This window comes from Kitasatospora sp. MAA4 (assembly GCF_029893355.1).
Taxonomy (GTDB): Bacteria; Actinomycetota; Actinomycetes; order Streptomycetales; family Streptomycetaceae; genus Kitasatospora.
Window position 1 is genome coordinate 56691 of the sequence record NZ_JARZAI010000007.1, and the last position, 114648, is coordinate 171338.

99 protein-coding genes, 1 tRNA gene and 2 pseudogenes (1 of these 102 cut by a window edge) are annotated in these 114648 nt (G+C 71.4%); 63 read left to right on the forward strand and 39 right to left on the reverse strand.

Annotated features, from left to right (window positions below):
• Positions 1 to 92: 92 nt before the first annotated feature.
• From P3T37_RS11885 to P3T37_RS11900, 4 genes are all read right to left on the reverse strand, one after another.
• The gene (locus tag P3T37_RS11885; RefSeq protein WP_280723667.1) at positions 93 to 845 is read right to left on the reverse strand and encodes an amino acid ABC transporter ATP-binding protein; all 753 of its coding nucleotides are present in this window, start codon (positions 843 to 845) and stop codon (positions 93 to 95) included.
• 26 nt (positions 846 to 871) lie between these two features.
• The gene (locus P3T37_RS11890; RefSeq protein ID WP_280723502.1) at positions 872 to 1846 is read right to left on the reverse strand and encodes an amino acid ABC transporter permease; all 975 of its coding nucleotides are present in this window, start codon (positions 1844 to 1846) and stop codon (positions 872 to 874) included.
• 36 nt (positions 1847 to 1882) lie between these two features.
• Positions 1883 to 2812 carry an ABC transporter substrate-binding protein gene (locus tag P3T37_RS11895; protein WP_280723503.1) on the reverse strand — a complete coding sequence of 310 codons (930 nt, stop codon included), beginning with the start codon at positions 2810 to 2812 and terminating at the stop codon, positions 1883 to 1885.
• 160 nt (positions 2813 to 2972) lie between these two features.
• On the reverse strand, positions 2973 to 3890 hold the full coding sequence (locus P3T37_RS11900; RefSeq protein WP_280723504.1) for an ABC transporter substrate-binding protein: 918 nt from the start codon (positions 3888 to 3890) through the stop codon (positions 2973 to 2975).
• A 726-nt stretch (positions 3891 to 4616) separates the two neighbouring features.
• On the opposite strand from P3T37_RS11900, the pseudogene P3T37_RS11905 reads away from it, so the two are divergent.
• Positions 4617 to 5753: pseudogene (locus tag P3T37_RS11905) on the forward strand (NADP-dependent malic enzyme); the annotation flags it as partial.
• A 96-nt stretch (positions 5754 to 5849) separates the two neighbouring features.
• Positions 5850 to 6812, forward strand: a complete 963-nt coding sequence (locus P3T37_RS11910) for a zinc-binding dehydrogenase (protein WP_280723506.1) — start codon at positions 5850 to 5852, stop codon at positions 6810 to 6812.
• A 58-nt stretch (positions 6813 to 6870) separates the two neighbouring features.
• Here P3T37_RS11910 and P3T37_RS11915 read toward each other — a convergent pair whose 3' ends face one another.
• The 6 genes from P3T37_RS11915 to P3T37_RS11940 form a co-directional block, all read right to left on the reverse strand.
• The gene (locus P3T37_RS11915) at positions 6871 to 7896 is read right to left on the reverse strand and encodes a PadR family transcriptional regulator (RefSeq protein ID WP_280723507.1); all 1026 of its coding nucleotides are present in this window, start codon (positions 7894 to 7896) and stop codon (positions 6871 to 6873) included.
• Complete coding sequence (locus tag P3T37_RS11920) at positions 7893 to 8798, reverse strand: DUF4097 family beta strand repeat-containing protein (RefSeq protein WP_280723508.1); 906 nt, start codon at positions 8796 to 8798, stop codon at positions 7893 to 7895. The genes P3T37_RS11915 and P3T37_RS11920 overlap by 4 nt, the downstream gene beginning before the upstream one ends.
• 215 nt (positions 8799 to 9013) lie before the next feature.
• Positions 9014 to 9196, reverse strand: a complete 183-nt coding sequence (locus P3T37_RS11925) for a DUF6104 family protein (RefSeq protein WP_280723509.1) — start codon at positions 9194 to 9196, stop codon at positions 9014 to 9016.
• A gap of 84 nt (positions 9197 to 9280) precedes the next feature.
• Complete coding sequence (locus tag P3T37_RS11930) at positions 9281 to 13045, reverse strand: multifunctional oxoglutarate decarboxylase/oxoglutarate dehydrogenase thiamine pyrophosphate-binding subunit/dihydrolipoyllysine-residue succinyltransferase subunit (protein WP_280723510.1); 3765 nt, start codon at positions 13043 to 13045, stop codon at positions 9281 to 9283.
• Between the two features lie 318 nt (positions 13046 to 13363).
• Positions 13364 to 14518, reverse strand: coding sequence for an ATP-binding protein (locus P3T37_RS11935; RefSeq protein ID WP_280723511.1), 1155 nt, complete (start codon positions 14516 to 14518; stop codon positions 13364 to 13366).
• 65 nt (positions 14519 to 14583) lie between these two features.
• Complete coding sequence (locus P3T37_RS11940) at positions 14584 to 15318, reverse strand: response regulator transcription factor (RefSeq protein ID WP_280723512.1); 735 nt, start codon at positions 15316 to 15318, stop codon at positions 14584 to 14586.
• A 547-nt stretch (positions 15319 to 15865) separates the two neighbouring features.
• Between P3T37_RS11940 and P3T37_RS11945 the strand changes: the two genes are divergently transcribed.
• Positions 15866 to 16642, forward strand: a complete 777-nt coding sequence (locus P3T37_RS11945; RefSeq protein ID WP_280723513.1) for a rhomboid-like protein — start codon at positions 15866 to 15868, stop codon at positions 16640 to 16642.
• Between the two features lie 141 nt (positions 16643 to 16783).
• The gene (gene lon, locus P3T37_RS11950) at positions 16784 to 19180 is read left to right on the forward strand and encodes an endopeptidase La (RefSeq protein WP_280723514.1); all 2397 of its coding nucleotides are present in this window, start codon (positions 16784 to 16786) and stop codon (positions 19178 to 19180) included.
• A gap of 32 nt (positions 19181 to 19212) precedes the next feature.
• On the opposite strand, the gene P3T37_RS11955 is transcribed toward lon, so the two are convergent.
• Positions 19213 to 19797: a helix-turn-helix domain-containing protein gene (locus P3T37_RS11955; protein WP_280723515.1), complete on the reverse strand. Its 585-nt coding sequence runs from the start codon at positions 19795 to 19797 to the stop codon at positions 19213 to 19215.
• An 85-nt stretch (positions 19798 to 19882) separates the two neighbouring features.
• Between P3T37_RS11955 and P3T37_RS11960 the strand changes: the two genes are divergently transcribed.
• A complete protein-coding gene (locus tag P3T37_RS11960; RefSeq protein WP_280723516.1) occupies positions 19883 to 20827 on the forward strand; it encodes an SDR family oxidoreductase in 945 nt (314 codons plus the stop codon).
• Here the strand turns inward: P3T37_RS11960 and P3T37_RS11965 are convergent.
• Positions 20813 to 21928 (reverse strand): nucleotide disphospho-sugar-binding domain-containing protein, encoded by a 1116-nt coding sequence (locus P3T37_RS11965; RefSeq protein WP_280723517.1) that lies wholly within the window; start codon positions 21926 to 21928, stop codon positions 20813 to 20815. The genes P3T37_RS11960 and P3T37_RS11965 overlap by 15 nt on opposite strands.
• A gap of 511 nt (positions 21929 to 22439) precedes the next feature.
• Entirely contained in the window at positions 22440 to 23150 is a 711-nt protein-coding gene (locus P3T37_RS11970; RefSeq protein WP_280723518.1) for an N-acyl homoserine lactonase family protein, read from the reverse strand.
• A 543-nt stretch (positions 23151 to 23693) separates the two neighbouring features.
• Here P3T37_RS11970 and P3T37_RS11975 point away from each other — a divergent pair.
• Both P3T37_RS11975 and P3T37_RS11980 read left to right on the forward strand, forming a co-directional pair.
• The gene (locus P3T37_RS11975; RefSeq protein ID WP_280723519.1) at positions 23694 to 24365 is read left to right on the forward strand and encodes a class I SAM-dependent methyltransferase; all 672 of its coding nucleotides are present in this window, start codon (positions 23694 to 23696) and stop codon (positions 24363 to 24365) included.
• Positions 24366 to 24482: 117 nt separating this feature from the next.
• Entirely contained in the window at positions 24483 to 24737 is a 255-nt protein-coding gene (locus tag P3T37_RS11980; RefSeq protein ID WP_280723520.1) for a DUF6087 family protein, read from the forward strand.
• A gap of 185 nt (positions 24738 to 24922) precedes the next feature.
• On the opposite strand, the gene P3T37_RS11985 is transcribed toward P3T37_RS11980, so the two are convergent.
• Complete coding sequence (locus P3T37_RS11985) at positions 24923 to 26137, reverse strand: helix-turn-helix transcriptional regulator (protein ID WP_280723521.1); 1215 nt, start codon at positions 26135 to 26137, stop codon at positions 24923 to 24925.
• A gap of 276 nt (positions 26138 to 26413) precedes the next feature.
• Between P3T37_RS11985 and P3T37_RS11990 the strand changes: the two genes are divergently transcribed.
• Positions 26414 to 26899: an RICIN domain-containing protein gene (locus P3T37_RS11990; RefSeq protein ID WP_280723522.1), complete on the forward strand. Its 486-nt coding sequence runs from the start codon at positions 26414 to 26416 to the stop codon at positions 26897 to 26899.
• A gap of 59 nt (positions 26900 to 26958) precedes the next feature.
• Here P3T37_RS11990 and P3T37_RS11995 read toward each other — a convergent pair whose 3' ends face one another.
• Both P3T37_RS11995 and P3T37_RS12000 read right to left on the reverse strand, forming a co-directional pair.
• Positions 26959 to 27183, reverse strand: a complete 225-nt coding sequence (locus P3T37_RS11995) for a DUF397 domain-containing protein (RefSeq protein ID WP_280723523.1) — start codon at positions 27181 to 27183, stop codon at positions 26959 to 26961.
• On the reverse strand, positions 27180 to 27962 hold the full coding sequence (locus P3T37_RS12000; RefSeq protein WP_280723524.1) for a helix-turn-helix transcriptional regulator: 783 nt from the start codon (positions 27960 to 27962) through the stop codon (positions 27180 to 27182). The genes P3T37_RS11995 and P3T37_RS12000 overlap by 4 nt, the downstream gene beginning before the upstream one ends.
• 198 nt (positions 27963 to 28160) lie before the next feature.
• Between P3T37_RS12000 and P3T37_RS12005 the strand changes: the two genes are divergently transcribed.
• The 5 genes from P3T37_RS12005 to P3T37_RS12025 all read left to right on the forward strand — a co-directional run bounded on the left by P3T37_RS12005 (position 28161) and on the right by P3T37_RS12025 (position 32313).
• Positions 28161 to 28370 (forward strand): hypothetical protein, encoded by a 210-nt coding sequence (locus P3T37_RS12005; protein WP_280723525.1) that lies wholly within the window; start codon positions 28161 to 28163, stop codon positions 28368 to 28370.
• Between the two features lie 534 nt (positions 28371 to 28904).
• Entirely contained in the window at positions 28905 to 30341 is a 1437-nt protein-coding gene (locus P3T37_RS12010) for a hypothetical protein (protein ID WP_280723526.1), read from the forward strand.
• Between the two features lie 57 nt (positions 30342 to 30398).
• Positions 30399 to 30929 (forward strand): GtrA family protein, encoded by a 531-nt coding sequence (locus P3T37_RS12015; RefSeq protein ID WP_280723527.1) that lies wholly within the window; start codon positions 30399 to 30401, stop codon positions 30927 to 30929.
• Positions 30930 to 30979: 50 nt separating this feature from the next.
• Positions 30980 to 31327, forward strand: coding sequence for a PadR family transcriptional regulator (locus P3T37_RS12020; RefSeq protein ID WP_280723528.1), 348 nt, complete (start codon positions 30980 to 30982; stop codon positions 31325 to 31327).
• Positions 31324 to 32313: a hypothetical protein gene (locus P3T37_RS12025; RefSeq protein ID WP_280723529.1), complete on the forward strand. Its 990-nt coding sequence runs from the start codon at positions 31324 to 31326 to the stop codon at positions 32311 to 32313. Before P3T37_RS12020 ends, P3T37_RS12025 begins: the two co-directional genes overlap by 4 nt.
• A 2-nt stretch (positions 32314 to 32315) precedes the next feature.
• Here P3T37_RS12025 and P3T37_RS12030 read toward each other — a convergent pair whose 3' ends face one another.
• A complete protein-coding gene (locus P3T37_RS12030) occupies positions 32316 to 33365 on the reverse strand; it encodes a DUF3533 domain-containing protein (protein ID WP_280723530.1) in 1050 nt (349 codons plus the stop codon).
• 143 nt (positions 33366 to 33508) lie between these two features.
• Here P3T37_RS12030 and P3T37_RS12035 point away from each other — a divergent pair, with 143 nt between their 5' ends.
• Both P3T37_RS12035 and P3T37_RS12040 read left to right on the forward strand, forming a co-directional pair.
• Positions 33509 to 33997 carry a MarR family transcriptional regulator gene (locus P3T37_RS12035; RefSeq protein ID WP_280723531.1) on the forward strand — a complete coding sequence of 163 codons (489 nt, stop codon included), beginning with the start codon at positions 33509 to 33511 and terminating at the stop codon, positions 33995 to 33997.
• A 99-nt stretch (positions 33998 to 34096) separates the two neighbouring features.
• A complete protein-coding gene (locus P3T37_RS12040; RefSeq protein WP_280723532.1) occupies positions 34097 to 35680 on the forward strand; it encodes an MDR family MFS transporter in 1584 nt (527 codons plus the stop codon).
• A gap of 66 nt (positions 35681 to 35746) precedes the next feature.
• Here P3T37_RS12040 and P3T37_RS12045 read toward each other — a convergent pair whose 3' ends face one another.
• The gene (locus tag P3T37_RS12045; RefSeq protein WP_280723533.1) at positions 35747 to 35986 is read right to left on the reverse strand and encodes a hypothetical protein; all 240 of its coding nucleotides are present in this window, start codon (positions 35984 to 35986) and stop codon (positions 35747 to 35749) included.
• Positions 35987 to 36008: 22 nt separating this feature from the next.
• Entirely contained in the window at positions 36009 to 37187 is a 1179-nt protein-coding gene (locus P3T37_RS12050; protein WP_280723534.1) for an inorganic phosphate transporter, read from the reverse strand.
• A 391-nt stretch (positions 37188 to 37578) separates the two neighbouring features.
• Between P3T37_RS12050 and P3T37_RS12055 the strand changes: the two genes are divergently transcribed.
• Positions 37579 to 39141, forward strand: a complete 1563-nt coding sequence (locus P3T37_RS12055; protein WP_280723535.1) for a C40 family peptidase — start codon at positions 37579 to 37581, stop codon at positions 39139 to 39141.
• A 4-nt stretch (positions 39142 to 39145) separates the two neighbouring features.
• Here P3T37_RS12055 and P3T37_RS12060 read toward each other — a convergent pair whose 3' ends face one another.
• The 4 genes from P3T37_RS12060 to P3T37_RS12075 form a co-directional block, all read right to left on the reverse strand.
• Complete coding sequence (locus P3T37_RS12060) at positions 39146 to 40417, reverse strand: ion channel protein (RefSeq protein WP_280723536.1); 1272 nt, start codon at positions 40415 to 40417, stop codon at positions 39146 to 39148.
• A gap of 74 nt (positions 40418 to 40491) precedes the next feature.
• On the reverse strand, positions 40492 to 42801 hold the full coding sequence (locus tag P3T37_RS12065) for an FdhF/YdeP family oxidoreductase (protein WP_280723537.1): 2310 nt from the start codon (positions 42799 to 42801) through the stop codon (positions 40492 to 40494).
• A 17-nt stretch (positions 42802 to 42818) separates the two neighbouring features.
• Positions 42819 to 44765, reverse strand: a complete 1947-nt coding sequence (locus P3T37_RS12070; RefSeq protein WP_280723538.1) for an FAD/NAD(P)-binding protein — start codon at positions 44763 to 44765, stop codon at positions 42819 to 42821.
• Complete coding sequence (locus tag P3T37_RS12075; RefSeq protein WP_280723539.1) at positions 44762 to 45736, reverse strand: amino acid ABC transporter permease; 975 nt, start codon at positions 45734 to 45736, stop codon at positions 44762 to 44764. Before P3T37_RS12075 ends, P3T37_RS12070 begins: the two co-directional genes overlap by 4 nt.
• 490 nt (positions 45737 to 46226) lie before the next feature.
• Here P3T37_RS12075 and P3T37_RS12080 point away from each other — a divergent pair, with 490 nt between their 5' ends.
• The 6 genes from P3T37_RS12080 (at position 46227) to P3T37_RS12105 (ending at position 52592) form a co-directional block, all read left to right on the forward strand.
• Entirely contained in the window at positions 46227 to 47387 is a 1161-nt protein-coding gene (locus P3T37_RS12080) for an LLM class flavin-dependent oxidoreductase (protein WP_280723540.1), read from the forward strand.
• Positions 47384 to 48322 (forward strand): ABC transporter substrate-binding protein, encoded by a 939-nt coding sequence (locus P3T37_RS12085; protein WP_280723541.1) that lies wholly within the window; start codon positions 47384 to 47386, stop codon positions 48320 to 48322. Before P3T37_RS12080 ends, P3T37_RS12085 begins: the two co-directional genes overlap by 4 nt.
• An 11-nt stretch (positions 48323 to 48333) precedes the next feature.
• Entirely contained in the window at positions 48334 to 49104 is a 771-nt protein-coding gene (locus tag P3T37_RS12090) for an amino acid ABC transporter ATP-binding protein (protein WP_280723542.1), read from the forward strand.
• Between the two features lie 25 nt (positions 49105 to 49129).
• Positions 49130 to 50320, forward strand: coding sequence for a serine/threonine-protein kinase (locus P3T37_RS12095; protein WP_280723543.1), 1191 nt, complete (start codon positions 49130 to 49132; stop codon positions 50318 to 50320).
• A 30-nt stretch (positions 50321 to 50350) separates the two neighbouring features.
• Positions 50351 to 51535 carry a serine/threonine-protein kinase gene (locus tag P3T37_RS12100; RefSeq protein ID WP_280723544.1) on the forward strand — a complete coding sequence of 395 codons (1185 nt, stop codon included), beginning with the start codon at positions 50351 to 50353 and terminating at the stop codon, positions 51533 to 51535.
• A 205-nt stretch (positions 51536 to 51740) separates the two neighbouring features.
• Positions 51741 to 52592 carry a fumarylacetoacetate hydrolase family protein gene (locus P3T37_RS12105; protein WP_280723545.1) on the forward strand — a complete coding sequence of 284 codons (852 nt, stop codon included), beginning with the start codon at positions 51741 to 51743 and terminating at the stop codon, positions 52590 to 52592.
• 49 nt (positions 52593 to 52641) lie between these two features.
• On the opposite strand, the gene P3T37_RS12110 is transcribed toward P3T37_RS12105, so the two are convergent.
• Positions 52642 to 53427 carry a TetR/AcrR family transcriptional regulator gene (locus P3T37_RS12110; protein WP_280723546.1) on the reverse strand — a complete coding sequence of 262 codons (786 nt, stop codon included), beginning with the start codon at positions 53425 to 53427 and terminating at the stop codon, positions 52642 to 52644.
• 101 nt (positions 53428 to 53528) lie between these two features.
• Between P3T37_RS12110 and P3T37_RS12115 the strand changes: the two genes are divergently transcribed.
• The 4 genes from P3T37_RS12115 (at position 53529) to P3T37_RS12130 (ending at position 59028) form a co-directional block, all read left to right on the forward strand.
• Entirely contained in the window at positions 53529 to 54194 is a 666-nt protein-coding gene (locus P3T37_RS12115) for a rhomboid-like protein (RefSeq protein ID WP_280723547.1), read from the forward strand.
• Between the two features lie 96 nt (positions 54195 to 54290).
• Positions 54291 to 56036, forward strand: a complete 1746-nt coding sequence (locus P3T37_RS12120; RefSeq protein WP_280723548.1) for a DUF885 domain-containing protein — start codon at positions 54291 to 54293, stop codon at positions 56034 to 56036.
• 140 nt (positions 56037 to 56176) lie between these two features.
• Positions 56177 to 57685, forward strand: coding sequence for an MFS transporter (locus P3T37_RS12125; RefSeq protein WP_280723549.1), 1509 nt, complete (start codon positions 56177 to 56179; stop codon positions 57683 to 57685).
• Positions 57686 to 58023: 338 nt separating this feature from the next.
• Positions 58024 to 59028 (forward strand): trypsin-like peptidase domain-containing protein, encoded by a 1005-nt coding sequence (locus tag P3T37_RS12130; RefSeq protein WP_280723550.1) that lies wholly within the window; start codon positions 58024 to 58026, stop codon positions 59026 to 59028.
• Here P3T37_RS12130 and P3T37_RS12135 read toward each other — a convergent pair whose 3' ends face one another.
• Complete coding sequence (locus P3T37_RS12135) at positions 59029 to 59688, reverse strand: DUF4360 domain-containing protein (protein ID WP_280723551.1); 660 nt, start codon at positions 59686 to 59688, stop codon at positions 59029 to 59031.
• Positions 59689 to 59814: 126 nt separating this feature from the next.
• Positions 59815 to 60750, reverse strand: a complete 936-nt coding sequence (locus P3T37_RS12140) for a MerR family transcriptional regulator (protein ID WP_280723668.1) — start codon at positions 60748 to 60750, stop codon at positions 59815 to 59817.
• A gap of 81 nt (positions 60751 to 60831) precedes the next feature.
• Here P3T37_RS12140 and P3T37_RS12145 point away from each other — a divergent pair, with 81 nt between their 5' ends.
• The gene (locus P3T37_RS12145; protein ID WP_280723552.1) at positions 60832 to 62304 is read left to right on the forward strand and encodes an alpha/beta fold hydrolase; all 1473 of its coding nucleotides are present in this window, start codon (positions 60832 to 60834) and stop codon (positions 62302 to 62304) included.
• A 24-nt stretch (positions 62305 to 62328) separates the two neighbouring features.
• Here the strand turns inward: P3T37_RS12145 and P3T37_RS12150 are convergent.
• The 3 genes and pseudogenes from P3T37_RS12150 to P3T37_RS12160 form a co-directional block, all read right to left on the reverse strand.
• Positions 62329 to 62853: pseudogene (locus P3T37_RS12150) on the reverse strand (UTRA domain-containing protein); the annotation flags it as partial.
• A gap of 87 nt (positions 62854 to 62940) precedes the next feature.
• The gene (locus P3T37_RS12155) at positions 62941 to 64170 is read right to left on the reverse strand and encodes a helix-turn-helix transcriptional regulator (protein ID WP_280723553.1); all 1230 of its coding nucleotides are present in this window, start codon (positions 64168 to 64170) and stop codon (positions 62941 to 62943) included.
• Positions 64167 to 64487: an antibiotic biosynthesis monooxygenase gene (locus tag P3T37_RS12160; protein WP_280723554.1), complete on the reverse strand. Its 321-nt coding sequence runs from the start codon at positions 64485 to 64487 to the stop codon at positions 64167 to 64169. The genes P3T37_RS12155 and P3T37_RS12160 overlap by 4 nt, the downstream gene beginning before the upstream one ends.
• 137 nt (positions 64488 to 64624) lie before the next feature.
• Between P3T37_RS12160 and P3T37_RS12165 the strand changes: the two genes are divergently transcribed.
• The gene (locus P3T37_RS12165; RefSeq protein ID WP_280723555.1) at positions 64625 to 65251 is read left to right on the forward strand and encodes a hypothetical protein; all 627 of its coding nucleotides are present in this window, start codon (positions 64625 to 64627) and stop codon (positions 65249 to 65251) included.
• A 172-nt stretch (positions 65252 to 65423) separates the two neighbouring features.
• On the opposite strand, the gene P3T37_RS12170 is transcribed toward P3T37_RS12165, so the two are convergent.
• Positions 65424 to 65495, reverse strand: a tRNA-Arg gene (locus P3T37_RS12170).
• 139 nt (positions 65496 to 65634) lie between these two features.
• Here P3T37_RS12170 and P3T37_RS12175 point away from each other — a divergent pair.
• The 30 genes from P3T37_RS12175 to P3T37_RS12320 all read left to right on the forward strand — a co-directional run bounded on the left by P3T37_RS12175 (position 65635) and on the right by P3T37_RS12320 (position 98282).
• Entirely contained in the window at positions 65635 to 66027 is a 393-nt protein-coding gene (locus P3T37_RS12175) for a response regulator (protein ID WP_280723669.1), read from the forward strand.
• 84 nt (positions 66028 to 66111) lie between these two features.
• Positions 66112 to 67773 carry an arginine--tRNA ligase gene (gene argS, locus P3T37_RS12180; RefSeq protein WP_280723556.1) on the forward strand — a complete coding sequence of 554 codons (1662 nt, stop codon included), beginning with the start codon at positions 66112 to 66114 and terminating at the stop codon, positions 67771 to 67773.
• 94 nt (positions 67774 to 67867) lie between these two features.
• Positions 67868 to 69259 carry a diaminopimelate decarboxylase gene (gene lysA / locus P3T37_RS12185; RefSeq protein WP_280723557.1) on the forward strand — a complete coding sequence of 464 codons (1392 nt, stop codon included), beginning with the start codon at positions 67868 to 67870 and terminating at the stop codon, positions 69257 to 69259.
• A 142-nt stretch (positions 69260 to 69401) separates the two neighbouring features.
• Positions 69402 to 70694 (forward strand): homoserine dehydrogenase, encoded by a 1293-nt coding sequence (locus tag P3T37_RS12190; protein WP_280723558.1) that lies wholly within the window; start codon positions 69402 to 69404, stop codon positions 70692 to 70694.
• A gap of 8 nt (positions 70695 to 70702) precedes the next feature.
• Entirely contained in the window at positions 70703 to 71791 is a 1089-nt protein-coding gene (gene thrC, locus P3T37_RS12195) for a threonine synthase (protein ID WP_280723559.1), read from the forward strand.
• 401 nt (positions 71792 to 72192) lie between these two features.
• Entirely contained in the window at positions 72193 to 73110 is a 918-nt protein-coding gene (gene thrB / locus P3T37_RS12200; protein WP_280723560.1) for a homoserine kinase, read from the forward strand.
• A 536-nt stretch (positions 73111 to 73646) separates the two neighbouring features.
• The gene (gene rho / locus P3T37_RS12205; RefSeq protein ID WP_280723561.1) at positions 73647 to 75788 is read left to right on the forward strand and encodes a transcription termination factor Rho; all 2142 of its coding nucleotides are present in this window, start codon (positions 73647 to 73649) and stop codon (positions 75786 to 75788) included.
• Positions 75789 to 75925: 137 nt separating this feature from the next.
• Positions 75926 to 77020, forward strand: coding sequence for an LCP family protein (locus P3T37_RS12210; RefSeq protein WP_280723562.1), 1095 nt, complete (start codon positions 75926 to 75928; stop codon positions 77018 to 77020).
• A 134-nt stretch (positions 77021 to 77154) separates the two neighbouring features.
• Positions 77155 to 77388, forward strand: coding sequence for a 50S ribosomal protein L31 (rpmE, locus tag P3T37_RS12215; RefSeq protein WP_280723563.1), 234 nt, complete (start codon positions 77155 to 77157; stop codon positions 77386 to 77388).
• Between the two features lie 131 nt (positions 77389 to 77519).
• The gene (prfA, locus tag P3T37_RS12220) at positions 77520 to 78596 is read left to right on the forward strand and encodes a peptide chain release factor 1 (protein WP_280723564.1); all 1077 of its coding nucleotides are present in this window, start codon (positions 77520 to 77522) and stop codon (positions 78594 to 78596) included.
• Positions 78597 to 78618: 22 nt separating this feature from the next.
• Positions 78619 to 79485 carry a peptide chain release factor N(5)-glutamine methyltransferase gene (gene prmC, locus P3T37_RS12225; RefSeq protein ID WP_280723565.1) on the forward strand — a complete coding sequence of 289 codons (867 nt, stop codon included), beginning with the start codon at positions 78619 to 78621 and terminating at the stop codon, positions 79483 to 79485.
• A gap of 34 nt (positions 79486 to 79519) precedes the next feature.
• Positions 79520 to 80167, forward strand: a complete 648-nt coding sequence (locus P3T37_RS12230) for an L-threonylcarbamoyladenylate synthase (protein WP_280723566.1) — start codon at positions 79520 to 79522, stop codon at positions 80165 to 80167.
• Between the two features lie 56 nt (positions 80168 to 80223).
• Positions 80224 to 80880 carry a protein-tyrosine-phosphatase gene (locus P3T37_RS12235; protein WP_280723670.1) on the forward strand — a complete coding sequence of 219 codons (657 nt, stop codon included), beginning with the start codon at positions 80224 to 80226 and terminating at the stop codon, positions 80878 to 80880.
• 35 nt (positions 80881 to 80915) lie between these two features.
• Positions 80916 to 82205: a serine hydroxymethyltransferase gene (locus P3T37_RS12240; protein WP_280723567.1), complete on the forward strand. Its 1290-nt coding sequence runs from the start codon at positions 80916 to 80918 to the stop codon at positions 82203 to 82205.
• Positions 82206 to 82337: 132 nt separating this feature from the next.
• A complete protein-coding gene (locus tag P3T37_RS12245; RefSeq protein WP_280723568.1) occupies positions 82338 to 83645 on the forward strand; it encodes an MraY family glycosyltransferase in 1308 nt (435 codons plus the stop codon).
• A 288-nt stretch (positions 83646 to 83933) separates the two neighbouring features.
• Positions 83934 to 84365 carry a hypothetical protein gene (locus P3T37_RS12250; RefSeq protein WP_280723569.1) on the forward strand — a complete coding sequence of 144 codons (432 nt, stop codon included), beginning with the start codon at positions 83934 to 83936 and terminating at the stop codon, positions 84363 to 84365.
• A 300-nt stretch (positions 84366 to 84665) separates the two neighbouring features.
• The gene (gene atpB / locus P3T37_RS12255) at positions 84666 to 85484 is read left to right on the forward strand and encodes a F0F1 ATP synthase subunit A (protein WP_280723570.1); all 819 of its coding nucleotides are present in this window, start codon (positions 84666 to 84668) and stop codon (positions 85482 to 85484) included.
• A 99-nt stretch (positions 85485 to 85583) separates the two neighbouring features.
• Positions 85584 to 85820 (forward strand): ATP synthase F0 subunit C, encoded by a 237-nt coding sequence (gene atpE / locus P3T37_RS12260; RefSeq protein ID WP_280668338.1) that lies wholly within the window; start codon positions 85584 to 85586, stop codon positions 85818 to 85820.
• Positions 85821 to 85855: 35 nt separating this feature from the next.
• A complete protein-coding gene (locus P3T37_RS12265) occupies positions 85856 to 86410 on the forward strand; it encodes a F0F1 ATP synthase subunit B (RefSeq protein ID WP_280723571.1) in 555 nt (184 codons plus the stop codon).
• Positions 86407 to 87222, forward strand: a complete 816-nt coding sequence (locus P3T37_RS12270) for a F0F1 ATP synthase subunit delta (RefSeq protein WP_280723572.1) — start codon at positions 86407 to 86409, stop codon at positions 87220 to 87222. Before P3T37_RS12265 ends, P3T37_RS12270 begins: the two co-directional genes overlap by 4 nt.
• 196 nt (positions 87223 to 87418) lie before the next feature.
• The gene (atpA, locus tag P3T37_RS12275; protein WP_035797942.1) at positions 87419 to 88993 is read left to right on the forward strand and encodes a F0F1 ATP synthase subunit alpha; all 1575 of its coding nucleotides are present in this window, start codon (positions 87419 to 87421) and stop codon (positions 88991 to 88993) included.
• Positions 88994 to 89025: 32 nt separating this feature from the next.
• Positions 89026 to 89946: a F0F1 ATP synthase subunit gamma gene (locus tag P3T37_RS12280; protein ID WP_280723573.1), complete on the forward strand. Its 921-nt coding sequence runs from the start codon at positions 89026 to 89028 to the stop codon at positions 89944 to 89946.
• 3 nt (positions 89947 to 89949) lie between these two features.
• Positions 89950 to 91389: a F0F1 ATP synthase subunit beta gene (atpD, locus tag P3T37_RS12285; RefSeq protein ID WP_280723574.1), complete on the forward strand. Its 1440-nt coding sequence runs from the start codon at positions 89950 to 89952 to the stop codon at positions 91387 to 91389.
• A 188-nt stretch (positions 91390 to 91577) separates the two neighbouring features.
• The gene (locus P3T37_RS12290) at positions 91578 to 91955 is read left to right on the forward strand and encodes a F0F1 ATP synthase subunit epsilon (RefSeq protein ID WP_280723575.1); all 378 of its coding nucleotides are present in this window, start codon (positions 91578 to 91580) and stop codon (positions 91953 to 91955) included.
• 181 nt (positions 91956 to 92136) lie between these two features.
• The gene (locus P3T37_RS12295; RefSeq protein ID WP_280723576.1) at positions 92137 to 92637 is read left to right on the forward strand and encodes a DUF2550 domain-containing protein; all 501 of its coding nucleotides are present in this window, start codon (positions 92137 to 92139) and stop codon (positions 92635 to 92637) included.
• A 194-nt stretch (positions 92638 to 92831) separates the two neighbouring features.
• On the forward strand, positions 92832 to 93467 hold the full coding sequence (locus tag P3T37_RS12300; RefSeq protein WP_280723577.1) for a Uma2 family endonuclease: 636 nt from the start codon (positions 92832 to 92834) through the stop codon (positions 93465 to 93467).
• Positions 93468 to 93481: 14 nt separating this feature from the next.
• Positions 93482 to 94054 carry a cob(I)yrinic acid a,c-diamide adenosyltransferase gene (locus P3T37_RS12305; RefSeq protein ID WP_280723578.1) on the forward strand — a complete coding sequence of 191 codons (573 nt, stop codon included), beginning with the start codon at positions 93482 to 93484 and terminating at the stop codon, positions 94052 to 94054.
• A 176-nt stretch (positions 94055 to 94230) separates the two neighbouring features.
• Entirely contained in the window at positions 94231 to 95100 is an 870-nt protein-coding gene (locus P3T37_RS12310; RefSeq protein ID WP_280723579.1) for a 3-hydroxyacyl-CoA dehydrogenase family protein, read from the forward strand.
• A gap of 288 nt (positions 95101 to 95388) precedes the next feature.
• Entirely contained in the window at positions 95389 to 95802 is a 414-nt protein-coding gene (locus P3T37_RS12315) for an STAS domain-containing protein (RefSeq protein WP_280723671.1), read from the forward strand.
• A gap of 164 nt (positions 95803 to 95966) precedes the next feature.
• Positions 95967 to 98282, forward strand: a complete 2316-nt coding sequence (locus P3T37_RS12320; protein ID WP_280723580.1) for an ATP-binding protein — start codon at positions 95967 to 95969, stop codon at positions 98280 to 98282.
• On the opposite strand, the gene nucS is transcribed toward P3T37_RS12320, so the two are convergent.
• Complete coding sequence (gene nucS / locus P3T37_RS12325; protein WP_280723581.1) at positions 98279 to 98938, reverse strand: endonuclease NucS; 660 nt, start codon at positions 98936 to 98938, stop codon at positions 98279 to 98281. The two genes, P3T37_RS12320 and nucS, sit on opposite strands and share 4 nt — an antisense overlap.
• 629 nt (positions 98939 to 99567) lie before the next feature.
• Between nucS and P3T37_RS12330 the strand changes: the two genes are divergently transcribed.
• On the forward strand, positions 99568 to 99963 hold the full coding sequence (locus P3T37_RS12330; RefSeq protein WP_280723582.1) for an SCO5389 family protein: 396 nt from the start codon (positions 99568 to 99570) through the stop codon (positions 99961 to 99963).
• A 50-nt stretch (positions 99964 to 100013) separates the two neighbouring features.
• On the opposite strand, the gene P3T37_RS12335 is transcribed toward P3T37_RS12330, so the two are convergent.
• Complete coding sequence (locus P3T37_RS12335; protein ID WP_280723672.1) at positions 100014 to 101150, reverse strand: LLM class flavin-dependent oxidoreductase; 1137 nt, start codon at positions 101148 to 101150, stop codon at positions 100014 to 100016.
• Positions 101151 to 101565: 415 nt separating this feature from the next.
• Between P3T37_RS12335 and P3T37_RS12340 the strand changes: the two genes are divergently transcribed.
• Positions 101566 to 101883 (forward strand): ATP/GTP-binding protein, encoded by a 318-nt coding sequence (locus P3T37_RS12340; RefSeq protein WP_280723583.1) that lies wholly within the window; start codon positions 101566 to 101568, stop codon positions 101881 to 101883.
• Positions 101884 to 101936: 53 nt separating this feature from the next.
• On the opposite strand, the gene P3T37_RS12345 is transcribed toward P3T37_RS12340, so the two are convergent.
• Together P3T37_RS12345 and P3T37_RS12350 are read right to left on the reverse strand one after the other, a co-directional pair.
• Positions 101937 to 102704, reverse strand: coding sequence for an ABC transporter permease subunit (locus P3T37_RS12345; protein ID WP_280723584.1), 768 nt, complete (start codon positions 102702 to 102704; stop codon positions 101937 to 101939).
• Between the two features lies 1 nt (position 102705).
• Entirely contained in the window at positions 102706 to 103716 is a 1011-nt protein-coding gene (locus P3T37_RS12350; RefSeq protein ID WP_280723585.1) for an ABC transporter ATP-binding protein, read from the reverse strand.
• 98 nt (positions 103717 to 103814) lie between these two features.
• Between P3T37_RS12350 and P3T37_RS12355 the strand changes: the two genes are divergently transcribed.
• A complete protein-coding gene (locus tag P3T37_RS12355) occupies positions 103815 to 104570 on the forward strand; it encodes an alpha/beta hydrolase (protein ID WP_280723586.1) in 756 nt (251 codons plus the stop codon).
• Between the two features lie 55 nt (positions 104571 to 104625).
• Here P3T37_RS12355 and P3T37_RS12360 read toward each other — a convergent pair whose 3' ends face one another.
• The 3 genes from P3T37_RS12360 to mce all read right to left on the reverse strand — a co-directional run bounded on the left by P3T37_RS12360 (position 104626) and on the right by mce (position 111436).
• Complete coding sequence (locus tag P3T37_RS12360; protein WP_280723587.1) at positions 104626 to 105555, reverse strand: cellulose-binding protein; 930 nt, start codon at positions 105553 to 105555, stop codon at positions 104626 to 104628.
• Between the two features lie 107 nt (positions 105556 to 105662).
• Entirely contained in the window at positions 105663 to 110546 is a 4884-nt protein-coding gene (locus P3T37_RS12365; protein ID WP_280723588.1) for a hypothetical protein, read from the reverse strand.
• A 452-nt stretch (positions 110547 to 110998) separates the two neighbouring features.
• Positions 110999 to 111436 (reverse strand): methylmalonyl-CoA epimerase, encoded by a 438-nt coding sequence (gene mce / locus P3T37_RS12370; protein WP_280723589.1) that lies wholly within the window; start codon positions 111434 to 111436, stop codon positions 110999 to 111001.
• Between the two features lie 211 nt (positions 111437 to 111647).
• On the opposite strand from mce, the gene P3T37_RS12375 reads away from it, so the two are divergent.
• Complete coding sequence (locus tag P3T37_RS12375; protein WP_280723590.1) at positions 111648 to 112862, forward strand: acetyl-CoA C-acetyltransferase; 1215 nt, start codon at positions 111648 to 111650, stop codon at positions 112860 to 112862.
• 76 nt (positions 112863 to 112938) lie between these two features.
• On the forward strand, positions 112939 to 113895 hold the full coding sequence (gene meaB / locus P3T37_RS12380) for a methylmalonyl Co-A mutase-associated GTPase MeaB (protein WP_280723591.1): 957 nt from the start codon (positions 112939 to 112941) through the stop codon (positions 113893 to 113895).
• 13 nt (positions 113896 to 113908) lie between these two features.
• Here meaB and P3T37_RS12385 read toward each other — a convergent pair whose 3' ends face one another.
• Entirely contained in the window at positions 113909 to 114433 is a 525-nt protein-coding gene (locus tag P3T37_RS12385; RefSeq protein ID WP_280723592.1) for a MarR family transcriptional regulator, read from the reverse strand.
• Positions 114434 to 114473: 40 nt separating this feature from the next.
• A protein-coding gene (locus P3T37_RS12390) for an AIM24 family protein (protein WP_280723593.1) crosses the window boundary here: on the reverse strand, positions 114474 to 114648 show its 3' end. Its footprint extends 623 nt past the window's final position; only the last 175 of its 798 coding nucleotides appear in the window; its start codon lies beyond the right edge, outside the window; it ends in the stop codon at positions 114474 to 114476.

The window sequence follows — 114648 nt, forward strand, 5'->3', positions numbered from 1 at the left end:
GGCGGTAACGGGCAGGCAGCCTTCAGCCTATTACCTCACGGAGGAAACGCGAAGGCGCCGGCCCCTCGGAGGGACCGGCGCCCGGCGGGCGGTCACAGCACCTTGGAGAGGAACGCCTTGGTCCGCTCGTGCTGCGGGTTGGCGAGCACCTCGCGCGGGTGGCCGGACTCGACCACCACGCCGGCGTCCATGAAGACCAGCGCGTCGCCCACCTCGCGGGCGAAACCCATCTCGTGGGTGACCACGATCATCGTCATGCCCTCCTCGGCGAGGCCGCGCATCACGTCCAGCACCTCGCCGACCAGCTCCGGGTCGAGCGCCGACGTGGGTTCGTCGAAGAGCATCAGCTTGGGCTTCATCGCCAGCGCCCGGGCGATGGCGACCCGCTGCTGCTGGCCGCCGGAGAGCTGGGAGGGGTAGCTGGCGGCCTTGTCGGACAGCCCGACCCGCTCCAGCAGGGCCCGCGCCCGCTCCCGGGCGTCGGCCTTGCCCTCCTTCCTGACCTGCACCGGCGCCTCGGTGATGTTCTCCAGCGCGGTCATGTGCGGGAACAGGTTGAAGTGCTGGAAGACCATGCCGATGTCCCGGCGCTTGCGGGCCACCTCGTGGTCGCGCAGCTCGTACAGCCGCTCGCCCTTCTGGCGGTAGCCGACCAGCTCGCCGTCGACCGAGAGCCGGCCGCCGCTGACCTTCTCCAGGTGGTTGATGCAGCGCAGGAAGGTGGACTTGCCGGAGCCGGAGGGCCCGACCAGGACGAACACCTCGCCCGTGCGGACCTCCAGGTCGATGCCCTTGAGCACCTCGACCAACCCGAAGGACTTGCGCACGCCCTCGGCCCGGACCATCGCGGCCGCAGTCGTCGTCGGCTCGCTCACAGGTGACCGCCTCCTTCGAGGCCCGGGACCACGTCGGGCGTGGTCGTCCGGGGCGACCGCCCGGAGAACAGGCCGCGCAGCCGCTGCAACGGCGTCGGCGGCAGGATCCGGTTGGCCCCGCGCGCGTAGTGCCGTTCGATGTAGTACTGGACGACCGTCAGGATCGAGGTCATCAGCAGATACCAGATGCTTACCACCACGAGCAGCGGAATGGTCTGGAATGTCCGGGAGTAGATGTTCTCACCGGCCCGCAGCAGTTCCTCCAGCGAGATCGCCGAGACCAGCGAGGTGGTCTTCAGCATCGAGATGGTCTCGTTGCCGGTCGGCGGGATGATCACCCGCATCGCCTGCGGCAGGATGATCCGCCGCATCGTGCTGGACTGGCTCATGCCCAGCGCGTGCGCGGCCTCGGTCTGGCCCACCGAGACGGACTGAATGCCGCCGCGGACGATCTCCGCCATGTAGGCCGCCTCGTTCAGACCCAGGCCCAGCAGGGCGGCGACGAAGAGCGGGATCAGCTTGTTGGTCGACTCGGACCCGAAGGCGGGGCCGAACGGGACGCCGATCGAGAGCTTCGGCCAGAGCGCGCCGAGGAAGTTCCAGAACAGCAGCTGGACCAGGATCGGCGTGCCGCGGAACACCCAGATGTAGAACCAGGCGGTGCCCGAGAGCACCGGGTTCGGCGAGAGCCGCATGATCGCCAGGATGGTGCCGCCGAACACGCCGATCAGCATGGAGAGCGCGGTCAGTTCGAGGGTGACCCCCAGGCCGTGCAGGATCGAGGAGTCGAAGAGGTACTTGCGGACGACGTCCCATTGGAACTGGTGGTTGGTTACCAGAGCGTGGATGAGCATCGCCGCGAGGACCGCGACGACGAGGGCTCCGGCCCAGCGTCCGGGGTGGCGGACCGGGACGGCCTTGATCGCTTCAGGCTGTCCCGGACGGACCGACCCCTGATCGGAAGAGTTCACGGTGTGGCCTCAGGGGGTTGGTTCAGCACGGGTGGATCAGCTGGTGGCGCCGTCGACGACCGACTTGTCGATCGCGCCGGCCTGCACGCCCCACTTCGTCAGGATGGACTTGTAGGTGCCGTCGTCGATCAGCGACTGGACGGCGCCCTGCACGGCCGGGGTGAGCGTGGTGCCCTTGGGCAGCACGACGCCGTAGGGGGCGGTCCCGGTGACCGAGCCGATCGTCTCCAGCTGGCCGTTGGTCTGCTTGACCGCGTAGTCGACCACCGGGGAGTCGGCCAGCATCGCGTCGTCGCGGCCGGAGACCAGCGCGTTGGTGACGTCGGTCTGCAGGTCGAACTTGTCGCCGTCGTTCGGGATGGTCGGCTTGCCGGCCTTCGTGCACGCCGGGTTGAGGACGTTCTTGATCTCGTCGGCCTGGGTGGTGCCGGTCTGCACGGCGACCTTCTTGCCGCACAGGTCGGTCGGGTCGATCTTCTGCGGGTTGCCCGCCTTGACCGCGGTGCCGGTGCCCGCCGAGAAGTACGTCACCATGTCGACCGAGGCCTCGCGCTCCTTGGTGTCCGTGAACGAACTCATGCTCAGCTGGTACTTGTTCGCGGTGATGCCCGGGATGATCGAGTCGAAGGTCGCGTCCTGCACCTCGACGGTCAGGCCCAGCTTCTTCGCGATGGCGCCTGCCAGATCGACGTCCATTCCGACGATGTTGCCGTTGGCGTCCTTGAACTCGTTCGGCGCGTACGAGGCGTCGGTGCCCATCACGAGCTTGCCGCTCGACTTGATGGCCGCGGGGACCTGGTCGGCCAGCGAGGCGACGGCGCTGGGAGTGGCGATCGACGCGCTGGAGGAGGCGCCGGCGGAGGACGAGCTGCTCTTGCTGCTGCTGCAGCCGGTGACGACCAGGGAGCCGCTGGCGAGGACCGCCGCAACTGCGAGCAGCCGGGGGCGGAGGGGACGGGCGCTCATGGGGCGAGCCTCCTGCGGAGAGGGTGGGGTGTCCCGAGCGGAGGAGAGCGGGCCGGCTGCCCGCTCTCCTCCGCCCTTTTTGGGACCTTTTGGACAGGTTCTCACCGGTCCCCGGCTCGCGCCCGGCGAGATTCCTCCACCTGGCGGGGTCCTGGCGGGGTCAGAACCCGCCGTTGACCTGGGCGTCCGGGATGGCGCCGTCGTGCATGTCCCACTTGGTCAGGAGCTTGTCGTAGCTCCCGTTGCGGATCAGCTGGTTGAGCGCGCTGGAGAGCACGTCGCGCAGCGTCGGGTCGGTCTTGGCGACGGTGATCCCGTAGGGGCTCGGCTGCAGCAGCGAGCCGGTGACCTGGAACTGGCCGCCGTTGCGGCTCGGGTCGGTCGTGTACGCCGCCACCGGGTAGTCGTTCAGGTCGGCCACCGCGGTGCCGTTGGCGACCTCTGCCAGCGCCTGGCCGTCGGTGTCGAACAGGTCGACCTTCAGCGGCCGGTTCGACCGCGCGCAGGCGGTCTGCTGGCGCGCGACGATCTGGGCCTGGATGGTGCCGCTCTGCAGCGCGACGGTGTGGCCGCAGAGGTTGTCCAGCGTGCTGATGCCCGCCGGGTTGCCGGCCTTCACCAGGAGCGTGCTGCCGGTCTCGAAGTAGTCGACGAAGTCGACGCCCGGGTTGACCTGGTGGCCGTTGTCGTCGGCCCCGGTCTGCCGCTGCTGGGTGTCGATCACGGCCGACATGGCCAGATCGATCTGGCCGGACTGGACGGCCGGGATCAGCTTGTCGAACGGCATGTTGTCGAACTGCACCTTCAGGCCCAGGTAGCTGCCGAGCGCGGCCGCCAGGTCCGGGTCCAGGCCGACCGGGGTCGCGTTCTGGTCCTCGAAGTCGACCGGGGCGTAGTTGAGGTTCGAGCCGATCCGGAGCACACCGGCCGACTTGATCGCCTTGGGGAGCTGCGCGCGCAGGGCGGCCCCCGGGTTCGTCGTGGAGGCGGCGGTGCTGCCGCAGCCGGCCAGCAGGAGGCTGCCCAGGCCGACGGCCAGGACAGGAGGTACGGGTACGGAGAAAGGGCTGTAGGGCATGGCAGAGGTCTTCCTGAGGGGGGAAGCGAGAGGGGGAGTCCGCCGTGGGAGGGCTGCTGGGGTGTGCAGCGCGGACCTCGGACGATTGCCCTGGAGGGCCGCGGGGAGAAGGGTGTGCGGCCGGTCGCGCGAGGTCCGCCGCAAGGGGCGGGAAAGGGGATCCTCCCATCCCGGTCTGCCGGGCCGGGGGGCGGGTGTGTCAGAATCTGCTATCGGGTGATCCCCGATACCGAACAGAGACCGCCGGCTCCCGACAGGGCCGGGGTGCGCAGGACCGGAAGTCGATTGACGTCGACTCCGTAGCCGAGGCACCAGCTCCCCTCCGCGTCTTCTGTTCACCCTGCGGGTGTGCGTACCGAATCGCCGTCGAAGGCACCGGTGCTCAGAGTTCTTCCGAAACTCGAGTACCGCGTGGTGCCATCCCGGGGTGAACAGTGCGTGACGAGGAAACCAGGCACAGGTGCGGTGCCTTTTCCCGGGCCTAGGCTCAGCCCGGATGCCCAACCCAGAACACCAAACCCTCACCCGAGGGCGCCCGTCCGACGGCAGCGCCCCGACCTCCCGGATCCGGGCCCGCTGTGGCGGACCCGGGATTTCAGCATCCCCCGGGCGGGTCGAACGCCTGTCGGCGCGTGCGCCCTCGCTGACTATGACGAAGAGGTCATCGTGGCAGCGGAGATCATCAATACCGGTACGCAGGACACCGACGATCCGGTCGACGCCGTCTTCGCGCTTCACCGCGGCGGCAAGATGGAGGTGCGGGCCACCGTGCCCGTGCGCGACGCGGACGACCTGTCCCTCGCCTACACACCAGGTGTCGCCAGGGTCTGCACGGCCATCGCCGAGCAGCCCGAACTGGTCAACGAGTACACCTGGAAGGGCAACACGGTCGCGGTCGTCACCGACGGTACCGCCGTGCTCGGCCTGGGCGACATCGGCCCCGAGGCGTCCCTTCCGGTGATGGAGGGCAAGGCGATCCTCTTCAAGCAGTTCGGCGGCGTGGACGCGGTGCCGATCGCGCTGGCATGCACCGGCGTGGACGAGATCGTCGAGACGGTCGTCCGGCTCGCGCCGTCCTTCGGCGGCGTCAACCTGGAGGACATCTCCGCGCCGCGCTGCTTCGAGATCGAGCGCCGGCTCCAGGAGGCCCTGGACATCCCGGTCTTCCACGACGACCAGCACGGCACGGCGATCGTCTCCACCGCGGCGCTGTGGAACGCCGCCAAGCTGACCGGTCGCGGGATCGGCGAGCTGCGGGCCGTCATCTCCGGTGCGGGCGCGGCCGGCATCGCGATCGCCAAGATGCTGGTCGCGGCCGGCATCGGGGACGTCTCGGTCTGCGACCGCAAGGGCGTGGTCTACCAGGGCCGCGGCGACCTGACGGACGTCAAGGCCGAGATCGCCGAGATCACCAACAAGGCCGGGCTGAAGGGCTCGCTGGCCGAGGCGCTGGAAGGCGCGGACGTCTTCATCGGCGTCTCCGGCGGCACCGTGCCGGAGGAGGCGGTGGCGCGGATGGCGAAGGACTGCTTCATCTTCGCGATGGCCAACCCCACCCCGGAGATCCACCCGGAGATCGCGCACAAGTACGCCGCAGTGGTGGCGACCGGGCGCTCCGACTTCCCCAACCAGATCAACAACGTGCTGGCCTTCCCCGGCATCTTCGCCGGTGCGCTCCAGGTCCGGGCCTCCCGGATCACCGAGGGCATGAAGCTGGCCGCCGCCGAGGCGCTGGCCGAGCTGGTCGCGGACGACCTGACGGCCCAGCGGGTGATCCCCTCGCCGTTCGACCCGCGGGTGGCCCCGGCCGTCACCAAGGCGGTCGCCGAGGCGGCCCGCCGTGAGGGCGTGGCCCGCCGCTGACCGTAGGTCAGTTGCGTCCATGGGCCCGGGACACGCGGTGGAGGTCACACCCGCGCGTGGTTCCGGGCCCTGGCCGTCGGCGCTAGTGTCCGGGACATGTTCGCCGCCTATGCCGCACGCACCGATGCCGCCGACCCCCTGAGCGCCCTGGAACTGGGCGAGCTCCCCGAGCCGCAGGCGCGGCCGGGCTGGAGCGTGGTGACGGTCCGGGCCGCCACCCTCAACCACCACGACCTCTGGTCGCTGCGCGGGGTGGGCCTGCCCGCCGAGCGGCTGCCGATGATCCTGGGCTGCGACGCGGCGGGGGTGGACGAGGACGGCAACGAGGTGGTCATCCACTCCGTGATCGGCCAGAGCGGCCACGGCGTCGGCCCCGACGAGCCGCGCTCGATCCTGACCGAGCGCTACCAGGGCACCTTCGCCCAGCGGGTGGCCGTGCCGACCTGGAACCTGCTGCCCAAGCCCGCCGAGCTCTCCTTCGAGCAGGCCGCCTGCCTGCCGACCGCCTGGCTGACGGCGTACCGGATGCTCTTCACCAATGCCGGGGTCAAGCCCGGCGACACCGTGCTGGTCCAGGGCGCCGGCGGCGGGGTGGCCACCGCGCTGATCGTCCTGGGCAAGGCCGCCGGCCTGCGGGTCTGGGTCACCGGCCGGGACGAGGCCAAGCGCGCCCGGGCCGTGCAGCTGGGTGCCGACGCCGCCTTCGAGAGCGGGGCGCGGCTGCCCGAGCGGGTGGACGCGGTGATGGAGACGGTCGGGGCGGCGACCTGGTCGCACTCGGTGAAGTCGCTGCGCCCGGGCGGCACGATCGTGATCTCCGGCGCGACCTCCGGGCCGAGCCCGGCGATGGCCGAGCTGAACCGGATCTTCTTCTTGGAGCTGAAGGTGGTCGGCTCGACCATGGGCACCAAGGAGGAGCTGGCCGGGCTGCTGGCGCTCTGCGCGCACGGCGGGGTGCGGCCGGTGATCGACTCGGTGCTGCCGCTGACCGAGGCCCGGGACGCCTTCGCCAAGCTGGCCAAGGGCGATGTCTTCGGCAAGATCGTGCTGACCCCCTGACATACGGGTTGTGCCCCGCGGCCCACCCCCGAGGGGTCGCGGGGCACTGGTGGCAGCCTCAGCCGAGCAGCTTGCGCAGCCGCTCGCCGGCCGAGCCCAGCACGGCCCTGGCCTGCGCCAGTTGGTCGGCGTCGACGCCGCCGCCGTCCCGGGCCGCGTCGCGGACCTGGTCGCGGAAGCGGTCGAGCAGCCGGTCCAGCTCCCGTGCCGGGTCGCCGGCCGGGTCGGTGGCGGCCCAGCCGGGCAGGTCGGCGGGTGCGTCCTTCTCGAAGTCGACCCGGGTGACCGTGATCTTCTCGGCATCGGCGGAGCTTGCGGAGGTGTCCCAGCGGGCGGAGTCGGCCAGTCCGGCCAGGCCCCGGGTCAGCTCGGAGAGCCCCTCGGCCAACCCGGTCGGCCAGTCGCCCTTGCTGACGTGCTCGCGGACCTGCTGCTCCACCCGCCGCTTGATCCGCAGCGCCTCCTGCTGGGCGGCCTGCCGCACCGCCTGGGACTGCTCCCGGGCCTTGCGGGCCTCCTCCTTGGCCTTCTTGGCCTGCTCCTTGGCGGCCTTCTCCTGCTCCTTGGCCTTCTTGGCCTGGGCCTTGAAGCCGGCGTACTCCTCGCGGGTGCGCTGCCAGGACTTGTCGCCCCACTGGCCCTTCCAGGCCTCGCCAGGGCTGTCCTCCGGGTCGGTCGGAGCGGTCGGGCCGGCCTTGGGGGCGTTGCGGGCGGCGTTGCGCAGCTCGTCGCGCAGATCCTTGGCGGAGTCCCGGACATCCTCGCGGATCGCGCCGGCCAGCTGGGCCACCGAGTCGCGGATCTCCACCTCCAGCTCCGCCAGATCATCCTGACGCGCCGTCAGCTCGGTGCGACCGGCCTCGGTGATCCGGTAGACCTTGCGGCCGCCCTCGGTGGAGTGCTCGACCAGGCCCTCCTGCTCCAGCTTGGCCAGCCGCGGGTAGACCGTCCCGGCGGAGGGCGCGTACAGGCCGTGGAAGCGCTCCTCGAGGAGGCGGATCACCTCGTAGCCGTGCCGCGGCGACTCGTCGAGCAGCTTGAGCAGGTACAGCCGCAGCCGGCCGTGCGCGAAGACCGCACTCATGCCGAACCCTCCTCGGTGTCGGTCGGGGCGGCGGCGGGGAGTTCCTTGACCAGGGTCAGGCCCTCCTCCTCCGGTGCCGGGCGGCTGAGCAGCGAGATCGCGCCGGAGACCGTGGTGACCTGGAGCTTGCCGGTGCCCGCGCCGAGCTTGCCGCTGAGCTTCTTGGAGCCCCACGTCCCGCCCAGGGTCAGCTCGTCGAAGGCGCTGGAGAAGTTGCCGTTGGTGCTGCCGGCCTCGACGGTGGTGTCGGCGGGCTGCGGCAGTCGGACCGCGACGTCGCCGTTGACCGTGTTGATCTTGATGTCGGCCGGGGTGGTTCCGTCCAGGTCGAGCGTGACGGCGCCGTTGACCGAGTTCGCGCGCAGGGTGGCGGCGGTGCCGGAGATCACCGTCAGCTCGCCGGAGACGGTGTTGACCCGCAGCTCGCCGGAGACCGCCTGGACGTCCACGTTGCCGGAGACCGACTTGGCCTCGGTGCGGCCGTCCAGCTCGACCAGGGTGGTGTCACCCGCGACGCCGTGGACAGTGGTGCCGCCGTGCACGCCGGAGACGGTGGACTCGGCGGTGACCGTCCCGAGCTTCACCGCGGTGGCGGCGGGCACGGTCAGCGAGACCACGGCCCGGCGCTTGCGCCGCAGGCCGGACAGGAAGTGCTTGACCGAGTCGACCGACTTGAACTTCTCGCCGAAGTCGCTCCAGTCGAGGTTCGGGTAGGTCACCGTGAGGACCCCGTCCTCCAGGGTGACCTGGAGGGGCTCGCCCTCCAGCTCGGTGACCTCCAGGCGGGCCGGGCCCTCGGCGGCGACCACGTTGATCGCGCCGCCGACGATGCGGACCTGCAGGCTGCGGACCGGCTCCTCGATGATGATCTTGTCAGGTTCGCTGACCGTCCACTGCGTCATGGTGTTCGTCCTCCCGTTGGGCCGCCGTCGTCGTACGCTGGAGGGGCGACGATCCGGCGGATCGCGATGTATCGCGTCTTCCAAGTAACACGATATATCGCGTGACGCTGAAGTCAAGCGTTCCGTCCGAGTGGTCGGTGCGCCGAGATGCGAAAGGGTCCGGGAGGCAACTGCCTCCCGGACCCTTCGTATGCGGTGCTGCGGTGCTGCGGTGCTCAGTCCTCGTCCTCGTCGTCGTCGTGCCGGGCCAGCCAGGTGGCCAGCCGCTCGACCGGGATCTCGAAGTCGGGGTTGAGGTCGACGAACTCGCGCAGGCGCTCGGCCAGCCACTCGAAAGTGACCTCCTCCTCGCCGCGCCGGCTCTCCAGCTCCTCGATGCCGCGGTCGGTGAAGTACACGGTCTGCTCCGGGGGTGAACGGTTCGGATGGTGCTGCGGGCCCGGCCTCCGAGGAGACCGGGCCCGCGGTGCGTACCAGCGGTGTCAGAGGCTGAAGATGTCCTCGATCAGCGCCTGCTGCTCGGCGGCGTGCCGCTTGGCCGAGCCGACCGCGGGGGCCGAGGAGGCCGTGCGGGCGACGCGGCGCAGCCGGCCGCCGCTGGCCTTGCGGCCGACCACGACGTCCAGGTGGTCGACCAGGTTCATCGCGATGAACGGCCAGGCACCCTGGTTGGCCGGCTCCTCCTGCGCCCAGACGAACTGGACGTCGTCGCCGTACCGGCCCAGCTCCTCCTGGAGCTCGGCGGCCGGCAGCGGGTAGAGCCGCTCGACGCGGACGATCGCCGTGTCGGTGACGCCGCGCTCGGTGCGGGCCGCCTCGACGTCGTAGTAGAACTTGCCGGCCGTGATGACCACCTTGCGCACGTTCGCCGGGTCGACGGTGGTGTCACCGATGACCGGACGGAACGAGCCCGAGGTGAACTCCTCCGCCTTGCTCGCCGCGGCCTTCAGACGCAGCATCGACTTCGGGGTGAAGACGACCAGCGGCTTGTGGTGCGGGTTGTGCGCCTGCCAGCGCAGCAGGTGGAAGTAGTTCGACGGCAGGGTCGGCATCGCGACCGTCATGTTGTTCTGCGCGCAGAGCTGGAGGAAGCGCTCGGGACGGGCGGACGAGTGGTCCGGTCCCTGGCCCTCGTAGCCGTGCGGCAGCAGCAGGGTGACGCCGGAGTGCTGGCCCCACTTCTGCTCGGCGGAGGAGATGTACTCGTCGACGATGGTCTGCGCGCCGTTGACGAAGTCACCGAACTGCGCCTCCCACATCACCAGCGCGTTCGGCCGGGTCAGCGAGTAGCCGTACTCGAAGCCCATCGCCGCGTACTCCGACAGCAGGCTGTCGTAGACGGTGTAGCGGGCCTGGTCCTCGGTCAGGTACAGCAGCGGGGTGTAGTCCTCGCCGGTCACCCGGTCGATCAGCACCGCGTGGCGCTGGCCGAAGGTGCCGCGACGGCTGTCCTGGCCGGCCAGCCGGACCGGGTGGCCCTCCATCAGCAGCGAGCCGATGGCGAGGGTCTCGCCGGTGGCCCAGTCGATGGTGCCGTCCTCGATCGAGGCGGCGCGGCGCTGGAGCTGCGGCAGCAGGCGCGGGTGCACGGTCAGCCAGTCCGGCAGGTTGACCTGCGAGGCGGCGATCCGCTTGACCATCTCCTCGGAGATGCCGGTCTGGATCGAGACCGGGAAGTCGGCGACCGGCTTGCCGCCGACGGCGGCCTGCTGGGCGCCGGCGGCGTCGCGGACCTCCGCGAAGACCTTCTCCAGCTGTCCCTGGAAGTCCTGGAGTGCGGACTCCGCCTCTTCCATGGTGATGTCGCCACGGCCGATCAGGCCCTCGGTGTAGAGCTTGCGCACCGAGCGCTTCTTCTCGATCAGGTCGTACATCAGCGGCTGCGTGAACGAGGGGTTGTCGGCCTCGTTGTGACCGCGGCGGCGGTAGCAGATGAGGTCGATCACGACGTCCTTGTGGAACGCCTGACGGAACTCGAAGGCGAGCCGCGCGACGCGGACCACGGCCTCCGGGTCGTCGCCGTTCACGTGGAAGATCGGCGCCTCGATCATGCGGGCCACGTCGGTGCAGTACATCGACGAGCGCGAGGAGGCCGGCGCGGCGGTGAAGCCGACCTGGTTGTTGACCACCAGGTGGATCGTGCCGCCGGTGCGGTAGCCGCGCAGCTGCGACATGTTCAGCGTCTCCGCGACCACGCCCTGCCCCGCGAAGGCCGCGTCGCCGTGGATCTGGATCGGCAGCACCGGGAAGGTCGTGCCGCCCTGGTCCAGGATGTCCTGCTTGGCGCGGACGATGCCCTCGACGACCGGGTCGACCGTCTCCAGGTGGGACGGGTTGGCGGCCAGCGAGACCTTGATGGTCTCGCCGTCGAGGCCGGTGAAGGTCCCGTCGGCGCCCAGGTGGTACTTGACGTCGCCGGAGCCGTGCATCGACTTCGGGTCGAGGTTGCCCTCGAACTCGCCGAAGATCCGGGCGTACGGCTTGCCGACGATGTTGGCCAGCACGTTCAGGCGGCCGCGGTGGGCCATCCCGATCACGGCCTCGTCCAGGCGGTGCTCGGCGGCGGCGTCGATGGTCGCGTCCAGCAGCGGGATCAGCGACTCACCGCCCTCCAGCGAGAAGCGCTTCTGGCCGACGTACTTGGTCTGCAGGAAGGTCTCGAAGGCCTCGGCGGAGTTCAGCCGGCGCAGGATGCGCAGCTGCTCCTCGCGCTCGGGCTTGCTGTACGGCTTCTCCAGGCGCTCCTGCAGCCACTTGCGCTGCTTGGGGTCCTGGATGTGCATGTACTCGATGCCGACCGTGCGGCAGTACGTGTTGCGCAGCAGCCCGAGGATGTCGCGCAGCTTCATCATCTTGTTGCCGCCGAAGCCGCCGACCGCGAACTCGCGCTCGAGGTCCCAGAGCGTCAGGCCGTGCTCGACGACGTCCAGGTCGGGGTGCTTGCGCTGGCTGTACTCGAGCGGGTCGGTGTCGGCCATCAGGTGGCCGCGCACGCGGTACGAGTGGATCAGCTCCATCACGCGGGCGGTCTTGTTGACCTCGTCCTCGTGCGTGGTGGAGACGTCGGTGGCCCAGCGGACCGGCTCGTACGGGATCCGCAGCGACTCGAAGACCTCGTCGTAGAAGCCGTGCTCGCCCAGCAGCAGCTGGTGGATCGAGCGCAGGAACTCGCCGGAGGCCGCGCCCTGGATGACCCGGTGGTCATAGGTCGAGGTCAGCGTCATGATCTTGGAAACGCCCAGGCGGGCCAGCGTCTCCGGGTTGGAGCCCTGGAACTCCGCCGGGTACTCCATGGCGCCGACACCGAGGATGGTGCCCTGGCCCTGCATCAGGCGCGGCACGGAGTGCACGGTGCCGATGCCGCCGGGGTTGGTCAGCGAGACCGTGACCCCGGTGAAGTCGTCCATCGTCAGCTTGTTCGAGCGGGCCTTGCGGACGATGTCCTCGTAGGCCTGCCAGAAGCCGAAGAAGTCGAGCGTCTCGGCCTTCTTGATCGCCGCGACGACCAGCTGGCGGTCGCCGTTGGGCTTCACCAGGTCGATCGCCAGGCCGAGGTTGATGTGGTCCGGCTTCACCAGGAAGGACTTGCCGTCCTTGGCGGTGTAGCTGTGGTTCATCCCCGGGGTCGCCTTCAGGGCCTGCACCAGCGCGTAGCCGATCAGGTGGGTGAAGGAGACCTTGCCGCCGCGGGCGCGCTGCAGGTGGTTGTTGATGACGATGCGGTTGTCGATCAACAGCTTGGCCGGCACGGCGCGCACGCTCGTCGCGGTGGGCACCTCGAGCGAAGCGTCCATGTTGGTGGCGACGGCCTTGGCCGGGCCACGCAGCGGGACGAGCTCCGGTCCGGTGGACTCGGCGGCGGGAGCGGCTGCTGCCTGCACGACGGCGGCGGGGGCCGGCGGCGCGGCGGGGGCGGCTGCCAGCGGCGCGGCGGCGACAGGCGCGGCCACGGGGGCTGCGGCTGCCGGGGCGGCGACGGGTGCAGGCGCCGCCGGAACGGCAGCAGGGGCAGGGGCGGCAACGGTGGTCGGCGTGGGGCCGACCTGGGTCGCGGCCTGGGTCACTGGGGTCACCTCGGTACCGGGCTTGTAGTCGGCGAAAAAGTCCCACCAGGCTCGGTCGACCGAGTTGGGATCCTGGAGGTACTGCTGGTAGATCTCGTCGACGAGCCACTCATTGGGGCCGAAGCCAGTGGGCTCCGTCGTAGTGCGTGGGGCCGAGCTGGGGGTTTCAGGGTGTGGCGACACGGCGGCAACCGCCCTCTTCCGCTTCCTTTTGGGATGTTTGGACAGCGGGGATTAAGGCTACGCCCCTGACCAGTGATCGCGCAGTCCCCGGGGGGTAGGCGTCGCCCAGATCACTGTGCTGTCGGCCACATTGGCTGAAACTGCGCGTTAGAAAGTCGTTCAGTGGGGGAAATGGCCGGTTCCGCCCCCCTGGCGATACCCGGGCAGAACCGGACAAACCAGGACTGCTTTGGCTGATTGTGAGCAGTCTGTGTCTGTCGATCACCGGTATGTCCCAGTTCTGTGACAAAGCTGGCCGGGTTGGACAGAAAGCACTGATCACAGCCGTGGGCGGGGCACGGCCGGCGTCGTGCCGGGCAGCGCGACCTGGATCAGGCAGCCCCGCGAGCCGTCCGCCACCTCGATCCGCCCGCCGTGCAGATCCACCGCCCAGCGGGCGATGGCCAGGCCGAGGCCGGTGCCGCCGTCGCTGCCCGGTCCCTGGGCGGTCGGGGTGCCGGCCCGGCTGAAGCGGTCGAAGACCCGGGTGCGGTCCTGGACGGGGATGCCCGGGCCCTGATCCTCGACCTCCAGCAGCAGCGCGTGCGGGCGTTCGCCGACCCGGGCCCGAACGGTGACCACGCCGCCCGCGGGGGAGTGCTTGCAGGCGTTGTCCACCAGGTTGGCCACCACCTGGTGGAGCCGCTCGGGGTCGGCCACGCCGGTGAGCCCCGCGGGTTCGACGTCGAGCCGCAAGCTGACGTCGCCGCGCCTGCTCCAGGCCCCGCCGGCGGTCGCACCGTCCACCGTCAGCCCGCGCAGCACGCCGGCCAGGAACGGCCCGACCTCGAACTCGCGGGCGTCCAGCGGCATCACGCCGCCGTCCAGTTTGGAGAGGTCCAGCAGATGGGTGACGAGCCGGCCGAGCCGCTCGGTCTGCTCCAGGGCCGCGCCCAGGGTCGCCGGGTCGGGCCGCACCACGCCGTCCACCACGTTCTCCAGGACGGCCTGGAGGGCGGCGATCGGCGTGCGCAGTTCGTGCGAGACGTTGGCCACCAGTTCTCGGCGGTGCCGGTCGGAGGCCTCCAGGTCGGCGGCCATCCGGTTGAAGGTGGTGGCCAGCTCGCCGACCTCGTCGCGCGAGGCGACCTTGACCCGTCGGCTGTAGTCGCCGCCGGCCATCGCCCGGGCGGCGACCGTCATCTCGCGCAGGGGGGCGGTCAGGCTGTGCGCCAGCAGCTGCATCACCAGCAGTGAGGCGATCATGGAGAACGCCATGATCACTCGGATCTGGGTCTCCGAGCGAACGGCGATCACCACCATGCCGCTGGCCAGCACCACGCAGACCACGACCAGCATGGTCAGCTTGCCCTTGATCGAGCTCACCGGATCGAGCGGACGGACGAGCCCGCGGATGCGGTCGGCCGCGCGGGCCGTCAGCGTCCTGCGCGGTGGTGTCTCGGGCTCGGTGCGAGCCCGTGGTGCAGCGTTCATCAGCGCATCGGTCCCCGTCGTTCTCTGCCCCCGTGAACCTCCCCCGTGAGGTACCGCGACCGGTGCTAGGACGCGGGCGCCTCCAGCGCGTAGCCGACCCCGTGCACCGTCCGGATCCAGGTGGCGCCGATCTTCCGGCGCAGCGCCTTGACGTGGCTGTCGACCGTGCGGGTGCCGGAGGCGTCCGTCCAGTCCCAGACCTCGGAGAGCAGCTGCTCGCGGGTCAGCACGGCCCGAGGCTGCGCGGCCAGGCAGGCCAGCAGGTCGAACTCGGTCGGCGTCAGGTGGACGTCGCCGGAGGCGAGCCGCACCCGGCGCTGCACGTGGTCGATCTCCAGCTCGCCGAAGCGCAGCGAGCCGAGCGCGGGGATGCGGGCGGCCTGCTGGGCCCGCTCGACTCTGCGCAGCAGCACGTTCACCCGGGCCGCCAGCTCGCGCATCGAGAACGGCTTGGTCATGTAGTCGTCCGCGCCCACGCCGAGCCCGACCAGCAGGTCGGTCTCGTCGTCGCGGGCGGTCAGCATCAGCACCGGCACCGGGCGCTGCGCCTGGATCCGGCGGCAGACCTCCAGGCCGTCGAAGCCGGGGAGCATGATGTCGAGCACCACGAGGTCGGGCTGCCAGGTGTGGAACCCGTCCACCGCGCCGGGGCCGTCGTGTGCCACGGCGACCTTGAAGCCCTCGGCGCCCAGTCGGGCCGCGATGGACTCGGCGATGGTGGGTTCGTCCTCCACCACAAGCACCCGTCGCTGGGCAATCACACCGCTGTTGCTACCGGTGTCCTGTTGAATCTCTGTCACGGTCACGCCACCGCCCCCAGGGCTGCGGGCCGGCCATCTGTGGAATGGCGGGCACCGCTCGTAGTCTGGTTCCGTCGTTTGCTGTTCCGGGCTTGTCGCCCCGGGCTCCGCCCGTCTCCGTAGGACCAGGGCCTTCCCAACCGCCGGTCCTGCGCTCACACTTCGCAGCGTACGGACCGAAGCAGTGCTCCGGCCGCTGGTACTGCGGATTACCGGACGGTCGACCGGTATCCGTGCTTCCGGGACGGGCCCGGGCCGATACCTTACCGTCCGGAATCGCTTAGTAGTAACGGTGTGTATGCACAAACGGGATGGCACACTCCAACGAACGGGCTACTGCCGCGTAGCCGCCCCGATGGTACGGACCAACGTGTGAACTGCCGTGATGTACAAGTGATCCAGTTCCTCACCGGACTCTCACATGGGCGTCGTACCGTGGTCGGAACCGGTTCCTGGTTGCACCGTGTGCACCCGGAGCGATGGTCCTCGGCCGGTCGGGACGCCCTCGGTGGCAGCCGGTCGCACGGTGGAGTGGAACGGAGGCGGCATGGCGTACTCGCGACAGGGCACCGCGCGGCTCGACCTGGCGGCTCCCTATGCCGGTCTGCGCTTCGGCCTGCGGGCCGGGCCGCTGTACTGGGTGCTGGACCGGGTGCCGACGCCCCGGCGCAATCCGTTCGCGCTGGGATACCTGGTCGTACTCGCCGGTACCACTCTCTTCGCGCAGTTCGGCGACCCGGGCCTGGTGCACCAGTTGCAGGCCATGTCCAGCACCGACGGGCACAACCTGATCCACACGCCGCTGCGTTCGCTGCTGATGAGCGGGCTCTGGGTGGCCGGTCCGGTCTGGATGCCCTACCTCTGGGCCTTCGCCTTCACCGTCGCCCCGCTGGAGCGCCGGGTCGGCTCGCTCCGCGCGGCCGGCGCCTTCGCGGCCGGGCACGTGGTCGGGACGCTGCTCTCGCAGCTGGTGGTGGCCATCGCGGTGGCCACCGGCCGGATGGGCGCGAGCGAGCTGGACGTGCTGGACATCGGGGTCAGCTACGGCGTGCTCGCCAGCCTCGGCGCGCTGGCCGGGCTGCTGCCGGTGCGCGGCCGCTGGCTGGCACTGGCCGGGGCGTTCGCGTTGATCGTCCACCAGATCACGACGGACGGGGACCTGGTCACCGCGATCGGGCACCCGACCGCGCTGCTGGTCGGCATCGCGCTCTGGGGTCCGCTGCGGCGGCCTCCGGCGGGCAGGGGCTGGTGGCGGCGCGGGCGGCAGTCGGCCGAGCGGGCACTGCCGCAGTCGCAGTCGCAGCCGGTGCTGGACAACGCGTAGTCCGCCCTTCTGGCATCTTCTCTTCTCGCATCTTCTCGCAGGTCACTGTCTGATCGCTGAGGGCGAACAGACGGTCGGGAACATTCGCCTCCTCTCAATCCTTAGTCCATGCGACTCAACTTCGCTGACTGGGGAGAGATCATGGCATCGACGTCCACACCGCTCACCCTGCCCGTGCTGCCCCTCGACGACGAGGTCGTGCTGCCCGGCATGGTGGTGCCGCTGGATCTGTCCGACACCGAGGTGCGCGCCGCCGTCGAGGCGGCCCGCTCGGCGGCACCGGCCGGCACCAAGCCGCAGGTGCTGCTGGTGCCCAGGCTGGACGGCTCGTACGCGGCCGTCGGCACGCTGGCCACCGTCGAGCAGGTCGGCCGGCTGGCCGACGGGGATCCGGCCGCGCTGGTCCGAGCCGTCCGCCGGGTGCGGATCGGTGCCGGGACGACCGGGCCGGGGGCCGCCCTCTGGGTGGAGACCAGCGTCTTCCGCGAGTCCGACGCCGGGATCCCGGTGGCCGGGCGGGCCGCTGAGCTGGTCAAGGAGTACAAGGCGCTGTCCACCCAGTGGCTGCGCAAGCGCGGCGCCTGGCAGATCGTGGACCGGGTGGCCCAGATCGAGGGCGTCGGCGAGCTGGCCGACAACATCGGCTACGCGCCCTTCGCCACCGCCGAGCAGAAGCTCAAGGTGCTGCTGGAGGCCGACCAGACGGCCCGCCTGGAGTACGCGCTCGGGCTGCTGCGCGACCACCTGGCGGAGGAGGAGGTCAACGACACCATCCGCAAGGACGTCGAGGAGGGCGTCGCCAAGCAGCAGAAGGAGTTCCTGCTCCGCCGCCAGCTCGAGGCGGTCCGCAAGGAGCTCGCCGAGCTGAACGGCGACCCGGCCGACGAGGAGGGCGACTACCGCGCCCGGGTCGAGGCCGCCGACCTGCCCGAGAAGGTCCGGGAGGCCGCGCTCAAGGAGGTCGACAAGCTGGAGCGCTCCTCCGACCAGTCGCCCGAGGGCAGCTGGATCCGGACCTGGCTGGACACCGTCCTGGAACTGCCGTGGAACAACCGCACCGAGGACGCCTACGACATCGCCGGCGCCCGCGCGGTGCTGGATGCCGACCACTCCGGCCTCTCCGACGTGAAGGACCGGATCGTGGAGTACCTGGCCGTCCGCAAGCGGCGGGCCGAGCAGGGGCTCGGCTCGGTCGGCGGTCGACGCGGGGGCGCGGTGCTGGCGCTGGTCGGGCCGCCCGGGGTCGGCAAGACCTCGCTCGGCGAGAGCGTCGCGCGGGCGATGGGCCGGGACTTCGTCCGGGTCGCGCTCGGCGGCGTCCGGGACGAGGCCGAGATCCGCGGCCACCGGCGCACCTACGTCGGCGCGCTGCCCGGCCGGATCGTCCGGGCGATCAAGGAGGCCGGGTCGATGAACCCGGTGGTGCTGCTGGACGAGATCGACAAGGTCGGCTCCGACTACCGGGGCGACCCGGCGGCGGCGCTCCTGGAGGTGCTGGACCCGGCGCAGAACCACACCTTCCGGGACCACTACCTGGAGGTCGAGCTCGACCTCTCCGACGTGGTCTTCCTGGCCACCGCCAACGTCCTGGAGGCGATCCCCGAGCCGCTGCTCGACCGGATGGAGCTGGTCCGGCTGGACGGCTACACCGAGGACGAGAAGGTCGTCATCGCGCGCGACCACCTGCTGCCCCGGCAGCTGGAGCGGGCCGGGCTCACCCCGACCGACGTCACCGTCGACGTGGACGCGCTGCGCAGCCTGGCAGGCGAGTACACCCGCGAGGCGGGCGTGCGAAACCTGGAGCGCGCGGTGGCGCGGATCCTGCGCAAGGTCGCGGCCCGGGCCGAGCTGGGCGAGCACGAGCTGCCGGTGGCGATCGGCGCCGAGGACCTGCGGGCCCTGATCGGCCGACCTCACCACACCCCCGAGGCGGCCCAGGCACCCGAGGAGCGGCGCACCGCTCTCCCCGGCGTGGCGACCGGCCTGGCCGTGACGGGTGCCGGCGGCGACGTCCTCTACATCGAGGCCTCGCTCGCCGATCCCGAGACGGGCGGCACCGGCCTCACCCTGACCGGGCAGCTGGGCGACGTGATGAAGGAGTCCGCGCACATCGCGCTCTCCTTCCTGCGCTCGCGCGGCGCCGAGCTCGAGCTGCCGGTCACCGACCTGCGCGACCGCGGCGTGCACCTGCACGTCCCGGCCGGCGCCGTCCCCAAGGACGGCCCGAGCGCGGGCATCACGATGACGACGGCGCTGGCCTCGCTGCTCTCCGGGCGCAAGGTCCGCACCGACGTGGCGATGACCGGCGAGGTCTCGCTGACCGGGCGGGTGCTGCCGATCGGCGGGGTGAAGCAGAAGCTGCTCGCCGCCGACCGCGCCGGGGTTACCACGGTGATCATCCCCAAGCGCAACGAGCCCGACCTGGACGACGTGCCCGCCGAGGTGCTGGAGCGGCTCACCGTCCACCCGGTGGCCGACGTGCGGGAGGTGCTGCGGCTGGCGCTGGAGCCGGCCGAGGTGCTGGTGGCGGCCGCGTAGTGGGCTGAGCCGGGGTGTGAGGGCAGCTGCCCTCACACCCCCGCGGTCACGACCTTGAGTTCGGCGAGCGACTCGCGGACGAACTGCGCCATGTCGCGCTGCTCGGCTTGGTCGGACTGGTCGGGCTGGTTGATCCAGCGGTCGAAGGCGACCTTGAAGACGGCGATGCCCGCCTCGCCGGCCAGACTCGCGCCCGGTTCCGCGACGCCGCGCAGCCGCAGAGCTCCGGCGATCGCCGCGGAGAGCGAGGCGAGCTTGATCAGCTCGCGTTCCTGAAGCTCGGGGTTGGCGGTGATGACGCCCTGGCGCCGCCGGGCGAACTCGCGGCGGTCCTGGAACATGCCGGCGGCGGCGTCCAGGGCCGCCGCGATCGCGTCGATCGGCGCCGCATCGGCGGGTGCGGCCGCGACGGCGTCCACGAAGAGGTCGTGCAGCACGCCCGCACCCCCGAACAGCACCTCGCGCTTGTCCGCGTAGTGCCGGAAGAACGTCCGCTCGGTGAGCCCGGCCCGTTTGGCGATCTCCGCCACGGTGGTCTCGTCATACCCCCGCTCGACGTAGAGCTCCAGTGCCGCCTGCTCCAGGCGGCCGCGTGCGTTCGGCTCCCATCGACCCATGCCGCGATTCTATGTGATGACAGTGGGTGTCATCGGGCGTAGGGTGATGACAGGAACTGACATCGCTCCTTTCTGGAGGTTTGCCATGCGCGTCTTCATCACCGGTGCATCCGGCTGGATCGGCTCCGCCCTCGTCCCCGAACTCCTCGGCGCTGGGCACCAGGTCGTCGGGCTCGCGCGATCGGACGAGTCCGCCGCCGCGCTCGCCGCGAGCGGGGCCGAGGTGCACCGCGGCACCCTGGACGACCTCGACGGCCTGCGCGCTGCGGCGGCCGCGTCGGACGGCGTGATCCACCTCGCCTTCAAGCACGACCTCGCCTTCAGCGGGGACTTCCCGGCGGCCGCCGCCGCGGACCGCCGCGCCATCGACGTGTTCGGCGACGCGCTCGCGGACTCCGACCGGCCGCTCGTCATCGCCTCAGGGGTGCTCGGACTCGCGCCTGGGCGGGTGGCGACGGAAGCCGACGGACACGTCTTCGACCCGGACGCGCCGCCCCTGATGCGCGGGGTGGAGACGCGGATGGCCAACGCGCAGGCGGCAGTTGGGCTGGCCTCGCGCGGCGTCCGCTCGTCCGCGGTGCGGCTCGCCCCGACCGTGCACGGCGACGGGGACCACGGGTTCCTCGCGACCCTGGTCGGCATCGCCCGCGACAAGGGCGTCTCGGGCTACCCCGGCGACGGCTCCAACCGCTGGCCGGCTGTCCACCGCCTCGACGCCGCACGGCTGTTCCGGCTGGCACTGGAGAAGGCCCCCGCGGGTTCGACGCTGCACGGCGTCGCGGACGAGGGCGTGCCGGTCCGCGCCATCGCCGAGGTGATCGGACGTCACCTCGACGTCCCGGTGGCCGCGGTGCCGGCCGAGGACGCGGGCGCCCACTTCACCTGGCTGGCCCCGCTCATCGGCGCCGACAGCCCGGTGTCGAGCGAGCTGACCCGCGGGTTGGTGGGGTGGGAGCCGACCCAGCCGGGGCTGATCCACGACCTCGACCTCGGCCACTACTTCCGGAGCGTTTGCTCAGCCGATCAGTGACTCGAAGTTCGCCACCAGGTCGGCAGGGGACGGGAGGGCGTCGATCTCCGCCTTCATGGCCGCAGCCGACTTCCGCAGGGCATCGTCCGTGACCAGCCGGTCGAGTAGGGCGGTGTCGACGGCGTCCAGGCTGGAGGGCAGTGCGAAGCCGTTGGCCTGGCCGGCGGCGGCGTTGGCGAAGTTGTCGGCGCCCTGGGGGAGCATCAGCTGAGGGACGCCCAGCGCGGCGGCGGTCATCATGCTGCCCGAGCCGCCGTGGTGGACGACGCCGTCGCTGACCTGGAGCAGCTGGCTCAGCGGCACCCACGGCAGCGGCCGGACGTTGCCGGGCAGCGTGCCGAGCGGCGTGAGATCCCCGTCGCCGACGGCGAGCAGGATCTCGGCGTCCAGCGCCCCTGCCTGCTCGATCAGTCGGGAGATGGGCGCGATGCCCTCCCACTCGGTGAACACAGTGCCCAGCGTCACCGCGATCCGCGGCTTGGTGCCGCGCCTGATCAGGTCGGTGGGGATCGTCCCGCCGCCGTTGTACGGCACGTACCTCACGCGCCAGCCCCCGCCGTCCCCGCCGAGCGAAGCCGGCACGACGTCCAGGACGGTGGACGACGCGGTCGCCTCAACCCCGTGTGCGCGGTACTCGTCGGCGAGCAGCCGGCGCAGGCGGGCGGCCGCCCCGCCCGAGGTCACCCCGAAGTTGTGCGCCACGGCAGGTATGCCGAGCTTGGCGGCCACCAGCGGCGCGGCGCCCTGGAAGGACTCGTGCACGATGATGTCCGGTCGCCAGGCCTCCGCGACCTTCAGCAGGCCGTCGACGGTCGACCGGCCGAGCTCGGCGAAGCCGAGGGCGCTCAGTTCGTTCGTCTGCTCCTCCGTCCGCTCCTGGTCGGCGAAACGGACGTCCTTCGGGAGGGCGCGGGCGAAGGCCTCCCTGAGCGTGCTGCCGTCGCCGACCTCGACGACGGGCAGTCCGGTGTTGCGCAGGATCGCGATCGGGGGCTGCCCGGCGAACAGGACCTCGTGGCCGGCCGCCCGCAGGGCCAGCGCCGTGGGGATCACGGGGAAGATATGGCCGACCGCCCCGGGGGCGGAGAACAGGACTCGCACAGTGGTCCTCCTGGTGCACATGGTTGCTTGATGTCGGCTGTGGCCACTTCGCCCCTGTGGAGCCGGCGGCCGCCCTCGGCGGTCACTGTGCGGAAAAGCCTGTCACGGCCCATCCTGAGCGGGCACTTGTGTTTTTGACAGACGTTCACCTGGCGGATGGTCGGCTTTCTTTCTGCTTGATATGGGTCGTGTCCCTTGAAATGCCGTCGCGTCTGTGTCCTAACGGTCTTGCGGCGAGCGACAGTTCGTCGTGAGCATGCGCCACTCCGGACATCCTCTGCATCGACGGCAAGACACCGCGAGCCGAGTCCGGACCAGTACGGCCCCCAGCGGATGGGTGGTGCCTGGTTGGCGGGACGCGAGGACGAGCTGATCGTCCTGCGCTGGCAGCCCACCCCCGAGCAGTGGAGCGACCTCCTCGAGCGCCACGGCTTCGCCGCCGACTAGATGATTGATTCCAAGGGGTCGGTCCTGTTCGGGGTGATCAGGTAGCGCCTGGGGGTGGATGGTCTCAGCCGCTGTGGTGGGACGGTTCCCAGACCGAGCAGTCGTGTGCGAAGAGCACTCGTTGTGGGTCGAACTCGCTGAGCCGCTCCAGCCATCGCTGATAGGTGGGAAGCGGCTGTTCCAGACCTTGGCGGGCGGCGTGGCGAGCCAGGTGGTCCGATGCGAACTGGGATGCGAAGTCGTATGCCTGGCCGGCGAGGACCACGGTGCCATCGCTCTGCCGGACCACGAGCGACTGGTGCCCATCGGTGTGCCCGGGAGTGGGGACGATCCAGACCCCCGGCCAGACCTCCACTTCGCCGTTGAGCTCTTCGTAGGTCGCACCGGGGAAGTCGATTAGTTCGTCGATGGTGTAGCCGCCTCGGCGGGCAGTGGCCAACTCCACGGCCTGCACCAGGATCGGCTTCCCACCCAGCAGCGGGTTCCCTCCGCAGTGGTCGAAGTGGAGGTGGCAGTTCACGACCAGGGAGATATCCGCGGGCGTGACTCCTGCAGCCGCGAGGGCGCCCTCCAGCGCCCTGCGTTGGGGTCGATAGTGGGCCTCGGTCTCGGGATCGACGGCACCGACACCGGTGTCGAAGAGGATCAGCCCCTCGTCACGCCGCACCAGATAGGCGAGCACTGGTTCAACTCGCGGCTGCGGGCCACCGGTCTCCGAGGCCGGTCGGACGAAGTAGCCCAGGTCGAGTCGACGCAGCGCGTTGTTGTTGCCCATCCGGTCATCCTGGCAGGCAGCCGTATCCGTTCCGGGGTTGTCCGCCGACAGCGGACTCGGCCGAACTCGCTGTGAGAAAACCGGCCCGGGTCCGCTGCGCACGGGAAGTCGGTCGTGCCGACTTCCTGTCGGGCGCGGCCGATGGGGGTATCGATCGGCACCAGCACCTTCGGCGTGCGGCGCAGCTCGGGGTCTCCAGCACTCCGCAGTCGGCTGCGCTTGCCGCCGGCCAGGACGAGCGCGACGGAGCAGGCGGGTAGGGAGACGACGGTGCTGGTGTACCACTCGGCGGGGTGAGTTGGGGCGCCTGACCCGCCCACCCGCCCGACCCGGGATTACAGGAGCCGGAGGCAGTCCAGGGCGAGGTAGGCGGCGGCGGTGTCGGTTATCTCGCCCCTGCGGAGCACGGTGGAGCGGAACTCGGACAGAAAGGCCGGTGTCCTGTGCGGGTGCCGTCCTCCAGCATGCCGTCTTTTGCTGTCAAATCAGGCTAAACCAAGGCGAATTGGCGATCAAGCGCGGGTGTGAGTAGCGTTCCGCGGCATGAGTCCTGCGACCCCTGAGCACGGTGCGCCCACCACCGCCCCGCAGTACTGGGACAAGTACCGTCCCCAACGGCAGCGGCCGAGCGCCCAGCGGTTCGACTGGACCGGGCTGGCCGATGACGGTCCGGGGGAGGAGGTTTTGGGGGGCCCGAAGACCGCGCTGGACCTGGGACCGGCCGAAGGGGAGAACGCCGCCTTTCTGGCCCGCGCCGGGGTCGAGGTGACCGCCGTCGACTTCTCCGCTGTCCAGGTCGAGCGCGCTCGCAGCTTCTGGAGCGACCTGCCGAACCTGGAGTTCGTCCACGCCGACGCGCTCGACTTCCTCGACAGCGACGGGCGCCTCTTCGAAGCGATCTACTCCACCTGGGGCGCGGTGTGGTTCACCGATCCGGACGAGCTCTTCCCGCGGATCGCCAAGAAGCTCGGCGCGGGCGGTGTCTTCGCGTTCTCCCACCGTGAGCCGAGTCCGGACCAGTACGGCCCCCAGCGGATGGGCGGTGCCTGGTTGGAGGGACGCGAGGACGAGCTGATCGTCCTGCGCTGGCAGCACCCCCCCGAGCAGTGGAGCGACCTCCTCAAGCGCCACGGCTTCGCCGCCGTCCGCACCCGGGTGATCCCTTCTCCGGAGCGGGGTGCGCTTGGCACGCTGCTGATCACTGCCAAAGGGTGAGGAACGACCGGCCTGGGCCCGATCGGTTCGGCCTCTCCGTAGCATCCGACGGTAGCCACCGGGCATGGCTCGACCGGCCGGTGGACGACTGGTGGATCCGGACGCTAGGAGGTCGCGGTGGAGGAGTCGGAGATTCCGCTGGAGCGATGGCTGGAACTCCGCGACGCGGGGCGCCCCCAGGTTGGCGAGCGGAGAGCCGTCCATGCCGACGGCTCTCGGCGGGCGGCCCACGTCAACCCCGACGCCCCGCGGCTCATCCTCGAATGGGACGGGCATACCTGGTCGTTCCTCACCATCGCCCCGGACTACAAGACCGCCGCGGGCATGCTCGGCACCGTCAAGGCTGGGACCGGCAAGCACCGCAAGCCCTGACGAACACGCGAACCAGGCGCTCGGCTGGGGTATCTCGGCCTCAGCAGTGACGCCGCCGTGCAGAGCCTCGGTTCTGACGATCCGTTCGCCGACTTCCAGGTGCCGGTTCACCCCAGGCCGGTGTCAACGGTCGGACAGCCGGCGCATCATCGTGCTTGGTCGCCATGCCGCTCCATCACCTTCGGTCAGCTGAAGTCGACGAGTGCGGTGATCCAGTCGTCCTGGACATTGCCTTCGGCCAGGCATGGCCCGCTGGTCGTCGGTGTGTACCAGCCGGTGCTCAGTTCGTAGGGGGTGGTCGGAACGAACTGCCGCGTCTGCCAAGGGGTCTCGAAGGTTCGTACGACGGCGTATGTCCTGTTCCCGACCGCGTCGATCACCAGGTCACCGGGTTCGCAGGTGGTGGGGACGAAGTCGCCGGTCAGGCCGTTGGCGGCCAGGTCGCCGTAGTGCTGGACACCGGCCTTCACCCGGTGGACGCCCTGGAACTCGTCGACCGCGACATGAACCGTGCCCGCGCCCGGGTAGGAGAGGGCGATCGAGTCAGCGGTCGTCAGCGGCCGGATATCGAAGGCGGCCAGGACGGCCACCCGTTCGTGCGCGGAGTCGGTGACGTCGCCGACGTTCTGGAAGAGGTCGTTCCGGGTGTCGGTGACCGTCACGGGTCCGGGACAGGTGCCGGTCAGATACAACGTCATGATCAGCGCGTCCCCGCCGGCCACCGGAGATTGAATCCTCAGGGTGTCGCCTGCGGTCGTCACGTCGGTCTGCTGGTCCGACGCTGGGCGGCCCACCCACGACGGCATGGCCGGCGGTCCGGCCTGGCTCGGCGCGGCGTCGACCGGACTCTGTGGTACCTGGTCCTCGGGTGGAGTGATCCACATCGGGGTGGCAGGCATCGAGGGTTGAGGAGGCTGGGCGTCCTCGGTGCTGGAGGGTGGGCAGGGTGTACTCGCGCTCTCCAGGGCGGCGTGGCTCGGCAGTTCCAACAGGCCGGCGGTGGCGCCGACGCCGAACAACGCCCCGACCACCAGTGTCAGCAGGCGCCCCCGCAGTCGGCCGGACCACCGAGAGGCGCTGACCGGCGCCGGCTCTGGGGTCACTGCCTCAGGGGCCGGGGAATTGTCGGGCACGGCTGGCGGGTTGGTGCCGGCGCCGTCGAGCAGTGCCTGTAGCCGGTTGCCGTCCACGCCCAACGCGGTGGTCAGGGCCTGCAAGGCCTCGGTGGTGATGGGGCGTTTGCCGTTGAGCCAGCGCTGCCAGGAGGCGTGGCTGTAGTGCGTGAGTGTCTCGATCTGTTTCAGCGTCAGTCGGTGCTGGTCCTTGAGCGTGCGCAGTTCCTCCAGAAGCTGCCGGTGCGCGGGACTGAGCCCGTCGGGCAGCGCGGTCCAGTACGGCACAGCCGAATCCCCCCGGATCCTCCGTTACCTGATGCATGTAACGCCGTCCCAAACCGCAGCTCACCCCTCTGCGGCCTGTGTGATTGTTACACGACCTAGCGTGACTCTGGCAGGTGTTCGGCGGATTCCCAGAGGATCCATGACGGCGGAACGGACTACCGCCACCTCTCCAGGCCGTTGTCAGAAAGGTCGATGCACCAATGCTGAGCAACTTCTCCTCGGCGCGCCATCGCGACCGGCACCGCGATCACCCCGCACTACACGGCGCAGGTCGCCTTGTACAACGACACCACCGGTAAGTGCGCGGACCTACCGAACTACGGATCCAACCCGCCCAACAGCCCCGTGACGCAGTACAACTGCAACCTCGGCTCCGGCGACAACCAGATGTGGGACCTCCAGCCCACCCGCGTCGTGAACGGCACCCAGCTCTACGAGTTCGTCAACGACAAGAGCGGCCTGTGTATGGACCTGCCGAACTACGGCTACGAACCGGCGGGCACCCATGTCTACATCTACGGCTGCAACTCCAACCCGGCGGCCGACAACCAGGAGTTCTACCTCAACGACGTCACCGGCAACGGTGACTACGAGGTGGTCAACTACGACGACGGCCTCTGCCTCGACGTGGCCGGCTGGGCCAGCGACGGCAGCGACAGGGCGAACGGCCTGCCGTTGACCGTGTACCCCTGCTACAACTCCGCGTGGACCGGCGGGTACATCCCCGGCTACGACGACCACCTGTGGAAGCTCGACGTCTGAGCTTGAGGATGTTCATGAGCGCCTCCCGGGCGGGGTCTGTCGGCCCCGCCCGGGAGGCGTTAGAGGGTGCCGAATTCTCCCGCCTTGACGGCTGAGACGAAGGCGGCGAATGAGGCGGTGGGGAAGGCGAGGGTGGGGCCGTGCGGGTCCTTGCTGTCGCGGACCGGGACGATGCCGGTGAGCGGGGTGGCCGCCGGCGCCCATTCGATGCAGCCGCCGCCATCAGCGTTGCTGTAGCTGGACTTGATCCACGCCACGCGGGGCAGACCGGCGTTTGTGCTCATTTGGGCAGAGCCTCCATGACGTCGTGAATCACATCCGCCGACTTGCTCGGCGCCAGGGCGTAGGCCCTCAGCCGATCGTATTCCCGTCGACGTTTGTTGACCCGCTCGGGTTCCTCGAACAACGTGCCAGAACCGATGCTCTCCTCGTAGGCGACGGAGGAGCGGTCGGCCAGCGTCATCAGCGTCAGCGTGCCTCCCATCAGGACATGGCCGCCGTGTTCGAACGGCAGGATCTGGATGAGGGTGGTCGGGGTGTCCACCTGCGCTGCCAGCGAGGCAAGTTGTGCCCGCATGACGAGCGGTCCCCCGACCGGCCGCCGGATCACCGCCTCATCGAGGAGCATGGAGAGATAGGGCGGGGGATCGGCCCGCAGCAGTGCCTGCCGCATCAGGCGGGCGGCCACCTTCTCTTCGATCTCGCCCGGGGACGCCGCCGGATTGCCCACCTGGAAGAGCGCGCGAGCGTAGTCCTCGGTCTGCACCAGACCCGGCACCAACTGCCCCGCGTACTCGTCGATCACCCGAGCTCTCGCCTCCAACTCCATCCGGCGGCGGTACTGGTCCGGGTGGATCTCCTTCTTCGCCAGCTCGTACAGCGTGCAGAAGATCCCGTCCGTCCCGAACACCGCGTCCAGCATCGGCGGCAGGTCCGGCGGGGGGATGGTCTCCGCGACCTCGATGCGGGCGATGTGGCTGCGGCTGTACTTCACGATGCTCGCCAGCTGCTCCAGCGACATGCCCTCCCGCTCGCGGAAGAACCGCACCTTGGCGCCGAACATGTGGCGGGCGCTCCGGTCGGGGGTCAACTTGCCTGCGGGCCTTGCCATATCGGACTCCCAATTTTCCCGGGACGTGCCTGGAGAGGCGAACTGCTTCCGATCGTAACTCCGTAGCGCGACTCTTGACTCACAGTCAGTGAGGATCGTTGGGATCCCCGAGGAACGGAGCCGCAGATGACTTCCAGGATGGACCGAGAGATGCGAGAGAAGCGCCGAGCCGCCCAGGATGCCCTCAGTCGCCTGATCGCCCTGCTCGCAGAGGCGGGGATCGTGCTGCCCTCGGCCACCGTGGACTGGCGGGCGCCGGTGACGGGCATCGTCCTGATCGAGCTCGGGGCTGCCCGAGTGGATGTGGTCGAACTCCTGATCGCCACTCTCCGTAAGGGACTTGGGCATGACGACCAGTGAGGAACCTGCTTCGGGCACTGTTCCCCCGCAGGGGGTCCTGTCCGCTGGGTTGGCCGGACTGTCCGCTGTGCGAGGGGAGTTGACCACAATGAGCCCTCGTCGTCGCAGTGCCATGACCATCCGGACCTACCGGATCACCGGCGGCGGCCGCCGGATCGAGCTGTCGCGGCACGAGATCTCCCCGCACCCGGGGGCGGGCTCGATCGAGCTGACGAGCGTCTGGCCGCGCTGCCGATGCCGCAGATGTGAGGTGGCGGATGCGGTCGTCCGTCCTGATGCTGAGACGGTGTTGTGAGACGCCGCGTCAGCGCGGGAGCATGGTCGGCATGACATCGCACACGTGGTTGAGCCGTCGACTCCATGTCGACCTGGCGTACGCGTGTTCTGCGGTCTGTCGTCGCCGCGCGGTCTGAGCGCGGTGGCCCGCCCGGCAGTTGGCTAGTCCGGGCCTGAGTTCGTCCTGTCGGGCGGAGTGCACCGCTGTGTCGCCCTGCGCCACTTCACACCCTCACCCTCACCCGACGGGACCCTCCCATGCGCTTTGCTCTGCCCTCCCGCGCCGCCGCCGTCTCCGCGGCCGTCCTGCTCGCCCTCTCACTCGCCTCCCCGGCCCGCGCCGACACACCAGCACCCGCCAACCCGTACGCCGGGCCGGACGGGACGGCCACCATGCACGGCGACACCGAGTCCTCCGACTCCACTCCGCTGCCCGGCCCGGGCGCCGGCCCGCTGACCTCGCACCGCGCCGCCCTGGCCTCGGCCTGCCCGACGGTGCTGGACGGCTCGGACGGCTACCCGGTCGCGCTCTGCACCACGATCTTCGGGCTCACCCCGACCGTCCACCTGCTGGACCCCGCCACCGGCAACTCGATCGCCGAACTGGCCATCGCCAAGGGCTCGTTGCTCGGCGGCGTGTACGCCTACCTGGACAACCGGGACCGCCTGACGGTGGTGGACGGCAACGACAACCTGCTGCGGATCGGCCACCGGCGGGCGGCCGACGGCTCCTGGCAGTTGTACGTCGACAGCTCGTTCCCGCTGGCCGGCGCCGTCCCGGCGGGCGACTCGGTGGTCGGGCTGTCCCCGGACTGGCAGGGCCGGGTCTGGTTCGCCACCGCCGGCGGCGTGGTCGGCACCGCCGACGACCGCACCCCCGGCGGCGCCGTCCGCACGCTCGCGCTGCCGGCCGGTGAGCAGGTCGCCAACAGCATCTCCACCGCCCCCGCCGGCACCCTGGTCGCCACCACCGCCGCGACCTACCTGCTGACCGCCGCCGCGGACGGCACCCCGCAGATCGCCTGGCGCCAGGCGTACGACCGCGGCCCGGGCCGCAAGCCGGGACAGCTCAGCTGGGGTACCGGTTCGACCCCGACGTTCTTCGGCCCGCGCACCGGCACCGAGTACGCCACCATCGTCGACAACGCGGCGCCGACCGAGCACCTGCTGGTCTACCGGACCGACTCCGGTGCTCAGGTCTGCTCGGTCCCGGTGCTGCTGGCGGGCGGCAGTGGCAGTGAGAACTCGCCGATCGGGGAGGGGAGTTCGGTCTTCGTGGCGAGCACGTACGGCTATCCGTACCCCAAGCTGCCGGCCGGCGCGGGGGCGAGCGTGCCGGCCTCGGCCGCCTTCGAGGGCGGGCTCAGCCGGGTGGACGTCCGCCCGGACGGGTCGGGCTGCGACCTGAAGTGGGACAACACCATCCGCTCGGCGGCCGTTCCGCGCCTCTCGCTCGGCGACCACCTGATCCACACCGTCATCCGCAACCCGCTGATCCCCGGCACCGACTGGACGTCGGTCCTGGACCCGTACTCCTACGCCGAGATCGACCCGGATACCGGCGCCGTCGTGCGCACCAAGTTCCTCGGCGCCGGGTTCCTCTTCGACACGTTGCAGATGGTCGGCACCATCGCCCCCGGCGGCGTGGTCTACCAGGGCACGACCACGGGCGTGCTGCGGATCAGCAACGGCTGACGGGCCGGTCGGGGGAGTCGACGGCAGAGGCCCGGTGAGTCGTGCGAGACTGCGCCAATGCCGTCGCTTACTCAGATCGCGCTGGCCAAGGTGCCGACGCGACTGCGCCCGATCGTGGTGCAGCATCGCAGCCTGGTGAAGTTCCTGCTGGTCGGTGGCACGTGTTTCGTGCTGACCGTGGTGATCAACTACGGGCTCAAGTTCACTCTCTTCGAGTCCAAGCCGGTGGTCGCGCTGACGATCGCGACGGTGATCGCCACGGTGCTCTCCTACCTGCTCAACCGGCAGTGGTCGTTCCGCTCGGAGGGCAGCCACAAGGAGGCGATCCCGTTCGTCGTGGTGAGCGCCGTGGCCATCGTGGTCAACGACCTGCCGCTGCTGGCCAGTCGGTACCTCCTCGACCTGCGGCAGCCGGACGTCAGCCACTTCTCGCAGGAGGTCGCCGACTTCGTCAGCGGCATGATCCTCGGCACGCTGCTCGCCATGGGCTTCCGCTACTGGGGGATGAAGAAGTGGGTCTTCACCCAGGCGCGGACCGGCCCGGAGGCGGAGGAGTCCGCCACCGAGTCGGCCACGCCGGTCGGCTAGGGCTGCGCTGCTCTAGACGGCATATGCCGGTGAGCGATATATATCTCCCTATGACAGAACGCTCCATGCAGGAGCCCACGCTGCTTCTGCTCACCGCACTGGCCGATGCCCCTCGGCACGGCTACGCCCTGATCCAGGAGATCGCCGTGATCTCGGACGGCCGGGTGAAGATGCGGACCGGCACGCTCTACAGCGCGCTGGACCGCCTGCTCCAGCAGGGGCTGATCCAGGTCGAACGCGACGAGGTGATCGACGGTCGCGCCCGCCGGACGTACGCGCTCGCCGAGGCCGGGCGGGCCACCCTGGCCGCCGAGGCCGACCGGCTGCGCGCGGTGGTCGCCGAGGCCGACCGTCGTCTGAGGACCATCCGTCCGACGGCCAGGGGGGCCCTCGCATGAACACCGGTACCATCAGCACCACTTCACGCGGCCTGCGACTGGCCCTGCGGGTCTACCCCGCCGCCTACCGCACCGAGCGCGGCGAGGAGATCACCGCCGTCCACGCGGACGCCACCAGCGGCGCCGGCCGGCTGGCCACCGCCCGCGAGACCGCCGGCGTCGCCGCGTACGGCCTGCGGGTCCGCACCGGCCTCACCGCGAGCGGCACCGGCGGACACCTGCTCGCCACCACCGCGCCACTGGCCGCCGCCCTCGCGCTCGGCGACCAACTGCGCGTCCTCGCACACCTCCCGCAGGACTGGGGACAGACGGCGGCCGAGTACCGCCCCGCGCTGATCGCCTCGGCCGTCCCGGGCGTGCTCTGGCTGCTGGTCGTGGCGGCCATGCTGCTCCGCCGGTGGACCACCGCCCGGGTGCTGGCCGCCCTAGCGGCAGTTGCCGCTGTTGCCTCTTGGTTGGCCGGCGAACTGTCGGTGCAGAGGTGGGCGCCGGGCATGCCGCCGGACTACCTCCTCCTGGTCGGCCGGGCCGGAGCGGGCGTGCTGTGGAGCCTGCTGGTCTTCGCCGCACCGGGCGACCTGCTCGACAGCACGATCGCCCGCCGACCGCGCGCCGCCGTCCTGCCCTCCCTGCTGTTGGCAGCCAGCATCCTGGACGGCTACGTGGGTGTCGTCGATGCCTCGTTGCCAACCATCCAGGTGGTGACCGCGATCGTCCTGTCGGCGGGCCTCCTTGCGCTCGTCCTGCTGCGCTGGGCCCGGTTGCTGCCCGCCGCGACCGGAGTCGCCTTCCTCCCGCTGGCCCTCACCTACGCCGTGGTCTTCGTCGTCCCCCAGTTCTTCAGCTGGGACGACTACTGGCTCGGCAACCTCGGCGTGCTGATCAGCTACCTCGTCGGCGCCGCGGTGCTGGCCCTGCTGACAGCGGGCGCTGTGAGGTTCCTGAAGCCCAGCCCGCAGGCCACGGGCCCGCTCGGCACGGAGTAGTCCTACAGCACCTCTTCGGTGATCATCGGCCGGCCGCCGCGGGGGCGGATGCTGACCGCGGCCAGCGTTACCGCGATGCCCAGCACCGCCCAGACGGCCAGCACCAGCAGCGGCCCGGTGATGTTGGTGGCGTCGAAGTAGGCGATCGAGCGGGCGACGCTGGTCCCCGCGCCGTTCGGCAGCCAGGGGCCGATCGCCCGCCAGAACGGCGGCAGGATCGGCGGCGGGTAGACGCCGCCCGCGCTGGGGTTGCCGAGCACCACGAAGATCAGCACGGCCAGCCCGATGCCGACCACGTCGAACAGGCACTCCATCGCCATCGTGAAGGCGCCCACCGCGAAGACCACCAGCGCTCCCAGGCCCCAGAGCCCCGCGATGCTGCCGGGCAGCGCGTTCAGGATCGGGCCGGTGATCAGCACACCGCCCAGACCCGCCGCGATCGAGTAGAGGGCGAGCACCCCGATGCGGATCACCGCGCGGTTGCGGTTGGCGGGGCGCGATCCGGCGCTGATGCCGAGGATCGAGGCGACCAGATAGCCGCCGACGCACCAGCCGACCACCAGGTAGAAGGCGGACAGCCCCTTGGCGTCGCCGTCCGCCAGCGGCACCACGTCCTGCACCTGGACCGTGCGGCCCTGGGACTGCTCGGCCGCCGTGACGATCGCCTCGGCCGCGGTCGCGGCGGCCGGGCCGCGTGCGTTGGCGACCAGCAGGGTGTCCTGGGTGCCGGACGGGTTGAACAGCAGTGCGGCGTACAGCTTCTGGTCCTTGATCCGGGCCACGGCGGTCGCCTGGTCGGGGACGGCGGTGGCCCGCACGGCGTTGTTCGGCACCCCGTTCAGTCCGGCCACCAGCTGCCCGCTGACCTGCGCCGGGGCGACCACGCCGATCGAGAGCCGGTGCGGCTGCGGGTGGTGCAGGGCGCCCACGTAACTGGCGATGAAGCCCAGCTGGAGCAGCAGGACCGCGACCACCAGGAGGGCGGCGCGGCCGGAGATGGCGTCCTTGAGCTCGGCGGCGAAGCCCTTGTCCGGCCTGGGGGTGTCCGGCATCGACGTTCTCCTTCGAAGCGGGGAGTGAGGAAAAGGTACGAAGTGGATAAGTCGTATCATGAACGACTTTCGAGGGGTGCCCACTGTTGGATACTGATGGCGCGTCGGCGAGCAGCGCCGCGCGGCATCCTGGGAGATCAAAGGTGAACGAGGAGCTGGGCGGCGATCCGGCGGCCGAGGCGGACTTCCGGGCGGTGGAGCGCGAGGTGGCGCTGCTGTTCCGGCGCGGCCGGGCCCGGGCGGCCGAGATGTCCCGGCTGGTGCACCCGCAGCTGGAGGGCGTGGCGTACAGCATGCTCGGCCACATCCACGAGGCCGGCCAGGTCCGACTGACGGACGTGGGCGCGTACTTCGGGGTCGGCAAGGCCACCGTCAGCCGTCAGATCAAGGCGCTGGAGGAACTCGGCCTGGTGGCCCGCGAGTCGGACCCGCTGGACGGCCGGGTCTCGCTGGTCTCGCTCACCGAGGACGGCGCCCGGCGCTACCGGCGGGCGCACGACGCCAGGTTGGCGGCGTTCCGGGAGATGCTCGGCGGCTGGGACCGGGCCGACCTGAACCAGTTCGCCGTCCTGCTGGCCCGGTTCAACGAGCAGGCCGCCGAGATCGGGGAGAAGACGGTCCTGACGGACTGACAGAGCTCCGTCACGGAGACGCTGCGGGCTATAGAAGGTTGCCTGGGTCAACTATTTATCCTATGGTTGCCCTAGGCAACAAAGCCCGGAAGGATCTCCATGACCACCTCGTCTGCCGCCGCCGACGCCGAACGACCGATGACGCACCGGGAGATCCTCGAAGCGCTCTCCGGACTGCTGCTGGGCCTCTTCGTCGCGGTGCTCTCCTCGACCATCGTCTCCAACGCGCTGCCGACGATCCTGACCGACCTGCACGGCGGCGAGTCGGCCTACACCTGGGTGATCACCGCCGCCCTGCTCTCGCTGACCGCCTCCACCCCGATCTGGGGCAAGCTCTCCGACCTGGTCAGCAAGAAGCTGCTGGTGCAGATAGCCCTGGTGATCTACATCGTCTCCTCGACGCTGGCCGGCCTCTCGCAGAACACCGGCGAGCTGATCGGCTGCCGCGTGCTGCAGGGCCTCGGGGCCGGCGGCGTCGTCTCGCTCGCCCAGATCTGCCTGGCCTCCATGGTGCCGCCGCGCGAACGCGGCCGCTACAGCGGGTACTTCGGCGCCGTGTTCGCGCTCGCCACGATCGGCGGCCCGCTGATCGGCGGCGTCATCGTGGACACCGGCTGGCTCGGCTGGCGCTGGTGCTTCTACGTGGGCATCCCGTTCTCACTGATCGCCATCGTGGTGCTGCAGCGCACGCTGCACCTGCCCGTGGTGAAGCGCAAGGCGAAGATCGACTACCTCGGCGCCACCCTGATCGCGGCCGCCGTCAGCCTGTTGATGGTCTGGGTCACCCTGGCCGGGACCGACTACCCCTGGCTCTCCTGGCAGACAGCCGCGATGGTCGGCGGCGGGCTCGCCCTCGGCGCGCTGGCCGTGCTGACCGAGAGCCGGGCCGCCGAGCCGATCATCCCGCTGCACCTCTTCCGCTACCGGACGGTGTCGCTGGCGGCCCTGGCCAGCGTCCTGGTCGGCGTCGGGATGTACGGCGCGACCACCTTCCTCAGCCAGTACTTCCAGCTGGCCCGCGAGAAGACGCCCACCATGGCGGGCATCATGACGCTGCCGATGATCCTCGGACTCGCCCTCGCCTCGACGGTCGCGGGCCGGCTGATCACCAAGTACGGCAAGTGGAAGCGCTTCCTGGTGGCCGGCACCTTCCTGCTGGCGGTCGGCTTCGGCCTGCTGGGCACCGTCCGCGCCGACACCCCGTACTGGCAGCTCTCGCTCTACATGGCCGCCGCCGGCCTCGGCCTCGGCCTGACCATGCAGAACCTGGTGCTGGCCGTGCAGAACACCGTCCCGGTCAAGGAACTCGGCACCGCCAGCTCGCTGGTCACCTTCTTCCGCACGATGGGCGGCGCGATGGGCGTCTCAGCGCTCGGCGCCCTGCTCGGCACCAGGGTGACCCACTACCTGACGCAGAACCTGGCAGCCGCCCACATCCCCGCGGCGGGCGGCAATGCGCTCGGCGGCGGCGCGATCCCCGACCTGCACACCCTGCCCGCACCGCTCGTCCCGCTGGTCACGGACGCCTTCGGACACGGCGTCGGCACCGTCTTCCTGGTCGCCGCCCCGCTCGCCCTGGCGTCCTTCCTGGTCGTCCTCGCCATCCGCGAGGTCCCCCTCCGCACCGCCCACACGGCCCCCGCGCCCCAGCCGGCCGAGCCCGTGGCCGAGCCGGTGGCCTGACCCCACGACCGCAAACGGCCGCCCCCCACAACGCATGTGGGGGGCGGCCGTTTCTGCTCCTGTCGGCTACGCGGCGATCAGGGTGAGGCCGTAGGCGACGGCTGCCGCGCAGGCGGCGAAGCAGACGGTGGCGCCGGCCAGGGCCAGCGTGCCGGTGGTGGCCGGGGAGGCGGTGCCGGCGGCTTCGGTGGCGGCCTCGCGGCGGGAGAGGCCGAGGACGCCGAGGGCGAAGGTGGCGACCACGGCGACGGTGATGCCGAAGCTGACGGCGGCCGTGTCGGCCAGGGCGCTCCAGTTGATGTTCATGTGGTGCTGTCTCCTCAGGCCGTCAGGCCGCGACGGTGGTGGAGGCGGGGGTGGGGGTGGCGCCGGCCGGGGTGATGGCGACGTCGAGCGGGACGGGGGTGACCTCGTTGACGTTGCCGGCGGTGACCGGCTGGCGGCGCGAGAGCCACCACATGGCGCCCGAGCCGGCCACCAGGACGGCGCCCACCAGCAGGACGCCCCAGGTGCCGCGGTCCGTGACGAACGCGGCGGCACCGGCCACCACGGCGGCGGCGGGCAGGGTCAGGCCCCAGGTGTAGACCATCCGGCGGGCCATGCCCCAGTTGACCTGGCCCTTCGGGCCGCCGAGCCCGGCGCCCATGATGCCGCCGGAGCAGACCTGGGTGGTGGAGAGGCCGTAGCCCATGTGCGTGGAGGTCAGGATGACGGCGGTGGCCGCGGTCTCCGAGGCGAAGCCCTGCGGCGCCTGGATGTCCGTCAGACCCTTGCCCATGCTGCGGATGATCCGCCAGCCGCCCATGTAGGTGCCGAGCGCGATGGCCAGGCCGGCGCTGGCGATGACCCAGACGGGGGGCATCGCGTGCTTGGGCAGGGCGCCCACCGAGACCAGGGTCAGCGTGATGACGCCCATGGTCTTCTGGGCGTCGTTGGTGCCGTGGGCGAGCGAGATGAGCGAGGCGGAGAACATCTGACCGGTCTTGAAGCCCTTGGTGGTGGTCTTCTCGCTGCCCTTGCGGGTGATCAGGTAGGCCACCTTGGTGGCGCCCCAGGCGGCCAGTCCGGCGACGATCGGGGAGGCGACGGCCGGGATCACGATCTTGGTGACGACAGTGGTGAAGTTCACGCCGTGCAGTCCGACGCCGACGATGGTGGCGCCGATCAGGCCGCCGTACAGCGCGTGCGAGGAGCTGGACGGGAGGCCGCGCAGCCAGGTCAGCAGGTTCCAGAGGATGGCTCCGGCCAGTGCGGCGAAGATCACCGACGGGTGGATGCCGGCCTTCTCGTTGACGATGCCGCCCGAGATGGTGCTGGCGACCTTCACCGAGAGGAAGGCCCCCGCGAAGTTGAGGACCGCCGCGATGGTGACCGCGACCTTGGGCCGCAGTGCGCCGGTGGCGATGGAGGTGGCCATCGCGTTGGCGGTGTCGTGGAAGCCGTTGGTGAAGTCGAAGGCGAGCGCTGTGATGATCACAACCGCCACCAGGAACCCGATGTGTTCCATAACCAAGCAATCGTCGTAGTTGTCGGACTGACCGAGGTCTTCAGCTGTCTTCAGGCGCGACGGTAGGGATAGTGGGTGAACGGAAGGTTAACTGGCTCCGTCGACATGGTTCCGTTGGTGTCATGGGCATGGATATCGGGCAACTTGTGGGTGTATCCGCTGCCTGCGACCTGGGCATTCGGGGGCAAGTGCCCGGATTCCGGCCAAAATCATGAGATCAAGGTCACTTCGCCCGCGCTGTCTGAGAATTCATCAGCAGAGGGGCATGCGGCCTGCCGGATCGGCAGGTCGGCATGACAGGATCGGCATGGACCCGTGACCAGCGGGCCGGGGCGGGGTCCGACGGGAACGGTCGGGCGAACCACAGCAGAACCAAGGGGAGGCGGGGCCGATGCGAGCCGTGCGGCGCGAACAGTTGGTCGGAAGTCAGCCCTGGCTGCGGGCCGCGCTGAGGTGCGGAGCGATCCTCGCGATGGCCGCGCTGGCTCTGCCGATGGCCGCCCAGTCGGCGTTCGCCGCCACCGAGCCCCCGCCGGCCGCCGGCGCGCCGGCCGTGCCGGGCACCGGCAGCGACCCGCTCGCCGCCACCGAGGCCACCCTGGGCCCGCTGCTCGACAAGATCCACCTGCTCTACCAGAACGCCGAGGCGGCCACCGAGCAGTACAACGCCACGGCCGGCCTGATCGCCACTCAGCAGAGCTCGCTGGACGCGATCAACACCAAGATCACCCAGCAGCAGCAGGTGGTCGACGACGGCCTCGACATGGCCGCCCAGCTCGCCTCCGAGCAGTACCGCAACGGCAACCTCGACGCCTACGCCCAGCTGCTGCTCACCAAGGACCCGTACCAGGCGGTCAACGACGGCGAGATGCTCGCCGCCGCCGGCCGCTCGCAGGCCGCCTTCCTGTCCCAGCTCAAGACCGAGCAGGGCACCCTCGACCAGCTCCGGAGCCAGGCGCAGTCGGCGCTGACCGACTCCAAGACGCTGCTCGCCCAGCAGGACCAGAGCAAGACGGACATCGCCCGCCAGCTCGCCACCGTCGAACAGCTGGTCTCCGGGCTCACCGGCGCCCAGCAGACCCAGCTGGAGCAGCTGGAGAAGACCCAGGCCGACCAGGCCCAGCTGGCCTTCCTCGCCTCCGGGGCGCTCGGCCAGGGCGAGCGGACGCCGTCGGCGGCCGGCCGGGCGGCGGTGGCGTACGCGCTGGCGCAGCTCGGCAAGCCGTACATCTGGGGCGCGCAGGGGCCGGACTCCTTCGACTGCTCGGGCCTGACCTCGCAGGCGTGGCTGCACGCCGGCGTGCCGATCCCGCGGGTCAGCGAGGACCAGTGGGCGGACCTCCAGCACGTCCCGCTGAACCAGCTGCGCCCCGGCGACCTGGTGCTCTACTACACCGGCGCCTCGCACGTCGCGCTCTACATCGGCGGCGGTCTTGTGGTGGTCGCGCCGCACACCGGCGCGGTGGTGCGGGTCTCGCCGATCGGGGCGAGCCCGATCCTTGGCGCCGTGCGGCCCGACCCGAACTCCCCCTCGGACACCCAGGGCGGCACCTGGAAGGTCCCGGACGTCCTGCAGAACGCCCAGACGCTGACGCCGATCGCGCCCTCGCTCCCCACGGTGCCGGGCCTGCCGACGGTGCCGCCGCTGTCGGGCCTGCTGCCGGTGCTGCCGGTGGCCCCGCCGGCACCGACCCCGGTGCCGTCCGCACCGGCGTCGCCGACGCCCGCCGGCCCCGGTACGCCGAAGCCGAGCGGCTCGGCCTCGCCGTCGCCGTCCGGTTCGTCCACTGCCCCCGGTACGGCCACGGGGGCGACGCCGAGCGCTCCCGCCTCGCCGTCGCTGTCCGTCTCGGTGCCGGGCACGCCGGCCGGCGGCTCGCCGTCTGCCTCGGTCTCCGGCACCTCGCCTTCGCCCTCGCGGACCTCGACCGCGCCCTCGCCCAACCACAGCTGAGCGCTCAGTCGGTCGCTGCCGGTGTGACGATCATCTGGGGCCGCCCGGTGACGATCAGCCAGGCCGGCAGCGCCGCGACGCAGAGCAGCGGGACGAGCTTGTAGTCCGGCACGATGACCGCCGCCGTGAACAGGCTCAGCCAGCCCTGCCGGGTGACCGCGAAGAGCACGCCCAGGATCGCGCAGGCCACCGCGAGCGAGGACGGGATGTCGGTGACGAAGGTGCTCGCGCTGAAGCCGAGCGCCGCCCCGGCGAAGACCGCCGGGAAGATCCGCCCGCCGCGGAACCCCGCGCAGCTGGCCACCAGCACCGCCAGCATCTTGACCAGGGCCATCCCGAGCAGCCCCCAGGCGCCGTAGTCGGCGCTGGTGCTGGCCAGCTCCTTCATCTGGTCGAGGCCCTTGAAGAGGGTCAGGTGCCCGCCGATCACGCCGATCACACCGAGCGTCAGCCCGCCCGCGACCAGCATCACCACCGGGTTGCGCAGCTGGTGGAAGGCCTGGTGGACGAACGGCAGGGCGTAGACCGCGGCCAGGCCGAGCAGCGCGCCGGCCGAGGAGACCAGCATCGCCCAGAACAGGTCGACCGCCCGCGCCCCGGGGTAGGGGGGCATGTTGATCACGAAGTCGTTGCCGTCGATCAGCAGCGTGGTCAGCGCCCCGGAGGCGGCCGCGACGAGCGGGGCGAAGAGCCGGTCCCAGAGCACGCCGGGGCCGGGCATCTCGGAGAGGATCAGGGCGGCCGCCAGTGGTGTGCCGAACAGCGCCCCGATCGTTCCGGCGGCCGCCAGGCCGACCCAGAGCGCGTTGGGGCTGCGCGGCACGACGAGCCGGCCGATCCAGCAGGCCAGTGCGATGTTGATCATCGTGATCGGGTTCTCCGGGCCCAGGCTCACGCCGCCGGCCAGCGCCAGGACCGTCACCACCGCCAGGCCCGGCAGCACGTACGGCGGCTGCGGCGGGTCGACCAGGCCGGTGGTCGCCGGGTCGGGGCCGGCATGGCCGGGCAGGAGCCACACCGCCAGGCCGATCAGCAGACCGGTCGCGGTGAGGACGGTGATCACCCACCACGGGTCGTACTGCGCGAAGCCGAAGTGCGCGGGCGCGCTCTGCCAGACCAGCCGCTCCAGCTGCCCGGCCAGCTTGCTGAGCCCGAGCAGCACCAGGGCGGCCACCACTCCGACCAGGATCGCGGGGACGATCAGCGGGATCAGCCGGGCCGCGGGGGTCTGCGGCGGGCGGTTCACGTCCGTGGCCGGGTGGGCGGCAACGGCCATCGGAGACCTCCGGGGGTGGGCCCGCGCACCGAGAGGCGCGGGCCGAGAGCACGGAGTGTCAGATTAACGGCAAATCAGACATTTGCCCCGGTGAAGCCGCTGTCCGGCTCGAAGCGGACCACCACGGCCTTGGAGGTGGGGGTGTTGCTGATGTCCGCCGTCGAGTCCAGCGGCACCAGCACGTTGGTCTCCGGGTAGTAGGCCGCGGCGCCGCCCCGGGCCACCGGGTAGTGCACCACCTTGAAGTGCGGCGCCCGCCGCTCCACGCCGTCCCGCCACTCGCTCACCAGGTCGACGTACGCGCCCTCGGTCAGCGCCAGCTCGGCCGCGTCCGCCGGGTTGACCAGCACCACGCGCCGGCCGCCGGTGATGCCGCGGTAGCGGTCGTCCAGGCCGTAGATCGTGGTGTTGTACTGGTCGTGCGAGCGCAGCGTCTGGAGCAGCAGGCGGCCGGCCGGGACCTTGGGGGCGGTCAGCGGGTTGATCGTGAAGTTGGCCTTGCCGGTCGCGGTCGGGAAGGTCCGGCTGTCGCGCGGGCCGTGCGGCAGGGCGAAGCCGCCGGGCTTGCGCACCTTGGCGTTGAAGTCGTCGAACCCCGGCACCACCCGGGCGATCCGGTCGCGGATCAGATCGTAGGACTCCGCGAACGCCTCCCACGGCAGCGCGTCGGCCGGGCCCAGCGCGGCCCGGGCCAGCCGGCAGACGATCGCGATCTCAGAGAGCACCCCGGGAGCCGGCGGGCGCAGCCGCCCCTGCGAGGAGTGCACGATGCCCATCGAGTCCTCGACCGTGACGAACTGGTCGCCGGCGGCCGTGGCGTCCCGGTCGGTGCGGCCGAGCGTCGGCAGGATCAGCGCCCGCGCGCCGGTCACCACGTGCGAGCGGTTGAGCTTGGTGGAGACGTGCACGGTGAGCCGGCAGCGGCGCATCGCGGCCTCGGTCACCAGGGTGTCGGGGGTGGCCGCGACGAAGTTGCCGCCCATCGCGAAGAAGACCCCGACCCGCCCGTCGCGCATCGCCCGGATGCTGTCCACCGCGTCGTAGCCGTGGTGGCGCGGCGGCGCGAAGTCGAACTCCTTGCCCAGCGCGTCCAGGAACGCCTCGCTGGGCCGCTCGAAGATGCCCATGGTGCGGTCGCCCTGCACGTTGCTGTGCCCGCGCACCGGGCAGACGCCCGCGCCGGGGCGGCCCACGTTGCCGCGCAGCAGGAGGAAGTTGACCACCTCGCGGATGGTCGGCACGGAGTGCTTGTGCTGGGTCAGGCCCATCGCCCAGCAGACGATGACCTTCTTGGAGGCCAGCACCAGGCGGGCCAGCTCCTCGATCTGCTCGAACGGCAGGCCGGTGGCGGCCAGCACCGCGTCCCGGTCGGTCTGCCTGGCCTCGGCCGCCCACTCCTCGAAGCCCAGGCAGTGCTCGGCGATGAACGCGTGGTCCAGCACGCCGCCCTGCTCCTCCTCGGCCTCCAGCAGCAGCTGGTTGAGCGCGCGGAACAGCGCGAGGTCGCCGCCGAGTCGGATCTGCAGGAAGAGGTCGGTCAGCTTGGTGCCCTGGCCGACCAGGCCGCGGGCGTTCTGCGGGTTCTTGAAGCGCTCCAGACCGGCCTCCGGCAGCGGGTTGACGCTGACCACGGTGGCGCCGGCCCGCTTCGCGCGCTCCAGCGCGGAGAGCATCCGGGGGTGGTTGGTGCCCGGGTTCTGGCCGGCCACGATGATCAGGTCGGCCTGGTAGAGGTCCTTGAGGCTGACGCTGCCCTTGCCCACGCCGAGCGTCTCCACCAGGGCCGAACCCGAGGACTCGTGGCACATGTTGGAGCAGTCCGGCAGGTTGTTGGTGCCCAGCCGGCGGGCGAACAGCTGGTACGCGAAGGCGGCCTCGTTGCTGGTGCGGCCGGAGGTGTAGAAGGCCGCGCCGTCGGGGGTCTCCAGCGCCTGGAGCTCCTCGGCGACGATCGCGAACGCGCGCTCCCAGGAGACCGGGACGTAGCGGTCGGCGCCCTCGTCCAGCAGCATCGGCTCGGTCAGCCGGCCCTGCTGGCCCAGCCAGTAGCCCGAGCGCTCGGCCAGCTCGGCCACCGGGTGCGCGGCGAAGAAGTCCGCGGTGATCCGGCGCTCGGTGGCCTCCTCGGCGACCGCCTTGGCGCCGTTCTCGCAGAACTCGGCGGTGTGCGGCTTGTCCGGCTCGGGCCAGGCGCAGCCCGGGCAGTCGAAGCCGCCGTGCTGGTTGACCTTCAGCAGGGTGGAGAGCGCCCGGCGCGGGCCCATCTGCTCGCCCGCCATCCGCAGGCTGTGGCCGACGGCCGGCAGCCCGGCCGCCGCGCGGTGCGGCGCGCCGACCGCCGGGGCGTCCTGGGCCGGGTCGCTCTGCGGGGCCTGCTTGGCCATGACTACCTCCGGGTCGATCAGGACCGCGCCGTCGTCAGCCCAGCCCCCATCCTGTCATCTCGTCCGTGCCGGGCCGAGAGGGCCCGGAGCAGGGCCCGCGCGGTGGCGTCGTTCTGCCGGAAGGCCGGGGCGTCGGTGCGCGGGCGGGCGAAGGCCGCGTACGACCGGCCGTTGGTGTGCGGGCCGAGCGCCGTGCGGCGCGGGTGCGGGAGGCCGCCGAGGCCGGGGTCGAGCACCGCGCCCTCGCCGGGGGTGACGGCGAGCAGGCCGGAGCGGTGGACGTGGCCGGTGTCGGCGATCACGTCCTCGGCCAGCTCGCCGGCCCGGTGCAGCGCGGCCAGCAGCGGGTCCTCGGTCCGTTCCAGTGCGTGGCGCGGCAGGTAGGCCTCGATCAGCGCGGTGGCCGCCACTCGGTGCCCGGGCACGCTGGGACTGCTCGCCACGAAGGTGCCGCTCGCCTCGTCGTTCTCCACCGCGAGGTCGGCGCCCAGGAAGCGGACCACCCCGGCCTCGGCGAGCGCCAGCAGCTCGCGCAGCCGAAAGCCCGGCGGACCGGAGGCCAGGAAGCTGAAGAAGCCCTGCCACCAGCCGTCCAACTCCGTGCCGGTCGAGCGGGCGGACAGCCGACCGGAGGCGAGCAGCCGGGGCAGCTGCCCGTAGAGCGAGAGCAGGGCCAGGAAGGCACCCAGGTCGGCGCTGTGGGCGGGGTCGGCGCGGCGGTCGGCGTCGCTGCGGATGTAGGCGCGCAGGTGGTGTTGCAGCTCCTCGGGGCTGCTGAAGCGCAGGCCGGTCAGTGGGCGGTCCAGCTGCTCGAAGTCCAGCCGGTCGGCCGGGTCGGGGACGGCGGTCGCGACCAGCGCGGCCAGGTCGGGGGCGTACCAGTCGAGCCGGTCGTAGGCGGCCAGGAAGTCCGGCCAGGGGACGGCGGTGCGCTCGGGGTGGGCGTGGAAGAGCTCGTGGTAGTAGCCGAAGCCGATCTCCTTGGCCATCAACGGCCAGGCGTCCCGGCGCAGTTCGAGCGGTCCGGGCCGGGCCAGCAGCTGCTCCACGGCCGCCGGGCCGAAGTAGCGGGGGAGCGGGGCGGGCGGACCCTGCAACCGGTAGCCGGTCTTGGAGTGGTAGGGCACGCCGCGCCGCGAGCCGACGTGGATCACCGGCTCGCGCCCGGAGGGGTGGTAGACCAGCCGGTCGCCGCGGGTCTCGAAGCGGCCGCCGCGGCCCTCGGTGAGCAGCGCCGTCAGGTCGACGAAGGCCAGCCCGAAGCCGCGCAGGATCAACTGCTCGCCCGGGGCGATCCCCGAGAGCTCGGCCTCCGAGGAGAACGCCGGCGGGAGGTGGAAGCGGCCGTGCCGGGCGGCGAACTCGGCTGTGGCGGCGTGCTGTTCGTCCGGACGGGAGCCCAGGTGGCCCAACGTCAGGACGATCTGGTCAACCGTCAGATCCGTTGCGCCGGAGGCGAGATGGACGGTCTGCGGGTCGTCCGGGCCGCCCTCCAGAGCGATTGCGGTGTCCTGGTGCACGGTGACCGTGATCCGCGCGGGCAGGTCGGCCAGCGCGCGGCGGAACACCCAGTCCAGGTAGGCGCTCTGGACTCGCCGGGTGGGGAAGTCGGTGGGCCCCAGGGCCTCCAGTTCGGCCCGCAGCCCGGCGTCGGCCGCAGGCTGGTAGGGGGCGAACTCGGCGGTCCGGGCGGCCCATTCGGCCAGCGAGGGACCGGGGCGCAGCGGGCCCTCGACGGTCGAGCTGTGGTCGGTGAACATCGTGACGTCCTCGGCCATCGAGTTCATCCGCAGCAGCGGGGACTGCCGGTAGCGCCAGATCCGTCCGGCGCCCGGCGGGTAGGGGTCGACCAGGTGGATGTGCAGCCGCTGGTCGGCGGGCAGCAACTCGGCCGCGTTGGCCGCGATCCGCTCCAGCAGGCCGGTGCCGCGCGGGCCGGCGCCGATGATCGCGAGGCTGCTCATCGAGCACTCTCCCGAGCCGGCGGAGCGTCCAGCCGGGCGAGCAGCGCGCGGTAGCCGGCGCGGGCCCGCTGCACGGGGGTGGCAGGCAGCGCGCCCCGGGTCGAGCCGCGCGCGAAGTGCCGTTCCACGTAGTACTGCCCGACCGAGAGCAGGCTGGTCAGCGCCAGGTACCAGAGCGTGGCGACCAGTAGCAGCGGGATGATCTGGTAGGTCTGGTTGTAGATCAACTGGACCGAGTAGAGCAGGTCCTGGACCGCCAGCACGCTGACGATGCTGGTGCCCTTGAGCGCCCCGACCAGCATGTTGCCCGCGGTCGGCACGATCGAGCGCATCGCCTGCGGCAGGACGATCCGGCGCAGCACCCGCAGCCGGCCCAGGCCCAGCGACTGCGCGGCCTCCCACTGGCCCTGGTCGACGGCCAGGATGCCGCCGCGCACCACCTCCGCGGCGTAGCCGGCCTCCAGCAGGGTCAGTCCGATCACCGAGGTGAGCAGCGGGCCGAACAGGTTGACCGTCCTGACGGTGAGGAACTCGGGGCCGAACGGGATGCCGAGGCCGAGCGTCGGGTAGAGCGCCCCGATGTTGAACCAGAGCAGCAGCTGGACCAGCGGCGGGATCGAGCGGAACAGCCAGACGTATCCCCAACTGAGCGTGCGCAGAACGAGGTTGCCGGAGAGTCGGCAGGCGGCCAGTAGGGTGCCCAGGGCGAAGCCGGCCGCCATGGTGGCGGCGGTCAGCCAGAGCGTCAGGGTCAGGCCGTGCAGAACGGCGGTGGTGGTGAAGTAGTCGCCCACCACGCTCCACTGGAAGCGCGGGTTGCGGGCCACCGAGGCGAGGACCATCGCCAGCGCGAGCAGGGCCAGGCCGGTGGCCAGCCACTGCCCCGGGCGTCGGCGGCGGACGATCCTGGGCTCGGCGCGGGTCTCGGGAGGAGAGGAGGTGGTGGGCAGGACGTCGTGCGTCGTGGCCATGGCTGGGGCTCCAGAGCAGGGTGCGGGCAGGGCCGGACACGCGGTGTCCGGGCGGCCGTCACGCGTGCCGCGTCCCTCAACGCGGCGGTGCTCTCGCTCCGATCCGGATCGTACGCACAGCGGACACCGCACTTCAAGGGCGGACGGTGGTTGACGAACTCCAAGGTTCACTGCTCAACTTGGGGCATGAACGCCGCGCAGCCCCTGGTCACCCGCGACCACATCGACTTCGGTCGGGTGTGGTCCGCGGCGTGTCTGGGCTGACTCGGCAGCGGGCCCTCTGACCGGCCCCTTTCTCCTTCGGAGAGCTTCCCTCGGTGCCCCGTCGCGGGCCGGGAAACCCGCCTTGCCGCCACGGTGAACCGCGCATTCGCGCACCGTCACGCGCTCCTCGCACCCGTCCGTGCTCCTCCGCTCCTTCGGCGTACCCGTTTCTCGGGGTACCCGTCCTTCGGCGTACCCGCCGCACCGCCCTGAAAGGCAGTCAGCCATGCCCGTCGAGTTCCTCGGCATCGCCGCCACCGGCGACGGCTCGGAGACCACCGCCCGCAGCACCGCCGCCTTCGACCGCGACTACACCCTGCGGCTGGCCCGCGCCCACGAGGAGTACGGCTGGGACCGGGTGCTCTTCGCCTACGGCGCCGGCTCCCCCGACCCGGCCCCGGCCGCGGCCTTCCTGGCGGCCCGGCTGGACCGGTTGCAGATCCTGCTCGCCCACCGCCCCAACGTCTCGTACCCGACCTTCGCCGCCAAGACCTTCGCCACCCTCGACCAGATCAGCCAGGGGCGCCTCACGGTCCACTTCATCACCGGCGGCAACGACCACGAACAGCAGCGTGAGGGAGACTTTCTGACGAAGGATCAGCGCTACGCCCGGACCCGCGAGTACATCGAGATCGTCAAGCGGATCTGGACCACGCACGAGCCCTTCGACCACGCGGGCGAGTACTACCGCTTCAACGACTTCGTCTCGGACGTCTTCCCGGTGCAGGCCCCGCGCCCGGGCGTCTCCTTCGGCGGCTCCTCGGACGCGGCGTACGCGGCCGGCGGCGCCGAGGCGGACGTCTTCTGCCTCTGGGGTGAGCCGCTGGTGGAGACCGCGGCGCAGATCGAGCGGGTCAAGGAGGCTGCCGCCGCGGCCGGACGCAGCACGCCGCCGCGGATCCAGGTGGCCTTCCGCCCGATCATCGCGCCGACCGAGGAGCTGGCCTGGGAGAAGGCGCACCGAACCGTCGACACCATCAACGCCCGCAAGGCGGCAGGGCAGTTGAGCCGCCGTCAGGTGCTCTCCGGGCAGTCCGCCGGCCCCGAGAACACCGGCTCGCAGCGCCTGGTCGCGATCGCCGAGGCCGGCGAGCGCTACGACCGCGCGCTGTGGACCCCGACCGCCGCCGCCACCGGCGGGGCCGGCAACTCCAACGCGCTGGTCGGCACCCCGGAGACGGTCGCCGCCGCGCTGCTCGACTACTACGACCTCGGGGTCGACATCCTCTCCGCCCGCGGCTACCACCTGCTGGACGACGCGATCGACTTCGGCCGCTACGTGATCCCGCTGGTCCGCGAGGAGGTCGCCAAGCGCGACGCCGCCAAGGCGAGGAAGGCCGAGGCCGCCGAGCGCGACCGCCACCAGCTGATCGCGTTCCAGGCGTGAGGCTGGCACTGGCCGTTGCGGCTGCCCTGGTCCCGCTGCTGGCCCTCACCGCCTGCGGCTCGGGCACCGCCGGCCACGCCCTCGCGGGCGCCGCCGCCTCCCCGCAGGGCATCGACCCGGCCCGCGACGTCGTCTCCGGCGAGCAGAAGGTGGACGCGATCGCGGCCCTGCTCCCGGCGGACGTCCGCAAGGCGGGCACGCTCAGGGTCGGCAGCTCCGTCGGCACCCCGCCGAGCGCCTACTACCCGGACCCGGCGACCAGGAAGCCGGCCGGCCTGGACATCGACGTCACCGACGCCGTCGCCAGGGTGCTCGGCCTGACCGTCGACCGCCAGGAGGCCGCCTTCGAGACCATCCTGCCCGCGCTCTCCAGCGGCAAGTACGACTTCGGCACCGGGAACTTCGGCGTCACCACCGCCCGCCTGAAGACCATCGACTTCGTCACCTACATCGACGACGGCCAGGGCTTCGCGGTCCGCCGGGACAACACCGCGCTCACCGGGGTGAGCACCCTGCAGCAGCTCTGCGGCCTGACCGTCGGCACCGGCGCGGGGACCACCTTCGAGACGACTCTGAACACCCAGAAGCACGTCTGCGCGGACGCCGGGAAGAAGCCGTACACCGTGCAGTCCTTCTCCGACAGCGCCGCGCTGCTGACCAGCCTCCAGCAGGGCCGGATCGACACCGTGATGTCGACCATCAACGGCCTGCGCTACCAGGCCGCCCAGCCCGCGGCCGGGACCAGGTTCGTCGGCGAGTTCCACCGCCTGGACGTCGGCTTCGCCTTCGCCAAGGGCACCCCGCTGGCCCCGGCCTTCCAGGCCGCCGTCAACCAGCTGATCAAGGACGGCACGTACCAGCGGATCCTGCAGAAGTGGGGCACCGCCGACTCCGCCATCCCGCAGTCGCAGATCGATCCGCCCGAGCACGCATGAAAGGCACAGAGATGAGCACCACTGACGTGATGGTCGAGATCCGCGGCGTGCACAAGAGCTTCGGCCGGCTCGACGTGCTGCGCGGGGTGGACCTGGAGGTCCGGGCCGGATCGGTCACCGTGGTCCTCGGGCCCTCCGGCTCCGGCAAGTCGACCCTGCTGCGGATCGTCAACCGGCTGGAACGCAGCGACCGCGGCTTCGTCACGATCGACGGCGAGCTGATCGGCTACCGGCGCTCGGGCGAGCGGCTGTACGAGCTGCGCGAGCGCGAGGTGCTCCGCCAGCGCACCCACATCGGCTTCGTCTTCCAGAACTTCAACCTGTTCCCGCACCTGACCGTGCTCGACAACATCACCGAGGCGCCGGTCAACGCGCTGGGCCGCTCCCGGTCCGAGGCCCGCACCCGCGCACTGGAGCTGCTGGACCGGGTCGGCCTGGCGGACAAGGCCGACGCCTACCCGCGCCAGCTCTCCGGCGGGCAGCAGCAGCGGGTGGCGATCGCCCGGGCGCTGGCGCTGGACCCCAAGGTGCTGCTCTTCGACGAGCCGACCTCGGCGCTGGACCCGGAGCTGGTCGGCGAGGTGCTGGACGTGATCAAGGATCTGGCCCGGGCCGGGACCACGATGATCGTCGTCACCCACGAGATCGGCTTCGCCCGCGAGGTGGCGGACACGGTGGTCTTCATGGACGGCGGAGTGGTGGTCGAACAGGGTGCCCCGGCCGACGTGCTGGACCACCCGCGGCACGAGCGCACCCGCGCATTCCTTTCCAAGGTGCTGTGAGCGGACGGGCCCTAAGCTTGCCACCATGTCAGATGTCGTGGGGGGCCTGCTCGACGGGCGTTACCAGCTGGTCCGTGAGCTGAGCCGGAGCGCGGCCGGCGTGATCTTCGAGGCGCAGGACCGGCAGCTCGGCCACCTGGTCGCGGTCCGCACCGTCAGCCCGGGACCGTTCACCACCCCGGCCGGGATCGAACGCTTCCTCTACGAGGCGCTCACCGTCGGTCGCCTGGCCCACCCGCACCTGGTGGCGGTCCAGGACCGCGGCGCGCACTACCTGGTGATGGAGCTGGTGACCGGCCGGACGCTGGACACCGTCCTGGCGGCCGGGCCGATCGAGATCGGCCAGGTGCTGGCCTGGGTCCAGCAGGCCTGCCTCGCCCTCCAGGCCGCGCACGGCGCCGGGGTCGTGCACTGGGGGCTGGCGCCCGGCCGGCTGCTGGTCACCCAACACGGCGGGCTCAAGCTGATCGGCTTCGGCACCGCCCACCTGGCGCCCGCCGCGGAGACCGTCAGCGCGCCGTACCTGGCCCCCGAGCAGTGGGGCCAGGTACCGGCCGACCGGCGCGCCGACCTCTACGCGCTGGGCTGCGTGCTCTTCGAACTGTGCACCGGGCGGCGGCCGTTCAACGGCTCCTCGGCGCAGGAGCTGATGTACCGCCACCTCAACGACCCACCGCCCTACCCCGGCCTGTTCCGCGGCGGCCTGCCGCCCGGCCTGGACCAGCTGGTGCTCGCGCTGCTGGCCAAGGACCCGGCCGCGCGGCCGGCGGACGCCGCCGAGGTGCGCGCCCGGCTGGCGGGCATCGTCGCCGCTCCCGTCGCCGCTCCCGTCGCCGTTCACGGCGGCCCGGAGGCGATCCGGGCCGGGGTCGACCAGGCCTGGGCCTACGGCGAGGCCGGCAACGGGACCGAGGCCGTCCGGCAGCTGACCGTGCTGGTCTCCGCGGCTTCCCGGGTCTGCGGCCGCGGCTCCGCGCAGACCTTGCAGGTCTGCTACGACCTTGCGCTCTGGCGGGCGATGACCCACGATGTCGCTGGCGCGGTAGGGCTGTTGACCGATCTCGTGCCGATGATGATCGCTACTCTGGGCCCCGGGCACGAGGACGTGACGAAGGCGATCCGCGACCTGGAGTCCTACCGGCGAGACCTGGACCGCAAGCGCCATCGGCCGGGACACGGGCCCCGCGGCGGAGAGCTGGCGATGCTCCTCGGGTAGCCGGTGTCCTGAACACCACGGGGGAGAACGATGAAAGCCGGGAAGCTGCTGGGGGAGCGCTACCAGCTGGTCCGTGAGCTGGGGCGCGGAGGCTTCGGCATCGTCTGGGAGGCGCTCGACCTGCGGCTGGGCCGCTCGGTGGCGGTCAAGACGCTGCGCCGGCGCGGCCCGTCCAGCGACAGCCACATCCAGCGGATGGTGCGCGAGGTCGAGATCCTGGCCCGGCTCAGCCATCCCAACATCGTCGTGGTCCTCGACCAGGGCGAGGCCGAGGACGACAGCGAGGACGGGCCGGAGCCGGTCAACTACCTGGTCATGGAGCTGCTCGACGGGCCGACCCTGGCCCACGTGATCGCCACCGAGCCGCCCGACCTGGCGCGCTCGCTGGCCTGGGCCCGACAGCTCTGCCTGGCGCTCGGCGCGGCGCATGCGGCCGAGGTGATCCACCGGGACATCAAGCCCGAGAACATCATGGTGACCGGCCCCGGCCGGGAGGTGGTGAAGGTCCTCGACTTCGGGATCGCCCAGATCGGCGACAACCTGGACCCCCTCACCACCACCGGCTCGGTGATCGGCAGCACCCGCTACCTGGCCCCCGAGCGCTGGCGCGGCGCGTCCGGCACGGTCCGCTCCGACCTCTACGCGCTGGGCTGCGTCCTGTACGAACTCTTCACCGGGCGGCGCCCGTTCACCTCCACCAGCCAGGTCGGCCTGATGAACCAGCACCTGGACCAGCGCCCGGTGCGGCCGTCCATGCTGCCCGTCGACCTCGGTGACCTGCTGCTCGACCTGCTGGCCAAGGACCCGGCCGACCGACCCGCCGACGCCGACGAGGTGCGCCGCCGCCTGGCGCGGACCGTGGACGGCATCGGCGAACTGCGCCGCCGCGCCGACGCCGCCTGGGAGGCCGCCGGGGACAACCGGGCGCTGGACGCGGTCGGCCGGCTGGGCGAGCTGGTCCCCGAGTTCGCCCGCGCCTTCGGCCCCAGCGACGGACGCACCCTGCGCACCGCCCACGACCTCGCGGTCAGCCTGGCCCGCGCCGGCCGCACGGCGGAGGCGTACTGCCTGCTCGCCGAGCTGCTGCCGGCCGCGGTGACCGCGCTCGGGGCGCAGCACCACGACGTCGCCGACATCGAGCGCCGGCTCAGCCGCTTCAGCCGCCCGGAGCAGCCCTGCCGGGAGGGCGTGCTGGCGGCCCTACTGGCCGGTTGACACACCCTGCACCTGAGAGTGCCAGGCCTGTCAACCGTACGGCCGCCTGATTCCGAGGGGTGTCGACTTGGAGGAATTGATAGGAACTCGCTCACAGTGACCCCCTGGTTGGGCCCGGTATTCGGTTGATATACCTCGGATGCATAGGCGTGGGTGGTGTGCGGCCTCCCGTGCGACATGCGACGAATCAGGTGGTGATGGGCAGATGAAGCTCCTCCGAGTTGGCCCCCCGGGCGCTGAGCGCCCGGTCGTGCTCGGCCCGGACGGCACCGCGTACGAGCTGTCCGGACGGACCTCGGACATCGACGGGGCCTTCCTGTCCCGGCTCGACGTGGCCGAACTCGCCGGCGCGATCGAGCGCGGTGAGCTGCCCGTGGCGGACATCGCGGGCCTGCGGACCGGCGCCCCGATCGCCCGGCCGGGGAAGGTCGTCGGCATCGGCCTCAACTACCGCGACCACGCGGTCGAGGCCGGTGCGCAGATCCCGGCCGAGCCGGTGATCTTCCTCAAGGCGAGCAACACCGTGGTCGGCCCGGACGACGAGGTGCTGGTCCCGCGGGGCAGCACCAAGACCGACTACGAGATCGAGCTGGCCTTCGTGATCGGGCAGACCGCCCGCTACCTGGCGAGCGACGAGGAGGCTGCGGCCTGCATCGCGGGCTACGCCATCGCCAACGACGTCACCGAGCGCTCGTTCCAGTGGGACCGCGGCGGCCAGTGGGACAAGGGCAAGTGCTGCGAGACCTTCAACCCGCTGGGCCCCTGGCTGGTCACCCCGGACGAGCTCGGCGACCCGCAGGCGCTCTCCCTCAAGCTCTGGGTCAACGGTGAGCTGCGGCAGGACGGCAGCACCGCCGAGCAGATCTTCCCGGTGCTCGAAGTGATCCGCTACGTCAGCCAGTTCATGGTCCTGGAGCCCGGTGACCTGGTGGTCACCGGCACCCCGGCCGGAGTCACCGCGGGCCACCCGGGCACGCCGTTCCTGCAGCCCGGCGATGTGCTGGAGCTGGAGATCACGGGGCTCGGCCGCCAGCGCCAGGTGCTCGGCAAGGCGTAGCGCCGGTCCGGACACCCGACCCGACCCTTGGCACGGGGGTCGGGGCTCCTCAGCCGTTGTTGCCCACGGTCAGCGCGCCCAGGCGCGCCAGCAGCCGGCCGGCCGGTCCGTCCGCGCTCTCCAGCATCAGCAGCCCGGCCAGCACCTCGGCGGTCTGCGGGTCGCGCGGCGCGGTGACGGCGGTCATCGCCACGAACTCGTCCACCAGCAGGTCGCGCAGCTCGGTCTGCGGAATCTGCCGCCCCTCGTCGAGCCAGGTCAGTGAGGCCGCCTCGACCACCGAGATCCACGACCGGACCAGCAGGGTCAGCCGCGGTCCGGCCTCCCGCACCCCCATATAGCGCAGCGTGCGGCGCAGCGCGGCCCGTCGCACCTCGTCCACGATCGCCGTCGTCCGCGCGGTCTCCACCACCGAACCGCCGCGCAGCAGCGCACCGTACCCGGCGTCGTGCTCGGCGACGAAGGAGAAGTAGCGGTCCAGCACCGAGGCCAGCTGCTCGGTCGGCGTGCCGCGGGGCGGGACGGTGAAGCGGCTGGTCAGCTCCTCGGCCGCGCTGCGCAGCGCGGCCTCGTACAACTGCTGCTTGCCGCCCGCGAAGTAGCGGTAGACCAGCGGGCGGGAGGCGCCGGAGGCCTCGGCGACGTCGTCCAGGCTGACCTCCTCGGGCGGGCGGGTGCTGAACAGCGTCAGCGCGACCGATATCAGCTGCTCACGCCGCTGCTGGACGGGCAGCCGGCGGTACCCGGCGCGGCGCGGGCGCTCCTGGACGTCCCCGGCCACCTGCCCCGCGGACTGCGCGCTCTCCTGAGGAACTGCCTGCTCCGTGGCTTCCATGGCGGTCAGCGTAGTGCGCCCGAGCCGAAGCGGAACCCCGTTGACCGGCTCAGGCGCGTCGGTCGGGAGGAACGCGGAGGTATCCCCGGATACTGGACGCCATGCGGCGTTCGGGCGAGGGGCGACGGCTCCGACAGTGGCCGCGCGCGCTCTGGCGGTGGATCAGGTCCGCGCCGGGCACGTACATCTGGCTGGCGATCCTGGCCGTCACCAGCTTCGTGGTGGCCCGGATCAGCCCGCAGAACCTCGACTGGTTCCTGGCCGGCCGCAGCACCAACCTCGACCAGCTGCGCTCGCACCCGGTGCACGCGCTGGTGGCCAGCGCGATCTGGACCGAGCAGCCGTCCTTCCTCTTCTACTTCGTGATCTTCCACGTCTTCCACGTCCCGGCCGAGCGCTGGTTGGGCACCCGGCGCTGGTTCACCGTCGCGGCGACGGCGCACGTGCTGGCGACGCTGATCAGCGAGGGCGTGGTCAGCGCCGGGATCCTGCACGGCCGGCTGCCCGCCAACCTGTCGAGCACCGTGGACGTCGGCGTCTCGTACGCGCTGGCCGGGGTCGAGGGCGTGCTGACCTACCGCTTCGCCGGCCGCTGGCGCTGGGTGTACGGGTCGGGCCTGCTGCTCTTCTACCTGGTCCCGCTGCTCACTTCGCACACCTTCACCGACCTGGGCCACTTCTGCTCGGTCCTGATCGGCCTGGCGTTCTATCCGATCACCCGCGGCCGGCCGACCTGGGACCCGCTGCGCTCGCTGCGGTCGTCGTAGTGCAGTCGTGGTGCAGTCGTGGTTCAGGAGTGCCTGACTCCGGTTGGTTCTCAGAAAGGGGGTCCCAAAGCTGCCGAGCTGCGAAAAGATGTCGCAATGGCTGACGAACTGAACACCTCCGGCGGCACCGGTACCACCCCCCGCCAGATCGCCGACGGCTACGTCCACGCACTGGCGCTCCTCGACCCGCTGACCGCGGTCTACCTCGGCATCAACCCGGACGACGACCGGCTGCCGGACCTCTCCCCGCAGGGCCAGCAGGCCGTGGCCGACCTGGCCCGGCAGACCCTGGCGCAGCTGGACGCCGCCGAGGCGGCCGGACTGGGCGACGCCGCCGCCGACCCGGCGGCCGAGCGGCGCTGCGCGGTCCTGCTGCGCGAGCGGCTCAGCGCCGAACTCGGCGTCCACGACGCGGGGGAGGGCTACCGCGCGGTGCGCAACATGGGCTCGCCGCTGCACAGCCTGCGCGAGGTCTTCACTCTGCTGCCCACCGACACCGAGCAGGACTGGGCGCGACTGGGCCGCCGGCTGGCCCGCGTCCCGCTGGCGATGGACCAGTACCGCGCCACGCTGGCCGAGGGCATCGAGCGCGGCCTGCTCTCCGGCCCGCGCCAGGTCAGCACGCTGATCGAGCAGATCGGGCAGTGGCTGGCCGCCGACCCGGCGGCCGAGGCCGCCGGGCCGACCGGCGGCTGGTTCGGCGACCTGGTCGCGCCGGCTCCCGCGTCGCTGCGCGCCGAGCTGACCGCCACCGCCGTCACCGTCGCCGGGAAGCTCGCCGAGCTGCGCGACTGGCTGGCGGAGGTCTACACGCCGGCCGTCGCGGACACCCCGGACACCATCGGCCGCACCCGCTACGCCCGCTGGGCCCGACAGTGGACGGGCGCCGACCTGGACCTCGACGAGGCGTACCGCTGGGCCTGGACGGAGTTCCACCAGCTGGACGGCGCGATGCGCGCCGAGGCGGAGAAGGTGCGGCCGGGCAGCACGCCGATGGAGGCGATGCGCTGGCTGGAGTCCGACGGCCCGGCGATCAAGGGCGAGGAGCAGATCCGGGTGTACCTCCAGGGCCTGCTGGACCGGGCGATCGAGGATCTGCAGGGCGTCCACTTCGACCTGGCCGAGCCGGTCACCAAGGTGGAGTCGATGATCGCCCCCGCCGGCAGTGCGGCCGCGCCCTACTACACGGCGCCCTCGCTGGACTTCAGCCGTCCGGGCCGCACCTGGTACCCCACCCAGGGACTGGAGTCCTTCCCGACCTGGGACCTGGTGAGCACCTGGTACCACGAGGGCGTCCCCGGCCACCATCTCCAGCTCGCGCAGTGGAACTACGTCGCCGACAGCCTCTCCACCTACCAGGTCAGCCTCGGCGGGATCAGCGCCAACGTCGAGGGCTGGGCGCTGTACGCCGAGCGCCTGATGGACGAGCTCGGCTACCTCACCGACCCCGGCCACCGCCTCGGCTACCTCAACGCCCAGATGATGCGGGCGCTGCGGGTGATCGTCGACATCGGCATGCACGTCGGCCTGGACTTCCCCGCGGACTCGCCGTACCAGCCCGGCGAGCTGATGACGCCGGACGCGGCCCGCGAGTTCTTCGGCCGCTACTGCGGTCTGGCCCCCGCCTACCTGGACAGCGAGTTGACCCGCTACCTCGGCATGCCCGGCCAGGCGATCGGTTACAAGCTGGGCGAGCGCGCCTGGCTGACCGGCCGGGCCGCCGCGCGGGCGGCGCACGAGGCGCGCGGCGAGGAGTTCGACCTCAAGGCCTGGCACATGGCCGCGCTCTCGCAGGGGTCGTTGGGGCTGGACGACCTGGTCGCGGCGCTCTCGGAGATCTAGAGAAGGTAAAAAATATAAGGTGAATGTCTGATTAATCCGGCTATGTGAGGAAACGGCTTGCCCCTCGCCGATCGGCGAGCTTCCCTGGAGGGCAGTGCCGTCCGCGCACGCGGACGGCCTCCCGTCCGGAAGGCTCTGCCGTGTCTTCGCACCAAGCAGCCGCAGCCGTCGACCAGGGGCCGGACCCCCGCCGCTGGAAGGCGCTGGCGGTCATCGCCGTCGCTCAGCTGATGATCGTGCTCGACATCACCATCGTGAACATCGCGCTCCCGTCCGCGCAGAAGGACCTCGGAATCTCCAACGGCGACCGGCAGTGGGTGATCACCGCCTACACGCTGGCCTTCGGTGGCCTGCTGCTGCTCGGCGGCCGCGTCGGTGACCTCTTCGGGCGCAAACGCACCTTCGTGATCGGGCTGCTGGGCTTCGCCGGGGCCTCCGCCCTCGGCGGCGCCTCGGTCAGCCCCATCATGCTGTTCGCCTCGCGAGCCCTGCAGGGCGGTTTCGGCGCGCTGCTCGCGCCCTCGGCCCTCGGCCTGCTCTCCACGACCTTCAGCAATCCCAAGGAACGCAGCACGGCGTTCGGCATCTTCGGTGCCATCGCCGGCGGCGGCAGCGCGATCGGCTTCATCGCCGGCGGCTTTCTGACCGAGTTCCTGAACTGGCGCTGGTGCCTGTTCGTCAACGTCCCGATCGCCATCGGTGCGGCCCTCGCCGCGTTCCGGCTGCTCAAGCGCGACTTCATCGCCAAGGGCACCCGGGTCAGGCTCGACCTGCCAGGCGCCTTCCTGGGCTGCGGCGGCCTGCTCGCCATCGTGTACGGGACCTCCGAGGCGGAGTCGCGCGGCTGGGCCGACTCGCTCGTGCTGGGCTGCCTGATCGGCGGCGGACTGCTGCTCGTCCTCTTCGCCCTGGTCGAGCGGCGCACCGACCACGCCCTGCTGCCGATGCACATCGTCGCGGACCGCAACCGCGGCGGCGCGGCGCTCTCGGTGGGCCTGGCCGTGGTGGGCCTGTTCGGACTCTTCCTGTTCCTGACCTACTACCTGCAGGTGATCAAGGGCTTCTCGCCGCTGCTGACCGGCGTCGCCTTCCTGCCGATGACCGCCGCGATCATCAGCAGCTCGACCGGCCTGGCGGCCCGGCTGATGACCCGGGTGCCATCGCGGAACCTGATCGTGCCGGGCCTGCTGCTGGCCGCCTGCGGGATGGCCTGGCTCACCCAGCTCACGGTGAGCAGCCCGTACGCCGCCAGTGTGCTGCCGGCCGAGATCCTGCTCGGCACCGGCATGGGCATGGTGTTCATGCCCTCGATGAGCCTGGCCACGCTGGGCGTCGCCCCGAACGAGACGGGTGCGGCCGCGGCGACCATCAACTCCGCCCAGCAGGTCGGCGGCTCGATCGGCACGGCGCTGCTGAACACCATCGCGGCCAGTGCCACCACCGCGTACCTGGTCGGGCGGAACGCCGGCGACCATGCGGTCCAGAACGTCGCGGCGGTGCACGGCTACGTGGTGGCGACCTGGGTCGCGCTGGGCATCCTGCTGTTCGCGGCCGTGCTGTCGTTCTTCATGGTGAACCACCGGCCCGCCCCCGGGGAGGCCACCGGCGAGAGCGCCGAGGCCTCGGTGGAGGCGCTCGCCGAGTCGTGACCCACTCCTCCTGAGCTCCTCCGGCCCGCTTGCGCGGCAACCGGAGGAGCTTTCTGTTCCCCGCACGCCTCCCGACTCTTCTCAGCAGCTGGTGGGAGGGGTCATGATGATCCCTGGTTAACGCGCGTGAACGAATGTGGGTCAACGCGAACGAACGCGAACGAACGTGGGCGAAGGGGCGGGTCCAGGCGGAGGATTCTCAGACGGATCTCAGCAGGGGATCATCCGGTGTCGAGTCGGGCGGGGAATAGTCAGAACGTAGCCAGGCGCCGAACTGAAGGTGCCGACCAGCCGGTCAAGCCGGGGCCGCCGATCGTGGGGCAGGAGTCAGTTACCTGATGATCACTCAGCAGCGTGGGCGCCGTACGGAACATCGCTTCTCCTTCCGGCCTGTCGTGTTCGCCGCGCTGGTGGCCGTCGTCATCGTCGCCGCCATAGCGGGAGTCGGGACGCTCACGTCGGACGCCAACGCCTCCGCCCGGACCGCCGCCAAGCTGAGCGCCTTCTCGACGACGACTGCCTCGTCCGCGCCGCCGACGCCGACGCCGACGCCGACGCCCAGCCCTACGCCGACGCCGACCCCCACGCCTACGCCGACCCCCACGCCGACGCCGACGCCGTCACCCACGCCGACCCCCACTCCCACTCCCACGCCGACGCCGACGTTGATGCCCCCGCCCGAGGCCGGTGCCGCGCTGGACACCACGCAGACCGCAGCCGTCACCACCGAGGCCAACCGGGTCGGCGCGCTCTTCGCCGGCGCCGTCTCGACCAACAGCCACTTCTGCACGGCGAGCGTGGTGCACAGCTCGACCCGCAACCTGCTGCTCACCGCGGCCCACTGCGTCAGCTCCCCGACCGGCGTCACCTTCGTCCCCGGCTTCCGCAACGGCCAGACGCCGTTCGGCAGTTGGCAGGTCACCCAGGTCTTCACCACCAAGGGCTGGCAGCAGAGCAGCGACCCGGACCAGGACTTCGCCTTCCTGGAGGTGGCCCCCCTGAACGGCCGGCAGATCGAGGACGTGGTCGGGGGCAGCCCGCTCGGCACCAACGCGGGCTTCAACGACACCGTCCGCATCTACGGCTACCCGTCCAGCTCGGACACCCCGCTGCTCTGCTCCAACACCACCGCCCAGTTCAGCGCCTACCAGCGGGTCATCAACTGCCCGTCCTACTCCGGCGGCACCAGTGGCGGCCCCTGGATCAGCACCGTCACGGGCGCCGTCACCGGGATCATCGGTGGCTACCAGCAGGGCGGCAACACCGACGACACGTCCTACACCGCCTACTTCGACGGCACGATTGCCAACCTCTACCAGACGGCGGTCTCCTCATCCTCCTGATCAGCGCGGGCAGGGCTCCCAGCTGAGGTGGTAGACGGTGGTGAGGCTGCCGTCCGTGGAGTCCATGGTCATGAAGCTGGTCGTGGTGGTCGGGTCCGAGGAGCCGAGGTTGACGTTCAGCTGCGTGTTGATCTCCAGGTCGCGGGTCGCGCCACAGGGCGCGTAGACCAGCGAGGCGACCCCGGTGGTGTCGGTGGCCTGCCAGTCGTCGTCCATCGGGCCGGCGAACGAGTGGGCGGCGTAGGCGGTCTGCGGGTCTCCCTGGAAGTAGTAGTTCGCCTGCTCCCGCGCGCCCGCGCCGGTCGCGAGGTAGGCGTAGCCGCGGTAGTCGGCCTCGGCGATGGCGTACGTGAACCCCTGCGGCGCGTGCACCCGGACGTCGAGCTGGCAGTTCTTGCGGAAGTCGGTCGGGTGGGCGCCCAGGCCGACCTCGGCGAGGTAGTCGCTGTAGGTCACGGTGAACGCGGTGTCGTCGGGGGACACCGCGACCGCGGCCGTCCCGGACGGACAGCCCGATCCGTTGACCGTCACCAGCCCGATGGTGAAGCCGCCGGGCGGGGTGACGTCGCCGGGCCGCGAAGCCTGGGCGGCGCTGCTGAGGAAGAGCGAGGAGGCGAGCAGCGACACAGCCGCGCCGCCGATGGCCAATCCACGAAACATGGGGCTTCCCTTCGCTGGAACTGACGAGTCCATGACAATCAAGCTCTCGGTCCGTTCCCCCGTGGAGTGCTCGCAGCCTAGGTCTCCCGCCACGCCCCCCACAGCGCCACTTCCGGCCATTGCTCGCTACCCTGCGCGACCGCCGCCGCCCTCGCCGCCCTCGCCGCCCGCTTGTGCGAGTGCGGCGCGCAGCCAGTCGTGGGTGGCGCCGGGGGTCGGCCGCGAGGGGCCGGACAGCTCGGCGGTGAGCTGCCAGTACCCGTCGATCCGCGGGTCCGCGGCGAGCACGCCGCTCAACCGGCGGCGGAACGCGGGCGTGTCGCGGGTGCCGCCCGCCTGGGCGTAGGCGGCGACGAAGCAGTCGAGGGCCTGGCCCGGGTGCGGCGCCCGTTGGGTCAACAGGTCCGCGGATGCCAGCGCGTACGCCTCGCTGAGACCGTCGTACAGCACGTCCGCACGGTAGCCCCCGCCGGACCGGTGCGCCGCGGGTTGGCCGGCGGCGGCATCGGTTCCGACGCAGGGCGCGGAGACGAAGGCGTGCAGCCGGGCGAAGGCCAGCACCTGGGCCGGGGACGGGTCGTCCGGCGGCTGCGGCACCGCCTGATCGAGAACCGAGGAGACCACTCGACGCGGGAGTCGCGCCGGCAGCCAGCGCCGCCAGAAGCCGGCCAGTGCCGCCGTGCTGGGCGGTGCGGAGACCCCTCCGACCAGGCGGAGCCGGTCGAGGCGTTCCTCGGGGGTGCAGTCCCGCAGTGACCGGAGCGCGGCCTCCTGCCAGCGCAGGGCGGCCAACTGCGATCCCACCTCGCGCAGTTGACCTGCGACGATGTCCTCCAGTGCGTCCGCAGGCCCGTCCTCCAGCACCTTGGCGACGTCGGGGACGGGCAGCCCGAGGGCGCGCAACGACCGGATCGTCCGGAGCCGTTCGAGCGCCGGCGGACCGTACCGCCGGTGGCCGCCGCTGCTGCGAGCGGCTTCGGGCAGCAGCCCGCGGTCCGAGTAGAAGCGGACCGTCTTGACCGTGACCCCGGCGCGCTCGGCGAGCTCTCCGATGGTCCACATACCTGCGTGGGACACGACTTGAACCTCCCTCAGGGGGAGTTCCTACGGTAGCGACGACCCGCTGACCGTGAGGAGACGTTCATGACGACATTCGTCCTGGTACCCGGTGCCCACACCGGAGGCTGGATCTGGGAGGAGGTGGCCGCCGGGCTGCGGGAGTCCGGGGCCGAGGCGCATCCGGTGACCTTCGACGCCGCCGGACCGGACACCGACCTGGCCACGCACGCCGCGGAACTGGTCCAGCTGATCGACGCGATCGACGCGAGCGAGGCGCCGGAGGTGGTGCTGGTCGGCCACTGCTACGGCATCCATCCGGCGCTGGGTGCCGCGTCCCGGCGACCCGAGCGGATCGCCCGGATCGTCCACCTGGACGTCGGCATCCCGCAGGACGGCGACCCGCCGCTCCAGCTGCTGCGTGCGCAGCTGGGTGACTGGAACCCGGAGAGCTCCGATCGGCTGATCCCGCCTCCCACCCTCGACGGATGGCAGCGCTGGGGGAGTACGGCCGACCTCCCCGCACCCGCACTGGCCCGGCTGACCAGCCTCGCCACACCCCAACCGCTGCGCACGCTCACCCAGCCGCTGCGGCTGTCGGACGCGGCCCGCGCGCTGCCGACCACCGGCGTCCTGTGCACGGGCAACGGCGCGACCATCGCCACGGTCGAGGCCCGGGTGAGGCTGGGCGACCCCGACCTGAAGGTGCTCACCGAGCCCCGGGTGACCCTGCTCGAACTCGACTCCGGGCACTGGCCGATGCTCTCCCGACCCGCCGAACTGGCCGAGCTGCTGCTGCGGGCCGCCGCCGGAGAAGGGCACCGGGTGACCGAGGCGGCCGACGAAGTCCCCGCACACCTGCGCCCCTTCCTGCTCGACGTACCGCAGCGCCCTCGCGAGCGCCTGGGACACGTCGACCTGCACCTCCCCGACGCCGACCACCCGCGCCCCGCCGTGCTCTTCGTCCACGGCGGTCCGCTGCCCGCCGGCACGCGTCCTTCGGACTGGCCCACCTTCGTCGGCTACGGCCAGTACGTGGCGAACCGGGGAGCGGTCGGCGCCGCCGTGAACCACCGACTGCACGGCCTCACCGACTTCCACCGCGCCGCCGAGGACGTGGCCGCGGCCGTCGACCTCCTACGGGCCGACCCGCGCGTGGACGCCGAACGCATCGCCCTCTGGTTCTTCTCCGGCGGCGGCCTGCTCTCGGCCGACTGGCTCGCCGCACCCCCGCCCTGGCTGAAGTGCGTCGCAGCCAACTACCCCGTCCTCGCACCACCCCCCAACTGGGGCCTCGCCGCCACCCGCTTCCACCCCGCCACCGCCCTGCGCACCGCCGGCCGCCTCCCTGTCGTCCTCACCCGCCCAGCCCTGGACTACCCCGAATTCGCCGCCACCGTCGACACCTTCCTCGCCGCCGCCCACACCCACGGCACCCCCGTCGACACCATCGAGATCCCAGGCGCCCACCACGCCTTCGAATCCCTGGACCACACCCCCGAGTCCCGCGCCGCCGTAACCCGAGCAGTCCACCTCGTCCTGACCCACCTGGCGAGCTGAGGACTCACTCCGAAGCGATGGAGCTCAGGCGTCGAAGTCGTACTCAAGGACGTAGGACGCCGCATCCAAGGTCATCTCATTGACCTCAACAACCCGTCCGTCCTCGGCGAACGCCGTGCGGCAGACGAGGACGACCGGCGTCCCCGCAGCCAGTCCCAGGCGGCCGGCCTCGTCCTTGGTGGGCATGCGGGAGCGGATCTCCTCGCGGAAGTGGACCGGCGCCGCGCCGATCTCGGCGAGGCGGGCGTACGTTCCACCCGGGCCGGTGTACTCCCGGGTGATCGCAGAGCCCGCAACGAGGGCGGCGGGGAGGTACGAGGTGGAGAGCAGCACCGGCTTCCCGTCGAGGACGAACCGTCGGTCGCGGACGCAGGTCGCCGTACCCGGCTCGATCCCCAGCACCCCGGCAATGCGTTCCGAAGCACCGACCTCGGTAACGCTCACCTGATCCACGACCAGGTCCCGGTCTTCGACATCCACGGCCCAGATCGACCGCCCCGACCCCCGCTGTCCCTGAGCCACCCGCTGGATACCCCGCCGCCGCAGCGGGCTGTTGCCGGTCATAGCCGTCCTCCTTCACCGATGGAGCATTGACCTGCTTCGCATCCCAACGTCGGCCCGGCTGACTTTCTGTACTCAGGCATCAGCGCGCTCGGCGAGGGCCTTCAACTCCGGCGAGGCGGACCGCCCCGCGATCAGGACGAGTTCGCGGATGGTGTTCCGGGCTGCGACGTGGCTGCGGACGACCTCGGGGGTCAGTTCCTCGGCCTGCAACAGGCAGGCCAGTGCCTCCCCGCCTTGCCGGCGCTGGGAGTAGGCACGGCCCATGTCCAGCAGCAGACGGCTCCGACGTTCGGCTGACAGCCCGGATGGGTCGATCCCTCGTCCGAGGTCGATGGCTTCGCCGGCGTCGCCCAACTCGACCGCGATGGAGACGGCCTGAACCTCCACGTTGGTTGGCCCGAACTCCAGGTTGAAGTCGTTGCGGTCCTCGCCGAGAAGCCGACCGACGACTCGGGCCAGGTCTGTCTCCTCGCGGGCCGCCGCCCGGTTGCCTGCTCGCGCGTGGACCAGCGCGAGAACCTGGTGAAGGGAGCCGAGCAAGGAGAGAGCTTCCGGGCTCGGATTGGCGCCTCCGGTGTGGTCGCGCAGGGCGTCGATCGCCGTGGTGGCGGCATGCTCGGCCTGGTCGAGGCGCTTCAGCCGGACGAAGGCCTGAGCCAGCCGGAAGATCCCGGCGAACACCTGCAGCGGCTTGCCGGACTGCTCGGCCGCCCGAATGGCCCGGTCCGCAGCGACCCAGGCGGCATCCGGCTCGTCCTGACGCACGAACGCGGCCGACAGGCCCTCGTACGTCTGGCTGAGCAGCTGCCAGAGTTCGGGCTGCTCGTTGTCGGGCGCGGTGCGCGCCGCGCGCTCAAGGAGTGGAACCAGCGGTTCGACGGCGGCGCTGAGTTCGGCGAACCGGTTGCCGTGGGCGAGTTCCCAGATCCGTTCGACCGCTGTTCGCAGTTCCGGCAGGTCGGCCGGCGCGCTGGGCAGCCGGTCGGCGAGCAGCACCTCGGGAGCCGGGTGGCCGGAGATCACGAGCCTCGCCTGATCGAGGTCGTTCGGCTGCTCATCCACAGGAACCGGAGCGAGCGCTGACGCCTCCGGGCGAAGCGCCTGGAGCGAGACGCCGAGCCCGTCGGCCAGCAGCCGCAGCACGTCGAGCCGGTTGACCGGCTGTACCCCGCGCTCGACCTGCGACAACCAACTCGCGGTGCGGCCGACGATGGCAGCCAGCTCCTCCTGCTTCATCCCGCGCTGCTTGCGCAGCTGCGCGACACGGCTACCGAACGCGCGCCGCTCCTCGGGAGTGCTCACTCCGAGACCAGACCCTTCCCGGTCTCGACCTGGAGGAAGGTGACCTGAAGGCCGCTCAGGTACTGCTCCCGCTCGGCCAGGAAGTGCCTGGTGTGCGGCTGCTGCTCGTGGGCGTCGAACGCGGCCCGGTCGGCGTAGAGCTCGTAGAACACCCGCACGTTGGGCTCATCCGGCACGGAGTGCACGACGTAGGCGAGCGTGTCGGCCTCTCGCTCGCGGATGGCGGGGATCGTGCGGGCCACTAGCTCGTCGAATCCCGCTGCCGCGCGCTCGTCGTGCAACTCGAAGCGCACGACCAGACCGAAACCGCTGCTCATGAGGACCTCCCTGTAGGCGTGCCCCAGTCTCTCAGAAGCGCAGAAGTACTGCTAGTTGCAGATTTCCTTCACTCGCAGAGTTTCTGTGACTAGGCTGATTCCCGCAGAGTGTTGATGAGTGGTCAGCGGAGGCAGAGATGTCGGAACTGCGGGGACGGCCGGGCATCGCGACGTGGAGTGCGGAGCGGCGCAGTCCGTCCGAGCTCATCGCCGTACCGGGGCGAGGGCTCGCCTACGAGGACGAGATCCCGCACGACCGTGACGTGGACGGCGTGTTGTGGGCACGGATGTCGCTCAACCACGGAGGCGGACGCCCGGAGTTCGGGCGGGTACATCCCACGCGGCAGCGTCGGGCGATGCGGCGGCTGCTGTGCCAGGTCTGCGGCGGGCCGGCGGACCGCACCGAGGACGGAGTTCTGTGGCTGCTCAAGGACGATCGCAGTGACTGGGTGGGATGGCCCGAGGGTATGGCCGCGACGCATCCTCCGGTCTGCCGCAGCTGCGCGAAGGGCGCCACGCAGTCGTGTGCCCACCTGCGGGCGGGGTTCGTCGCAGTGCGCGTGAAGGACAGCGGGAGTTGCGGGGTCTACGGCACGCTCTACCGGCCAGGGCCCTTGAGGCCGCGGCCTGTTGCTGACGTCATCGTCACGTCGGACGATCCGCAAGTCCGATGGATTCTCGCGGCGCAGATGGTCCGGGTGCTTCGCGGCTGCCAGTTCGTCGATCTCGGAGCGGCGGTCGATGACCTCGGGCGGGCTGCTTGACGGGAGATGGGCGCGAATTCCAGCGTCGGACCGGCCGACTTCTTGCCAGCCCTGGACTGACGCGTCTGCTCCTCGGGAGTTGGGAACTGACGCACCGTACGCGGACATGAAGAAGGCCCAGCTTGGCGGTAACTAGCCGCTGAGCTGGGCCTTTCAAGCACTTCTTGCGAAGTGCCCCCGGTAGGATTCGAACCTACGCACCCGCCTCCGGAGGGCGGTGCTCTATCCCCTGAGCTACGGGGGCCTGCTGGTGGTGCGCTGTGTCGCATTGCTGCGACGTGGAGAACATTACCAGCTCGTGAGCGCGGTCCGTGCAGGGGTGGAAGTGGGGAAAGCCCGGACGGGTGGGGGTGGGCGCCCGTAGGGTCGGTGGGGTGGAGGGTGTGTCCGGGCGGGTCCTCGTGGTGGACGACAACGAGGCGATCCGTCGGCTGATCAGGGTCAACCTGGAGCTGGAGGGCTTCGAGGTGGTGACCGCGGCCGACGGTGCCGAGTGCCTGGAGGTGGTCCGCCGGGTGAAGCCGGACGTGGTGACGCTGGACGTGATGATGCCCCGGCTGGACGGGCTGCGGACGGCGGCCCAACTGCGGGCGCAGCAGCAGACGGCGTGGCTGCCGATCGCGATCGTCAGCGCGTGTACGCCGGCGGATCTGGACCGGGGCGAGTCGGTCGGGGTGGACGGGTATCTGGGCAAGCCGTTCGAGCCGGAGGACCTGGTGGCGCTGGTGCGTCGGCTGATGGTGAAGCGGCAGAGGGAAAGCGGCAAATTTCGCTGACGGCGAACGCGGGGGAGCGAGGAACCGTCTCAACCGGTGGCCGGGTGATCGGCGCACACCCCCCTCTCGCCTACGCTTGGCGTCGTGACACCCGCAGAGCTTTCCCAGGCAGTCCAGGTCGCAGTGCGCGCCGCCGTCGAGGCGGGCGAGCTGTCCGTCGCCGTGCCCGAGCAGGTCACGGTCGAGCGACCCAAGAACAGGGACCACGGCGACTACGCCACCAACGTGGCCCTCGTCCTCGCGAAGCCGGCCGGCATGCCGCCGCGCGCGGTCGCCGAGCTGGTCGCCGCGCGCCTGCGCGAGCTGCCGGGCGTGGCCAAGGTGGACATCGCCGGCCCGGGGTTCATGAACATCACCTTCGACGCCGCCACCCAGGGCGAGCTGGCCCGCACCATCGTGGAGGCGGGCCCGGCGTACGGCCGCAACGAGGCGCTCAAGGGCCTGCGGATCAACCTGGAGTTCGTCTCGGCGAACCCGACCGGCCCGATCCACATCGGCGGCGTCCGCTGGGCGGCCGTCGGCGACTCGCTCGCGCGCGTCCTCAAGGCGACCGGCGCCGAGGTCACCACCGAGTACTACCTGAACGACGCCGGCGTGCAGATCGGCAAGTTCGCCGCCTCGCTGCAGGCCGCCGCGCACGGTCAGCCGGCTCCGGCGGACGGCTACGTCGGCGAGTACATCGTCGACATCGCCAAGGCGATCACCGACGGCGTCCCCGGCATCCTGGACCTGGCCGAGGCCGAGCAGCTGGAGGCCTTCCGCGCCGAGGGCCTCAAGCTCATGGTTGCCGAGATCAAGCGCTCGATGGACGAGTTCGGCACGCACTTCGACACCTGGTTCTCCGAGAAGTCGCTGCACGACTCGGGCGCTGTCGAGAAGGCGATGGAGCGGCTGCGCGAGCAGGGCCACGTCTTCGACCGGGACGGCGCGATCTGGCTGCGCACCACCGACTTCGGTGACGACAAGGACCGCGTGCTGATCAAGGCGGACGGCGAGACGACGTACTTTGCCGCCGACGCCGCCTACTACCTCAGCAAGCGCGACCGGGGCAGCGAGGTGTCGGTCTACATGCTCGGCGCCGACCACCACGGCTACGTCAACCGCCTGAAGGCCATCGCGGCCTGCGCGGGCGACGACATGAACCGCAACATCGAGGTCAAGATCGGCCAGTTCGTCAAGATGCTGCGCGATGGTGAGGAGGTCCGCATGTCCAAGCGGGCCGGCAACATCATCACCATCGACGACGTGGTCGACTGGATCGGCGTGGACGCGGCCCGGTACACCCTCACCCGGTCGCCCACCGACTCCACGATCACGCTCGACATCAACGTGCTGACCAGCCAGACCAACGAGAACCCGGTCTTCTACGTCCAGTACGCGCACACCCGGATGTGCGGCGTGACGCGCAAGGCCGACTCGATGGGCATCAGCAAGGGTGCGGCCGAGGACTTCAAGCCGGAACTCCTCGCCACCCAGTGGGAGTCCGCGCTGCTGGGTGAGCTCGGCGAGTTCCCCAAGGTGATCGCCACCGCCGGTGAGCTGCGCGAGCCGCACCGGATCGCCCGCTACCTGGAGAAGCTGGCCGGCGAGTACCACCGCTTCTACGACCACTGCCAGATCCTGCCGAAGGGCGACGACGAGGCCACCGACCTCACCCGCGCCCGCCTCTGGCTCGCCGACGCCACCCGCACGGTGATCGCCAACGGCCTCGGCCTGCTCGGCGTCTCCGCGCCCGAGCGGATGTAGCCACCGCCTCAGCGCGCTCGGGGCGGTGACGGTCCATCGGGACCGGCGCCGCCCCGTCCCACACATCAGGAAAAAACCCAGGAGAGACACCCCGATGAGCCGCTCCGCGCACCCCGCAGGCCCCCGCCACGGCGACGTGCTGCCCGAGGGGCACTACCTGGCCCCGCCGAGCGACCTGAACCGGCTCGACCCCAAGGTCTGGTCGCGCACGGTCGCCCGCGACGAGCAGGGTGTCGCCACCGTCGGCGGTCTGCGCGTCACCGAGCTGGCCGCCGAGTTCGGCACTCCGGCCTACCTGATGGACGAGGACGACTTCCGGGCCCGGGCCCGCGCCTGGCGCGACGCGTTCGGTTCGGAGGCGGACGTCTACTACGCCGGCAAGGCGTTCATCTCCAAGGCGGTGGTCCGCTGGCTGCACGAGGAGGGCCTCAACCTGGACGTCTGCAGCCCGGGCGAGCTGGCCGTCGCGCTGGCCGCGGGCATGCCGGCGTCGCGCATCGCGCTGCACGGCAACAACAAGTCGGTGCCCGAGCTGGAGCAGGCGGTCAAGGCGGGCGTGGGCCACATCGTGGTCGACTCCTACCTGGAGATCGAGCGGCTGGCCGCGATCGCCGCCGGCCAGGGTGTCCGCCAGCCGGTGCTGATCCGGGTGACGGTCGGCGTCGAGGCGCACACCCACGAGTTCATCGCCACCGCGCACGAGGACCAGAAGTTCGGCATCTCGCTGAGCGGCGGCGCCGCGGCCGAGGCGGTCCGCCGGGTGCTCGCGCAGGACAGCCTGGAGCTGCGCGGCATCCACTCGCACATCGGCTCGCAGATCTTCGACACCGCGGGCTTCGAGGTCGCCGCCCGCCGGGTGGTCGGCCTGCTCGCCCAGATCCGCGACGAGCACGGCGTCGAGCTGCCGGAGATCGACCTCGGCGGCGGCCTGGGCATCGCCTACACCAGCGAGGACGACCCGCGCGAGCCGGCCGAGATCGCGGTCTCACTGGCCGAGATCGTCCGCCGCGAGTGCGTGGCCGCGAGCCTGACCGTGCCCCGGCTGAGCGTCGAGCCCGGCCGCGCGATCGTCGGCCCGACCGCGTTCACGCTCTACGAGGTGGGCACGATCAAGCCGCTGGAGGGGCTGCGCACGTACGTCAGCGTGGACGGCGGGATGTCGGACAACATCCGTACCGCGCTCTACGACGCCGAGTACTCGGTCGCCCTCGTCTCGCGCACCAGCACGGCCGAGCCGATGCTGGTACGGGTGGTGGGCAAGCACTGCGAGTCGGGTGACATCGTGGTCAAGGACGCCTTCCTGCCCGCCGACCTGGCCCCGGGCGACCTGATCGCGGTGCCCGCCACCGGCGCGTACTGCCGCTCGATGGCGAGCAACTACAACCACGCGCTGCGCCCGCCCGTGGTCGTCGTCAAGGACGGTGCGGCACGGGTGATCGTGCGGCGCGAGACGGAGGAGGATCTCCTCCTTCTTGATCTCGGATGACGATTTTTTCGTCTCAGATCATGGAACGCCAGGAGATCTGTACGGAATCTCCCTGAGACTGGGGATTGAAACGAAAATCCGGTGGGGATCAGGAAGCGCCACCGGAGTCCATGATGGATGAGCGATGGATGAGCGGAGTCGGATGATGCGTACGCGCCCGCTGAAGGTGGCGTTGCTGGGCTGTGGTGTGGTGGGCTCCGAGGTGGCGCGCATCATGACGACAGACGCCGCCGACCTGGCCGCGCGGATCGGCGCGCCGGTCGAGCTCGTCGGCATCGCGGTCCGCCGGGTCGGCCGGGACCGTCCCGGGGTACCCGCGCACCTGATCACCACGGACGCCGAGGCGCTGGTCAAGCGCGAGGACGTCGACGTGGTGATCGAGGTGGTCGGCGGGATCGAGCCCTCCAAGCACCTGATCCTCTCCGCCTTCAAGCACGGCGCCTCGGTGGTCAGCGCCAACAAGGCGCTGCTCGCCAAGGACGGCGCCGAGCTGCACGCCGCCGCCGCCGCGGCCGGGGTGGACCTGTACTACGAGGCGGCCGTCGCGGGCGCGATCCCGCTGATCAGGCCGCTGCGCGAGTCGCTCGCGGGGGACAGGGTCAACCGGGTGCTCGGCATCGTCAACGGCACCACCAACTTCATCCTCGACAAGATGGACTCCACCGGCGCCGGCTACTCCGAGGCACTGGAGGAGGCCACCGCGCTGGGGTACGCCGAGGCCGACCCGACCGCCGACGTGGAGGGCTTCGACGCCGCCGCCAAGGCCGCGATCCTGGCCGGCATCGCGTTCCACACCAAGGTCACCGCCGCCGACGTCTACCGCGAGGGCCTCACCGAGGTCACCGCGGCCGACATCGCCAGCGCCAAGCAGATGGGCTGCGTGGTCAAGCTGCTGGCGATCTGCGAGCGCTCGGCGGACGGCACCTCGGTCACCGCCCGGGTGCACCCGGCGATGATCCCGCTCAGCCACCCGCTGGCCTCGGTCCGCGAGGCGTACAACGCGGTGTTCGTCGAGGCCGAGGCGGCCGGTCGCCTGATGTTCTACGGCCCGGGCGCCGGCGGCGCGCCGACCGCCAGCGCCGTCCTCGGCGACCTGGTCGCGGTCTGCCGCAACAAACTGGGCGGTACCACCGGACCGGGTGACTCGGTCTACGCCCAGCTCCCCGCCAAGGCCATGGACGACGTCGTCACCCGCTACCACGTCAGCCTGGACGTGGACGACCGCGCGGGGGTGCTCGCCCAGGTGGCGTCCACCTTCGCCGAGCACGGGGTGTCCATCGACACCGTGCGCCAGCAGGGCCGCGACGGCGACGCCTCGCTCGTCGTGGTGACCCACCGGGCCACCGACGCCGCGCTGTCGGCCACGGTGGACAAGCTCCGCGCGCTGGACAGCGTGCGTGACGTGGCCAGCATCATGCGGGTTGAAGGGGAGTAGGAATTTCCATGAACGCCGTGACCGACAGAGCAGCCCACACCCACCAGTGGCGGGGCCTCATCGAGGAGTACCGGGACCGCCTGCCGGTCAGCGCGACGACCCCGGTGGTCACCCTGCTGGAGGGCGGCACGCCGCTCGTCCCGGCCCAGTTGCTCTCCGAGCTGACCGGCTGCGACGTCTACCTCAAGGTCGAGGGCGCCAACCCGACCGGTTCCTTCAAGGACCGCGGCATGACGATGGCGATCTCCAAGGCCAAGGAGGACGGCGCGCAGGCCGTCATCTGTGCCTCTACGGGCAACACCTCTGCCTCCGCGGCCGCTTACGCGGTGCGCGCCGGCATGGTCTGCGCGGTGCTGGTGCCGCAGGGCAAGATCGCGCTGGGCAAGATGGGCCAGGCGCTGGTGCACGGCTCGAAGATCCTCCAGGTGGACGGGAACTTCGACGACTGCCTCACCCTGGCGCGTGAACTGTCCGAGAAGTACCCGGTGGCGCTGGTCAACTCGGTGAACCCGGTGCGGATCGAGGGCCAGAAGACCGCCGCCTTCGAGATCGTGGACATGCTCGGCGACGCCCCCGACATCCACGTGCTGCCGGTCGGCAACGCGGGCAACATCACGGCCTACTGGAAGGGTTACCGCGAGTACGCGGCGGACGGCCTCGCCTCGCGGACCCCGCGGATGTGGGGCTTCCAGGCCTCCGGCTCGGCCCCGATCGTGGACGGCGCGCCGGTGCTCAACCCGCAGACCATCGCCACCGCGATCCGGATCGGCAACCCGGCCTCCTGGGAGTACGCGGTCGCCGCCCGGGACGAGTCGGGCGGCCTCATCGACAAGGTGACCGACCGTCAGATCCTCTCCGCCTACCGGCTGTTGGCCGCACGGGAGGGCGTCTTCGTGGAGCCCGCCTCGGCCGCCAGCGTGGCCGGCCTGCTGCACGCGGCCGAGCAGGGCCTGGTCGACCCGGGCCAGCGGATCGTCTGCACGGTGACCGGCAACGGCCTCAAGGACCCGGACTGGGCGGTGGCCGGCGCGCCGCAGCCGCACGTGGTCCCGATCGACGCGGAGGCCGCCGCGGTCCGCCTCGGGCTGCTGGACTGACACTCCGTCTCTTTCGTCCGACGATCGGGCCGGTCCTTATCAGGACCGGCCCATCGTCGGTTCCGAGTAACGTCTTTGGTGTCAATTTCGTTGTTCTTATGGATGCCATTTCGGCACCGGTTCAGGCCAGAAGCTGCAACACGGCAGATCGAGAGGGAGCGGGGTGTACCGCTGTGGAACCTCTCTTCGATACCCTGGATCCTGGCGGTGTGGCGCATGCCAGGGTTCGGGCGGGGCCTGACCTCGTGGGTGCCGGCCCGACACCCCTCGCCCGCCACCCGTCACCACCCGTGCCGGACGCGCCTCGCGCGACGCCCACCACTCGCCGCCCCTCCCCACCCCCACCGCTTTCGTTCGACGCGCACCGCGCGACGATCCAGATCCCCAGGAGAGTCCACCGCATGGCCGGTCCTGCGTTCCGTGCCGCCGCCGTCCGGGTTCGGGTCCCCGCGACCAGTGCCAATCTGGGCCCCGGTTTCGATGCCTTCGGACTCGCCCTGGGTCTGTACGACGACATCGTGGTCCGGGTCGCCGACTCCGGGCTCACCGTGGACATCGCCGGCGAGGGCGCCGAGACCCTGGCGCGCGACGAGCGCCACCTGGTGGTCCGCTCGATGCGCGCCGCGTTCGACCGGCTCGGCGGTCAGCCGCGGGGCCTCGAAGTCGTCTGCGCCAACCGGATACCGCACGGCCGCGGCCTCGGTTCCTCCTCCGCCGCGATCTGCGCGGGTGTGGTGGCCGCACGTGCGGTCACCATCGGCGGTCCGTCCGCCCTCGACGACGCCGCGCTGCTGGCTCTCGCCTCCGAGCTTGAGGGCCACCCGGACAACGTCGCCGCCTGCCTGGCCGGCGGGTTCACCATTGCCTGGACCGACGAGGACGCGGCCCGCGCGGTCCGTCTGGAGCCTGCCGCGCAGGTCGTCCCGGTGGTCTTCATCCCGTCCACCGAGGTGCTCACCGAGACTGCCCGCGGCCTGCTCCCCAAGAGCGTCCCGCTGGCCGACGCGGCCGCCAATGCCGGGCGTTCGGCGCTGCTGGTGGAGGCGCTGACCAAGCGTCCCGAGCTGCTGCTGCCCGCCACCGAGGACCGCCTGCACCAGGACTACCGGGCCTCGGCGATGCCGGACAGCGCCGCCCTGGTGGCCGCGCTGCGCTCGGAGGGCATCCCGGCGGTCATCTCCGGCGCGGGCCCGACCGTGCTCGCGCTGACCGACGAGGCGGGCGCCGACAAGCTCCTGCAGTTCGCGGGGCCGACGTTCGCCGCGCACCGGCTGCTGCTGGACCGTGACGGGGCCCGCGTGCTGCCGTTGGACGGATGACCGTACGCGGCGGACACGATTGGCAAGCACGAGGCTGGGGAATGTGTGAGGGGGTCGGTAGTGTTAACCTCATGTCTGCATCAGGCGCCCTGCGGGGCCCGGTGCGCCGCGTCCCGATCTCCGCGTCCCGCTGCTGCGGGATCCAGTCGATTTCGGGGACCACGATTCTCCGGGAGCCCACCACAGCGCGTACGCAGCCTGCCTGCGCGATTGCGGCCGCATCCCGAAGCCGTGTCGGAGCCTGACCCCCACCCGCCGCAACCGGCCTCGCTGTCGAGGCTCTGACGGGCGGGAGCGCGGGAGACCGTCACCCGACGGGGGCCCGGGTTTCGCAGGCAGCGGTCGGCATGAGACCGGCCCGCCGTACTACTTCGCTCCACCGTGCCCTGTGCACCGCACTTCGCACCTCTCCCCCCGCCCAGCACCGCCGTGGTGGGGGACCACCGCCTCGGGCCTCCGCGACAAAGCGCAGGTCGGACAGCACAACCGGTCGCCGAGCCAGACAGGCCGACGTCCGCTCCAGGGAAGGACCCTTAGTGAGCGACACCACTGATCTGATGGGCGCGCGCCCGGACGCCGACGCGACGGATGCGCCTGCCGCGCCCGCGGCGCCGGCCAAGCGCCGCCGTACCGCCGCCGCAGGCCTTGACGGTCTGGTCCTGGCCGAGCTGCAGAAGCTCGCCTCGACGCTCGGCATCAGCGGCACCGGCCGGATGCGCAAGAGCCAGCTCATCGAGGCCATCAAGGAGAAGAGCGGCGGCGACCCGCTGCTCGCCTCCGCGGCTCCGGCGCCGGCTCGTGCCGCCGCCAAGGAGGCCCCCGCGGCCTCCGCCGAGAAGCCGGCCCGCCGCACCCGCGCCGCCCAGGCCGCCGCGGTGGCCGAGGCGCCCGCACAGATCGAGATCCCGGGCCAGGCCGCCCCCGAGACCGCCGCCCCGGCGCGGGCCGAGCGCGGTCGCCGCCGGGCCACCTCGGCCGCCGGCGCCCCGACCGCCGTCGAGGCCCCCGCCGCCACCGCGGTGGAGACCGCCGCGGAGCCGGCCGTCGCCGAGGCCAAGCAGGCCGAGGCCCGCGTCACCGAGTCCCGCACCGCCGACGGCCGGACCTTCGAGGGCCGCGACGAGCAGCGCGAGGGCCGCCGCGACCGCCGCGACCGCCGCGAGCGGCCCGACCGCACCGGCACCGACCGCACCGGCACCGACCGGGTCGCCACCGAGCGTCCGGAGCGGGCCGGCACCGACCGTGCCGAGCAGCGCGCCGAGGCCGTCGACGCCGACGGTGACTCCCGCGAGTCGCGCCGCGACCGCCGCAACCGCCGGGACCGGACCGACCGTCAGAGCGGCCAGGGCGCCCAGCAGCAGAGCGCGCAGCCGGCTCAGCAGAGCCAGCAGCAGAGCGCCCAGCCCGCCCAGCAGGGCGGCTACGACGACGACGAGTTCGGCGACGGACGGCGCGGCCGCCGCGGCCGCTACCGCGACCGCAACCGCCGCGGCCGCCGCGACGGCTTCGAGGTCGGCCCGGCCGAGCCGCAGGTCAGCGACAGCGACGTGCTGATCCCGGTGGCCGGCATCCTGGACATCCTGGACAACTACGCGTTCGTCCGGACCTCCGGCTACCTGCCCGGCTCGAACGACGTCTACGTCTCGCTCGCCCAGGTCCGCAAGAACGGCCTGCGCAAGGGCGACGCCATCACCGGCGCCGTGCGCCAGCCCCAGGAGGGCGAGCGCCGCGAGAAGTTCAACGCCATGGTGCGGCTGGACTCCGTCAACGGCATGGACCCGGAGAGCGGCCGCGGCCGTCCCGAGTTCGGCAAGCTCACCCCGCTGTACCCGCAGGACCGGCTCCGCCTGGAGACCGACCCGGGCGTGCTGACCACCCGGATCATCGACCTGGTGTCGCCGATCGGCAAGGGCCAGCGCGGTCTGATCGTCGCCCCGCCGAAGACCGGTAAGACGATGATCATGCAGGCGATCGCCAACGCGATCACCACCAACAACCCCGAGTGCCACCTGATGGTCGTCCTGGTGGACGAGCGTCCGGAAGAGGTCACCGACATGCAGCGGTCGGTGAAGGGCGAGGTCATCTCCTCGACCTTCGACCGCCCGGCCGAGGACCACACCGTGGTCGCCGAGCTGGCCATCGAGCGCGCCAAGCGCCTGGTGGAGCTGGGCCACGACGTGGTGATCCTGCTCGACTCGATCACCCGCCTGGGCCGCGCCTACAACCTGGCGGCGCCGGCCTCCGGCCGCATCCTGTCCGGTGGTGTCGACTCGACCGCGCTCTACCCGCCGAAGAAGTTCTTCGGCGCCGCGCGCAACATCGAGAACGGCGGCTCGCTGACCATCCTCGCCACCGCGCTGGTGGAGACCGGCTCGCGCGCCGACGAGGTCGTCTTCGAGGAGTTCAAGGGCACCGGCAACATGGAGCTCCGGCTGGACCGCAAGCTCGCCGACAAGCGGATCTTCCCCGCGGTGGACGTCGACGCGTCCAGCACCCGCAAGGAGGAGATCCTGCTCGACCGCGACGAGCTGGCGATCACCTGGAAGCTGCGCCGGGTCCTGCACGCGCTCGACTCGCAGCAGGCGATCGAGCTGCTGCTGGACAAGATGAAGCAGACCAAGAGCAACGCCGAGTTCCTGATGCAGATCGCGAAGACCACTCCGGGGTCCAACGACTAAGGCCGGACGGTCTGAGCGCAGGAACGGGAAGCCCCGGGCGGCAGCAGCCGCCCGGGGCTTCCCGGCGTTCCGGGCCGGTGCAGGGCTGTTGCACAGATCGGACATAACGTCCCAAGAGGTCGCTTATGCTCGACGACATGACCGACGAGCCGCACCCGAAACGTGCCCACCGCAAGGTCCGCAGCCGCCGGGCCAAGCTGCTGAGGGCGGGTGCCCTGGCGCTGGCCGGCCTGGTCGTGCTGGGCGGCGGAGCGGCCGGCTACGCGTACTGGAAGCTCAACGGCAACATCAAGAGCGTGGACATCGACGCCCAGCTCGGCACCAACCGGCCGGTCGCGCCGAACGACGGCTCCTTCAACCTGCTGGTGCTCGGCTCCGACTCCCGCTCCGGCGCCAACGCCGGCCTGGCCGGCGGCAACACCGGCGACACCGCCCGCTCGGACACCGCCATGGTGGTGCACGTCAACCAGAACCACACGCTCGGCACGGTCGTCTCGATCCCGCGCGACACCCTGGTGGCCCGCCCGGCCTGCACCGCGCCGAACGGCAGCACGGTGCCCGCGATGGCCGGCGCGATGTACAACAGCGCCTTCGAGGTCGGCGGCGCGGCCTGTGCGGTGAAGACCACCGAGCAGCTGACCGGGCTGCGGATGAACCACTTCGTGGAGATCGACTTCGCCGGTTTCGCGAGCTTCGTCAACGCCATCGGCGGCGCCACGGTGACCACTTCGGTGAACATCCACGACAAGGACAGCGGCCTCGACCTCAAGGCGGGCACCACCAAGCTCAACGGCGACCAGGCGCTGGCCTTCGTGCGCACCCGGCACGGCGTCGGCGACGGCAGCGACCTGGGCCGGATCGAGTTGCAGAAGCAGATGGTGAAGTCGCTGATGAAGCAGGTCGGTTCGATCGGCCTGTTCACCGACCCCGGCAAGCTCTGGTCGGTCGGCGACACCCTCACCAAGAGCATCACCACCGACTCCGCGCTGGCCTCGGTGAGCGCGCTGACCGGCCTCGGCGAGGAGCTCAAGGGCATCGGGACGGACCAGCTGACCATGGTCACGCTGCCGGTGACGACGGCCCCCAGCGACCCGAACCGGGTGGTCGAGAAGCTTCCGGAGGCGAACCAGGTGTGGAGCGCGCTGCGGGCCGACCAGCCGGTGCCGCAGGCGATAACCAGCGCGCAGCCGGTCAACCCCGCCGATCCGGCGGCCACCGGAGCCCCGTCCTGAGCTGGCGGAATATCCCCGACCCCGGTCCGGTTTGGGAAGATGCGGCCGGTCCTGGCAGACTGGTCCGTCGGTCCCGGTTCACGTGCGGCTTCCTGTCGCCGACCCGGTGCCCTCCCGAACACTAGGAGATCCCCTTGAAGCCCGACGTTCACCCCACGTACGTGGTCACCAACGTGACCTGCACCTGTGGCGCCGAGTTCACCACTCGCTCCACCGAGACCTCCGGCGTGATTCGCGCCGAGGTGTGCTCGCAGTGCCACCCGTTCTACACCGGCAAGCAGAAGATCCTCGACACCGGTGGCCGCGTGGCGCGCTTCGAGGCCCGCTTCGGCAAGCAGCACGGCGTCAAGGCCGAGTCGGCCAACTAGCGCTCGTACGGCGCCGGTTTCGGGCGTTCCCGCACTGCGGGGGCGTCCGAACCGGCGCCGTTCGCGTCTGACCGGCTCGCGGGCTCTCCGCCCCCGGGTATCCGAATCTTCACGGAAGTAGGCCCATCCCCATGTTCGAGGCAGTCGAAGAGCTCCTCGTCGAGCACTCAGCCCTCGAAGAGCGGCTGGCCGACCCGGCGGTCCACGCGGACCAGGGCACCGCTCGCAAGCTGTCCAAGCGCTACGCCGAGCTCACCCCGATCACCGCGGTCTACCGCCTCTGGCGGCAGGCCGGCGAGGACATCGAGGCGGCCCGCGAGTTCGCGGCCGAGGACCCGGACTTCATCGCCGAGGTGAAGGCCTCCCAGGCCCGCCAGGACGAGCTGACCGAGCAGCTGCGGCTGCTGCTGGTCCCGCGCGACCCCAATGACGACAAGGACGTCATCCTGGAGGTCAAGGCGGGCGAGGGCGGCGAGGAGTCCGCGCTGTTCGCCGCCGACCTGCTGCGGATGTACCTGCGCTTCGCCGAGCGGGTGGGCTGGAAGACCGAGATCATCGACGCCAACGAGTCCGACCTCGGCGGCTACAAGGACGTCTCGGTGGCCGTGAAGACCCGCGGCACCATCGAGCCCGGCCAGGGCGTCTGGGCCCGGCTCAAGTACGAGGGCGGCGTGCACCGCGTGCAGCGCGTCCCCGCCACCGAGTCGCAGGGCCGCATCCACACCTCCGCGGCCGGTGTGCTGGTCACCCCGGAGGCCGAGGAGGTCGAGGTCGAGGTCAACGCGAACGACCTGCGGATCGACGTCTACCGCTCGTCGGGCCCCGGCGGCCAGTCCGTCAACACCACCGACTCCGCGGTCCGGATCACCCACCTCCCGACCGGTATCGTGGCCTCCTGCCAGAACGAGAAGAGCCAGCTGCAGAACAAGGAGTCCGCGATGCGGATCCTGCGCTCGCGACTGCTCGCCGCCGCGCAGGAGGCAGCCGACCAGGAGGCCTCGGACGCCCGGCGCAGCCAGGTCCGTACGGTCGACCGCTCCGAGCGGATCCGGACGTACAACTACCCCGAGAACCGCATCTCGGACCACCGCACCGGCTTCAAGGCGTACAACCTGGACCAGGTGCTGGACGGCGACCTGAACGCGCTGATCCAGTCGGCCGTGGACGCCGACGCGGCGGCGAAGCTCGCCGCGGCGCAAAAGCAGTAACTCTGCAGAGGGGTACGTACGGATGAACCTGCTGCTCGCCGAGGTGGCCCAGGCCACCCAGCGGTTGGCCGCGGCCGGCGTGCCGTCGCCGCGCTTCGACGCGGAGGAACTCGCCGCACACATCCACCACGTCAAGCGCAGCCAGCTGCACACCGTCAAGGACGCCGACTTCGACGCCCGGTACTGGGAGGCGGTCTCGCGCCGCGAGGCGCGCGAGCCGTTGCAGCACATCACCGGGCGTGCCTTCTTCCGCTACCTGGAGCTGGAGGTCGGTCCCGGCGTCTTCGTGCCGCGTCCCGAGACCGAGTCGGTCGTGGAGTGGGCCATAGACGCGGTGCGCGACATGGACGTCGCCGAGCCGCTGGTAGTCGACCTGTGCAGCGGCTCCGGCGCGATCGCGCTGGCGCTGGCGCAGGAGCTGCCGCGCAGCACGGTGCACGCCTTCGAGCTGGACGAGGGTGCGCTCAAGTACACCCGGCGCAACATCGAGGCCAGCTCCGATCGCGCCCGGGTCACCCTGCACGCCGGGGACGCCACCCGGGCCTTCGCGGACGACCGCTCCTGGGACGGCCGCTTCGACCTGGTGATCAGCAACCCGCCGTACATCCCGCTCACCGAGTGGGAGTACGTCGCCCCCGAGGCCCGCGACCACGACCCGCAGATGTCGCTCTTCTCGGGCGAGGACGGCCTGGACGTCATCCGCGGCATCGAGCGGGTGGCCGCCCGGCTGCTGCGCCCGGGCGGCGCCGTGGTGATCGAGCACGCCGACACCCAGGGGGGCCAGGTGCCGTGGATCTTCAACGAAGAGGGCGGCTGGACGGACACCGCCGACCACCGCGACCTCAACAACCGGCCGCGCTTCACTACGGCGCGCAAGGCCCAGCTGTGACCGACATGAGCCGTTTCGGAAGGGGACCGCACCGATGAGCCGCCGCTATGACTGTGCCGACGCAGGCGACCGTGCCACCGGGCTGCGCGAGGCCGCCTCGGCGATCCGCCGCGGCGAGCTGGTCGTGCTGCCGACCGACACCGTCTACGGGGTCGGCGCGGACGCCTTCAACCCGGAGGCCGTGGCCGGTCTGCTGGCTGCCAAGGGCCGCGGCCGCGACATGCCCTCCCCGGTGCTGGTCGGCTCCCCGACCACCCTGCACGGTCTGGTCACCGACTTCTCCGAGCGTGCCTGGGAGCTGGTGGACGCCTTCTGGCCGGGTGGTCTGACCCTGGTCGCGCGCCACCAGCCCTCGCTGCGCTGGGACCTGGGCGAGACCCGCGGCACCGTCGCGGTCCGGATGCCGCTGCACCCGGTGGCCATCGAGCTGCTGAACGCCACCGGTCCGCTCGCGGTCTCCAGCGCCAACCGCTCCGGCCAGCCCGCCCCGGCCGACTGCGAGGACGCCGAGTACCAGCTGGGCGACTCCATCGCGATCTACCTGGACGGCGGCAAGGCCGAGCACGGGCAGGCCTCCAGCATCGTCGACGTCACCGGCAAGGTGCCCGTCCTGCTGCGCGCGGGCGCGGTCAGCATCGAGCAGCTGAGGGAGGTCGTACCCGACCTGGAGGCCGGCAGTTGACGGCCGGACTCTACGCCGGCCTGCATCCCGGCCACGCCCCCGGCGCCGCGTCGTACATCGCCGTGGCGCCGCGCCCGGCGGACAGCTTCCGGATCCTCTTCGTCTGCACCGGAAACGTCTGCCGCTCGCCGATAGCCGAACGGCTGACCCGGCACGAGCTGGACGCCCGGCTGACCGAGCGCTCGGCCGGGCGCGTCGTGGTGGAGAGCGCCGGCACCTGGGGGCACGAGGGCGCGCCGATGGAGGCGCACGCCGCCACGGTGCTCGGTGAGTACGGCGTGGACAGCGCCGGCTTCGCCGGACGCGAGCTGCTGGACGAGCACGTGGTCGACGCCGACCTGGTGCTCACCTTCACCCAGGACCACCGCGCCCAGGTGATCTCGATGGGTCACGCGGCGGGCCTGCGCACCTTCACGCTGCTGGAGTTCACCCGCCTGGTGCGCTCGATAGACCCGGCCACCCTGCCCGACCCGCGGGACGGCGCCGACGTCACCGAGCGGGCCCGCGCACTGGTCCGGGCGGCCGCCGCGCTGCGCGGCTGGCTGCTCGCCGCCACCCCCGAGGCGGACGAGGTGGACGACCCCTACGGCGCGCCGATCGGGATGTTCCGCAACTGCGGCGAGGAGATATTCGACGCCCTCGATCCGGTGGTCACCGCCCTGACGGGCGTACCCGCTCCGCGTCGGCAGGACGGCTCGACAGTGCCGTCCTAGGCTGGTTTCCACCGCCGCAGCCCGGGAGCACCGCCATGACCGTCACCGATGCCGTACACGGTCCGTCCATCCAGTCGGGGCAGCACTGGGAGCCCTCGCGGACGCTGCGCGAGGCCGACCCGCAGATCGCCGACCTGCTGCTCGCGGAGGCGCAGCGGCGCGCGGGGAGCCTGCAACTGCTGGCCGGTGAGAACCTGGCCACCGAGGCCGTACTGGCCGCGCTGACCGGCCCGCTGGTGGACAAGTACGCCGAGGGCTATCCCGGGCACCGCCACCACACCGGCTGCGCGCTGGCCGACGCCACCGAGCTGCTGGCGATCGAGCGGGCGCAGCGGCTGTTCGGTGCCGAGCACGCCAACGTCCAGCCGCGCTCCGGGACTTCGGCGATGCTGGCGGCCTACGCGGCGCTGCTGAAGCCGGGTGACGTGGTGCTCGCGATGTCGCTGGAGCACGGCGGCCACCTGTCCTGCGGGTCGACGGCCAACTTCTCCGGGCGCTGGTTCCAGTTCGTCGGCTACGGGGTGCGCGAGTCGGACGGCCTGGTCGACCTGGACCAGGTCCGCGACCTGGCCAGGCTGCACCGCCCGAAGGCGATCATCGCCGGCTCGATCTCCTACCCGCGGCATCTGGACTGGCGGGCCTTCCGGACGATCGCCGACGAGGTGGACGCCTATCTGATCGCCACCGCCGCGCAGACCATCGGACTGGTGGCCGGGGGAGTGGCGCCCTCGCCGGTCGGCTTCGCGGACATCACCGTCGCCGCCACCCACAAGCTGCTGCGCGGCCCGCGCGGCGGCCTGCTGCTGTGCACCGCCGAGCTGGCGGACCGGGTGGACCGCGCGGTGTTCCCGTTCACCCAGGGCGGCGCGGCGATGAACGAGGTGGCCGCCAAGGCGGTCGCGTTCGCGCAGGCGGGCACGCCGGAGTTCGGTGCGTATGCCCGGCGCGCGGTGGACGGCGCGCGCGCCCTTGCGGCGGCCCTCCAGCGGGCCGGCGCGCGTCCGGTGACCGGCGGCACCGACACCCACCTGGTCACCGCCGACGTGAGCCCGCTGGGCGTCACCGGCGCCGAGGCAGAGCGCCGCTGCGCCGCGGCCGGACTGATGCTCGGAAAATGTGCTGTTCCGTTCGATCCGGCTCCGGCGGCGGAGACCTCCGGGATCCGCCTGGGCACCGGCGCCGGCGCCGCGCTGGGGATGGGCGAGGGGGAGATGTCCGAGGTGGGGGAGCTGATCGGACGGCTGCTCGCCGGGCCCGAGGACCCCCGGATCGCGGCCCGGGTGCGGCAGCTGGCGCACGACTTCGGGGCGGGAGCCGCCCGCTAGCGCGAACCGCGATGCACGCTCTGCGCGTCCGACTCAATAAGGTGTGTGCCGTGGCGACACACCTCGAACCCCGGACAAGTGCGGGAGTACCTTACGTACTCAACCGTCGGCGCGCGCGGAAGGAGGTCGGCGATGCGTGAGTACCTGCTCGTGCTGTTCTGCACGGCGGCCGTCACCTACCTGCTGACCGGTCCGGTGCGGAAGTTCGCGATCATCGCGGGCGCGATGCCGCCGGTCCGCGTGCGCGACGTGCACCGCGAGCCGACCCCGCGGCTCGGCGGCATCGCGATGTTCGGCGGGCTCTGCGCGGGCCTCCTGGTGGCCTCGCAACTCACCAATCTGGGCAAGGTGTTCACCGACGACCCGTCCGACATCCGGGCGCTGCTGTCGGGCGTCGGGATCATGTTCGTGCTGGGCGTGCTGGACGACAAGTGGGGCGTCGACGCGCTGGTGAAGCTGGGCGGCCAGATGATCGCCGCCGGTGTGATGGTCTACCAGGGCATCACGGTCATCTCGATCCCGGTGCCCGGTCACGGCCCGCTGCTGCTGACCCCGACCCAGGGCATGATGATCTCGGTCGCGCTGGTCGTCGTGATGGTCAACGCGGTCAACTTCATCGACGGCCTGGACGGCCTGGCGGGCGGCATGGTCTGCATCGCCGCGATGGCCTTCTTCCTGTACTCCTACCGCCTCTGGTACGGCTACGGGATCAGCGAGGCGGCGCCCGCCGTGCTGTTCAGCGCGGTGCTGATCGGGATGTGCCTGGGCTTCCTGCCGCACAACCTGCACCCGGCCCGGATCTTCATGGGCGACTCCGGCTCGATGATGCTGGGCCTGATGCTGGCCGTCTCGGCGATCTCGGTGACCGGCCGCGTCGACCCGGACCTGATCACCGCGCAGGCGGGCGGTTCGCAGACGGCCACCACGCACATCCTGGTGCCGATCTACATCCCGCTGCTGCTGCCGCTGACCGTGATCGCGCTGCCGCTGGCCGACCTGCTGCTCGCCGTGGTGCGCCGCACCTGGGCGGGCCGTTCGCCGTTCGCCGCGGACAAGCAGCACCTGCACCACCGCCTGCTGGAGATCGGCCACTCGCACAGCCGGGCCGTGCTGATCATGTACTTCTGGGCCGCGCTGTTCGCCTTCGGGACGGTGGCGATCTCGGTCACCCACACCGGTCGGACGTTCATCCTGTCCTGTGCGGGGCTCTGCCTGGTCGGCATCCTGGTGCTGCTGATGCCGCGGTTCCGGCCGAAGGCGCCGGACGCCGTGGCGCCGTTCGTGCCGCCGCGCTACCGGCACGGGGGCTCGGCCGGCGCCGACGCGATGACCGAGGCCGAGGAGGTGCCGGCGATGGCCGAGCTCTCGGCGGACGACCAGGCGCTGCTGGGTCGCCTCGGCAGCGGCGCGACGGCCGTCGGCGAGCACCGGAAGTCGTGACCCTGTAGCACCTGACGGGTCGCCAACTCCGATACGCCACTTGGAGTCACCCGTCCAGCGGCACGGTTGGGCCATCGGTGTGACAGGTACCACACGTTCATGGTAAAGCTCTCATCAAATAGTTTGTGATACCGTTCACGAGTACCGAGAACACGCCGAAAGACCCAGTGGTGGAGGACTGACGTCCCCAGTGGGTCAGACCCGCTCGGTCCGGTGATTCCCCCACCGTTGCGCCACCTGTTCTCGTATGGAATCCCCCGTCCTCGACATGCCGCCGGAGTTGCCGACATGCCGTCCCACGACGCCCGGATCATCCGCGGCGCCGCGATCCCCACTGCGGTCGCCGGAGCCGTCGCCCTTGCGATCTCGACCGCGGTCGTGGGGAGCAAGGGGCTGATCGGTGCTCTCTTCGCGACCCTGCTGGTGATGGCGTTCTTCAGTTTCGGCCAGGTCGCTCTCGACCGGCTGACCAGGAACAACCCCCAGATGATGATGGCCGCGGGCCTGCTGGTCTACACGACGCAGATCCTGCTGGTGGCGATCGTCCTGGCGGTCTTCAAGGACACCTCGCTCTTCGACACCAAGGTGTTCGGCTTCACGCTGCTCGGCTGCGCGCTGATCTGGACAGCGGCCCAGGTCCGAGCTGCTCTCAAGGCCAAAACCCTCTACGTGCAGACCGAGTCCGGTGACAAGCCGTCGGACTCGGAGCGTCAACAGTGACCCCCGCCTGTCGTCCCCCTCACGAGGGGGGCGGTGTTTATGCGGTCCTGACAGGCTGCTATCGTCCGTCGCAACAACGGAGTACGGGAAGCGGCCAGGTCCCTTCGAGCGGTGCATCTCAACCGCACGGACGGATCGCCCCCCGGACCCGCGCAGTCTTGAAAGATCCCGCGGCAGTGCTCGGCACCGTCGCGCAGGGTCCACGAGAATCCCAACAAGATCCAGTGCCGCACCGTGGCCGCAGGCCGCGCCGACACACCGAGGTTGCCGTAACCATGCGTCACGACGAAGGAGTCCGTGGTGAGTGCTGACCAGCTCACGCAGCATCTTGCCTCCGGCAGCTGCCACCTGTTCGACGCAGGCTGCGGTTTCCCGGCCCCCGGCCTGAACGAGTTCCAGTTCAACCCGATCTTCACGGTCGCCGGCGTCGGCTTCAACAAGCCGATGCTGCTGTCGATGGTGGCCGCGCTGTTGGTGATCGTCTTCTTCTGGGTCGCCTTCGCGAAGCCGAAGGTCCTCCCGGGCAAGCTCCAGCTGGTCGGTGAGATCGGGTACGACTTCGTCAAGCGAAGCATCGTGCTCGACACCATCGGCAAGAAGGGCGAGAAGTACGTCCCGATGATGGTCTCGATGTTCTTCTTCGTCTGGATCATGAACATCATGTCGGTGATCCCGTTCGCCCAGTTCCCGGTGACCGCGGTGATCGCGTACCCGGCGGGCCTGGCGGCCGTCGTGTGGATCACGTACATGACGCTGACGTTCAAGAAGCACGGCTTCGTCGGCGGACTGAAGAACCTCTGCTGGCCGTCGGGCATCCCCGGCTGGGTCATGTTCATCCTGGTGCCGATCGAGTTCTTCTCGAACATCTTCGTGCGCCCCTTCACGCTCGCGGTCCGAGCCTTCGCGAACATGTTCGCCGGCCACCTGCTGATCGTGATGTTCTCCATCGCCTCCTGGTACCTGCTGAGCCCGAGCCTCGGTGCGCTGTACGCCACCACGTCCTTCACGGTGACCCTGGGTCTGACCGCGTTCGAGCTCCTGGTCCAGTTCCTGCAGGCCTACATCCTGGTGATGCTGGCCAGCAGCTACATCGCCGGTGCCCTCGAAGAGTCGCACTGAGCCAGGGCCGGCAACGGCCCCCACAAACCACTCCCGAAGCACCCCGCTTGCCCGGTGGCCAATCACCACCGGAACACCACCCTGCAAAGGACAACTGCAATGAGCATCCTCGCTACGGGCAATGTCTACGGCTCCGTCGCCTCCATCGGCTACGGTCTCGCCGCGATCGGCCCCGGCATCGGTGTTGGTCTGATCTTCGGCAACGGTGTCCAGGCGATGGCCCGTCAGCCCGAGGCCGCCGGCCTGATCCGCTCCAACATGTTCATCGGTTTCGCGCTGACCGAGGCGCTCGCGCTCATCGGCATCGTGATGCCGTTCGTCTTCGGCAACAAGTAATCCTGCCGTAGTCCTACCGGACGGAAGGTCCAGATATGTCGATCGCGCTTCAGCTGGCAGCAGCGGACTTCAATCCGCTGGTGCCCAAGACGCCTGAGCTCATCATCGGCCTGATCTGCTTCTTCGTGGTCTTCGGTCTGCTCGGCAAGAAGCTCCTCCCCAGCATCGAGAAGGTGCTGGCGGAGCGCCGGGACCTGATCGAGGGCGGCATGGAGCGTGCCGAGGCCGCTCAGGCCGAGGCTCAGGCCCTGCTTGAGCAGTACCGCGCCGAGCTCTCCGAGGCGCGTCACGAGGCTGCTCGGATCACCGAGCACTCCCGCGAGCAGGGCGCTGCCCTGATCGTCGAGATGCGCGAGGAGGGCCAGCGTCAGCGCGAGGCCATCGTCGCGGCCGGCCACGCCCAGATCGAGGCCGACAAGAAGCAGGCGACTGCCGCCCTGCGCCAGGACGTTGGGTCGCTCGCTTCGCAGCTGGCCTCCCGCATCGTGGGTGAGTCCCTGGAGGACTCCGCCCGGCAGAGCGGTGTGATCGACCGCTTCCTGGACGACCTGGAGGCCAAGGCCGCCGTTGCCCAGGGTGCGTCGAAGTGATCGGCGCCAGCCGTGAGGCCCTGGCCGCCGGTCGCGAGAACCTCGAGAGCCTGACCGACAACACCTCGGTGGACGCGGCCAAGCTCGCCGAGGAACTCACCGCCGTCACGGACCTGCTGGACCGTGAGGTCTCGCTGCGCCGCGTGCTGACCGACCCCTCTCGGTCGGGCCAGGACAAGGCCCAGCTGGCCGGCTCACTGCTGGCCGGCCAGGTCTCCGGCGAGACCGTCGACCTGGTCTCCGGCCTGGTCCGGTCCCGCTGGTCCGGCGGGCGCGACCTGGTCGACTCGGTCGAGCAGCTGTCCGCGTACGCCGAGGTCATCGCCGCCGACAAGGCCGGCAAGCTGGACGACCTCGAGGACGAGCTGTTCCGCTTCGGTCGGGTCATCAGCGGCTCGCACGAGCTGCGCTCCGGTCTGACCGAGCCGAAGGCCGGCACCGCCGCCAAGGCGGAGCTGATCAAGAAGCTGCTCGGCGGCCGGGCTCTGCCGGGCACCGTCCGGCTGGTCACCTCGCTGGTCACGAAGCCTCGTGGTCGTAGCCTGGACCAGGGCCTGGAGTCCTACTCCAAGCTCGCCGCGGACCGCCGCGACCGTGTGGTGGCCCTGGTCACCACCGCCGTGCCGCTCAACGACACCCAGCGGGCACGCCTCGAGGGCGGGCTCAGCCGGCTGTACGGGCGCGCGGTGCTCCTGAACATCGACGTCGACCCCTCGGTCGTCGGCGGTGTCCGGGTGCAGATCGGTGACGAGATCATCGACGGCACCGTGTCGAGCCGCCTTGAGGGTGCTCGCCAGGCCCTCGAAAGCTGAGCTTCGCGCCCAGCACACCTCGGCCCTCCGACTCGGAGAGCTGGATACATCCGACCCTCGGTCGGGCGCCGGTCCCACACTGCGGGGCAGCCGGCACATACGTACGGCCGGTCCAACAGCACCGGCCGAGGATCGAATACTTGCGGCCCTCCACGGGCGGGCCGAGGATCGCAACCTAGGAGAGCAGGGAAGCCTGATGGCGGAGCTTACGATCCGGCCGGAGGAGATCCGGGACGCGCTGGCCGATTTCGTCCAGTCGTACCAGCCGGACGCCGCCTCGCGTGAAGAGGTCGGCACGGTCACTGAGGCCATGGACGGCATCGCCAAGGTCGAGGGTCTGCCCTCGGTCATGGCGAACGAGCTGCTGAAGTTCGAGGACGGAACCCTCGGCCTCGCGCTGAACCTCGACACCCGCGAGATCGGTGTCGTCATCCTCGGCGAGTTCAGCGGCATCGAGGAGGGTCAGACGGTGCACCGCACCGGCGAGGTCCTCTCCGTGCCGGTCGGCGAGGGCTACCTCGGCCGCGTCGTGGACCCGCTGGGCAACCCGATCGACGGCCTGGGCGACATCGCCTCCAGCGGCCGTCGCGCCCTTGAGCTGCAGGCGCCCGGCGTCATGGTCCGCAAGTCGGTCCACGAGCCGATGCAGACCGGCATCAAGGCCATCGACGCGATGACCCCGATCGGCCGCGGTCAGCGTCAGCTGATCATCGGCGACCGCCAGACCGGCAAGACCGCGGTGGCTGTCGACACGATCATCAACCAGCGTGACAACTGGCGCTCCGGCGACCCGAAGAAGCAGGTTCGCTGCATCTACGTCGCCATCGGCCAGAAGGGCTCCACCATCGCCTCGGTGCGTGGCGCCCTGGAGGAGGCCGGCGCGCTGGAGTACACCACCATCGTGGCTGCTCCCGCCTCCGACCCCGCGGGCTTCAAGTACCTCGCCCCGTACACCGGTTCGGCCATCGGCCAGGAGTGGATGTACGACGGCAAGCACGTCCTCATCATCTTCGACGACCTGTCGAAGCAGGCCGAGGCGTACCGTTCCGTGTCGCTGCTGCTGCGCCGTCCGCCGGGCCGCGAGGCCTACCCGGGTGACGTCTTCTACCTGCACTCCCGCCTGCTGGAGCGCTGCGCGAAGCTCTCCGACGAGCTGGGCGCGGGCTCGATGACCGGTCTGCCGATCATCGAGACCAAGGCGAACGACGTCTCGGCGTACATCCCGACCAACGTCATCTCGATCACCGACGGCCAGTGCTTCCTGGAGTCCGACCTGTTCAACGCCGGCATCCGCCCGGCCGTGAACGTCGGTATCTCGGTCTCCCGCGTCGGTGGCTCGGCCCAGATCAAGGCGATGAAGTCGGTCGCCGGCCGTCTGCGCCTGGACCTGGCCCAGTACCGCGAGCTGGAGGCGTTCGCCGCCTTCGGTTCCGACCTGGACGCCGCGTCGAAGGCCCAGCTGGAGCGCGGTGCGCGCATGGTCGAGCTGCTCAAGCAGGGCCAGTACCAGCCGTTCCCGGTCGAGGAGCAGGTCGTCTCCATCTGGGCCGGCACCACCGGCAAGCTGGACGACGTCCCGGTCGCGGACATCCGCCGCTTCGAGCGTGAGTTCCTGGACCACCTGCGGGTCGAGCACAAGGGCCTGCTGTCCGCGATCGTCGAGACCTCCAAGCTGGAGGACGGCACGATCGACGCGCTGACCGCGGCGGTCAAGGCCTTCAAGCTGGGCTTCACGACGGCCGACGGCAAGCTGCTCTCCGAGCAGGCCTGAGTCCGGTAGCGAGGGAAAGGACGTAACGACCCATGGGAGCACAGCTTCGGGTCTACAAGCGCCGGATCCGCTCTGTCACCGCGACGAAGAAGATCACCAAGGCGATGGAGATGATCTCCGCGTCGCGCATCGTCAAGGCGCAGCGCGCGGTGGCCGCCTCCACTCCGTACGCCGATGAGCTGACGCGGGCGGTGACGGCGGTGGCCACCCGGTCCAACGCCAAGCACCCGCTCACCACCGAGAACCCGACGGCCACCCGCGCCGCAGTCCTGCTGATCACGGCGGACCGCGGCCTGGCCGGCGGCTACTCGTCCAACGCCATCAAGGCCGCGGTCGTTCTGAGCGAGCGACTGCGGGCCGAGGGCAAGGACGTGGTGACGTACATCGTCGGACGCAAGGGCGTCTCGTACTACAGCTTCCGCAACCTGCCGGTTGCGAAGTCGTGGACGGGCTTCTCGGACCAGCCGACGTACGGCGACGCCAAGGTTGTCTCGGCCGACCTCATCGAGGCCTTCACGACCGAGACCGCCGACGGCGGGGTGGACGAACTCCACCTCGTCTCCACCAGGTTCGAGTCCATGCTGACTCAGACCCCGGTGGACGCCCGGCTGCTGCCGCTGAAGCTGGACGAGGTCCAGCTCAGCGACGACCGCCCGGCGAAGTCGGAGATCTTCCCGCTGTACGACTTCGAGCCGTCGGCGGAGGGCGTCCTCGACGCGCTCCTGCCGCGCTACGTCGAGAGCCGGATCTACAACGCGCTGCTGCAGTCGGCCGCCTCGGAGCACGCCGCACGCCGGCGCGCGATGAAGAGCGCGACCGACAACGCGGAAGAGCTCATCAAGTCGCTCAAGCGGCTTGCCAACTCGGCCCGACAGGCCGAGATCACCCAGGAAATCAGCGAGATCATCGGTGGGGCCAACGCCCTCGCCGACGCTAACGCGGGGAGTGAATAAGACATGACCACCACTGTTGAGACGGCGACGGGCCGCGTCGCGCGGGTCATCGGCCCGGTCGTCGACGTGGAGTTCCCCGTCGACGCGATCCCGCACATGTACAACGCGCTGAAGCTCGAGGTCGCTGCGACCGACGGCGGCGCCGCGAAGACGCTCACCCTCGAGGTCGCCCAGCACCTCGGCGACGGCCTGGTCCGCGGCATCTCGATGCAGCAGACCGACGGCGTCGTCCGTGGCACCCCGGTGCGCGACACCGGCAAGGCCATCGAGGTCCCGGTCGGCCAGATCACCAAGGGCAAGGTCTTCAACGCCCTCGGCGAGGTGCTGAACACCGACCAGGCCGAGTTCGACAAGCAGGTCGAGGTCCGCTGGCCGATCCACCGCAAGGCTCCTGAGTTCAAGGACCTTGAGTCGAAGACCGAGATGTTCGAGACCGGCATCAAGGTCATCGACCTGCTCACCCCGTACGTCCAGGGTGGCAAGATCGGCCTGTTCGGTGGCGCCGGTGTCGGTAAGACCGTCCTCATCCAGGAGATGATCTACCGCGTCGCCGAGAACTTCGGTGGTGTGTCGGTCTTCGCCGGTGTCGGCGAGCGCACTCGTGAGGGCAACGACCTCATCCACGAGATGGTCGACTCGGGCGTTCTGGACAAGACCGCGCTGGTCTTCGGCCAGATGGACGAGCCGCCGGGCACCCGCCTGCGCGTCGCCCTGTCCGCTCTGACGATGGCGGAGTACTTCCGTGACGTCGAGCAGCAGGACGTTCTGCTCTTCATCGACAACATCTTCCGGTTCACCCAGGCCGGTTCCGAGGTGTCGACCCTGCTCGGCCGGATGCCCTCCGCGGTGGGTTACCAGCCGAACCTGGCCGACGAGATGGGCCTCCTGCAGGAGCGCATCACCTCGACCCGCGGTCACTCGATCACCTCGATGCAGGCGATCTACGTCCCCGCGGACGACCTGACCGACCCGGCCCCGGCCACCACCTTCGCCCACCTCGACGCGACGACGGTTCTCTCCCGTCCGATCTCCGAGAAGGGCATCTACCCGGCCGTGGACCCGCTGGACTCGACGTCCCGCATCCTGGACCCGCGCTACATCGCGCAGGACCACTACGACACGGCCATCCGTATCAAGGGGATCCTGCAGAAGTACAAGGACCTCCAGGACATCATCGCGATCCTCGGTATCGACGAGCTGGGCGAGGAGGACAAGCTCACCGTCCACCGTGCCCGTCGGATCGAGCGCTTCCTCTCGCAGAACACCTACGTGGCGAAGCAGTTCACCGGTGTCGAGGGTTCGACCGTGCCGCTGTCCGAGACGATCGAGGCCTTCAACAGCATCGCGGACGGCAAGTACGACGCCGTCCCGGAGCAGGCCTTCTTCATGTGCGGTGGCATCGAGGACCTCGAGAAGAACGCCGCGGAGCTGGCGAAGAAGTAGTCCGGCCGGCTGAACCAGTCCGACCGACCATGAGGGGTGGTCCCCAACCCTGGGGGCCACCCTTCGTGGCACGGTGGCTGTGATTCCGGTCATCTCCGCGCTCTTGGTTTCATCTCCGGGGTGCGGGCCCGTTATTCTTACCGAAACTGCCGAGTTACTCGGGGGTTTCAAGAGCTTAGGAGCCCACGTTGGCTGAGCTGCACGTCGAGCTGGTCGCAGCCGACCGCAAGGTGTGGTCCGGTGCGGCCACCATCGTCGTCGCCCGTACGGCTTCCGGTGACGTCGGCATCATGCCGGGCCACACCCCGGTGCTGAGCGTGCTGGAGTCCGGCCCGGTCACCATTCGCACCACCGATGGCGGCACTGTCATCGCGGCCGTGCACGGTGGCTTCATCTCGTTCGCCGACAACAAGGTGTCTCTGCTCGCGGAGATCGCCGAGCTCGCGGACGAGATCGATGTGAACCGCGCGGAGCGTGCGCTGGAGCTCGCCAAGAGCGAGAGCGACGCGCACGCCGAGCGCCGCGCCGAGGTCCGCCTCGTCGCGGTGGGCCGCAAGGCCGCCTGAACGAAGCATCACGACCCGGCTGCCGGGTCGGACGGTCCCGGGGACGCGCGAGCGTGACCCCGGGACCGTCGTATCAGTTGGTAGGGACAGACCGGTCGTTCGATACGACTGACCGGCAACGGGGAACGCGGTGCTCGCCGGACGGGGAGTGCGGCGCGCGTGAGCGAGGAGGTCGGTGAGCATGGTCCTCGCCCTTGTGGTGTGCGCCGCGGTCGTAGCCCTGGCGGTGATCGGCCTGGTGGCGTTCGCGGTGCGACGCCGGATCATCCAGCGGGTCGGCGGCACGTTCGACTGCAGCTACCGGCTCAAAATGCCGGCCGACGCCTCCACCACCCCCGATCTCGACGAGAACGGACAGCCCACCTCCGCCCCGGTCCCCGCGACCGACGGCAAGGGGTGGGTTTTTGGTATCGGCCGCTACAGCGGCGACCACATCGAGTGGTTCCGGGTCTTCTCCTACGCCCCCCGCCCGCGCAAGGTCCTCCCGCGCCGCGAGATCGAGGTCCTGGGCCGCCGCTACCCCGAGGGCCAGGAGGAGCTCGCCCTCCTCTCCGGCTCGGTCGTCCTGCGCTGCCTCCACAATGGCGCCCCCCTGGAACTCGCGATGAGCGACGACGCCCTCACCGGCTTCCTCGCCTGGCTGGAAGCCGCGCCGCCGGGACAGAGAGTCAACGTCGCGTAGCGGCGAGACCCTCAGGTTGGGGGTCCCCCCGCCCGGAGGGTGGGGGATGGTCAACGTCGCGTAGCGGCGGTCGCTCGTTCGAGTGGAGGGTGTTGATTCCCCTCCGCGTACGCACTGCGCCTCCGTAGCGTGTGCGGCGTTGGTTGTGCCCAACCGTGCTGCCGCCCACACTGGACGGAGGAGGTGTGTTCTTGATGACCGCTGTCGCGTCTGAACCCGAGCTCGACCTTGGCCTCGACGAGGGGCCCAGCCTGGACGAGGTCCTGTGGCAGGCCTGGCTCGCACTCGAACTCCCCGAGGGCTACCACGCTGAGATCGTCGAGGAGCTCATCGAAGTGTCGCCTACCGGACGTCGTAGCCACTTGAGGGCCGCCAACAGGCTTCGTGATGCACTCGTGCTCTTCCTGGTCGACAGCGGCAGCGCCGCATATCAGGATGGCAATCTGTTGCACGGCCAGAAGGTCTTCATCCCGGATGTCTTCGTTGGTCCCGACGATGTCGACGACTTTCCGGACCCCACCGGTTTGGGTATCGACGCGACCCGTGTCGAACTGGTCGCCGAGGTGGTCTCCCCGGGCCGCGCCGCGCGTGAGCGGGACCTGGAGCGCAAGCGCCGGGCCTACGCACGGGCCGGGATCCCCATCTACGTCATGATCGACGACTTCGACGGCGTCGGCCACGTCACCGTGCTCACCAAGCCCGTCCCCAAGAAGGCCGTCTACGAGGCCTCCGTCCGGGTCCCCTACGGCACCGAGGTCACCATCTCCGAGGGGCCGGCGAAGGGGTTTGTGATCGGGGTCTCCATCACCGGTAAGCCGCGTGAGGTCTGAGTAGGCTGCACCGCATGGTCAACCTCACCCGCATCTACACCCGTACCGGCGACGACGGCACCACCGCGCTCGGTGACATGAGCCGTACGACGAAGACCGATCCCCGGCTGATCGCCTACGCGGACAGCAACGAGGCCAACGCGGCGATCGGGGTCGCGATCGCGGCCGGGGCGCTGCCGGCGGACGTCTCCGCGGTGCTGACGCGGATTCAGAACGACCTCTTCGACGTCGGCGCGGACCTCGCCACCCCGGTGGTCGAGGACCCCAAGTACCCGCCGCTGCGCGTGCTGCAGAGCTACATCGACCGGCTCGAGGCCGACTGCGACCACTACCTGGAGACGCTGGAGAAGCTGCGCAGCTTCATCCTCCCGGGCGGCACCGCGGGTGCCGCGTACCTGCACCTGGCCTGCACCGTGGTGCGCCGGGCGGAGCGGTCTACCTGGGCGGCGATCGAGGCGCACGGGGACAGCATCAACCCGCTGACCGCCAAGTACCTCAACCGGCTCTCCGACCTCCTCTTCATCCTGGCCCGCGCGGCCAACAAGGAGCAGGGCGACGTGCTCTGGGTGCCGGGCGAGAACCGCTAGGGGCCGTACGCCTGTTTCGGCGGCGCAAACCGGCGCGTCACCCGACGCAGATCACACCCGCGGGTAGTCCCGCGCGGCGGCCCGGGGCACTACAGTCCGAGCCGTGAGCGGCGCGGCTCCGGCGGGTGACCCCTGCCCTGAGTCGGCCTCAGGAGCAGGATGCCGGGAGAGCAGCCATGAGCAACGTACCCACTCAGCCTCAGCAGATCGCCGTGATCGGCGCCGGACTCATGGGCGCGGGCATCGCCCAGGTGTCCGCCCAGGCCGGCCACCCGGTGGTGCTGCGGGACGTCACCGAGCAGGCGCTGCAGCGGGGGCTGGACGGCATCAAGGCGTCGTACGAGAAGTTCGTCTCCAAGGGCCGGCTGACCGCTGACGAGGCGACCGCCGCGCTGGGCCGGATCACCACCACCACCGACCTGGGCGCGGTCGCCGGGGCCGACCTGGTGATCGAGGCGGTCTTCGAGCGCCTGGACGTCAAGGAGGGCGTCTTCCGGGAGCTCGACAAGATCGCCAAGGACGGCGCGGTGCTGGCGAGCAACACCTCCGCCATCCCGATCACCCGGATCGCCGCCGCCACCGAGCGGCCGGAGAGCGTGGTCGGCGTGCACTTCTTCTCCCCGGTGCCGCTGATGAAGCTGGTCGAGCTGGTGCGCGGCTACAAGACCAGCGACGAGGCGCTCGCCACCGCCCGCGCCTTCGCCGAGGGGGTGGGCAAGGAGGTGGTCGTGGTCAACCGCGACGTGGCCGGCTTCATCACCACCCGCCTGATCACCGCGCTGGTGGTGGAGGCGGCGAAGCTCTACGAGTCCGGGGTGGCCAGCGCCGAGGACATCGACACCGCCTGCCGGCTCGGTTTCGGCCACCCGATGGGTCCGCTGCAGACCGCCGACATGACCGGCGTCGACATCCTGCTGCACGCCGCGCACAACATCTACGAGGAGACCAAGGACGAGAAGTTCGCGGCTCCCGAGGTGATGGCGCGCATGGTCACCGCCGGTGACCTGGGTCGTAAGAGCGGCCGGGGTTTCTACCCCTACAGCTGACCCCGGCTGCGGGTGAGCTTGCTCACGACGCTGTCGCAGATGGGTGATTTGCGCGGTAATCGAGCGTGAGCGCCAAGGGGTACTGCGTATATTCCCTCGGACGAGTGAAGTTGCTTCCGGATCCGAGGGGGAGCAGCAACCTGGGCCGCTGGTCCGGCGTCAGATGGTGGGGAGCCGTCCGCCGGGACCGGCGGCCCGCAAGGGGTGCCCTGTCGAACCGCCCTGAGGGGCGATGAGGTGATGAGGTCCCGACGACCCGTGGAGGAGGACTGCGTGCGCATCTTTGAGATCCGGCCCTGCACGGGCGGGCACGGGGGCGGGCACCCCGGCGCGTACACGGTCCTGGCCGTCGAGGGCCGGCTGGACGTCCGGACCGCCGCCGACGCGCGGGCCCGGCTGCACCAGGCGGTCGACGGCGGTGCCGGTGACCTGGTGCTGGACCTGGTCGGCCTGGAGTTCTGGGACGCCACCGGGCTCGGCGTGATCATGGGGACGCACCGGCGGGCCGGGCGGCTGGGGCGGCGGCTGGTGCTGCGTTCCGTCCCGCCGCAGTTGCAGCGGCTGCTGGTGGCCACCCGGCTGCATCGGATCCTGGCCGTCGAGGGAGTGGTCGCCGAGCCGCTGGGCGCGACGCTGTCCGGCGCGGCGGCCTCCGTGGCGCAGTCCGTGGCCGTGCAGTCCGTGGTGGCACCGTCGCACTGAGTTCCCGATCCGGCGCTCGCGGGAGACCGCGGCTGCACAGTGGGGCATGAGTGTGCGAGAGTCTGCCTCCAGCGGCCGTCGAGCGCACACCTGTGCCCGCGGTCCGGTCGGTCAAGCAGCCCGGCGGCCTGCGGTCGCGCGGTGGAGCACAGGCGGAGCGAATCGTGGCACAGCCATCCGGTGATTTCAGTCAGGAGAACCTGCGCGTGCGAGCGGGGACGCTGGTCTCCGGGCGCCACCTGGTGACCGTCGGCGGCCCGGACGGGTCGGACGTCCAGCCGTGCCCGCCCGAACAGCGGCCCGCGGTCCAGCTGTTGGCGGGTGACACGCAGCGCCAGGGCGGCCGCACCGCGCTGGGCCCGGGCCCGAGCCCGGCGGTTGGGCCGCTGGCGCTCGGCGCCGGACCCGGCGATCTGCCGCTGCTCGACCGTGAGGCGGAGGTCGCCCAACTGCTCGGCAAGCTCGCCGAGGGACGCTCGGTCCGGCTGGTGGGAGAGCAGGGCTCTGGTTGCAGTGCACTGCTCTCGGCCGTGGTCGAGAGCGCGGGCGACATCGCGCCGCACGGTGTCGTCCAGCTCTGCGGCCACCGCAGGACCGCGGGCGACCTGCTCCAGGACCTCTTCGCGGCCACCCACCGCGCCCCGGGCTTCCGGCCCGACCGGGAGCAACTGCCCTCCCTGCTCGCCCAGGTGGGCGCCGTCGTGGTGATCGACGAGGTGCAGCCGGACGGTGCCGAGCTGGAGGAGCTGCTGGCCACCGCACCGGAGTGCGCCTTCCTGATATCCGTGGCGGCCGGCTCCGGAGGCGTGCTGCCGGTCGGCTCCCGGCTGGAGGACCACCGGGTCGGCGGCCTCTCCCGTACCGCCTGCCTCGCGCTCACCGCGCGACTGGCGGGCCGGCCGCTGGACGACGCCGAGCGCGCCTGGGCGGTCGACCTCTGGTTCGAGTCGGAGGGCCTGCCGCTGCGCTTCGTGCAGGCCGCGGCCCTGCTGCGGCAGCGCGACATCGAGGTGGACGCGCTGATCGCGGCGGAGGAGGACCAGCACAGCGTCTTCGGTCGTCCGGAGGACGGCCCCGCCGACGCCGACCCGGCCGTCCGGGAGGGCGAGCTGCGAGCGGCTCTGCCGCTGCCCTCGCTGGCCGAGAGCGCCGCTCCGGCCTCCCGGTTGGCCGAGGGGCTCAGCGAGCCCGCACAGGCCGTTCTACGGCTCTCGCTGGCCCTCGGTGGCGAGTCTCCGACGGCGCCGCACCTGCCGGCCCTGATCGAGGTCGACCACGGCGAGAGCGCCCTGCGGGAGTTGGCCGACCGCGGGCTCGCGGAGTCGATCGGCGGTCACCACCGGCTCACCGTCGGCGTGTTGGAGGCGCTGGCACCCCAGTGGCCGCCGCTGGACAGCGTGCACGGCGCGGCCCGGCACTTCTCCTGGTGGGTCGGCCACGGCTCGGTGACCACCGCGCAGATCGCCGCCGAGGCCGAGGTGGTGGTCGGCGCGCTGGAGGCCGACCGCGCCGCGGGCCGGACGGAGGCGGTGCTGCGACTGGCGCGGGCGGCGGCTCCCGCGCTGGCGCTGACGCTGCGCTGGGGCGCCTGGCGGCAGGTGCTGGAGCTGGGCCTCGCGGTGGCCCGGCAGGCCGGTCAGCGGCGTGAGGAGGCCTGGTTCCAGCACGAGTCGGGCGTGCACTGGCTCTGCGTCGGCGAGCCGGAGCGGGCCCAGATCGCGCTGCAGGCCGCCTGGGCGCTGCGGACCGAGCTGGCGGACGTGCGCGGCGCGGCCGCCACCCGGCGGCTGCTGACGCTGCTGCAGGACGAGGCGCGCCCGCCGGCCGCCCTGGAGGCCGAGACCCAGCTGATCCGGCGTCCCGTCATCCGGGTGCTGGCGCAGCGCTCGCTGCGCTCGGCGCGGGTGCCGGTGAGCGCGGTGCGCGGCTGGTCGCGGAAGAGCCTGCTGCTGGCCTCGGGCGGGCTGCTGGCGCTCGGCGTGCTGGGCACCGCGGTCGGGCTGAGCGTGGCGGGCCCGGACGGGAGCGGGACCTCCGGCGTCCGGCCGAACGGCTCCTCGGACGGCACCGGCCTGACCGGCGGCGCGGGGCTCGGCGGCAGCGGCAGCCCCTCGGGTGGGCTCAGCTCCGCCACGTCCGCCGCGACGAGCGCGGGCGCGAGCGGCAGCGCGAGTGTCAGTGCCTCGGCGAGCGCGAGTCCCAGCGCCAGCGGCAGCACGACGCGCGGTCCGGCCCGGCACACCAGCGCGCCCAGCAGCAGCGGTGCGCCGACGGACGTGCCGACCACCGACAACCCGCCCGCGCCCGGCCGGACCTCCAGCGCGCCGGCCCCGACCCACACCAGCGCCACCCCGGCGCCGACCAGCGCGAGCCCGGCGAGCACGCCCCCGTCGCCCTCCACTACGCCCCCGTCGACGCCGCCTGCCCCGACGACCTCGGCGCCCAGCACGACGCCGCCGTCTTCGTCGGTGTCGTCCTAGAACAGCTTGAGCTTGTCCCCGTCGATGCCGCGCAGCTCGTCGTAGTCCAGCACGAGGCAGCCGATGCCGCGGTCCGTGGCCAGTACGCGGGCCTGCGGCTTGATCTCCTGGGCGGCGAAGACGCCCTTCACCGGGGCGAGCAGCGGGTCGCGGTTGAGGAGTTCGAGGTAGCGGGTGAGCTGCTCGACGCCGTCGATCTCACCGCGGCGCTTGATCTCGACCGCGACGGTGCCGCCGTCGGCGTCCCGGCACAGGATGTCCACCGGGCCGATGGGGGTGGGGTATTCGCGGCGGACCAGCGACCAGCCGGTGCCCAGCACCTCCATCCGGTCGGCGAGCAGCTCCTGGAGGTGCGCCTCGACGCCGTCCTTGATCAGGCCGGGGTCGACGCCGAGCTCGTGCGAGGAGTCGTGCAGCACCTCCTCCAGCGTGATGATCAGCTTCTCACCGGCCTTGTTCTCGACGGTCCAGGTGCCGTCGGCCTGCTTGAGGGTGCAGGGCGGCGACATCCAGTTGAGTGGCTTGTAGGCACGGTCGTCGGCATGGATGCTGACGCTTCCGTCGGCCTTCACCAGGATGAGCCTGGTGGCGGACGGAAGGTGGGCGGAGAGCCGACCGGCGTAGTCGACTGAACAACGGGCGATGACGAGGCGCATGGGGGCAAGCCTAGGCGCTCGCGGAGGCCGTCCGAGCCCGGTCACGGAAGGTGAGTGGACACGGACAGCTGGTGGGTTGGCATGCGCAGCGCACGGCAGTCCCGAGGCGAGATTCCCGGCGTCCAGGGCCCGCGGGGGGAGACGCACGGTCGGGCCGGCGCTCCCGGCGAGGCCAATTGCTGCGAGTCGCCGCCGGAGGTGCGCCCGGGCGCGGAGAGCGGCGAAGTATGGGAACCCGGGAGTCGCCCACTCCCGCAGTCTGGCGCCTGCGCGCACGGACCGCTACGTTGGGTGACGTTTGGGGGCTACTGCGGTAGTCAACGGGGATGGAGATTCGCGATGAACGGTTCGACTGGTTCCGGCCAATCTGACTGCGCATGCGGCGATTTCAGTGGGAATAGCAGCATTTGGCCGCCCTGCTGAGGCGGGGCTGCCACTCTGGTCGAGCGGCGCCGGGGTCGCCGTGCGGCGCCTGCGTCCCTTGCCGGGTCCGACCGGCAGGCCCGACCGCCAAGTTCGACCCAGCACCACGTCACGTCACGGCACGACCTTGTTCGACACGGCACCATCCGCACCAACGCACGACCATCCGGGCGGACCCGCACGGGTGGACCGCGAGAGGAGAACCCATGTCGCTCGACGTCTCACCGGCCCTATTGGAGAAGGCCGAGCGAGGCGACGTCGACGAGCGGGAGTTCGTCGACTGCGTCCGTGAGTCCCTGCCCTACGCCTGGGACCTGATCAGTTCGCTGGTGGCCCAGATGGGGGTCGACGGCACCGGCTTCGCCGACAACCACGTGCCGCCGCCCAGTGAGCAGGCGCGCGGCCAGCTGTTGCGCGCCCTGGCGAGCGACGCGATCCGGGGGGCCCTGCAGCGGCACTTCGGCGTGCGGCTGGCCTTCCAGAACTGCCACCGGGTGGCGGTTTTCGCCCCGGCGGACGACACCACCGAGGAGCGCTACCAGCGCTTCACCTCCGTCCGTGCCCAACTGCTCAACCAGTCCGAGGAACTGCGCGACTGTTGAGCCGTCCTGCGGTCGGCCCCGCTGGCCGGGGCCGACCACAGGCAGCAGCCTCAGGTCAGTTGGGGCAGCACCTCGGCCCCGAGCCGGGCGATGTTGTCGAGGGTGGCCTCGCGGTTGCCCGACCCCTCGGCGAGCAGCGCGAAGCGCCGGATCCCGGTGCGCTCGGCGGTGGCCAGCAGGCGGTCCGCGCACTGCCGCGGGGTGCCCACCGCGTGCAGGTCGCAGAGCAGTTCGGTGTACGCGTACGGGTCGCGCATCTTGCGCTCCCGGCCGTCCACCGTGCGGTGAGCGCCGAGCCCGTACTCGAACCACTCGGGCATCGCGCGCAGCAGCGTGGCCCGCGCCGCCGGCCCCCGGTCGGCGACCTGGCCGACGCCGGCCGCCACGTGCTCGCGTTCCACCTGGACCAGCCGCTCCTCGCCGCGCCCGGCCGCCCGCCAGGCCGTCCGGTAGGCGGCCAGCATCTGCTGCTTGTCGTCGTCCCCCGAGTGCATGCCGAGCAGCATCGGCAGCCCGCGCTCGGCCGCCAGTTTGACGCTGGCCGGCGAGGTGCAGGCGACCACCATCGGCGGCCCGGACGGCACGCCGGGCGCGCTGCGCCCGACCTCGGTTCGCTGGCGCGGGAACCGGGAGGCCGTACGGTCGTGCTCCAGGCCGAGCCAGTCCAAGAGTTCGGGGCCCGGGTGCCGGGCGGGCTCGTTGGCCCGGGGTACCACGGCGACCTCGGGGAAGCTGAACTGCGGCCCGTCAGCCCGGACCCGGGAGTCGCGCAGCCAGCGCAGCAGCAGGTCCAGACGCTCGGCGAAGCCCTCCTCGTACGCGGCGATCCCGCCGCCGAAGACCGCCAGGTCGATCCACGGCCCGCCGCGGCCGACCCCCAGCGTGAAGCGTCCGCCGGAGGTCAGGTGCAGCAGCGCCGCCTGCTCGCCCAGCGACACCGGGTGCGTGGTGGACAGCACGCTGACCGCGGTACCCAGCCGGATCCGCCGGGTGCGCCCGAGCAGCAGCGCGGCCAGCGTGGCGGCGTTCGGGCAGACCCCGTACGGGACGAAGTGGTGCTCGGCCAGCCAGACCGCCTCGAGACCGGCCCGCTCCGCAGCCGTCGTGGCGTCCACGGTCCGTTCCAGCGCGTCCGCGTGGGTCTGGCCGGGGAACTGCGCGGAGAGCAGGAAGGCGCCGACCCGAATGGCGTCGACGGCCGCCGGGTGGCTGCCGCCGCGCTCGACGGTCGGCAGCGCCGCCGGGTGGACCGCGGCCGGGACCCTTGGCGGAAGCGCCGCCCCGGACGGCGCAGGACCGGCCGCGCGCAGGGGCGGCCGGGCGGCGGCGTCGACGCGGGCGCTGGTGCTGGTCTTGGTCACGGGAAGTCCTCCTCGGGTGCGCGCAGGCTGTGCGAGCCCCGCCTTGTCACCACGTGACTAACCCATGTCATGTGCCAATGGCACGCGAATCCCCGAATTTCGCGGGGAAAGGGGTGGTTCTGCCGCAAAACGCCGGGGCATTCTGCCCAGGCATGGTAGAGGACTTGTAGCGGGGTCAGGTCGAAGGGCCGGGCCCGTACTCTGGATGCCGAACTGCTCAACCCGCCGAGAGGTGAACACCGTGTCTCCCCGTCGCAACCGGATCAGCAGTGCCGATCAGGGCGCCGAGCCGTCGGCACCGCTGGGTGGCTCGCTGCGGCGCACCGAGAGCTACCAGGGCGAGGAGTGGGTGGTGCAGACGGTCGCCGGGACGGCCGGCCGCTTCTACCGCTGCCCGGGCTGCGACCAGGAGATCCCGCCGGGCGTGGGCCACGTGGTCGCCTGGCCCTCGTACGGCGCGGGCGTGGAGGACCGGCGGCACTGGCACCGGGCCTGCTGGGGCGCGCGCGAGCGGCGCAGCTCCGCGATCCAGCGCGGCCGCGGGGCCCCGAAGTACTGAGAGCCGGTGTCTGCACCTGCTCTGACTCGGGGCCCCGCGGATCCTGCGAGCTGTCAGGCGTCGTGCCGCTTGAGCACCGCGGCCCCGCCGAGCAGCGCCGCCAGCGTCCAGGCGCCGCAGATGAAGAACCCGGCCACCCAGCCGTACGGTTCGCTCGGGGTGGGGAAGACCGTCAGCATCTGCTTCCCCGCGTAGTCCGGGAAGTAGTGCGCCACGTTCTTCACCTTGGGCACCGCCGACAGGATCGGCGAGAGCAGGAAGAAGAACGGCACCAGCACGCCGAGCGCGAGCGTCTGGTTGTGCAGCATCGCCGTCACGCCCGCGGAGAACAGGCAGAGCATGGTCAGGTAGACCGCCGCGCCGAACACCGCGCGCAGCACGTTCGGCGCGCCCAGCGTGGTGTGGTGGTCGCCCAGCAGCGCCTGGCCGAGGAAGAACGTGACGAAGGCCGTCAGCACCGAGATCAGCAGCGCCAGCGCGCCGATCACCAGGGACTTGGCGGTCAGCAGCGTGCCGCGCTGCGGCACGGCGGCCAGCGAGACCCGGATCATCCCGCTGCTGTACTCGTTGCCGACCGCCAGCACGCCGAAGACGATCATCGCGATCTCGCCGAGTCCGATGCCCGCGAAGCTGGTGGTGGTGGCGTCGAAGGGGGTGGTCTCGTTCTTGGTGAAGTCGGCGAAGTTGTTCTTGGTGAGCAGCGAGATCAGCGCGCCGAGGCCGACCGTCACCACGAAGGTCAGCAGCAGGGTCCACACGGTGGACCGGACCGTGCGGATCTTGGTCCATTCGGACTGCAGGATCGCGGGGAATGAGCCCATCTCAGTTCGCACCCTTCTGCTTCTTCTGCCGCTTGCCGGCCGGCGGCTGCCAGCCCGCTCCCCAGGCCCCGGCGGCGCCCGCCGCGTCCGTGACGCCGCCGTTCAGTGCGTCGCCCGCGTGGTACTCGACCGAGTCGGCCGTCATCTGCATGAACGCCTCCTCCAGCGAGGCGCGCTGCGGGCTCAGCTCGTGCAGCGTGATGCCGCTCGCGGCGGCCAGCTCGCCGATCTTGACGAGGTCGCCGTCGACCACCTCGTAGCTGCCCTCCGGGCCGGCCTCGGCGGTGATCGACTGCGTGGCCAGCGCGTCCAGCAGCTGCTCCGGGTGCGGGGTGCGGATCCGCACCGCGGAACGGGAGTTCTGCGCGATGAACTCGGCCATCGACAGGTCGGCGAGCAGTTTGCCGCGGCCGATCACCACCAGGTGCTCGGCGGTCAGCGCCATCTCGCTCATCAGGTGCGAGGAGACGAAGACGGTACGGCCCTCGGCGGCCAGCCGCTTCATCAGGTTGCGGATCCACAGGATGCCCTCGGGGTCGAGCCCGTTGACCGGCTCGTCGAACATCAGGATCTCCGGGTCGCCGAGCAGCGCCGAGGCGATGCCGAGCCGCTGCCCCATGCCGAGCGAGAAGCCTCGGGCGCGCTTGCGGGCCACCTCGGTCAGGCCCACCAGGGCGAGCACCTCGTCGACCCGGCGGATCGGGATCCGGTTGCTCTGGGCCAGCCAGAGCAGGTGGTTGTAGGCGGTCCGCCCGGGGTGCACCGCCTGGGCCTCCAGCAGCGCCCCGATGTACTTGAGCGGCTCGCTGAGCTGCCCGTAGTGCTTGCCGTCGATGGTCACCCGGCCGCTGGTGGGCCGGTCGAGGTCGAGGATCATCCGCATCGTGGTGGACTTGCCGGCGCCGTTGGGTCCCAGAAAGCCGGTGACGACCCCCTGAGGAACCTGAAAGCTCAGACCGTCCACCGCGGTCTTGTCCCCGTACCGCTTGGTCAGCTCGTGCAGTTCGATCATCGCTGCTCCCTGTCGCTCACTCTTCGTCAGGTTAGGACAGATCAGGCGACCGGGCGCGGCCTGTGCACCGTCAAGGTGTCGCCCTCTACGGTGGAGTCATGACTGAGCCCAGCGCGCTGGTCCTGCTCCATGCCTTCCCCCTGTCGGCCCGGATGTGGCAGGCCCAGCTCGACGCACTGCCGGGACCGGACGGCTCCGCGGCCCGGGTGCTGGCCCCCGACCTCCCCGGCTTCGGAGCGGCCGCGCCCCTACCGGACGCCCCCTCGCTCGACCTGCTGGCCGACGGCGTCGCCCGGCTGCTGGACAGCGCGGGGATCGACCGGGCGGTGGTCGGCGGGCTCTCGATGGGCGGCTACGTCGCGATGGCCTTCGCCCGCCGCCACCCCGGCCGGCTGTCCGGGCTGCTGCTGGCGGACACCAAGGCGAGCGCCGACACCGAGGCGGCGCGTGCCAACCGGGAGCGGATCGCCGCGGCGGTGCTGGCCCGGGACAGCGTGCGGCTGCTGGCGGAGGAGAAGCTGGAGACCACGCTGCTCGGCCCGGCAGCCGCGCCGGAGCTGGTCGCGGCGGTGCGCGCGCTGATCGCGGCGGCCACGCCCGCCGGTGTGGCCTGGGCGCAGCGGGCGATGGCGGCCCGCCCGGACTCCTTCGACGTGCTGGCCGGGCTGCGGGTCCCGGCGGCGGTGCTGGTGGGCGCGCAGGACGCGCTGACCCCGCCGGCCGACGCGCGGGCGATGGCGCAGGCGCTGCCGGACGCACGGCTGACGGTGATCGAGGGCGTCGGCCACCTCAGCGCCCTGGAGGCCCCGGAGGCGTTCAACACGGCCGTGCGGGAACTGCTGCGCCGGGTCTGACCGGAAGAACGCGAACGGGCCCCCACCGAGTCGGTGGGGGCCCGTCAGCGATGCGTCAGCGCGACTGCTGGGCGGGGACGCCCAGGGCGTCGTCCGTCGGCAGCGAGGCGGCGGCCACGGCCGCGCCGGTCAGCGTGGCGAGCATCTCGCGCACGTTGGTCAGCTGGGCGTTGATGCTGTCGCGGCGGTTGGTGAGCGCCGCCAGCTCGCGCTCGGACTCGCTGCGGATCCGGTCGGCCTTGGCGTTGGCGTCGGCCACGATGTCCTCGGACTGGCGCTGGGCCGTCTCCACCGTCTGACGGGCGCGGCGCTCGGCGTCGGTGCGCAGCTTCTCGGCCTCCAGGCGGAGCTGCTCGGCGCGGTGCTCGATCTCGGCCAGGCGCTTCTCGGCCTTGGCCTGACGGGCCGCCAGGTCGCGCTCGGACTGCTCGCGGCGCTTGGCCAGGTTGGTCTCGAACTCCAGCGCGGCCTGGGCGGCCTTGGTGCGGGTCTCCTCGAAGAGGGCGTCCGCCTCCTCGCGCTTGTTCTGAGCGTCCTTGTTGGCCTCGTTGCGCAGCTGGGCGCTGTCGCTCTTGGCCTTGTCGACGATCCGCAGACCCTCGTCCTCGGCCTTCGCCTTGCGGTCCTTGGCGTAGTTCTCCGCCTCGGAACGGACCTGCTGGGCGGCCGCCTCGGCCAGCTCGCGGTGCTGCTCGGCGGCGCGGTGGGCCTCCTCACGCAGGTCCTTCGCCTCCTCCTCAGCCAGGCGCAGGATCTTCTCGACCCGGGCACCGAGACCGGCGTACGAGGGCTCGGCGTCGCTGACCGCGGCCTGCGCGCTCTGCGTCTCCAGGTGGAGCTCCTCGATGCGCTTCTCCAGCGCGCCGATCCTGGTCAACGCGCTGTCACGGTCGGCCACCAGCTTGGTGATCCGCTCGTCTACCTGGGCACGCTCGTACCCACGGCGCACCAGGTCGAAGCCGTGAGGGGAGTGACTGTCGCTCATGGGGTTCTGGGCTTCCTGTCGTCAAACCGCTGAGGTGGTTGAGGGAATCCTGACACGTTACCGGAGTGTCTTCGGCAAAAAGCCTATGGCGGACGGACAATGTCCGCTCAATCGGGTGGTGTCCCTCCCGACCTGCCGCCACCCGAACGAGGGGCGCCCACTCCTGCGCCCGCCTTCGAGCCCCCGTTGTTCTTGCCCCCGCTGCCCCCGCCTGACCCACCGGACCCGCCGCTCGTCTCACGAGCGGCCGTCTGCTGGACCGGTGACGGTGCCTCGAACGCCTCCAGTGCGGAGAGCACGTCCTGCACCCGGGAAATCTCGGTGTTGATGTCCTTGCGCCGGCGCACGAGTTCGTCCAGCTCGCGCCGGCCGTCGTCGGTCACCCGCTGCGCCTCGGCCTTGGCCTCGGACCGCAGGCGCTCGGCCTCCTCGGCGGCCGAGCGCAGCTGCTCGTCGGCGTCCTCGGCGGCGGAGCGCAGCCGCTTGGCCGCCTCCGTCGAGGCCGCCTCGATCTGCTCCTCGGCCTCCTCGCGCGCGGCCTTGAGCCGGGCCTCGGCCTCGGTGCGCAGCTGCTCGGCCTCGGCGGTGGCGTCGACGAGCTTCTGCTCGGCCTTGGCCGTGGAGTCGGCGAGCTTCTGGTCCGCCTCCTTCAGCAGGCCCTCGGCCTTGCGGACGGCGGCGATCCGGACCTTGCTGGCCTCCGCCGACGCCTCGGACGTCAGCTCGGCGGCCCGCTCCTCGGCGGCCGCGACCAGCGAGGCGGCCAGCTCCTCGGCCTCGACGACGGCCGTCAGGGCCTGCTCCTCGGCCTCGGTCAGCTGCTCCTGAGCGGCCGTCACCAGGGCGTCCACCCGCTCGCCGGCCGACTTCATGGCCTGCGCGTTCTCCTTGCGGGCCCGCTCGTGCAGCGCCTCGATCTCGGCGTCGGTGCGCTCGCGCAGCTCCTCGGCACGCTCGCGGATCGCGGTGGAGTCCCGGCGGGCCTCGGAGAGCATCGCGTCGGCGTCCGCGCGCGAGCGCTCCACCTCGGCCTGCCCGGCCGCCTCGCCGGCCGCGACCAGGCGGTCCGCCTCCTTGCGGGCGGCGGCCACCATGGCGTCGGCCTGCTCCTCGGCGGCGGCGGTGGTGGCCAGCGCGGTGCTCTGGGACTCCTCGCCGAGCGCCTCGGCGTCGGCGAAGGCCTTCTCCAGGACGGACTGGGCCTGCGCGCGGGTCGCCGAGTCGTACTGCTCGGCCTGCTCGCGGGTGCCCACGTCGTAGGCGTCGGCCCGGGCCCGGGTGGCGACCTCGTACTCCTCCGCGAGGGTGCGCGTCGCGGACGCGAACTCCTCGGCCTCGGTGCGCAGTCGGGCCGCGTAGCGCTCCGCCTCGGCGACCGCGGCGGCGCTGCGCTCCTCGGCCTCGGCCAGCGTGCGGGCGGCCTGTGCCTCGGCCTCGGCCAGCGTGCGGGCGGCCTGTGCCTCGGCCTCGGCGCGGTGCCGGCGGGCGTCCTCCTCGGCCTGCCGGCGTTCGGCGTTGGCCTCGGTGCGCAGCTGCGCGTCGTACTCCTGGGCCTCGCCGTGCAGACGGGCCGACTCGGCCTCGGCCTCGGCGCGGGTCCGGGCGGCGAACTCCTCGCTCGCGGCGCGCAGCCGCTCGGAGTGCTCCTCGGCCTCGCTCTGCAGCTGGGCGGCGTACGCCTCGGCCTCCGCGGCCGTCCGGGCGGCGGCCGCGGACGCGGCCTCGCGCTCGGCCTCGGCCTCGGCGGTGGTGCGCTCGCGCAGCTCGGTGGTGTCCCGCTCGGCCTCGGCACGCAGCTGCGCGTCGAACTCCTGCGCCTCGGCCTGCACCCGGGCCGCCTCGGCCTCGGCCTCGGCACGAAGCTGGGCGCTCTCCCGGGCGGCGGTGTCGCGCAGTTCGGCCAGCTCCAGCTCGGCCAGCTCGCGGGCGTCGGCGGTCTCCCGCTCGGTGCGCGCGATCAGGTCGGCGACCTGCTGGGAGGCGCTCTCGTGCATGCCGGCCACCGACTGGCGGACGGCGGCGGACTCGTCCTCGGCGGTGGCGACCAGCTCGGTGGCGCGGGCGGTGGCGGCGGCGGTGAGGCCGGCCGCCTCAAGGCGGGCCTGTTCCAGCTGCTCGGCGGCCTCGGCGCTGAGCCGGGCGGCCTCCTCGGTGGCGGCGGCGCGCTCCTGGGCCGCCGCGCTGCGCAGCTCGGCGGCCTCCCGGGCGGCCTCGGCGGCCAGCGCCTGGGCGGCGGCCTCGGCCTCGGCGGTGACGCTGTCGGCAGCGGCCTGGGCCTGGTCGATCGCGCTCTCGGCGGCGGCCCGGGTCCGGGCGGTCAGCTCGGCGGCGGCGCTCTGCGCCTCGGCGGTGAGCGACTGCGCGGCGGCCTGGGCTTCGGCGGTGAGCTGCTCGGTGGCGGCCTGGGTACGGGCGGTCAGCTCGTCGGCCGCGGCTTGGGCCTCGGCCGTCAGCGTGCGGGCCGCGGTCTGCGCCTCGGTGCGCAGCGCCAGCGCCTCGGCCTCGGCCTCGCTACGGGCGGCCTCGGCCGCCGCGTCGGCCAGCTCCAGCTGCTCGGCGGCCTGGGTCCGCAGCGCCAGCGCCTCGGCCTCGGCCTCGGCGCGCACCCGGGCGGTCTGCGCCTCGGTGCTCTCGCGCAGCGCCTGGGTCTCGGCGGCGGTGCGCTCGGTCAGTTCGGTCGAGGCGATCCGGGCGGCCTCACGGGCGGCCTGAGCGGCCCGCAGCTGCTCGGCGACCTCCTCGCGCTCGCGCAGCAGGGCGGCGGCGGCCTCCTCGGCGGCCCGCCGGCTCTCCTCGCGCAGTGCGTTCGCGGTCGCCTCGGCGTCGGCGCGCAGCGCGTCGGCGGCGGCCTGCGCCTGAGCGGTCAGTGCCTCGGCGGCGGCCCGCGACTCGGCCTCCCTGGCTTCGGCTGCGGCCTGTGCCTCGGTCTGCAGGGCGGTCGCCTCGGCCTGCGCCTCGGCCCGCACCCGCTGGTCGAACTCGGTTGCCTCGCGCCGCAGTTCGGCGGTCTCCCGCTCGGCGGCGGCCCGGTTCTCGGCGGCCGCGGCCTTGGCGGCGGCGACCGCGTCGCGGTGCTGCTGCTCGGCCGCGACGGTCAGCTTCTCGGCCTCGGAACGGGCTCGGCCGAGCATCTGCTCGGCCCGGGCCTGCATCTGCCCGACCTGCTCCTTGGCCTCGGTGCGCAGCCGCTCGACCTCGACGCCGGCGCCCGCGCGCAGCTCGTCCGAGTCGGCCTTGGCCTTGGTCAGCAGCTCCTCGGCGTTCTTGGCCGACTCCTCTATCTGGACCACGGCCTGCCGGCGGGCCTCGCCGCGCACCTTCTCGGCGTCGGCCGAGGCCTGCGCCCGCAGCTCCTCGGCCTCGGCGCGCAGCCGGGCGGCCTCGTCCTGCATCTGCTCCATGCGGGCGCGGATCCCCGCGGCGTCGTCCAGCGCGGCGTTCTGCGCCTGCTCAACGGACTCCTGGGCCTGCTCGCGCAGCCGCTCCGCCTCGGCGGAGGCCTCGCTGCGGATCCGCTCGGCCTCGGCGGCGGCCTCGGCCCGGGTCGCCTCGGCGTCCTGCCCGGCCCGGGCGAGCGCCTCCTCGGCGCTCTTGGCGGCCTTGGCGAGGTGCATGGTGGCGTCCTTGGCGCCCTCGGCCCGGCCCTGCTCGCGGGCGTCGGCGCGCAGCGCCTCGGCGGCGGCCTCGGCCTGCGCGCGCATCTCGGCGGCCTCGGCCTGCGCGGCGGCCCGCAGCTCGGCGATGGAGGCCTCGGCCTCCTGGCGCAGCTGGGCGGCGACGGACTGGGCCGCGCCGCGCAGCCGCTCGCTCTCCTCGGCGGCGGCGGCCTTGGCGGCCTCCGCCTCGGCCTGGGCGTTGTGGGCGCGGGCCTCGGCCTCGGCGGCGGTGGCCCTGATCCGCTCGGCCTCCTTGGTGGCGTTGGCGACCATCCGGGCCACCTCGGCCTTGGCGGTCTGCGAGCGCTGCTCGCCCTTGGCCTCGCCGTCCGCGACCCGCTGCTCGGCGACCGCGGCCGCGTCCGCCTGCAACTGCTCGGCGGCCAGCGCCGCCTGGGCGCGCAGCTCGCCCGCCTCCAGGCGGGCCCGCTCGGCCTCCGCCCGGGCCTCCTCGCGCAGCCGCTCGACCTCGGCCTGGGCCTGCGCGAGCGCCGCCTCGGCCTGCTGCTGCGCCTCGACGGACTGCTGCTTGAGCTGGGCGATCTCGCGCTGTGCGGCGGCCAGCTGCTGCTCGGCGGCGGCCTGCGCCCCGGCCAGCTGCTGCTGGGCCTGGTTGGCGGCGCTGCCGCGCAGCTCCTGGGCCTCCGCGTTGGCCTGCTGGGCCTGCTGGGAGGCGGCGCGCAGCAGGCGCTCGGCGTCCTGCTGGGCGCGCAGCAGCGCGGCCTCGGCGGCGGCCTGGGCCTCGCCGCGGGCGGCGTCCACGTCGGCGGCGGTCTGCGCCCGGGCCTGGTCGGCCAGGGCGGCGGCCGAGGCGCGGGCGGCGGCGACCAGGCGTTCGGCCTCGGCCTGGGCGTCCTGGAGCAGGCGCTGGGCCTCCTGCTCGGTGCCGGCCCGGGTCTGCTCGGCCCAGTTGACGTTCTCCTTGACGTGCCGTTCGGCGCTGCGGCGCAGCTCCGCCAGCTCGTCGTCCATCTGCCGGCGGCGGGCCTGGAGCTCGGCCTCCAGCCGGGCGGTGCGCTCGGCGGCCTCGGCCATCAGTCGCTGGGTGGCGGCCTGGGACTCGCGCAGCTGCCGTTCGGCGTCCGCGCGCAGTTGCTGGGCCTGGAGTTCGGCGGTGCGCAGGAGCTGCTCGGCCTGGCCGGAGACGGCGTCGAAGGCGCGCGGCTGTGCAAGCTGCCGACGAGATTCGTGCAGCTTGGCCCGGAGCACCTCCACCTGGTAGGCGAGGTCCTCGGCATGCTCGGCGGTCTTGTCCCGCTCCTTGCGAAGCCGCTCCATGTCGGCTTCGAACTTGGAGAGGTGATCGTCAACCTCGTAGCGGTCGTTGCCCCGCACTGCGCGGTCCCATCCATCTCCTGGTCGCGTCCTCGACCCGCGCGGCCCGAAAGGCGGCCTCGGGAGAGGCCGGCCGCGCTGGTCCTTGCATCCGCGGCCAGTCCCGTACGGGACCGGCTGTTCGAACGCCCCCGATGCCGGGGACGTCCGCCACGGTCGGAGCCCTGGCGGGTGGCGCGCGGCCGTGACCGCGCTCCGCCGACCGGGTGGACTCCTGGGCGAACTCTTGCCTTCTGGAGAATGGTGACAGATCCGAACACCGGCTTGCTCAGCCGTGCCCCGGATACGGACTCCCCTACGACCGGGACCGACTGTCACTGGTCAGTCTTCCCCGCCCTTGGCCGTGCCTGCCGGGCTGCTCCTCGCGGAGGCCGTCACGCACCTGGGCATTGTAGTGGGCCGAAGCGGGACTTTGACCGCCGAGTCCGGCACTCGCGCAGGTTACCGGCCGGTCAGTGGCCCGCCTGCGGGTCGGCGGAGGTGACCAGCTCGGTCAGCACGCCGCCGCAGTCCTTGGGGTGCAGGAAGGTGATCCGCGAGCCCATCGAACCGATCCGCGGCTCCTCGTAGAGCACCCGGACGCCCTTCGCCTTGATGTCCGCGGCGTCGCCGTCGACGTCGGCGGTCCCGAACGCGATGTGGTGCACGCCCTCGCCGTTCTTCGCCAGCCACTTGGCGACCGTGGAGTCCTCGCGGGTCGGCTCCAGCAGCTGGAGGTACGAGGCGCCGCCGTCGCCGGTGTCGTTGATCTTCAGCATCGCCTCGCGGACGCCCTGCTCCTCGTTGACCTCGCTGTGGTACACCTCGAAGCCGTACGTGGCACGGTAGAACTCGACAGTCTTGTCGAGGTCGAAGCAGGCGATGCCGATGTGGTCGATCCGGGTCAACACAGGAGCCTCCAGGGGTCGGGTTGCAGTCAGTGCAGCGCACAACGGGCCCGCCGCGCCACTGGGCCGTGTGCGAGCCTGATCACACCGTTGCTCCGGTGACGCCCGGGTTACGGGTCAGTACATTGAGCTGCATCCCTCTCCCCGGGCCCTGCTGCTGCCGCTCCAAGCTCCGCAGGACTCGCTGGCCAAGACGTGCGAAGGGGCTCGTTCCATGCCTACCGCTTCCACCGCTTCCACCGCTACTACTTCCGTCATCGTCGCCGGCGCCCGCACCCCGATGGGCCGCCTGCTCGGCTCGCTCAAGGGGTTCTCGGGTGCCGAGCTCGGCGGCTTCGCCATCAAGGCCGCCCTCCAGCGGGCCGGTGTGGCGGGCGACCAGGTGCAGTACGTGATCATGGGCCAGGTGCTGCAGGCCGGCGCGGGCCAGATCCCCGCCCGCCAGGCCGCAGTCAAGGCCGGCATCCCGATGAACGTCCCCGCGCTGACCATCAACAAGGTCTGCCTCTCGGGCCTGGACGCCATCGCGCTGGCCGACCAGCTGATCCGCGCCGGCGAGTTCGACATCGTGGTGGCCGGCGGCCAGGAGTCGATGACCAACGCGCCGCACCTGCTGCCGAAGTCCCGCGAGGGCTACAAGTACGGCTCGATCGAGATGCTCGACGCGATGGCCTTCGACGGCCTGACCGACGCGTTCGAGAACATCCCGATGGGCGAGTCCACCGAGAAGCACAACACCCGCCTGGGCATCGCCCGCGAGGTGCAGGACCACCTCGCGGCCCTCTCGCACCAGCGCGCCGCCGCCGCCCAGAAGAACGGCGTCTTCGACGCCGAGATCACCCCCGTGGAGATCCCGCAGCGCAAGGGCGAGCCGGTGGTCTTCTCTAGGGACGAGGGCATCCGCGCCGAGACCACCGTGGAGACGCTGGCCAAGCTGCGCCCGGCCTTCGACAAGGCCGGCACCATCACGGCCGGCACCTCCTCGCAGATCTCCGACGGCGCCGCCGCGGTGGTCGTGATGAGCAAGGCCAAGGCCGAGGAGCTGGGCCTGAGCTGGATCGCCGAGATCGGCGCGCACGGCAACGTCGCGGGCCCGGACAACTCGCTGCAGTCGCAGCCGTCCAACGCGATCAGGCACGCGCTCTCCAAGGAGGGCATCGGCGTCGAGGACCTCGACCTGATCGAGATCAACGAGGCCTTCGCGGCGGTCGCCTACCAGTCGATGAAGGACCTCGGCGTCGGCGAGGAGAAGGTCAACGTCAACGGCGGCGCGATCGCGCTCGGCCACCCGATCGGGATGTCCGGCGCCCGGGTCGTGCTGCACCTGGCGCTGGAGCTCCAGCGGCGCGGCGGCGGCGTCGGTGCGGCCGCGCTGTGCGGCGGCGGCGGCCAGGGCGACGCCCTGATCGTCCGGGTCCCCAAGGCCTGACCCACCCCGTAGCCCCACCCGGCCGGTGCCTCGCGACTGCGGGGCACCGGCTTTGGACCGAGGAGACCCAAGCGCCATGATCGATGTGCCGACCCTGGTCGAGCAGGCCCGCGAGGGGCGCCCGCGCGCGGTGGCCCGGCTGATCTCGCTGGTCGAGAACGCCGCCCCGCAGCTGCGCGAGGTGATGGCCGCGCTCGCCCCGCACACCGGGCGGGCGTACACCGTCGGCCTGACCGGTTCGCCGGGCGTGGGCAAGTCGACCTCGACCTCCGCACTGGTGTCGGCCTACCGGCGCCTGGGCAAGCGGGTCGCGGTGCTGGCGGTGGACCCGTCCTCGCCGTTCTCCGGCGGCGCGCTGCTCGGCGACCGGGTGCGGATGCAGGACCACGCCACCGATCCGGACGTCTTCATCCGCTCGATGGCCACCCGCGGCCACCTGGGCGGGCTCTCCTGGGCGGCCCCGCAGGCGCTGCGGGTGCTGGACGCGGCGGGGTGCGACGTGATCCTGGTGGAGACCGTCGGGGTCGGCCAGTCCGAGGTGGAGGTGGCCGCGCAGGCGGACACCACGGTCGTGCTGCTGGCGCCCGGGATGGGCGACGGGATCCAGGCCGCCAAGGCGGGGATCCTGGAGATCGGCGACGTCTTCGTGGTCAACAAGGCCGACCGGGACGGCGCGGACTCCACCGCCCGGGAGCTGGGCCACATGCTCGGCCTCGGCGAGTCCCGCGAGCCGGGGGACTGGCGGCCGCCGATCCTCAAGACCGTGGCCGCCCGCGGCGAGGGCGTCGACGAGGTGGTCGAGGCGCTGGAGAAGCACCGCGCCTGGCTGGAGGCGGGCGGCGAGCTGGCCGTGCGCCGACGGCGCCGGGCGGCCGAGGAGATCGAGGCGATCGCGCTGGCGGCGCTGCGCTCGCGGATCGGCGACCTGCACGGCGACCGGCACCTGGACGCGCTGGCCGAGCGGGTGGCCGCCGGGCAGTTGGACCCGTACGGCGCGGCGGACGAACTCGTGGCCGGTCTGACGGACCGCTGAGCCTCGTGGGGGCCTAGCCGCGCCCGCGCAGGCCGCGCAGGTGTTCGGCGATCGGTGCGAGCGCCTCGTACATGGCGTCCAGCTGGTCGCTGTCGAAGCGGTCGATGAAGTGCGCGCGGACGCTGCGGACATGGTCCGGTGCGACCTTCTGCATGGTCTCCCAGCCCTGGTCCGTCAGGTTGGCGTAGAGGCCTCGGCGGTCGCCCGGACACTCCTGGCGCAGCACCAGACCGGCGCTCTCCATCCGGGTGATCTGGTGCGAGAGCCGGCTCTTGGACTGGAGGGTGGCGGTGGCCAGGTCGGTCATCCGCATCCGCCGCTTGGGCGACTCGGAGAGCACCACCAGGATCTCGTAGTCGTTGCTGGCCAGGCCGTGCGGCTGGAGCTCGCGGCCGAGCTGGTACATCAGCAGCTGACTGACCTCCAGATGGGCACGCCAGAGCCGCTGCTCCCGGGCGTTCAGCCAGGGGGTGTCGTCCGGAGCGGTGGCGGCCGGCGGGGCCTGGGCTTCGGTCGGCTCAGTGGCGTGCGTGTCCATACCGTCCATGATACGCAATATTGTTCAATTTTCTACAAAACTAGAGTCCGAAGCGTCGGCCCAGCTCGCCGAGGTTGCCCAGGCCCGGGACCTGGAGGTTCGGCAGCTGCTGGCCGCCGCCGGGGTACTGGCTCTGGTAGCCCTGCTGCGGCAGGCCGCCGCCTGGGATGCCGGGTTCCGCGTCCACCCGTCCCACCGGCCGCTCGGCCATCAGG

Coding starts and splice junctions, on each gene's coding strand:
- P3T37_RS11885 (WP_280723667.1), bottom strand. CDS start 845: ATGGTCCGGGCCGAGGGCGTGCGCAAGTCCTTCGGGTTGGTCGAGGTG.
- P3T37_RS11895 (WP_280723503.1), bottom strand. CDS start 2,812: ATGAGCGCCCGTCCCCTCCGCCCCCGGCTGCTCGCAGTTGCGGCGGTC.
- P3T37_RS11900 (WP_280723504.1), bottom strand. CDS start 3,890: ATGCCCTACAGCCCTTTCTCCGTACCCGTACCTCCTGTCCTGGCCGTC.
- P3T37_RS11910 (WP_280723506.1), top strand. CDS start 5,850: ATGTTCGCCGCCTATGCCGCACGCACCGATGCCGCCGACCCCCTGAGC.
- P3T37_RS11915 (WP_280723507.1), bottom strand. CDS start 7,896: ATGAGTGCGGTCTTCGCGCACGGCCGGCTGCGGCTGTACCTGCTCAAG.
- P3T37_RS11920 (WP_280723508.1), bottom strand. CDS start 8,798: ATGACGCAGTGGACGGTCAGCGAACCTGACAAGATCATCATCGAGGAG.
- P3T37_RS11935 (WP_280723511.1), bottom strand. CDS start 14,518: ATGAACGCTGCACCACGGGCTCGCACCGAGCCCGAGACACCACCGCGC.
- P3T37_RS11945 (WP_280723513.1), top strand. CDS start 15,866: ATGGCGTACTCGCGACAGGGCACCGCGCGGCTCGACCTGGCGGCTCCC.
- lon (WP_280723514.1), top strand. CDS start 16,784: ATGGCATCGACGTCCACACCGCTCACCCTGCCCGTGCTGCCCCTCGAC.
- P3T37_RS11955 (WP_280723515.1), bottom strand. CDS start 19,797: ATGGGTCGATGGGAGCCGAACGCACGCGGCCGCCTGGAGCAGGCGGCA.
- P3T37_RS11960 (WP_280723516.1), top strand. CDS start 19,883: ATGCGCGTCTTCATCACCGGTGCATCCGGCTGGATCGGCTCCGCCCTC.
- P3T37_RS11970 (WP_280723518.1), bottom strand. CDS start 23,150: ATGGGCAACAACAACGCGCTGCGTCGACTCGACCTGGGCTACTTCGTC.
- P3T37_RS11975 (WP_280723519.1), top strand. CDS start 23,694: ATGAGTCCTGCGACCCCTGAGCACGGTGCGCCCACCACCGCCCCGCAG.
- P3T37_RS11995 (WP_280723523.1), bottom strand. CDS start 27,183: ATGAGCACAAACGCCGGTCTGCCCCGCGTGGCGTGGATCAAGTCCAGC.
- P3T37_RS12000 (WP_280723524.1), bottom strand. CDS start 27,962: ATGTTCGGCGCCAAGGTGCGGTTCTTCCGCGAGCGGGAGGGCATGTCG.
- P3T37_RS12005 (WP_280723525.1), top strand. CDS start 28,161: ATGCGAGAGAAGCGCCGAGCCGCCCAGGATGCCCTCAGTCGCCTGATC.
- P3T37_RS12010 (WP_280723526.1), top strand. CDS start 28,905: ATGCGCTTTGCTCTGCCCTCCCGCGCCGCCGCCGTCTCCGCGGCCGTC.
- P3T37_RS12015 (WP_280723527.1), top strand. CDS start 30,399: ATGCCGTCGCTTACTCAGATCGCGCTGGCCAAGGTGCCGACGCGACTG.
- P3T37_RS12020 (WP_280723528.1), top strand. CDS start 30,980: ATGACAGAACGCTCCATGCAGGAGCCCACGCTGCTTCTGCTCACCGCA.
- P3T37_RS12025 (WP_280723529.1), top strand. CDS start 31,324: ATGAACACCGGTACCATCAGCACCACTTCACGCGGCCTGCGACTGGCC.
- P3T37_RS12030 (WP_280723530.1), bottom strand. CDS start 33,365: ATGCCGGACACCCCCAGGCCGGACAAGGGCTTCGCCGCCGAGCTCAAG.
- P3T37_RS12040 (WP_280723532.1), top strand. CDS start 34,097: ATGACCACCTCGTCTGCCGCCGCCGACGCCGAACGACCGATGACGCAC.
- P3T37_RS12045 (WP_280723533.1), bottom strand. CDS start 35,986: ATGAACATCAACTGGAGCGCCCTGGCCGACACGGCCGCCGTCAGCTTC.
- P3T37_RS12050 (WP_280723534.1), bottom strand. CDS start 37,187: ATGGAACACATCGGGTTCCTGGTGGCGGTTGTGATCATCACAGCGCTC.
- P3T37_RS12055 (WP_280723535.1), top strand. CDS start 37,579: ATGCGAGCCGTGCGGCGCGAACAGTTGGTCGGAAGTCAGCCCTGGCTG.
- P3T37_RS12060 (WP_280723536.1), bottom strand. CDS start 40,417: ATGGCCGTTGCCGCCCACCCGGCCACGGACGTGAACCGCCCGCCGCAG.
- P3T37_RS12065 (WP_280723537.1), bottom strand. CDS start 42,801: ATGGCCAAGCAGGCCCCGCAGAGCGACCCGGCCCAGGACGCCCCGGCG.
- P3T37_RS12070 (WP_280723538.1), bottom strand. CDS start 44,765: ATGAGCAGCCTCGCGATCATCGGCGCCGGCCCGCGCGGCACCGGCCTG.
- P3T37_RS12075 (WP_280723539.1), bottom strand. CDS start 45,736: ATGGCCACGACGCACGACGTCCTGCCCACCACCTCCTCTCCTCCCGAG.
- P3T37_RS12080 (WP_280723540.1), top strand. CDS start 46,227: ATGCCCGTCGAGTTCCTCGGCATCGCCGCCACCGGCGACGGCTCGGAG.
- P3T37_RS12090 (WP_280723542.1), top strand. CDS start 48,334: ATGAGCACCACTGACGTGATGGTCGAGATCCGCGGCGTGCACAAGAGC.
- P3T37_RS12095 (WP_280723543.1), top strand. CDS start 49,130: ATGTCAGATGTCGTGGGGGGCCTGCTCGACGGGCGTTACCAGCTGGTC.
- P3T37_RS12100 (WP_280723544.1), top strand. CDS start 50,351: ATGAAAGCCGGGAAGCTGCTGGGGGAGCGCTACCAGCTGGTCCGTGAG.
- P3T37_RS12105 (WP_280723545.1), top strand. CDS start 51,741: ATGAAGCTCCTCCGAGTTGGCCCCCCGGGCGCTGAGCGCCCGGTCGTG.
- P3T37_RS12110 (WP_280723546.1), bottom strand. CDS start 53,427: ATGGAAGCCACGGAGCAGGCAGTTCCTCAGGAGAGCGCGCAGTCCGCG.
- P3T37_RS12115 (WP_280723547.1), top strand. CDS start 53,529: ATGCGGCGTTCGGGCGAGGGGCGACGGCTCCGACAGTGGCCGCGCGCG.
- P3T37_RS12120 (WP_280723548.1), top strand. CDS start 54,291: ATGGCTGACGAACTGAACACCTCCGGCGGCACCGGTACCACCCCCCGC.
- P3T37_RS12130 (WP_280723550.1), top strand. CDS start 58,024: ATGATCACTCAGCAGCGTGGGCGCCGTACGGAACATCGCTTCTCCTTC.
- P3T37_RS12135 (WP_280723551.1), bottom strand. CDS start 59,688: ATGTTTCGTGGATTGGCCATCGGCGGCGCGGCTGTGTCGCTGCTCGCC.
- P3T37_RS12140 (WP_280723668.1), bottom strand. CDS start 60,750: ATGTGGACCATCGGAGAGCTCGCCGAGCGCGCCGGGGTCACGGTCAAG.
- P3T37_RS12145 (WP_280723552.1), top strand. CDS start 60,832: ATGACGACATTCGTCCTGGTACCCGGTGCCCACACCGGAGGCTGGATC.
- P3T37_RS12160 (WP_280723554.1), bottom strand. CDS start 64,487: ATGAGCAGCGGTTTCGGTCTGGTCGTGCGCTTCGAGTTGCACGACGAG.
- P3T37_RS12165 (WP_280723555.1), top strand. CDS start 64,625: ATGTCGGAACTGCGGGGACGGCCGGGCATCGCGACGTGGAGTGCGGAG.
- lysA (WP_280723557.1), top strand. CDS start 67,868: ATGAGCCGCTCCGCGCACCCCGCAGGCCCCCGCCACGGCGACGTGCTG.
- P3T37_RS12190 (WP_280723558.1), top strand. CDS start 69,402: ATGATGCGTACGCGCCCGCTGAAGGTGGCGTTGCTGGGCTGTGGTGTG.
- thrC (WP_280723559.1), top strand. CDS start 70,703: ATGAACGCCGTGACCGACAGAGCAGCCCACACCCACCAGTGGCGGGGC.
- thrB (WP_280723560.1), top strand. CDS start 72,193: ATGGCCGGTCCTGCGTTCCGTGCCGCCGCCGTCCGGGTTCGGGTCCCC.
- P3T37_RS12210 (WP_280723562.1), top strand. CDS start 75,926: ATGACCGACGAGCCGCACCCGAAACGTGCCCACCGCAAGGTCCGCAGC.
- prfA (WP_280723564.1), top strand. CDS start 77,520: ATGTTCGAGGCAGTCGAAGAGCTCCTCGTCGAGCACTCAGCCCTCGAA.
- prmC (WP_280723565.1), top strand. CDS start 78,619: ATGAACCTGCTGCTCGCCGAGGTGGCCCAGGCCACCCAGCGGTTGGCC.
- P3T37_RS12230 (WP_280723566.1), top strand. CDS start 79,520: ATGAGCCGCCGCTATGACTGTGCCGACGCAGGCGACCGTGCCACCGGG.
- P3T37_RS12240 (WP_280723567.1), top strand. CDS start 80,916: ATGACCGTCACCGATGCCGTACACGGTCCGTCCATCCAGTCGGGGCAG.
- P3T37_RS12245 (WP_280723568.1), top strand. CDS start 82,338: ATGCGTGAGTACCTGCTCGTGCTGTTCTGCACGGCGGCCGTCACCTAC.
- P3T37_RS12250 (WP_280723569.1), top strand. CDS start 83,934: ATGCCGTCCCACGACGCCCGGATCATCCGCGGCGCCGCGATCCCCACT.
- atpE (WP_280668338.1), top strand. CDS start 85,584: ATGAGCATCCTCGCTACGGGCAATGTCTACGGCTCCGTCGCCTCCATC.
- P3T37_RS12265 (WP_280723571.1), top strand. CDS start 85,856: ATGTCGATCGCGCTTCAGCTGGCAGCAGCGGACTTCAATCCGCTGGTG.
- atpA (WP_035797942.1), top strand. CDS start 87,419: ATGGCGGAGCTTACGATCCGGCCGGAGGAGATCCGGGACGCGCTGGCC.
- P3T37_RS12280 (WP_280723573.1), top strand. CDS start 89,026: ATGGGAGCACAGCTTCGGGTCTACAAGCGCCGGATCCGCTCTGTCACC.
- atpD (WP_280723574.1), top strand. CDS start 89,950: ATGACCACCACTGTTGAGACGGCGACGGGCCGCGTCGCGCGGGTCATC.
- P3T37_RS12295 (WP_280723576.1), top strand. CDS start 92,137: ATGGTCCTCGCCCTTGTGGTGTGCGCCGCGGTCGTAGCCCTGGCGGTG.
- P3T37_RS12300 (WP_280723577.1), top strand. CDS start 92,832: ATGACCGCTGTCGCGTCTGAACCCGAGCTCGACCTTGGCCTCGACGAG.
- P3T37_RS12305 (WP_280723578.1), top strand. CDS start 93,482: ATGGTCAACCTCACCCGCATCTACACCCGTACCGGCGACGACGGCACC.
- P3T37_RS12310 (WP_280723579.1), top strand. CDS start 94,231: ATGAGCAACGTACCCACTCAGCCTCAGCAGATCGCCGTGATCGGCGCC.
- nucS (WP_280723581.1), bottom strand. CDS start 98,938: ATGCGCCTCGTCATCGCCCGTTGTTCAGTCGACTACGCCGGTCGGCTC.
- P3T37_RS12330 (WP_280723582.1), top strand. CDS start 99,568: ATGTCGCTCGACGTCTCACCGGCCCTATTGGAGAAGGCCGAGCGAGGC.
- P3T37_RS12345 (WP_280723584.1), bottom strand. CDS start 102,704: ATGGGCTCATTCCCCGCGATCCTGCAGTCCGAATGGACCAAGATCCGC.
- P3T37_RS12350 (WP_280723585.1), bottom strand. CDS start 103,716: ATGATCGAACTGCACGAGCTGACCAAGCGGTACGGGGACAAGACCGCG.
- P3T37_RS12355 (WP_280723586.1), top strand. CDS start 103,815: ATGACTGAGCCCAGCGCGCTGGTCCTGCTCCATGCCTTCCCCCTGTCG.
- P3T37_RS12360 (WP_280723587.1), bottom strand. CDS start 105,555: ATGAGCGACAGTCACTCCCCTCACGGCTTCGACCTGGTGCGCCGTGGG.
- P3T37_RS12375 (WP_280723590.1), top strand. CDS start 111,648: ATGCCTACCGCTTCCACCGCTTCCACCGCTACTACTTCCGTCATCGTC.
- meaB (WP_280723591.1), top strand. CDS start 112,939: ATGATCGATGTGCCGACCCTGGTCGAGCAGGCCCGCGAGGGGCGCCCG.
- P3T37_RS12385 (WP_280723592.1), bottom strand. CDS start 114,433: ATGGACACGCACGCCACTGAGCCGACCGAAGCCCAGGCCCCGCCGGCC.